73 protein-coding genes and 3 pseudogenes (1 of these 76 cut by a window edge) are annotated in these 90,159 nt (G+C 71.9%); 39 read left to right on the forward strand and 37 right to left on the reverse strand.

Translation table 11 applies throughout. The annotated features are described in order from the left end of the window. Together N5I75_RS18835 and N5I75_RS18840 are read right to left on the reverse strand one after the other, a co-directional pair. A protein-coding gene (locus N5I75_RS18835) for a copper homeostasis protein CutC (RefSeq protein WP_476678992.1) crosses the window boundary here: on the reverse strand, positions 1-617 show its 5' portion. Its footprint begins 82 nt before the window's first position; 617 of the gene's 699 nt are visible here — the first part of the coding sequence; the start codon lies at positions 615-617; the stop codon falls past the left edge of the window. A gap of 75 nt (positions 618-692) precedes the next feature. Continuing rightward, positions 693-1,556: a hypothetical protein gene (locus tag N5I75_RS18840; RefSeq protein WP_476678993.1), complete on the reverse strand. Its 864-nt coding sequence runs from the start codon at positions 1,554-1,556 to the stop codon at positions 693-695. 194 nt (positions 1,557-1,750) lie between these two features. On the opposite strand from N5I75_RS18840, the gene N5I75_RS18845 reads away from it, so the two are divergent. Continuing rightward, positions 1,751-4,036: a heavy metal translocating P-type ATPase gene (locus N5I75_RS18845; RefSeq protein WP_476678995.1), complete on the forward strand. Its 2,286-nt coding sequence runs from the start codon at positions 1,751-1,753 to the stop codon at positions 4,034-4,036. A 168-nt stretch (positions 4,037-4,204) separates the two neighbouring features. Continuing rightward, entirely contained in the window at positions 4,205-5,260 is a 1,056-nt protein-coding gene (locus N5I75_RS18850) for a glycosyltransferase 87 family protein (protein ID WP_476678997.1), read from the forward strand. Here N5I75_RS18850 and N5I75_RS18855 read toward each other — a convergent pair. Both N5I75_RS18855 and N5I75_RS18860 read right to left on the reverse strand, forming a co-directional pair. Beyond that, entirely contained in the window at positions 5,212-6,855 is a 1,644-nt protein-coding gene (locus N5I75_RS18855; RefSeq protein ID WP_476678998.1) for a DNA repair helicase XPB, read from the reverse strand. The two genes, N5I75_RS18850 and N5I75_RS18855, sit on opposite strands and share 49 nt — an antisense overlap. A 123-nt stretch (positions 6,856-6,978) precedes the next feature. Next, entirely contained in the window at positions 6,979-9,423 is a 2,445-nt protein-coding gene (locus N5I75_RS18860; RefSeq protein ID WP_476679000.1) for a helicase-associated domain-containing protein, read from the reverse strand. Positions 9,424-9,534: 111 nt separating this feature from the next. On the opposite strand from N5I75_RS18860, the gene N5I75_RS18865 reads away from it, so the two are divergent. Further along, complete coding sequence (locus tag N5I75_RS18865) at positions 9,535-10,527, forward strand: hypothetical protein (protein ID WP_476679001.1); 993 nt, start codon at positions 9,535-9,537, stop codon at positions 10,525-10,527. Positions 10,528-10,761: 234 nt separating this feature from the next. Beyond that, positions 10,762-11,400, forward strand: coding sequence for an HAD family hydrolase (locus N5I75_RS18870; protein WP_476679003.1), 639 nt, complete (start codon positions 10,762-10,764; stop codon positions 11,398-11,400). On the opposite strand, the gene N5I75_RS18875 is transcribed toward N5I75_RS18870, so the two are convergent. Continuing rightward, the gene (locus N5I75_RS18875; RefSeq protein WP_476679005.1) at positions 11,373-11,663 is read right to left on the reverse strand and encodes a hypothetical protein; all 291 of its coding nucleotides are present in this window, start codon (positions 11,661-11,663) and stop codon (positions 11,373-11,375) included. The genes N5I75_RS18870 and N5I75_RS18875 overlap by 28 nt on opposite strands. Positions 11,664-11,783: 120 nt before the next feature. On the opposite strand from N5I75_RS18875, the gene N5I75_RS18880 reads away from it, so the two are divergent. Then, positions 11,784-12,167: a cold-shock protein gene (locus tag N5I75_RS18880; protein ID WP_361081238.1), complete on the forward strand. Its 384-nt coding sequence runs from the start codon at positions 11,784-11,786 to the stop codon at positions 12,165-12,167. Positions 12,168-12,186: 19 nt separating this feature from the next. Here the strand turns inward: N5I75_RS18880 and N5I75_RS18885 are convergent, their stop codons facing one another. The 4 genes from N5I75_RS18885 to N5I75_RS18900 form a co-directional block, all read right to left on the reverse strand. Further along, positions 12,187-13,122, reverse strand: a complete 936-nt coding sequence (locus N5I75_RS18885; protein WP_476679006.1) for a 1,4-dihydroxy-6-naphthoate synthase — start codon at positions 13,120-13,122, stop codon at positions 12,187-12,189. Next, positions 13,119-13,859 carry a futalosine hydrolase gene (locus tag N5I75_RS18890; protein ID WP_476679008.1) on the reverse strand — a complete coding sequence of 247 codons (741 nt, stop codon included), beginning with the start codon at positions 13,857-13,859 and terminating at the stop codon, positions 13,119-13,121. The genes N5I75_RS18885 and N5I75_RS18890 overlap by 4 nt, the downstream gene beginning before the upstream one ends. Further along, positions 13,823-14,305, reverse strand: a complete 483-nt coding sequence (locus N5I75_RS18895; protein ID WP_476679010.1) for a DUF2771 domain-containing protein — start codon at positions 14,303-14,305, stop codon at positions 13,823-13,825. The genes N5I75_RS18890 and N5I75_RS18895 overlap by 37 nt, the downstream gene beginning before the upstream one ends. A gap of 517 nt (positions 14,306-14,822) precedes the next feature. Then, on the reverse strand, positions 14,823-16,163 hold the full coding sequence (locus N5I75_RS18900) for an MFS transporter (protein WP_476679544.1): 1,341 nt from the start codon (positions 16,161-16,163) through the stop codon (positions 14,823-14,825). Between the two features lie 348 nt (positions 16,164-16,511). Between N5I75_RS18900 and N5I75_RS18905 the strand changes: the two genes are divergently transcribed. The 3 genes from N5I75_RS18905 to N5I75_RS18915 all read left to right on the forward strand — a co-directional run bounded on the left by N5I75_RS18905 (position 16,512) and on the right by N5I75_RS18915 (position 22,209). Further along, positions 16,512-17,438 (forward strand): DUF3027 domain-containing protein, encoded by a 927-nt coding sequence (locus N5I75_RS18905; RefSeq protein WP_476679012.1) that lies wholly within the window; start codon positions 16,512-16,514, stop codon positions 17,436-17,438. A 568-nt stretch (positions 17,439-18,006) separates the two neighbouring features. Next, complete coding sequence (locus N5I75_RS18910; RefSeq protein WP_476679014.1) at positions 18,007-21,129, forward strand: sacsin N-terminal ATP-binding-like domain-containing protein; 3,123 nt, start codon at positions 18,007-18,009, stop codon at positions 21,127-21,129. 180 nt (positions 21,130-21,309) lie between these two features. After that, the gene (locus tag N5I75_RS18915) at positions 21,310-22,209 is read left to right on the forward strand and encodes a DUF5707 domain-containing protein (RefSeq protein WP_476679015.1); all 900 of its coding nucleotides are present in this window, start codon (positions 21,310-21,312) and stop codon (positions 22,207-22,209) included. Here the strand turns inward: N5I75_RS18915 and N5I75_RS18920 are convergent. Next, on the reverse strand, positions 22,206-24,614 hold the full coding sequence (locus N5I75_RS18920) for an HAD-IC family P-type ATPase (RefSeq protein ID WP_476679017.1): 2,409 nt from the start codon (positions 24,612-24,614) through the stop codon (positions 22,206-22,208). The genes N5I75_RS18915 and N5I75_RS18920 overlap by 4 nt on opposite strands. Before the next feature lie 40 nt (positions 24,615-24,654). Continuing rightward, positions 24,655-24,924 (reverse strand): DUF2530 domain-containing protein, encoded by a 270-nt coding sequence (locus N5I75_RS18925; protein WP_476679019.1) that lies wholly within the window; start codon positions 24,922-24,924, stop codon positions 24,655-24,657. Positions 24,925-25,191: 267 nt separating this feature from the next. On the opposite strand from N5I75_RS18925, the gene N5I75_RS18930 reads away from it, so the two are divergent. Next, complete coding sequence (locus N5I75_RS18930) at positions 25,192-26,640, forward strand: NCS2 family permease (RefSeq protein ID WP_476679021.1); 1,449 nt, start codon at positions 25,192-25,194, stop codon at positions 26,638-26,640. Between the two features lie 29 nt (positions 26,641-26,669). Here the strand turns inward: N5I75_RS18930 and N5I75_RS18935 are convergent, their stop codons facing one another. Then, positions 26,670-26,852, reverse strand: a complete 183-nt coding sequence (locus N5I75_RS18935) for a ribbon-helix-helix protein, CopG family (RefSeq protein WP_476679022.1) — start codon at positions 26,850-26,852, stop codon at positions 26,670-26,672. A gap of 154 nt (positions 26,853-27,006) precedes the next feature. Between N5I75_RS18935 and N5I75_RS18940 the strand changes: the two genes are divergently transcribed. After that, positions 27,007-27,444 carry a MarR family winged helix-turn-helix transcriptional regulator gene (locus N5I75_RS18940; protein WP_324765956.1) on the forward strand — a complete coding sequence of 146 codons (438 nt, stop codon included), beginning with the start codon at positions 27,007-27,009 and terminating at the stop codon, positions 27,442-27,444. A 45-nt stretch (positions 27,445-27,489) separates the two neighbouring features. Then, entirely contained in the window at positions 27,490-28,839 is a 1,350-nt protein-coding gene (locus N5I75_RS18945) for an MFS transporter (protein ID WP_476679024.1), read from the forward strand. 685 nt (positions 28,840-29,524) lie between these two features. On the opposite strand, the gene N5I75_RS18950 is transcribed toward N5I75_RS18945, so the two are convergent. Genes N5I75_RS18950 through N5I75_RS18960 form a run of 3 tightly spaced genes read right to left on the reverse strand, consistent with a single transcriptional unit; the run spans position 29,525 to position 31,839 of the window. Continuing rightward, complete coding sequence (locus N5I75_RS18950) at positions 29,525-30,511, reverse strand: aldo/keto reductase (protein WP_476679026.1); 987 nt, start codon at positions 30,509-30,511, stop codon at positions 29,525-29,527. A gap of 60 nt (positions 30,512-30,571) precedes the next feature. Next, positions 30,572-31,129, reverse strand: coding sequence for a Uma2 family endonuclease (locus N5I75_RS18955; RefSeq protein WP_476679028.1), 558 nt, complete (start codon positions 31,127-31,129; stop codon positions 30,572-30,574). Between the two features lie 41 nt (positions 31,130-31,170). Continuing rightward, the gene (locus tag N5I75_RS18960; RefSeq protein ID WP_476679030.1) at positions 31,171-31,839 is read right to left on the reverse strand and encodes a GDSL-type esterase/lipase family protein; all 669 of its coding nucleotides are present in this window, start codon (positions 31,837-31,839) and stop codon (positions 31,171-31,173) included. A gap of 68 nt (positions 31,840-31,907) precedes the next feature. On the opposite strand from N5I75_RS18960, the gene N5I75_RS18965 reads away from it, so the two are divergent. Beyond that, on the forward strand, positions 31,908-32,933 hold the full coding sequence (locus N5I75_RS18965) for a WD40 repeat domain-containing protein (protein ID WP_476679032.1): 1,026 nt from the start codon (positions 31,908-31,910) through the stop codon (positions 32,931-32,933). Positions 32,934-33,045: 112 nt separating this feature from the next. On the opposite strand, the gene serC is transcribed toward N5I75_RS18965, so the two are convergent. Then, the gene (gene serC, locus N5I75_RS18970; RefSeq protein WP_476679033.1) at positions 33,046-34,164 is read right to left on the reverse strand and encodes a phosphoserine transaminase; all 1,119 of its coding nucleotides are present in this window, start codon (positions 34,162-34,164) and stop codon (positions 33,046-33,048) included. Between the two features lie 488 nt (positions 34,165-34,652). Between serC and N5I75_RS18975 the strand changes: the two genes are divergently transcribed. Further along, entirely contained in the window at positions 34,653-37,463 is a 2,811-nt protein-coding gene (locus tag N5I75_RS18975; RefSeq protein WP_476679035.1) for an FAD-binding and (Fe-S)-binding domain-containing protein, read from the forward strand. A gap of 3 nt (positions 37,464-37,466) precedes the next feature. Here N5I75_RS18975 and N5I75_RS18980 read toward each other — a convergent pair whose 3' ends face one another. Then, positions 37,467-38,381, reverse strand: a complete 915-nt coding sequence (locus N5I75_RS18980) for a LysR family transcriptional regulator (protein ID WP_476679036.1) — start codon at positions 38,379-38,381, stop codon at positions 37,467-37,469. A gap of 175 nt (positions 38,382-38,556) precedes the next feature. Here N5I75_RS18980 and N5I75_RS18985 point away from each other — a divergent pair, with 175 nt between their 5' ends. Next, positions 38,557-39,459 carry an EamA family transporter gene (locus N5I75_RS18985; protein WP_476679545.1) on the forward strand — a complete coding sequence of 301 codons (903 nt, stop codon included), beginning with the start codon at positions 38,557-38,559 and terminating at the stop codon, positions 39,457-39,459. A gap of 10 nt (positions 39,460-39,469) precedes the next feature. On the opposite strand, the gene N5I75_RS18990 is transcribed toward N5I75_RS18985, so the two are convergent. Together N5I75_RS18990 and N5I75_RS18995 are read right to left on the reverse strand one after the other, a co-directional pair. After that, positions 39,470-39,667, reverse strand: a complete 198-nt coding sequence (locus N5I75_RS18990) for a hypothetical protein (RefSeq protein ID WP_476679038.1) — start codon at positions 39,665-39,667, stop codon at positions 39,470-39,472. 11 nt (positions 39,668-39,678) lie between these two features. Then, positions 39,679-40,530: a helix-turn-helix domain-containing protein gene (locus N5I75_RS18995; RefSeq protein WP_476679040.1), complete on the reverse strand. Its 852-nt coding sequence runs from the start codon at positions 40,528-40,530 to the stop codon at positions 39,679-39,681. Positions 40,531-40,801: 271 nt separating this feature from the next. On the opposite strand from N5I75_RS18995, the gene N5I75_RS19000 reads away from it, so the two are divergent. The 9 genes from N5I75_RS19000 to N5I75_RS19040 all read left to right on the forward strand — a co-directional run bounded on the left by N5I75_RS19000 (position 40,802) and on the right by N5I75_RS19040 (position 51,585). Beyond that, positions 40,802-41,290, forward strand: a complete 489-nt coding sequence (locus tag N5I75_RS19000; protein WP_476679042.1) for an ATP-binding protein — start codon at positions 40,802-40,804, stop codon at positions 41,288-41,290. A 165-nt stretch (positions 41,291-41,455) separates the two neighbouring features. Continuing rightward, positions 41,456-42,271, forward strand: coding sequence for a TIGR03084 family metal-binding protein (locus N5I75_RS19005; protein WP_476679044.1), 816 nt, complete (start codon positions 41,456-41,458; stop codon positions 42,269-42,271). Next, complete coding sequence (locus N5I75_RS19010; RefSeq protein WP_476679045.1) at positions 42,268-43,986, forward strand: acyclic terpene utilization AtuA family protein; 1,719 nt, start codon at positions 42,268-42,270, stop codon at positions 43,984-43,986. The genes N5I75_RS19005 and N5I75_RS19010 overlap by 4 nt, the downstream gene beginning before the upstream one ends. Next, on the forward strand, positions 43,983-45,584 hold the full coding sequence (locus tag N5I75_RS19015; protein ID WP_476679047.1) for an acyl-CoA carboxylase subunit beta: 1,602 nt from the start codon (positions 43,983-43,985) through the stop codon (positions 45,582-45,584). The genes N5I75_RS19010 and N5I75_RS19015 overlap by 4 nt, the downstream gene beginning before the upstream one ends. A 15-nt stretch (positions 45,585-45,599) precedes the next feature. Then, complete coding sequence (locus tag N5I75_RS19020) at positions 45,600-47,480, forward strand: acetyl/propionyl/methylcrotonyl-CoA carboxylase subunit alpha (RefSeq protein WP_476679546.1); 1,881 nt, start codon at positions 45,600-45,602, stop codon at positions 47,478-47,480. Continuing rightward, positions 47,477-48,643: an acyl-CoA dehydrogenase family protein gene (locus N5I75_RS19025; RefSeq protein WP_476679049.1), complete on the forward strand. Its 1,167-nt coding sequence runs from the start codon at positions 47,477-47,479 to the stop codon at positions 48,641-48,643. The genes N5I75_RS19020 and N5I75_RS19025 overlap by 4 nt, the downstream gene beginning before the upstream one ends. Before the next feature lie 40 nt (positions 48,644-48,683). After that, positions 48,684-50,264 carry a 4-coumarate--CoA ligase family protein gene (locus N5I75_RS19030; protein ID WP_476679051.1) on the forward strand — a complete coding sequence of 527 codons (1,581 nt, stop codon included), beginning with the start codon at positions 48,684-48,686 and terminating at the stop codon, positions 50,262-50,264. Next, positions 50,264-51,016, forward strand: coding sequence for an enoyl-CoA hydratase family protein (locus tag N5I75_RS19035; protein WP_476679053.1), 753 nt, complete (start codon positions 50,264-50,266; stop codon positions 51,014-51,016). The genes N5I75_RS19030 and N5I75_RS19035 overlap by 1 nt, the downstream gene beginning before the upstream one ends. Beyond that, positions 51,004-51,585 carry a TetR/AcrR family transcriptional regulator gene (locus N5I75_RS19040; protein ID WP_476679055.1) on the forward strand — a complete coding sequence of 194 codons (582 nt, stop codon included), beginning with the start codon at positions 51,004-51,006 and terminating at the stop codon, positions 51,583-51,585. The genes N5I75_RS19035 and N5I75_RS19040 overlap by 13 nt, the downstream gene beginning before the upstream one ends. A gap of 302 nt (positions 51,586-51,887) precedes the next feature. Here the strand turns inward: N5I75_RS19040 and N5I75_RS19045 are convergent, their stop codons facing one another. Continuing rightward, on the reverse strand, positions 51,888-52,994 hold the full coding sequence (locus N5I75_RS19045) for a citrate synthase 2 (protein WP_476679057.1): 1,107 nt from the start codon (positions 52,992-52,994) through the stop codon (positions 51,888-51,890). A 277-nt stretch (positions 52,995-53,271) separates the two neighbouring features. Here N5I75_RS19045 and pdxH point away from each other — a divergent pair, with 277 nt between their 5' ends. Beyond that, positions 53,272-53,976, forward strand: coding sequence for a pyridoxamine 5'-phosphate oxidase (pdxH, locus tag N5I75_RS19050; protein WP_476679547.1), 705 nt, complete (start codon positions 53,272-53,274; stop codon positions 53,974-53,976). 28 nt (positions 53,977-54,004) lie between these two features. On the opposite strand, the gene N5I75_RS19055 is transcribed toward pdxH, so the two are convergent. After that, positions 54,005-54,868 carry an alpha/beta fold hydrolase gene (locus N5I75_RS19055; protein ID WP_476679059.1) on the reverse strand — a complete coding sequence of 288 codons (864 nt, stop codon included), beginning with the start codon at positions 54,866-54,868 and terminating at the stop codon, positions 54,005-54,007. Between the two features lie 536 nt (positions 54,869-55,404). Then, the gene (locus N5I75_RS19060) at positions 55,405-56,097 is read right to left on the reverse strand and encodes an iron-dependent transcriptional repressor DtxR (protein WP_398207621.1); all 693 of its coding nucleotides are present in this window, start codon (positions 56,095-56,097) and stop codon (positions 55,405-55,407) included. A gap of 265 nt (positions 56,098-56,362) precedes the next feature. Here N5I75_RS19060 and N5I75_RS19065 point away from each other — a divergent pair, with 265 nt between their 5' ends. After that, a complete protein-coding gene (locus tag N5I75_RS19065; protein ID WP_476679061.1) occupies positions 56,363-57,127 on the forward strand; it encodes an SIS domain-containing protein in 765 nt (254 codons plus the stop codon). Positions 57,128-57,146: 19 nt separating this feature from the next. On the opposite strand, the gene N5I75_RS19070 is transcribed toward N5I75_RS19065, so the two are convergent. The 5 genes from N5I75_RS19070 to N5I75_RS19090 form a co-directional block, all read right to left on the reverse strand. Further along, positions 57,147-58,535: a PAS domain-containing protein gene (locus N5I75_RS19070; RefSeq protein WP_476679063.1), complete on the reverse strand. Its 1,389-nt coding sequence runs from the start codon at positions 58,533-58,535 to the stop codon at positions 57,147-57,149. 132 nt (positions 58,536-58,667) lie between these two features. Then, entirely contained in the window at positions 58,668-59,300 is a 633-nt protein-coding gene (locus tag N5I75_RS19075) for a class I SAM-dependent methyltransferase (RefSeq protein ID WP_476679065.1), read from the reverse strand. A 321-nt stretch (positions 59,301-59,621) separates the two neighbouring features. Beyond that, the gene (locus N5I75_RS19080; protein ID WP_476679067.1) at positions 59,622-61,247 is read right to left on the reverse strand and encodes a transporter; all 1,626 of its coding nucleotides are present in this window, start codon (positions 61,245-61,247) and stop codon (positions 59,622-59,624) included. Beyond that, a complete protein-coding gene (locus N5I75_RS19085; RefSeq protein ID WP_476679069.1) occupies positions 61,244-62,026 on the reverse strand; it encodes an ABC transporter ATP-binding protein in 783 nt (260 codons plus the stop codon). Before N5I75_RS19085 ends, N5I75_RS19080 begins: the two co-directional genes overlap by 4 nt. 83 nt (positions 62,027-62,109) lie before the next feature. Continuing rightward, a complete protein-coding gene (locus N5I75_RS19090) occupies positions 62,110-62,814 on the reverse strand; it encodes a bifunctional DNA primase/polymerase (protein WP_476679071.1) in 705 nt (234 codons plus the stop codon). A gap of 355 nt (positions 62,815-63,169) precedes the next feature. On the opposite strand from N5I75_RS19090, the gene N5I75_RS19095 reads away from it, so the two are divergent. Together N5I75_RS19095 and N5I75_RS19100 are read left to right on the forward strand one after the other, a co-directional pair. Then, positions 63,170-64,558: a transcriptional regulator gene (locus N5I75_RS19095; RefSeq protein WP_476679073.1), complete on the forward strand. Its 1,389-nt coding sequence runs from the start codon at positions 63,170-63,172 to the stop codon at positions 64,556-64,558. A gap of 174 nt (positions 64,559-64,732) precedes the next feature. Continuing rightward, entirely contained in the window at positions 64,733-66,373 is a 1,641-nt protein-coding gene (locus N5I75_RS19100) for a hypothetical protein (protein WP_476679075.1), read from the forward strand. Between the two features lie 18 nt (positions 66,374-66,391). On the opposite strand, the pseudogene N5I75_RS19105 reads toward N5I75_RS19100, so the two are convergent. Further along, positions 66,392-67,677, reverse strand: a pseudogene (locus N5I75_RS19105) (ABC transporter substrate-binding protein). A gap of 117 nt (positions 67,678-67,794) precedes the next feature. Between N5I75_RS19105 and N5I75_RS19110 the strand changes: the two are divergent. Further along, a complete protein-coding gene (locus N5I75_RS19110) occupies positions 67,795-68,295 on the forward strand; it encodes an SCO4402 family protein (RefSeq protein WP_476679077.1) in 501 nt (166 codons plus the stop codon). 49 nt (positions 68,296-68,344) lie between these two features. After that, the gene (gene purU, locus N5I75_RS19115; RefSeq protein ID WP_476679079.1) at positions 68,345-69,223 is read left to right on the forward strand and encodes a formyltetrahydrofolate deformylase; all 879 of its coding nucleotides are present in this window, start codon (positions 68,345-68,347) and stop codon (positions 69,221-69,223) included. 341 nt (positions 69,224-69,564) lie between these two features. Here the strand turns inward: purU and N5I75_RS19120 are convergent, their stop codons facing one another. Further along, positions 69,565-70,794 (reverse strand): maleylpyruvate isomerase N-terminal domain-containing protein, encoded by a 1,230-nt coding sequence (locus N5I75_RS19120; RefSeq protein ID WP_476679081.1) that lies wholly within the window; start codon positions 70,792-70,794, stop codon positions 69,565-69,567. Next, a complete protein-coding gene (locus N5I75_RS19125) occupies positions 70,791-71,363 on the reverse strand; it encodes a sigma-70 family RNA polymerase sigma factor (protein ID WP_476679083.1) in 573 nt (190 codons plus the stop codon). Before N5I75_RS19125 ends, N5I75_RS19120 begins: the two co-directional genes overlap by 4 nt. A gap of 270 nt (positions 71,364-71,633) precedes the next feature. Between N5I75_RS19125 and N5I75_RS19130 the strand changes: the two genes are divergently transcribed. Next, positions 71,634-72,008, forward strand: a complete 375-nt coding sequence (locus tag N5I75_RS19130) for an STAS domain-containing protein (RefSeq protein ID WP_476679084.1) — start codon at positions 71,634-71,636, stop codon at positions 72,006-72,008. Between the two features lie 50 nt (positions 72,009-72,058). After that, positions 72,059-72,595: an EF-hand domain-containing protein gene (locus N5I75_RS19135; protein WP_476679086.1), complete on the forward strand. Its 537-nt coding sequence runs from the start codon at positions 72,059-72,061 to the stop codon at positions 72,593-72,595. Here N5I75_RS19135 and N5I75_RS19140 read toward each other — a convergent pair. Next, the gene (locus tag N5I75_RS19140) at positions 72,579-74,150 is read right to left on the reverse strand and encodes a class I adenylate-forming enzyme family protein (RefSeq protein WP_476679088.1); all 1,572 of its coding nucleotides are present in this window, start codon (positions 74,148-74,150) and stop codon (positions 72,579-72,581) included. The two genes, N5I75_RS19135 and N5I75_RS19140, sit on opposite strands and share 17 nt — an antisense overlap. A gap of 201 nt (positions 74,151-74,351) precedes the next feature. Between N5I75_RS19140 and N5I75_RS19145 the strand changes: the two genes are divergently transcribed. The 3 genes and pseudogenes from N5I75_RS19145 to N5I75_RS19155 all read left to right on the forward strand — a co-directional run bounded on the left by N5I75_RS19145 (position 74,352) and on the right by N5I75_RS19155 (position 77,402). Beyond that, positions 74,352-75,506 (forward strand): acyl-CoA dehydrogenase family protein, encoded by a 1,155-nt coding sequence (locus N5I75_RS19145; protein WP_476679090.1) that lies wholly within the window; start codon positions 74,352-74,354, stop codon positions 75,504-75,506. A 46-nt stretch (positions 75,507-75,552) separates the two neighbouring features. Continuing rightward, positions 75,553-76,504, forward strand: a pseudogene (locus N5I75_RS19150) (acyl-CoA dehydrogenase family protein). A 421-nt stretch (positions 76,505-76,925) separates the two neighbouring features. Next, on the forward strand, positions 76,926-77,402 hold the full coding sequence (locus N5I75_RS19155) for an ATP-binding protein (protein WP_476679092.1): 477 nt from the start codon (positions 76,926-76,928) through the stop codon (positions 77,400-77,402). Between the two features lie 255 nt (positions 77,403-77,657). On the opposite strand, the gene N5I75_RS19160 is transcribed toward N5I75_RS19155, so the two are convergent. Then, positions 77,658-78,584 (reverse strand): cyclase family protein, encoded by a 927-nt coding sequence (locus tag N5I75_RS19160; protein ID WP_476679093.1) that lies wholly within the window; start codon positions 78,582-78,584, stop codon positions 77,658-77,660. Positions 78,585-78,686: 102 nt separating this feature from the next. On the opposite strand from N5I75_RS19160, the gene N5I75_RS19165 reads away from it, so the two are divergent. The 3 genes and pseudogenes from N5I75_RS19165 (at position 78,687) to N5I75_RS19175 (ending at position 81,813) form a co-directional block, all read left to right on the forward strand. Further along, complete coding sequence (locus N5I75_RS19165) at positions 78,687-79,598, forward strand: SDR family oxidoreductase (protein WP_476679095.1); 912 nt, start codon at positions 78,687-78,689, stop codon at positions 79,596-79,598. Positions 79,599-79,613: 15 nt separating this feature from the next. Continuing rightward, a pseudogene (locus N5I75_RS19170) lies at positions 79,614-80,767 on the forward strand (acyl-CoA dehydrogenase family protein). Then, positions 80,764-81,813 carry an alcohol dehydrogenase catalytic domain-containing protein gene (locus tag N5I75_RS19175; protein WP_476679097.1) on the forward strand — a complete coding sequence of 350 codons (1,050 nt, stop codon included), beginning with the start codon at positions 80,764-80,766 and terminating at the stop codon, positions 81,811-81,813. The pseudogene N5I75_RS19170 and the gene N5I75_RS19175 overlap by 4 nt, the downstream one beginning before the upstream one ends. A 282-nt stretch (positions 81,814-82,095) precedes the next feature. Here the strand turns inward: N5I75_RS19175 and N5I75_RS19180 are convergent, their stop codons facing one another. After that, entirely contained in the window at positions 82,096-83,067 is a 972-nt protein-coding gene (locus N5I75_RS19180; protein ID WP_476679099.1) for a GlxA family transcriptional regulator, read from the reverse strand. A 70-nt stretch (positions 83,068-83,137) separates the two neighbouring features. On the opposite strand from N5I75_RS19180, the gene N5I75_RS19185 reads away from it, so the two are divergent. Further along, positions 83,138-84,430 (forward strand): MFS transporter, encoded by a 1,293-nt coding sequence (locus tag N5I75_RS19185; RefSeq protein ID WP_476679101.1) that lies wholly within the window; start codon positions 83,138-83,140, stop codon positions 84,428-84,430. Here the strand turns inward: N5I75_RS19185 and N5I75_RS19190 are convergent. The 4 genes from N5I75_RS19190 to N5I75_RS19205 all read right to left on the reverse strand — a co-directional run bounded on the left by N5I75_RS19190 (position 84,420) and on the right by N5I75_RS19205 (position 89,411). Further along, positions 84,420-85,031 carry a flavin reductase family protein gene (locus N5I75_RS19190; RefSeq protein ID WP_476679548.1) on the reverse strand — a complete coding sequence of 204 codons (612 nt, stop codon included), beginning with the start codon at positions 85,029-85,031 and terminating at the stop codon, positions 84,420-84,422. The two genes, N5I75_RS19185 and N5I75_RS19190, sit on opposite strands and share 11 nt — an antisense overlap. A 59-nt stretch (positions 85,032-85,090) precedes the next feature. Continuing rightward, positions 85,091-85,882 (reverse strand): enoyl-CoA hydratase/isomerase family protein, encoded by a 792-nt coding sequence (locus N5I75_RS19195; RefSeq protein ID WP_476679103.1) that lies wholly within the window; start codon positions 85,880-85,882, stop codon positions 85,091-85,093. A gap of 21 nt (positions 85,883-85,903) precedes the next feature. Continuing rightward, positions 85,904-88,126, reverse strand: a complete 2,223-nt coding sequence (locus tag N5I75_RS19200; protein ID WP_476679105.1) for an acetate--CoA ligase family protein — start codon at positions 88,124-88,126, stop codon at positions 85,904-85,906. Between the two features lie 109 nt (positions 88,127-88,235). Further along, on the reverse strand, positions 88,236-89,411 hold the full coding sequence (locus N5I75_RS19205; RefSeq protein ID WP_476679107.1) for a flavin-containing monooxygenase: 1,176 nt from the start codon (positions 89,409-89,411) through the stop codon (positions 88,236-88,238). A gap of 193 nt (positions 89,412-89,604) precedes the next feature. Here N5I75_RS19205 and N5I75_RS19210 point away from each other — a divergent pair, with 193 nt between their 5' ends. Further along, on the forward strand, positions 89,605-90,054 hold the full coding sequence (locus tag N5I75_RS19210; RefSeq protein ID WP_476679109.1) for a DoxX family protein: 450 nt from the start codon (positions 89,605-89,607) through the stop codon (positions 90,052-90,054). The last annotated feature ends 105 nt before the right edge of the window (positions 90,055-90,159 follow it).

The raw sequence follows: 90,159 nt of genomic DNA on the forward strand, positions 1-90,159 counted from the left end.
CCGATGTGGAAGGCCGTGATGCCCGCGGCTCGTAGGCCCGCTACATGTTCCAGGCGCAGGCCGCCGCCCACCAGGAGCTGCTGCTCATACCCGGGGTCACCGGAGCGCGCCGCCTCGGCGACCAGGACGCCGAGCCCGGCGTCGACCCCCTCCGAGGACCCGGCGGTCAGATACGTGTCGAGGCCGGGCAGAAACGCCAGCTGCTTGCGCAGGGCATCCCGATCGGCGGCCCGGTCGATGGCCCGGTGGAACGTCCACCGGCATCCGTCCAGCTCACCCACGATCGCCTCGACAGCCGCGAGGTCGACCCCGCCCTGCTCGTCGAGGAACCCGAGCACGAACTCCTCCGCCCCCTCGCCGCGCAGCGCCCGAGCCGCCCCCACCAGCTCCCCGACCCGCGCGGAGCCCCCCGCCGAGAAGCCGTCCGAGAGCCGCAGCATCACGCGCAGCGGGATGTCCACGGCGGCGCGGATCGCCGCGAACGTCTCCACCGACGGCGTCAGACCGTCCGCCGCCATGTCGGTGACCAGCTCCAGGCGGTCCGCGCCCCCGGCCTGGGCCGCGGTCGCGTCCTGGGCGTCGAGGGCGATCACCTCCAGGACTGCGCGCTCGCTCATCGGGCTCCCGTCGTCTTCGTCACGTCGTCACACAAGGTCTAGGCACACAGGTCTAGTCCAATAACGTCGCTCAGCCTACGCCGCGTGCACCGTGAACGCAGCCGTCCTGACCTTCCCGCCGTGCTTGAAGTCCAGGAACAGCCGGTACGTCCCTTCGCTGGGAGCCGTCGCCGTGAACGAGACCTCGGGCCCCGCCGCGCCGTCGTGCGGGTGAACGTGGAGGTACGCGAGGTCGCCCGAGCGCAGCGCGACCAGATGCCCGTACGCGCCGAGGTACGGCTCCAGATCGGTGACCGGGCGCCCGTTGTGGCTGATACGCAACGTCAGCTCACGCGCCGCGCCCGGCTTCAGCGCGCCCTCGACCCGGACCTCGTACCCGTCCGCCACACGTGCCGTGGAGGCGCGCGAGGGCAGCGCGGCCGGTGCGTACCGCCCGGCGACCCCGAGTCCCGCGCCGAGCGTGAGCCCTTCCTTCTCGCCGCTCGGCGTGAAGTCCGCGAAGACCCGGTAGTCGCCCGCCTTCGGCAGCGAGACGGGCGTCGACCACGTGTCGTCGGCGTCGCGCACGGGGTGCAGATGGCGGTACGCGGTGAGGTCCCGCGAGGCCACGATCAGATGCAGCTCCTTGTCGTGCTCCTTCTCGTACGAGGTCACGGGCGCGCCGGTGCTGTCCTTGCGGATGGTGAAGCGGATCTCGCCGGTGCGGGCGGGCAGCCGGTCGCGCTCCAGGTCGAGCGTGTAGCCGCGTTCGGAGACCTGCAGCCCGCCCGGCACGGTCGACGCCGCGGGGGCCGTGGCCGGCTCCGCGTGGGCCCCGTGCTCCGGCGCCCGCGACTCCTTCGCGGTGATGGGGGCGGCGCCCGTCCCCACCCCGTACGCGGCGCCGAACGCTGTCGCGAGACCGGCGGCGAACGCGGTGATCTTCAGTCCGGTGTGCATGCGGGCTCCTCCGTCGGATCCGATCCGGGGGTGCAGTGGGTCGTAGGCCGTGGCACCCGAATGTTGTCCGACGATACCCCTGGGGGGTACCAAGTCAAGCCCTGTTCGTGCTTGCGGACGATACCCCCCAGGGGTATAAGGTGGAGTCGTTGCCGGGTACCCACCCCGGGTATCGGATTCCGAAGGAGGCCACCATGCAGGCGGAGCTCGTCATCGGCGGCATGACCTGCGCGTCGTGCGCCGCCCGTATCGAGAAGAAGCTGAACCGGATGGACGGTGTCGAGGCGACCGTCAACTACGCCACCGAGAAGGCGCGGGTCAGCTATGACGGCGACCGAGGCGTACAGGTCGCGGATCTGATCGCCACCGTCGAGGCCACCGGGTACACGGCCCAGGAGCCCGCGCCGCCGGAACCGCGGGACACGGGCGCCACGGACACCACGTCCGCCCCGGACGCCGGGGCGGACGAGCTGCGGCCCTTGCGGCAGCGGCTCGTCACCGCCGTCGTGCTCGCCGTGCCCGTCATCGCCATGGCCATGGTCCCGGCCCTCCAGTTCGAGTACTGGCAGTGGCTCTCGCTGACCCTCGCCGCGCCCGTCGTCACCTACGCGGCCTGGCCCTTCCACAAGGCGGCCTTCACTAACGCGCGGCACGGCGCCGCCACGATGGACACGCTGATCTCCGTCGGCACGTCGGCCGCGTTCCTGTGGTCGCTGTGGGCCCTGTTCTTCGGCACGGCCGGAGAGCCCGGCATGACGCACCCCTTCGAGCTGACCATCGCGCGCGGCGACGGCGCCGGGAACATCTACCTGGAGGCCGCCGCCGGGGTCACCGCCTTCATCCTCGCGGGCCGCTACTTCGAGGCCCGCTCCAAGCGGAAGGCCGGCGCCGCGCTGCGGGCGCTGCTCGAACTCGGCGCCAAGGACGTCACCGTCGTACGGGACGGCGGGCGAGAGGTCACCGTGCCGGTCGGCGAGCTGACGGTCGGCGAGCGCTTCCTCGTACGGCCCGGCGAGAAGATCGCCACCGACGGCACCGTGGTGGAGGGGGCGTCCGCCGTCGACGCGTCCATGCTCACCGGGGAGTCCGTACCGGTCGAGGTAGCCGTCGGCGACAGCGTCACCGGGGCCACCCTCAACGTGGGCGGGCGGCTCGTCGTCGAGGCCACCCGCGTCGGCGCCGACACGCAGCTCGCGCGCATGGCGCGGCTCGTCGAGGACGCGCAGAACGGCAAGGCCGCCGCCCAGCGGCTCGCCGACCGCATCTCCGCCGTCTTCGTGCCCGTCGTCATCGCGCTCGCCGTCGCCACGCTCGGTTTCTGGCTCGGCAACGGGGCCGGTCTGACCGCCGCGTTCACCGCCGCCGTCGCCGTCCTGATCATCGCCTGCCCGTGCGCCCTCGGGCTCGCCACACCTACCGCGCTCATGGTCGGTACGGGGCGGGGGGCCCAGCTCGGCATCCTGATCAAGGGCCCCGAGGTCCTCGAAAGCACGCGGAAGGCCGACACGATCGTCCTCGACAAGACCGGGACCGTCACGACCGGGCGGATGACGCTGCTCGCCACGCGTGTCGCCGACGGGGCGTTCGACGACGCCGATGGCGAAGCCGCTGACGAAGCCGAAGTCGAAGCCGAAGTTCTGCGGCTCGCCGGGGCCCTTGAGCACTCCTCCGAGCACCCCATCGCCCGCGCCGTCGCCGACGGCGCCGCCGAGCGCGTCGGGGCGCTTCCCGTTCCGGAGAGCTTCGCGAACGTCGCCGGGCGCGGCGTCCAGGGCGTCGTCGACGGGCACGCCGTCCTCGTCGGGCGGGAGGAACTCCTCGCCGCGTGGGAGATCCGGCTGCCCGAGGACCTCGCCCGCGCCAAGTCCGACGCGGAGGCCGCCGGGCGTACGGCCATCTGCGTCGCCTGGGACGGGGAGGCCCGCGCCGTGCTCGAAGTCGCCGACGCCGTGAAGGAGACCAGCGCGGAGGCCGTGCGGCGGCTGCGCGCGCTCGGGCTCCGGCCCGTGCTGCTCACCGGGGACAACGAGGCGGTCGCCCGGAGCGTCGCCGCCGAGGTCGGGATCGGGGCGGAGGACGTCGTCGCGGAGGTGCTGCCGCAGGACAAGGTCGATGTCGTGAAGCGGCTGCAGGGGGAAGGGCGGTCCGTCGCCATGGTGGGGGACGGGGTCAACGACGCGGCGGCGCTGGCGCAGGCCGATCTCGGGCTCGCCATGGGGACCGGGACCGATGCGGCCATCGAGGCGGGGGATCTCACGCTGGTGCGGGGGGATCTGCGGGTTGCCGCGGATGCGATCCGGCTGGCCCGGCGGACGCTGGGGACCATCCGGTCCAATCTGTTCTGGGCGTTCGCGTACAACGTGGCGGCGTTGCCGCTTGCCGCGGCGGGTCTCTTGAACCCGATGATCGCGGGGGCGGCGATGGCGTTCTCGTCCGTGTTCGTGGTGGGCAACAGCTTGAGGCTGCGGCGTTTCGGCTGAGGCCACGGGGCTCCGCCCCGGACCCCGCTGCCTCTCGTTCAAAGGCGGGGCTTGAGTTGGTTTGGGTTATCGTTGCGGCGCGTGTTCAGTCGTAAGCGTTGCGCAGTCGTCCTGCTCTGTGTGTCCGTCACCGCCCTCCTCGTTCTGTGCGGCGTCCAGCACGTTCCGATGGCCGATCTTCTCGTCTACCGGGCCGAAGGCGTCGCCGCCGCGAGCGGGGGCGGTGCGCTGTACGGGTTCACCGTCACGGAGTGGGGGCTGCCCGCCACCTATCCGCCGTTCGCCGCGCTGCTGTTCGTGCCGCTGGGCTGGGTGCCCCTCCTCCCGCTCAAAGGGCTGTTCCTCCTCGGCAACATCGCCCTCGCCGGGCTCCTCGTCCAGCTCTCCTGCCGGGCGGCCGGGCTGCGGGTCTCCCCGGCTGCCCGCTGCGCGTTCACGGGCGCGGCCCTCTGGCTCGAACCCGTCTTCCAGACCATCGTGTTCGGGCAGATCAACCTCGCCCTGGCCTGCCTGATCCTCTGGGATCTGGGGCGGCCCGCCGGTGCCCGCGGCAAGGGGATCGCCCTCGGCGTCGCGGCCGGGGTCAAGCTGACCCCGGCCGTCTTCCTCGTGTACCTGGTCCTCCGCGGGCGGCGGCGCGAGGCGTCGTACGCGGTCGCGGGCGCTGCCGGCACCGCCGTCCTCGGCGCGGTTCTTCTCCCGTACGCCAGCTGGGAGTTCTGGACTCGGCGGGTCTTCGAGACCGGGCGGGTCGGCAAAGCGTGGATCGTCGACAACCAGGCGTTGCAGGGGTTCGTCGCCCGGCTGCTCCATAGCGCCGAGCCCGGGGTTCTCTGGGGGCTTCCCGCCGTCCTTGCTGCCTTCGGCGGGCTGCTCGTCGCCGTTCGCGCCCGACACCATGCCCAGGGTGTCGTCCTCGCGGCCCTCACCGGGCTGCTCGTCTCGCCCGTCAGCTGGTCCCACCACTGGGTGTGGTGCGTGCCGCTGCTCGCGCTCCTGTGGGCCGGTGGTCATCGGCGTACGACCGTCGCCGTCGCCCTCCTCTTCACCGCGCGGAGCATGTGGCTGCTGCCCCACCAGGGCGATCTCGATCTGCATCTGCCCTGGTGGCAGCAGCCGTTGGCCGCTCCCTATCCGGTTCTCGCCGTCGGGCTGCTCGTCGCGGCCGGGCTCCGTCAGCCCTCCGCGAGGAGTTCGTCCGCGTCGACGATCCGGTACGCGTAACCCTGCTCCGCCAGGAAACGCTGGCGGTGCGCCGCGAAGTCCTGGTCGATCGTGTCGCGGGCGACCACCGAGTAGAAGCGGGCCTCGTGGCCGTCCGCCTTCGGGCGCAGGACGCGGCCGAGGCGCTGCGCCTCCTCCTGGCGGGAGCCGAACGTGCCCGACACCTGGATCGCGACCGTCGCCTCGGGGAGATCGATGGAGAAGTTCGCGACCTTCGAGACCACCAGGACCGAGATCTCGCCCTGGCGGAACGACTCGAACAGCTTCTCGCGGACCGCGTTCGTCGTCTCTCCCTTGATCACCGGGGCGTCCAGGTGCGCGCCCAGCTCGTCGAGCTGGTCGATGTACTGGCCGATGACGAGCGTCTGCTCGCCCGCGTGCTTGCGGACCAGCGCCTCGGTGACCTTCCGCTTCGTCGCCGTCGTCGCGCAGAAGCGGTACTTCTCCTCCGTCTCGGCCGTCGCGTACGCGAGCCGCTCGGAGTCGGTGAGGTTCACCCGGACCTCGACACAGTCGGCGGGCGCGATGTAGCCCTGCGCCTCGATCTCCTTCCACGGCGCGTCGAACCGCTTCGGGCCGATGAGGGAGAAGACGTCCGACTCGCGGCCGTCCTCACGGACCAGCGTCGCCGTCAGGCCGAGGCGGCGGCGCGCCTGGAGGTCCGCCGTGAACTTGAAGACCGGCGCGGGCAGCAGGTGCACCTCGTCGTAGACGACCAGGCCCCAGTCGCGGGAGTCGAACAGCTCCAGGTGCGGGTAGACACCCTTCCGCTTCGTCGTCAGGACCTGGTACGTGGCGATCGTGACCGGGCGGATCTCCTTCTTCGTCCCGCTGTACTCGCCGATCTCGTCCTCGGTCAGGCTCGTGCGCTTGACCAGCTCGTGCTTCCACTGGCGGGCCGACACCGTGTTCGTGACCAGGATCAGGGTCGTTGCTTTCGCTTGCGCCATCGCGCCCGCGCCCACGAGGGTCTTGCCCGCGCCGCAGGGGAGCACCACGACGCCCGAGCCGCCGTGCCAGAAGCCCTCCACCGCCTGCTTCTGGTACGGGCGCAGCGACCAGCCCTCCTCGTCCAGGTCGATCGGGTGCGCCTCGCCGTCCACGTACCCCGCGAGGTCCTCGGCCGGCCAGCCCAGCTTGAGCAGCGTCTGCTTGATCTGGCCCCGCTCCGAGGGGTGCACCGCCACCGTGTCCGCGTCGATCCGGGCGCCGACCAGCGGCTGCACCTTCTTCGAGCGCAGGATCTCCTCCAGGACCGGGCGGTCCGTGCTCGTCAGGACCAGGCCGTGCGCCGGGTGCTTGGAGAGCGTCAGCCTGCCGTAGCGGTCCATCGTCTCCGCGATGTCCACCAGCAGCGCGTGCGGCACCGGGTAGCGGCTGAACTGCACCAGGGCGTCCACCACCTGCTCCGCGTCGTGGCCCGCCGCCCGCGCGTTCCACAGGCCGAGCGGCGTCAGACGGTAGGTGTGGATGTGCTCCGGCGCCCGCTCCAGCTCCGCGAACGGGGCGATCGCCCGGCGGCAGTCGTCGGCCTGCTCGTGGTCGACCTCCAGGAGCAGGGTCTTGTCCGACTGGACGATGAGTGGACCGTTCACGCGCGGCACCCTTTCTGCATGGGCCAGGCCCCCGGACTCGGTATGGCCAAACGTCCAGTGTGCCGCATTGCCCAGGGTGCGCGGAGTGACTCAGGTCGCGTCCGGTTCCTGGCACGGAGTGACTCAGGTCGCGTCCGGTTCCAGCTCCGCCACGCCCGTCACCCTGTGCAGGGGGTACGTGCGGACCTCGTCCGCCGTGTGGTCGTACGCCGTCACGTAGCCGCCCTCCACCCGGATCGGCGCGATCACCCGCTGGCTCGCCGCGCCCTCCGCGTTCACGTACCCGATCCACAGCGCGTCGCCGGTCATCACCGCCGCCTGCATCGTGGCCAGCGTCTCCGCCGCCGCCGTACGGGGCAGCTCCCCGCCGCCGGGGTGCGCGGGCGCCGTCCTGCGCGGGGCCGTCGCCGCCAGGTCGCCCGCCCTGATCGCCCTGATCGCCGCGTCGAGCAGCGTCCCGTCGGGCAGCGGCGGGCCGTCCGGCACCGGCTCGGGCGCCGTGCGCGGCGGTGTGCGGTGCGCGTGGGCGCGGGTGATCAGGACGTCGCCCTCGGGGGTCTCCGCCGCCGGGGCGAAGCCCATCGCGCGCAGGCCCTCCAGGAGGCTGCCCGGGTCCACCTGCGCGGCGAGCACCGTGGGCGCGAGGCGGCGCAGACGCAGCGCCGCCGCCCGCTTGTCCGCCAGGATCTCGCCCAGTACCGCGTCGTCGTCGCAGCGGACGTACGCCGACGCCGCCCCGATCCGCAGGTGGCCGTGGCGCCTCGCCACGTCGTCGATCAGGTACGTCAAGGGCTGGGGGACCGGGGTGCGGCTGTGTTCCGCCAGGAAGACGTGCAGGTCGGAGGCTGTCCGGCCGGAGTCGAGTGCGCGGCGCACCGAGCCCGGGGTGAACCGGTAGACCGTCGCCCCGCCCTTCGACTCCACGTCCGCGAAGATCGCCAGGGCGTCCGCCAGGGGGCGGATCAGCGGGCCCGGGGCCACCGCCGTCAGGTCCGCCTGGAGGAGGACGTGGTCCAAGGGCTCCGGGAGCAGCGGCTCGATCAGTTTTCGCGCGCGCGCCGTCGCCGTCGCCCGTTCCGCCTGCGTCGCGTCCGCGTCCGTGAGCAGTGCCCTGCCGTGTGCCGACAGCGCCCCGCGGCCCGTCACGCCCAGGAACTCCGCCTCCGACAGCGTCCACTCCGCCAGCTTCGTCCGCAGCTCCCGCGCCGCCGGTGACGGGCGCTCCCACGTCAGCCGCGCCGTGATCGACTCCGGGTCCGGGGCCGTGCCCTCCGGGAGCGCGGCGAGGAGCGTGAGCACTCGGTGGCGTACCTCCGGCGCCGCCGAGCGGTCCAGGTGCGGGCCCAGCGCCGACAGCGTCCTGTCCTTGCCGTCCCTGCCGCCCACCACGCCCGCCGTGCGCGTCGCCGCCAGCCACGCCTCCGCCAGGCGCGTCCAGCGCTCCGCCGGCGGGCGCTCCATCCACTCGTCGTACGCCGGTGTCGCCGCGTACCGCTCGTCCGCCTCACCGTCCGACGCCACCAGGCCCGCCGCGTACGCCAGCTCCACCCAGAACGCCGCCTGGGGTTCTGTCACGTCGAGCGCCGCCGCCGTGCGCTTCAGGTCCCGCACGCTCAGGCCGCCCGCCCGCAGCACCGCCGGGCCGCCCTCGTCCCAGTCCTTCAGCAGCTCCTCCACCGTCGACAGCGCCGTGTACGCCTGCGCCGCCGCCGTCGCGTCCACCACCTGCGGACGGGGCGCCGTCCCCTCCCGCACCTCCGGCGCCACCGGCTCCAGCTCCCTGTGCGCCCGGCCGCCGCGCAGATGCAGCGCCGCCTCCCTCGGCAGCACCACCGTGCCCGGCGCCGTCGGAAGCAGCAGGCCCCGGTCGAGCAGCCAGCGCAGGTGCGCCGCGGGCTGCGCCGTCACCTGGCCGTACGGCGGGCCCCACACCAGCCTGTTCAGGACGTCGAGGGACTCCATCGGCGCCTCGTCGAGCAGCGCCGACATGCGCTCCGCGTCCGTGAACAGGTCTGTCAGCTCCGCCACCGCCGAGACGCCGTCATGCGTCGTCGGGAGGCCCGCCGTCGTGATGATCTCCTGCAGGCGGGTGGGGGAGATGCCCGCCGTCGCCTCCGCGATCGTCGGGCCCAGGCCCGTGGGGGACGGGTGCTGCGGGGTCGGCGCCAAAAGCTCCCTCGCCGTTCGCACCAGGCGGAGCTGGTCGTCGCCGCCCCAGAGCAGGGCCTGTTCGCGGAGGGTCGCCACCGCTTCGGGCAGCGCTTGCGTCGCCTCCTCCGTCGGGAGGAGCGTGCGCAGCGTTTCGTGGGGTGTCGGCTCCGGTGCCACCGCCAGCGCCTGCGCCACCTGTTGCGTGAAGCGGTCCAGGCGGTCGAGCGCCCGTACCACCGACGCCCTCGTGCCCGCGCGCGTCGCCAGCTGCGTCAGGTCGTTCGGGACCGGGCCGAGCAGATCCGGGCGGGCCCGCAGCAGCCGGGCCAGGGACGCGTCGTCCCTCGCGCGCAATGCCTCCGCCAAGGAGCGGGGGGCTGACGTCGGCGCCGCCGGGGTCTGCTCGTTCGGGCTCATTCGACCCACGGTAGCGGGCCCGTTCTCCGGGGCGGGGATCCCGTGCTCTGACGGGTCCCGGCATTCGCGATACCGTCGACGCAACAACTGCTGCACCCCGGAGGGGACTTCGTGGGGATCGAGAGTGATCAGCTCGTCTTCGACTATCTGAGCCGCGTCGGCGACCTGGCCCAGCAGCGGCAGCTGCCCTCGGCCGCCCGGATGCGGCTCGTCAGCGAGTTGCGCGGGGAGATCGACCGGCGTCGCGCCAAGGTCACCGTCGACAGTCCTGCCGCCGTGCGCCGCATCATCGATCGGCTCGGGGATCCTGATCGGGTCGTCAGCGGGGCGCAGGAAGGGGGTGGTGGGGGTGGTCAGGGCGGTGGTCGTGTTGATCCCGCTGGTTCTCTGTCCCGGCCCGTGCCTTCGCAGCCTGGGCCCTCGGACGCGGGCAAGCCCAAGCCCAATCTGAGCAAGCTGCTGCGGAAAGTGCCGCCTCAGCAGCGGGACGGCGCTTCCGACGCGCCCTCTCCGCCTCATCTCGCCGGGACCGAGGAGCTCGGGGCCTCCGGCGGGGAGACCGACTGGTGGCGGGTCGGGGTCGGGCAGTCGCTCGCCGATACGGATTCCGTGCCCGGGTTCACCGGGGGGATCGAGATTCCGGAGATTCTCAAGCCGCCTGCCGGTGAGGGGACCGAGCTGCGGAAGTCTGAGGTTGCGGAGCCGGTTCAGCCTGTTCAGCCTGTGGCTGGTAAAGCGCGGCGGTTCTTGCCTGAGGGGGGACTCAGCAATCCGCTGCTTCTGCTTGCCGCCGGGCTTCTTGTCGTGGGGGCCGTGCTGGGGAATGTCATCGCCCTGCTTGTGGGGTGGGCGCTCGTCTATCTGTCCCGGCGGCTCACCCTCGGGCAGAAGAAACTCGCCGTCTTCGTGCTGCCGGGGCTCGCCGTCGCGGGGGGTGTCTGCTGGCTGTGGGGGCGCAGCGCCGGGAAGTTCGGGGCGCCCATCGCGGAGGGGCAGATGAGCGGGGCCTTTCAGGAGACGTGGCCCTGGGTTCTGCGGTGTGCCGCCGTCGCCTCGGCCCTGTATCTCGTGTGGCGGTCGCAGCGGGTCGCGCGCTCGCGATGAAGGGAGGGTGGCCGTCTGGTGCTTCTTGGCGGCCGACCGTCTCCGTCCGACAGGTGTCGGGGTGGGTACGGGGCCGGTCGGGGCATGTCCGTGCTCGCCATCTTGATGGCATCGCCCCTTGTGATGCGTTTCGTCACCGCGTGAACTGTGCTGCGCGCGGACATGCCCCGACCGGCCCCTCCCGTCTCGTACGTCTCTGAACGGCCGGTACGTGTAGCGGGCACAATTGGGGTCATGGCTGCTCCCCTCCTCATAGGCCCCACCGTCGGCTTCGATCTCGATATGACGCTCATCGACTCGCGTCCCGGTATTCGGGCCACCTGGGTCGCCCTGTCCGAGCGGACCGGTGTGTACGTCGATGCCGATCTCGCCATTTCGCGGCTCGGGCCGCCGCTGGTCGACGAACTCGCCGAGTGGTTTCCCGCCGAGCGGATTCCAGCGATGGCCGATCTCTACCGCGAGATGTATCCCTCGTACGCCATTGAAGCCACGCTTGCGATGCCCGGTGTCCATGAGGCGATGGACGCTGTGCACGCGGGAGGTGGGCGCACCGTCGTCGTCACCGCCAAGTTCGAGCCCAACGCCAAGCTGCACCTGGCGCATCTGGGGATCGACGCCGATGTGGTGGTCGGTGATCTGTGGGCCGAGGGGAAGGCCGCCGCCCTGCGCGAGCACCAGGCCAGTGTCTATGTCGGGGATCACGTGGGCGATGTTCGCGGGGCTCGTGCCGGCGGCGCGTTCTCCGTGGCCGTGGCCACCGGGCCCTGTGACGGTGAGGAGCTGGTGGCCGCCGGTGCCGATGTCGTGCTGGACGATCTCCGGGCGTTTCCGGACTGGTTCTCGGGCTACGTCGAGCGGGCCGCTCGGCGTTGAGCCGCCACTCCTCGTAGGACGCCTGCCGCGGCGATGAGGAAACCCACGCCCATGAGCATGCAGACCGCATAGGCGAGGGGCGGGAACGGTGTGGTGTTCAGGAAGAGTGGGGCCACCGTTGCCAGCGTGGCGATCGCTCCCACGATGAAGACGATGCCGCCCGCTTTCACGAGGCCGTCGCCGGGTCCTGTCTCGGTCGCCCGGGAAATGACTTGGGTTTTGTCACGCACCCGGCCAGGGTAGTTCCTGGCCCGAGAGAACATTTCGGCGCCGTCTTGCCAGCGGCCCCGGGACCCATAGTCTTGGTGGCGGCGGGTCGTACCACGACCCGCTGTACTGCTATCCAGAGCGTTTTCTTTCTAGTACGAGGACGAGGACTTCACGTGCCTACCGGCAAGGTCAAGTGGTTCAACAGCGAGAAGGGCTTCGGCTTCCTCTCCCGCGACGACGGCGGCGACGTCTTCGTGCACTCCTCCGTACTTCCCGACGGTGTCGACGCCCTCAAGCCCGGCCAGCGCGTCGAGTTCGGGGTCGTCGCCGGTCAGCGTGGTGACCAGGCGCTCTCCGTTGCCATCCTCGATCCGACCCCCTCGGTCGCGGCGGCCCAGCGCCGCAAGCCCGATGAACTCGCCTCCATCGTGCAGGACTTGACCACTCTGCTCGAGAACATCACGCCGATGCTCGAGCGCGGGCGCTATCCCGACAAGGCCGCCGGGGCGAAGATCGCCGGGCTGTTGCGGGCCGTCGCCGATCAGTTGGACGTCTGAGGGGCGGTTGGGGACCCTTCTACGGGAAGCGCAGCGCGTCGGGGGCCAGTGGTGGGACCAGGCCCTCGGCCGCCGCCCGTGTGAGCAGGCCGCGGATCGCCGCGTAGCCGTCCTCGCCCAGGTCCGCCGTGAACTCGTTGACGTACAGGCCGATGTGCTGGTCCGCCACCGACGGGTCCATCTCCTGGGCGTGCGCCATCACGTACGGGCGTGAGGTCTCCGGGTCGTCCCATGCCTGGCGGACCGATGCGCGGATCGTGTCCGTGATGGCGGTCAGGGTCTCCGCGCCCAGGTCGCGGCGGGCGATGATCGCGCCCAGCGGGATCGGCAGGCCCGTCGTCGCCTCCCAGTGCTCGCCCATGTCCGCCAGCTTGTGCAGGCCGTAGTTCTGGTACGTGAAGCGCGCCTCGTGGATCACCAGGCCCGCGTCGATCTTCCCGTCCCGTACCGCCGGCATGATCTCGTGGAACGGCATCACGACGATCTCGCCCACCCCGCCGCCGGGGACCGTGTCCGCCGCCCACAGGCGGAAGAGGAGGTAGGCGGTCGACGTCTCGCTCGGCACCGCGACCCTCTTGTCCGAGAGGTCGACGTTTGGTTCGCGGGTCAGGACCAGCGGGCCGCAGCCCCTGCCCAGCGCGCCGCCGCACGGCAGCAGCGCGTAGTCGTCGAGCACGTACGGCAGGACCGCGTAGCTCACCTTCAGGACGTCGAACGCCTCCTCGCGGCGCTCCGCGATCCCGTTGGTGATGTCGATGTCCGCGAAGGTCACGTCCAGGGCCGGGGCGCCCGGCACCCGGCCGTGGGCCCAGGCGTCGAAGACGAACGTGTCGTTCGGGCAAGGGGAGAAGGCGATGCGGGTGGGGGGCTTGGGGGTGGGGGTGGGGGAGTCGGTGGTGGGGAAGTCGGTGGTGGGGGCTTCGCTTGCTTCGTTCGTTTCGTGCGGTGTCGTCATGTGTTTCTCCAACTCTGCAGAACCGGCGTTGCCTTCCCGAACGCCTCGGTGAGGGCCGCCAGCGCGTCGGGTATGCGCCAGGCCGCGCGGTCGCGGGGGCCCACGGCGTTGGAGACAGTGCGGATCTCGGCCACCGGCACCCCGTGCGCGGCGGCGGCCTCGGCCACGCCGAAGCCCTCCATCGCCTCCGCCACGGCGCCGGGGTGGCGCTGGGCCAGGAGCGCGGCGCGGTCGGCGGTGCCGGTCACCGTGGAGACCGTCAGGACCGGGCCGGTCGTCGCGGCGCCGGTCGCCTCGGCGAGGTCTCGTACGAGGGACGGCGGTGGACGGTGGGTGACGGTGCCGAAGCCCAGTTCGGTGACCGGGACGAAGCCCTCCGGGGTCTCGGCGCCGAGGTCGGCCACGGTGATCGCGTCGGCGATCAGGACCGTGCCGGGCGGGGCGCTGAAGCCGCCGCCGATGCCGGCCGAGACGACCAGCGTGTACGGGCTGCCGGACAGGGCGGCTGTGGTGAGGGCGGTCGCTGTGCCGGCGGCCGCCGCGGCGGGGCCGACGCCCACGGCGATCACATCGATCGTGCCGGCTGCCTCGGTTGTCTCGGTCGCCGGGTGGTGCGTGCGCACTCCGCGCGCCACCGCGTCCCGTTCCGCGGGGACTGCGGTGGCGATCAGTACGCGGCTGCGCGCGGTGCCGGTGTCCGTCAGCTGTCCTTCTTCTTCTCGAGCTTGAACGACCACAGGCCGTACGCCTTGGAGTCGCCGCCCTGGAGGATCGTCACCGTGGTGCTGTTGCCCGTGGCGCCGTACTGCTGGTTGAAGAACACGCTGCCCGGGACCGTGCGGTAGGTCTTCTTGCTGGACTCGGTGAGCGGCTGACCGTTCATCAGGAGGGTCCAGCCCTTGTCCGCGATCTCCGGGTCGACGCCGAAGCGGACCGTCTCGTCGGTGTCGACCTTGATGGTCTTCGCGTCCTTGTCCTTCAGGCAGCCCTCCAGGGAGGACGAGGCGAGCGCCTTGCCGTCCTTGTAGCAGGAGGCCTCGGAGTTCACCGTGTCGCGGCCCACCGTGACGGTGGCCAGCGGGGTCGGCTTGTCGCAGGCGGAGAGCACGAGCAGTCCGGCGCCGACGGCACCGACGGCGGCCACGGTGCGCCTGTGGCGCACAACGAAACGCTGGGAGGTCATGGGCGCAGGTTATCTGGCGCCCCGGGAACGGTTGCCAGCCGGGTACGGCGCGCCGCACATGGGTACGGCTGCGCCGAGGTCCGGGGGGCGAGTTGCCGCCCGCGGCCCCGGGTGCGTCGGCTGCGCCGTGGCCTCGGGGGGTGCGTTGTCGGGTGACACGTGCGTCGTGGCTGGTCGCGCAGTTCCCCGCGCCCCTGGAGCGTGCGGCTGCGCCGCAGCTCCCCAGGGGTGCGTGAGATGGCGGACGCGCGATGCGCCTCTCTGAGATGGCGCACGTAGTGCGCATCTCAGGGGCGCGGGGAACTGCGCGACCAGCCACGACGGTGCCGCAGTCGTGAACGGTGGGGAATGGCGCACGTAGTGCGCATTCCAGGGGCGCGGGGAACTGCGCGGCCAGCCACGATGGCGCCGCAGTCGTGGACGGTGGGGAATGGCGCACGTAGTGCGCATTCCAGGGGCGCGGGGAACTGCGCGGCCAGCCACGACGGTGCCGCAGTCGCGAACGGCAGGGATGGCGCTAGAGCACTCGGGCTCGCGCGGGGCCGCCATGACGCGCCGCCGAGAGAAGACCCCGCACCGTCGTCAGCCAACCCAGCGCCACGATCCCCGCCGCCACCGAGAGGCCAAGCGCCCCGTTCAGTGGCAGCGCAATGCCGATCGCCCCGCCGAACACCCACGCCACCTGCAACAACGTCTCCGAGCGCGCGAACGCCGACGTACGGACCGCCTCCGGCACATCCCGCTGGATCGTCGCGTCCAGCGAGAGCTTGGCGAGGGCCTGCGCGAAACCGGCGAATGCCGCCAGGCACGCTGTCATGACCGCCCCGAAGAAGACCGCCGAGGTCACCGCGACCCCGAGCACGACCGCGACCACCGTCACGATGATGATCTCCGGCGCCCGGGATCTCAGCCACGCCCCCACGGCAGTGCCCAGCGCGTTGCCCGCCCCGGCCGACACGCCGACGAGCCCGAGCGAGACCGCCGCGCTCTGCCCGGTCAGCGGATGCTCGCGCAGCAGGAACGCGAGGAAGAAGATCAGGAACCCGGAGAGGCACCGCAGCGCCGCGTTGGCGGCCAGGGCGTGGGTGACGGCCGTGCCGACGGTGCGCAGGCCCGGCTTGCGCTGTTTCTTCACGGGGCCGTGCAGATGCGCCTCGTCGGCTGCCAGCAGCGCCTTGTCCTCGCCCTTCGCCGAGTCCACCTTGGGTGGCAGGGAGAAGGACAGGAACATGCCCGCCATGAAGATCACGAAGGCGCCGTAGAGCGGATAGCGCGGGCCGAGGGCCTGGAGGCCCGCCCCGATGGGCGCCGCAGCCCCGGTGGCGAGGAGCCCGCCCAGCGTCACCCGCGAATTCGCCTTGACCAGAGAGAAGCGCGGCGGCAGCAGCCTCGGCACCACCGCCGAACGGACCACCCCGTACGCCTTCGACGACACGAGGACGCCCAGGGCCGCCGGATACAGCTCGATCCCGCCCGTCACCACCGCGCTGGAGAGGACGAGGGCCAGGAGCGCCCGCGCCAGCATCGAGCCCGCCATCGCCGCCCGCCGCCCGTGCGGCAGCCGGTCCAGGAGCGGGCCGATCACCGGGGCCAGCAGGGTGAAGGGCGCCATCGTGATCGCCAGGTACAGGGCGACCCGGCCGCGCGCCTCGTCCGTCGGCACGGAGAAGAACACGGTCGAGGCGAGCGCGACCGTGATCATGACATCGCCCGCGCCGTTCACCGCGTGGAGTTCGATGAGTTTTCCGAGGCCCGACTCGCCCGCGCCGTGCGCGTGTGTCGCTTTCCTGATTCCGCGCGCCGTGCCTGTGAACGGCAGCCTCAGGGCGCGCCCGACCTTGCGGACGGCCCCGCGCACCGGGCCCGAACCGCTGTGTTCGTACGCCGACCTTGCGGTTGCCACGCAGTCATAGTGCCCCGGGAACGGGCGTACTAGTGCCGATATGAGTACGCGGGTCGGCTTTCGCGTCGGGTGCGGCTCGTACGTCGGTGTGGGCGACGGGCGTGGAACGAGGTAGCGTGCGTAGCGCGCCCGCGGCGGTTGTTATCGGCCGCGCGCCTCTCGGCCATCCCGCAGAATGGATGACGTAGGTGCGCCCGGAACGCTCGGGTGCGGACGTCGACGCGGCCCTCAGGTCCGCTCCGTCCGCGCTCCCGCACACAGGACGGCGCACTCGAGAGACGGCGTAGGAGAGAAGCGATACCTGTGAGCGCAGCGACAACGCGAAGCCGCACCCCTGACCGTCTGTGCGCCGAGGCGGTCGATCTCGCCCGCACGGCGGCCGAGGAGGCCGCCGCGCCCGGTGTGGTCGGCGAGCACGTCGAGATGGTCGTCGAGGGCGATCGCGTCGTCACGCACCTCTTCGAGTGCAAGGAGTCCGGGTACCGGGGCTGGCGCTGGGCCGTCACCGTGGCCCGCGCCTCCCGCGCCCGGTACGTCACCCTCGACGAGACCGTGCTGCTGCCGGGCCCCGATGCCCTTCTCGCGCCCGAGTGGGTGCCGTGGAGCGAGCGGCTCCGGCCCGGTGACATGGGGCCCGGTGATCTTCTGCCCACCGAGGCGGACGACCTTCGGCTGGAGCCCGGTTACAGCGGGGACGACGGGCCGCCGCCGAACTCGCCGCTGTCCGAGGACATGGCCGAGCTCGTCGAGGCGGAGGACGCCGAGGTCACGGACGGGCCCGTCGCCGAGTTGCCGGTCGCCCCGGCCCGGGGGTCCATCGCGTCCGTCGCCGAGGAGCTGGGGATGCGCCGGGCGCGGGTCCTCTCCCGGTACGGGCTGCATGTCGCCGCCGACCGGTGGGAGGAGTCGTACGGGGCGAAGACGCCCATGGCGATGGCGGCGCCCGCGACCTGTGTCTCCTGCGGGTTCCTTCAGCCCATCGGCGGGTCGCTCGGGCAGGCGTTCGGGGTCTGTGCCAATGAGTTCTCGCCGGCGGACGGGCGGGTCGTGTCGCTCTCGTACGGGTGTGGAGGGCACTCCGAGGCTGCCGTCATGCCGAGCGCTCCGCGTCCCGCGCCGCCGGTGATCGACGAAAACCTGGTCGACGTCCTGCCCCTGCGCCCGGCCCCCGCCGAGGGGTCGGTCACCCCGACCCCGACCGAGGCGCCGGACGACTTGGGCCACTCGTAGCGACCCGACTGCCGTCGCCGGCGCGCGTCGCGCTGGCCGCGCAGTTCCCCGCCCCCGTGAGGCATGCGGCTGCGCCACACCCCCATGGGGGTGCGTGGACAGGTGGCGCGTGCGTCGTGGCTGGTCGCGCCGTTCCCCGCGCCCCTGAGGCGTGCGGCTGCGCCACAGCCCCATGCGTGTGCGTGGACAGGTGGCGCGTGCGTCGTGGCTGGTCGCGCCGTTCCCCGCGCCCCTGGAGCGTGCGGCTGCGCCGCAGCTCCATCGGGCGCGTCACGTGGGCGCCTCTGAGGCATGCGTTCCGCCGCTTTCTCTGAGGCGTGCGTCACGCGGGGCTCTCTCTGGTCGCATCCGCGTCGCGCGCGCCTCTCTGAGATGGCGCACGTAGTGCGCATCTCAGGGGCGCGGGGAACTGCGCGACCAGCCACGACGGCGCCGCAGTCGCGAACGGTGGGGAATGGCGCGAGCCGCCACGGCGAGAGTCGCGGGTGGGGACCAGGCTGGTCGGGGTGGGGGCCGGGCCGCGATAGCGTGCGGGCCGACCGATGACCGCGCCCCGAAGGAGACACTGGTGAGCGTCAGCAACATCGCGCCGGGGGACTCAGACCCGTTCGGCACCGCCAACTTGCGGCGCGGCGTGCTGGACGCCTGGTCCACAAGCGCGGCCCGGTTCCGGGAGGACGCCAACGCCGAGGAGGACCTCGCGCTGGGCGGCTACCGGGACCGCCTCGTCGTCGAGCTGGCCCAGAACGCCGCCGACGCCGCCGCCCGCGCCAAGACGGAGGGCCGCCTCGCCCTCACCCTCCGCGACGGAGTCCTGGCCGCCGCGAACACGGGCGCCCCGCTGGACGCCGCCGGCGTCGAGTCGCTGTCCACGCTGCGCGCGTCGGCGAAGCGCGAGGACGCCGAGGGGGCTGTCGGACGGTTCGGCGTCGGGTTCGCCGCCGTGCTCGCCGTCAGCGACGAGCCCGCCGTCGTGGGGCGGACGGGGGGAGTCAGGTGGTCGCTCGGAGAGGCCCGGCTCGCCGCCGCCGACGCCGCCCTGCACAGCCCCGCCCTCGGCGACGAGCTCCGCCGCCGCGACGGCCACGTACCGCTGCTGCGGCTGCCGTTCGCGGCCGAGGGACAGGCACCGGAGGGCTACGACACCGTCGTCATCCTGCCGCTGCGCGACGAGGCCGCCGAGGCGCTCGCCGGGCGCCTGCTCGACGAGATCGACGACACACTGCTGCTCGCCCTGCCGGGGCTCACCGAGGTCACCGTCACCACCGACGCCGGGACGCGCGTGCTGCGGCGGCGGGCCGAGGGCGCGTACACCGTCGTCTCGGACGACGCCCGCGAACCCGTCGAGCTGCGCTGGCGCACCGTCACCCGGACCGGCGCGCTCGCGCCCGAGCTGCTGGCCGACCGGCCCGTCGAGGAGCGGCTGCGTCCGCACTGGTCGCTCACCTGGGCGGTGCCCGTCGACGCCGAGGGCGCCCCGGCGCGGCCGGTCAGCGCGCCCGTGCTGTACGCCCCGACCCCGAGCGACGAGGCCCTCGGTGTGCCCGCGCTGCTCATCGCGTCCTTCCCGCTCGACACCGCCCGGCGCCACGTCGCGCCCGGCCCGCTCACCGGCTTCCTCACCGAGCGCGCCGCCGACGCCTACGCCGAACTGCTCGGCGACTGGTCGCCCGTCGGCACCGGCATCCTCGACCTCGTCCCCGGACCGCTCGGCAAGAGCGAGCTGGACGGGGCGCTGCGCGCCGCCATCCTGGACCGGCTGCCCCGCACCGCGTTCCTGCCGCCCGCGCTCGCGCCCGGCTCCGAGGACGACGAGCGGCCCGTCTCCCTCCGCCCGCGCGACGCCGAGGTCGTCGAGGGCGTCGGCGCCGACACCGTACGGGTCCTCGCCGAGGTGCTGCCCAGCCTGCTGCCCGCCGGGCTCGAACGCCGTACCGAGCTGCGGACGGTCGGCGTCGCGCGCGTACCGCTGACCGAGGCCATCGACCGGCTCGCCGGCCTGGAGAAGGAGCCGGGCTGGTGGCGGCGGCTCTACGACTCCCTCGCCGGTGTCGACCCCGACCGGCTCAGCGGCCTTCCCGTACCGCTCGCCGGGGGCCGCACCGTCATCGGCCCGCGCCAGGTCCTGCTGCCGACCGCCGAGGCGTCCGCCGTGCCCGGCGAGGCGCTCGCCCGGCTCGGCCTCAAGGTCGCCCACCCGGACGCCACCCATCCGCTCCTGGAGAAGCTGGGCGCGCTGCCCGCCACGCCCCGCGCCGTCCTGACGACGCCGCAGCTGCGGGCCGCCGTCGCCGCCTCCCTGGACGACGAGCCCGCCTGGGACGACGATGGCGCCCTGGGCGCCGACGAGCTGGCCGACGTCGTGCTCACCCTCGTGCGCGACGCCCACCTCGACGTCGGCGACGAACCCTGGCTCGGCGCCCTCGCCCTCCCCGACGAGCACGGCGAACTCGCCCCCGCCGCCGAACTGGTCCTCCCCGGCAGCCCCATCGCCTCCGTCCTGCGGGAAGGGGAACTCCCCTACGTCGACGAGGAGCTGGCCGGGCGGTTCGGCGAGCAGCCGCTGGCCGCATGCGGGGTGCTCGCCACGTTCGCGCTGGTCCGCGCCACCGACGTCGTCCTCGACCCCGACGAGCTCGAACCCCGCGACAGCGACTTCCCCGAGCCCGACGACGCCGGGCTCCTCGACGCCGTCGACGTGTGGTGCGAGGACGTCCTCGACCGGCTGCCCGACACGCCCGTGCCGCCCGTCGCCACCGAGCTGATCGCCGTGCGCGACCTCGACCTCGTCGACGAGGACCGCTGGCCGCAGGCGCTCGCGCTCCTCTCGCAGCCGCCGTTGCGCGACGCCCTCACCCAGCCCGTCCGGGTCCTGCTGCCCGACGGCACCCACGAGACCGTCCGCCCGTACACCGCCTGGTGGCTGCGCGGCCACCCGGTCCTCGACGGCCGCCGCCCCGCCGGGCTGCGCGCCGAGGGCTCCGACCCGCTCCTCGACGGCCTGTACGAGGCCGCCGACGCCCGCGGCTTCGAGGACGAGCAGGTGCTGCGCGCCCTGGGCGTACGGACCTCCGTCGCCGCCCTCCTCGACGAGCCGGGCGGCGCGGCCGAGCTGCTCGACCGGCTCGCCGATCCCGAGCTGCCCGTGGGCGCCGCTCAACTGCACGCGCTGTACGGCAAGTTGGCCGATCTCGAACCCGAGCAGGTGACCCTGCCCGACGAGCTGCGTGCCGTGCGGGACGGGGCCGTGGTCGTCGTCGACGCGCCGGACGCGGTCGTCGCCGACGCGCCCGATCTGCTGCCGCTCGCCGCCGGGCGCGCGCTGCTGCCCGTCGCCCCGGCCGGCGCCGCGCACCTCGCCGAGCTGTTCCAGGTGCGGCGGCTGAGCGAGGCCGTCGACGCGGAGGTGGGCGGGGAGGGTGTCGAGCACCCCGTCCCGGACTCCGTGCGCACCCTGCTCGGGCCCGCGACCCCGGCCTCGTACGTCGAGCACGAGGAGCTGTACGTCGCCGGGACCGAGGTCGACTGGCGGCGCGCGCCCGACGGCACGGTGCATGCGGCGACGCTTGAGGGGGTCGCCGCCGGGCTCGCGTGGGCCGCGGGGCAGTGGCCTCGGCGGTTCGAGGTGGCGGCGCTTCTGGAGGACCCGTCCCGTACGGAGGAGCTGGCGCGGGACCGGTGGTTCGACTGAGGCGCGTCGCGCGCGCCCTGCTTCGCGGTGAGATGTAGATCACGTGAAGATCCGGCGAAGTCGGTGCAACCAGTTGATCGATTGACAGGTCTATTTCACGAGTCAACAGACTCCTAGACCCTTTGGGACCCGCGTGACAGCGCAAGCACCGCGGGTCCCCCTCCTCACCATGGGGAACACATGCGCATTCGTGCCACCGCGGCCGCCGTGACAGTCTCCGGCGCCCTGGCCCTCACCGCATTCGCCGTCCCGGCGCAGGCCGACGGATTCGGTTCCGTCGCCGCCTCCGTCGCCGGCAAGACCCAGTCGTTCGTCTCGGACGCCGCCGCCGCCAAGGCCCAGCACCACAGCGCCGGCCGGTCGCTGGCCCGCTCCGCCAACGACGACAGCGTCGGTGACACCACCATCTCCAACGTCGTCGTCAACGGCGGCAAGGACATGGTGGCGGGCACCTCTGCCACGCTCAAGGTCAAGGTCACCTTCACGGTCAAGGACAACTCCGGTGTCCTCAACGCCCAGACGATCCTCTGGCGGGGTTCCGCCCTCGACGACACCGCCATCGGCTGGTTCCCGACCGAGGACGACGCCACCTGCAACGTCGTGAACGCCACGACCTCCACCTGCACGCAGTACTACCAGGCCAGCCCGAAGCTCGACCTGTACAACGGTGTCGAGGGCAGCAACTGGCACGTGTGGGCGATCGCCCAGGGCAACGACTACGACTACGTGACGAAGGACAACTACAAGAACACCGCCCTCAAGCGGTACTCCAAGCTCACCACCAACGCCGCGCCCGAGCCCGTCAAGAAGAACGCGACCCTCACGGTCACCGGCTCGCTCGTGCGCGCCAACTGGGACACCAACAAGTACGCGGGCTACACCAAGCAGAAGGTGACGCTCCAGTACCGGGCGAAGACGTCGAGCACGTACTCGAACGTCAAGACCGTCACCACGGACACCAAGGGCAACCTGAAGACCACGGTCAAGGCGTCCGCCGACGGCTACTACCGGTACAAGTTCGCCGGTACCTCCACCACCCCGGCGGCCACCTCGGCCAGCGACTTCGTCGACGTCCGCTAGACGGGAAAGCGGCGGCCGACCCACTTCCACAGGAGTTCCAGGACGGCCGCCGCCACCACCGCCACCCCGACGGCAGTCCACGGCATCGCCGTCCCCACCAGCTTCAGCGCGAAGAAGTCCTGCAGCCACGGCACCGCCAGGACCAGCAGGAACCCGAGCCCCATCGCCGCCACCAGGCACACCCGCCACCCCGTGTACGGGCGGGCGATGATCGCGAGCACCCACATCGAGATCAGGAACAGCGTCAGCGTCGCCGAACTGGTCTCCGCGTCGAGCGCCCCGTCGCCCGTGTAGAAGTGCCGGGCGATCATGTACATCGCGAACGTGGCGAGCCCCGCGACGACGCCGCCCGGGATCGCGTACCGCATCACCCGTTTCACGAAGTGCGGCTTCGCGCGCTCCTTGTTGGGCGCCAGCGCGAGGAAGAACGCCGGGACGCCGATCGTCAGGGTCGAGAGCAGGGTGAGGTGCCTCGGCAGGAACGGGTACTCCACCTGGCAGCAGACCACAAGCAGCGCCAGGATCACCGAGTACACCGTCTTGACCAGGAACAGCGTCGCCACGCGCGTGATGTTGCCGATGACGCGCCGGCCCTCCGCGACGACCGAGGGCAGCGTCGAGAACGAGTTGTTCAGGAGCACGATCTGGGCGACCGCGCGCGTCGCCTCCGAGCCCGAGCCCATCGAGACGCCGATGTCGGCGTCCTTCAGGGCGAGGACGTCGTTCACGCCGTCGCCGGTCATCGCGACCGTGTGGCCGTGCGACTGGAGCGCGCCCACCATGTCCCGCTTCTGCTGCGGCGTGACCCGGCCGAACACCGTGCCCGCGTCGAGCGCGTCGGCCATCTCGGCGTGGTCCGTGGGCAGGTTCCGCGCGTCGACCGTGTTCTCCGCGCCGTCTAGGCCGAGCTTGCCCGCCACCGCGCCGACGGAGACCGCGTTGTCACCGGAGACGACCTTGGCCCGTACGTCCTGCTCGGCGAAGTAGCGCAGGGTGTCGGCGGCGTCGGGGCGCAGACGCTGCTCCAGGACGACGAGGGCGGCGGGCTCGGCGCCTCGTGTGATCTCCGGGTTCTCCAGATCGCCGTGCACGCGGGCCAGGAGCAGGACCCGCAGGCCCTGCTTGTTGAGGTCGTCGGTCTCCGCGAGCGCCGGGTGGTCGTCGGGGAGCAGCACGTCCGGCGCTCCGAGCAGCCACGCGCTGTCCGTGCCGTCGCCCTCGCTGAACGCCGCGCCGCTGTACTTGCGGGCCGAGGAGAAGGGGAGGGCGTGCGTGCAGCACCAGCCCGCCTCGTCCGGGTAGGCGTCGATGACTGCCTGGAGGGAGGCGTTCGGGCGCGGGTCGGAGGCGCCGAGCGCGCCGAGGACCTTGCGTACGTAGGACTCGTCGGCGCCGGCCGCCCCGTTCAGGGGACGCAGCTCGGCCACGTCCATGCCGCCCTCGGTGAGCGTGCCCGTCTTGTCCAGGCACACCGTGTCCACGCGGGCCAGCCCCTCGATGGCGGGCAGCTCCTGCACCAGGCACTGCTGGCGGCCGAGGCGGACGACGCCGATCGCGAAGGCGACCGAGGTGAGCAGGACCAGGCCCTCGGGGACCATGGGGACGATGCCGCCGACCGTGCGCGCGACCGAGTCCTTGAAGCCGTGCTCCTTCACGAAGAGCTGGCTGATGACCAGGCCGATCGCGGTCGGGATCATCATCCACTGCACGTACTTGAGGATCGTGGAGATGCCGGAGCGCAGCTCGGAGTGGACGAGCGTGAACCGGCTGGCCTCCTCGGCGAGCTGCGCCGCGTACGCCTCGCGCCCGACCTTCGTCGCGGTGAACGCGCCGCCGCCCGCGACGACGAACGACCCCGACATGACCTCGTCGCCGGGCCGCTTCACGACCGGGTCGGCCTCACCGGTGAGCAGCGACTCGTCGATCTCCAGGCCGTCGGCCTCGGCACAGGTGCCGTCCACGACGACCTTGTCCCCGGGGCCGATCTCGATGAGGTCGCCGAGGACGATCTCCGAGGTGGCGATCTCGGTGGCCGCCCCGTCGCGCCGTACCGTGGGCCGGGACTCGCCGATCACGGCGAGGGAGTCCAGGGTCTTCTTCGCGCGCCACTCCTGGACGATGCCGATGCCGGTGTTGGCGATGATGACGAAGCCGAAGAGGCTGTCCTGGATCGGCGCGACGAACAGCATGATCAGCCACAGGACGCCGATGATCGCGTTGAACCGGGTGAAGACGTTGGCCCGGACGATCTCGGTGAGCGAGCGCGAGCTGCGCACGGGGACGTCGTTGACCTCGCCGCGGGCGACACGCTCCGCGACCTCCTCGCCGGTGAGCCCCTTCGCGCGCTCCGGGACGGGTACCGGGTGCACCGGGTCCAGTTCGGCGCCCGCGTCGATGTGCGTCATGCGTTCGACAGTACGGGCGAATTCGCGGTGATGCGCGGCTTTACGCCGCTTCTGCGGCCGCCCTCTGCGCGGCAGCCCGCTTGATCGCCGCGTCGCGCTTGCGCACGTACCAGATGCCGATGAGGCCGAGGCCGGCGCCGGCCAGGCACGTCCAGACCCACCAGGTGTGCCCGCGGTCGTCGAACCAGCCGTAGAACGGCAGCTGTACGAGGAAGAGGACGAACCACAGGATCGTGCCGCCGGTGATGGTGGCGACCACGGGACCCTCCAGGGGTTCCGGTGCCTCGTGCTGCGGGGTCCACTTCGCCATGTCCCTAGCTTACGAGGACCGCTCCCGAGTGGGTTCGCAGCCCCTCCTGCCCAGGCGCCGCATGGGTCTACGCGCGGAGATAGCGATTTCTGGCTCATATGTTCATACTGAAACCGCCTGAGTCTGGCCACTTCTGTTCGTACGAAACGCCAACGGAACATCGGGGAAACCGGTTGGCGGTCACGCGAGGATCAGACTCGATCACGTTCCCGCCCGCAGAAGCACCGCCGCTTCGATGGCACCCTCCGAATACCGCTGAGGTCATCCATGTCCACTTCGGCCACCGCCCCGGTCGATGCCCACGAACAGCCGCCGTCGGCGCCGAAGAACGGCTTCGACCGGTACTTCAAGATCTCCGAGCGCGGCTCGACGGTCGGCCGTGAGATCCGTGGCGGGTTCGCCACCTTCTTCGCGATGGCCTACATCATCGTGCTGAACCCGATCATCCTCGGCAGCGCGAAGGACATGTACGGGCACCAGCTCGACAACGGCCAGCTGGTCACCGCGACCGCGCTGACCGCCGCGTTCACCACGCTGCTCATGGGCGTCATCGGCAACGTCCCGATCGCGCTCGCCGCGGGCCTCGGCGTCAACACCGTCGTCGCCCTGCAACTCGCGCCGCGCATGTCGTGGCCGGACGCGATGGGCATGGTCGTCCTCGCGGGCTTCGTGGTCATGCTCCTCGTCGCCACCGGGCTCCGTGAGCGCGTCATGAACGCCGTGCCGCTCGGCCTGCGCAAGGGCATCGCGATCGGTATCGGCCTCTTCATCATGATGATCGGCCTCGTCGACTCCGGCTTCGTCTCCCGGATGCCCGACGCCGCGCACACCACCGTGCCGCTCCAGCTCGGCGCCGACGGCCACCTCAACGGCTGGCCCGTCCTGATCTTCGTCCTCGGTGTGCTGCTGACCCTCGCGCTCCTCGTGCGCAAGGTGCCGGGCGCGATCCTGATCTCGATCGTCGTGATGACCGTCGTCGCCGTGATCGTCGAGGCCGTCGCCGACATCCCCTCCTGGGGTCTGACCTCCCCGAAGTGGCCCGGCAACCCCGTCTCCACGCCCGACTTCGGCCTCGTCGGCGACGTCAGCCTCTTCGGCGGCTTCGAGAAGGTCGGCATCCTGACCGGTGTCCTCTTCGTCTTCACCGTGCTGCTCTCGTGCTTCTTCGACGCCATGGGCACGATCATGGGCATCAGCGACGAGGCGCACCTGACCGACGAGCACGGCCAGATGCCCGGCATGAACAAGGTCCTCTTCATCGACGGCATCGCCGTCGCCGCGGGCGGCGCCTCCTCGGCCTCCGCCACCACCTGCTTCGTCGAGTCCACGGCGGGCGTCGGCGAGGGCGCCCGCACCGGCTTCGCCAACGTGATCACCGGCGGCCTCTTCGCCGTCGCGCTGTTCCTCACGCCGATCGCCACGATGGTCCCGTCCCAGGCGGCCACCCCGGCGCTGCTCGCGGTCGGCTTCCTGATCCTGTCCGGCGGCATCCGCGCCATCGACTGGGGCGACTACACCATCGCGATCCCGGCGTTCGTGACGATGCTGATGATGCCGTTCACGTACTCGATCACGAACGGCATCGGCATGGGCTTCATCACCTTCACCGTGCTGCGGGTCGTCGCGGGCCGCGCCAAGGAGGTGCCGGTCGCCATGTACGCGGTCTCGGCCGTCTTCGCCTTCTACTACCTGATGCCGGCGCTCGGCCTGACCTGAGCCGCCGATCCCCCTCGCGGGGCGGCTGCTCAGGCCGCCCCGTAGAACTTCTCCGTCTCCTCGACCGCCGATTTGAAGCGTTCGTCGAAGTCGTCTCGAATGAGCGTCCGGGCCACGTAGTCCTGGACGCTCATTCCCCTTTTCGCGGCATGCCCCTTGAGCCGGTCGAGCAGCTCACCGTCTATCCGCAGGCTGAGCACTGTCGATCCCATGCGGAACAGGGTCGCGGCCCCGACACGCCCGGCGGGTCACTTTTTGCTGTCGTCTCACTCGTACGGGTGATGAGCGCCGTGGTGGCGCGTATCACGGGCCTCTCGTGCCCCACCTGGTAGTCGTTAGACACAGTAATGAGTTATGCTAACGAACATGCCGGACCTCTCCCATGGCGATGACGTAGCCGCCGTGAACTCCCTGCGCTCCGCCGTGATGCGCCTGTCCCGTCGACTCAAGCACCAGCGGGTCGACGAATCGCTGAGCCCCACCGAGATGTCGGTGCTCGGCACCCTGGCCGGCTGCGGCTCGGCGACCCCGGGCGAACTGGCCCGCAAGGAGCACGTGCAGCCGCCGTCGATGACCCGCATCGTCGCGCTGCTCGAGGCCAAGGGTCTTGTCGGGCTCGAACCGCACCCCGAGGACCGCAGGCAGAAGGTCGTCACGTCGACCGAGCGCGCCGAGACCATGCTCGCCGAGTCCCGCCGCAAGCGGAACGCGTGGCTGGCCGACCTCGCCGTCGGCCTCGACGAGGACGAGTGGGCCAAGCTGCGCGCTGCCGCGCCCGTCCTGGAGAAGCTCGCCCATCTTTAGCACCCCCGCTTCAGTACGACCCCCCGCCGAGGAGGCGAACCCACTTTGAGTACGGGATCCGGAGCAGACTCCGCCCCCGCACCAGCCGCCCACGATGAAACCACCCGCCCCCGCAAGACCTCGATGTTCGCGAGCCTGAAGGTACGCAACTACCGCCTCTTCGCGACCGGGGCAGTCATCTCCAACACCGGCACCTGGATGGCCCGCATCACCCAGGACTGGCTGGTCCTGTCCCTCACGGGCTCCTCCGCCGCCGTCGGTGTCACCACGGCGATGCAGTTCCTGCCGATGCTCCTCTTCGGCCTGTACGGCGGCGTCATCGCCGACCGGTTCGCCAAGCGGAACCTGCTCTTCTGCACCCAGGGCGCGATGAGCCTGTCCGGTCTGTTCCTGGCCGCGCTGACGCTCTCCGGCCACGTACAGGTCTGGCACGTCTACGTCGCCGCGTTCTTCACCGGCCTCGTCACCGTCGTCGACAACCCGACCCGGCAGTCCTTCGTGTCGGAGATGGTCGGCCCCGACCAGGTCCGCAACGCGGTCTCCCTCAACTCCGCGAACTTCCAGTCCGCCCGGCTCATCGGCCCCGCCGTCGCCTCCGCGCTGACCGCCGCCGTCGGCCCCGGCTGGGCGTTCCTCGCCAACGGCCTGTCCTTCCTCGCGCCGCTCACCGGCCTCGCGCTGATGCGGACGCGCGAGCTGCACGAGACGAAGCGGACCCCGCGCGGCAAGGGCCAGCTCCGGGAGGGCCTGCGGTACGTGTCCGCGCTCCCCGAGCTGATCTGGCCGATCGTGCTCGTCGGATTCGTCGGCACCTTCGGCTTCAACTTCCCGATCTGGCTCAGCGCGTACGCGGACGACGTCTACCACGGCGGTGTCGGCCAGTACGGCATGTTCAACACGCTCATGGCGATCGGCTCCCTCGCCGGCGCCCTGCTCGCGGCACGTCGCCGCTCGACCCGGCTCCGGGTCCTGGTCGGCGCCGCGATCGGCTTCGGTGTCCTGGAGGTGCTGGCCGCGTGGGCGCCGGGCGTCTGGGCGTTCGCCCCGCTGATCGTGCTGCTCGGCATCCTCGGCCTGACCGTCAACGTGACGGCCAACTCCACGGTCCAGATGGGCACGGACCCGGAGATGCGCGGGCGCGTCATGTCCCTGTTCATGATGGTCTTCACCGGCGGCACCCCGCTGGGCGGCCCGCTCTTCGGCTGGCTCGCCGATGCCTACGGGGTCCGGGTCAGCTTCATGCTGGGCGGGGTGATCTGCGGGGCCGCGGCGGTCGGGGTCGGGCTCATGCTGGCCCGCGCCGCGAATCTGCGGCTCAAGGTCGATCTGCGGCGCGGTGAGCGGCATGTGCAGTTCGTGCCCCGGGATGCGCGGGAGCTGGCCGCGGTGGCTTAGGGCGGGTCGCGGTCGCGCCGTCGCGGGTTCGGGTTGTCCGCGGTCTGCCGGCCGGCGGGGCTTCTCGCGCAGTTCCCCGCGCCCCTGAAGCGTGCGCTGCGCGCAGCTTTTCTAGGGGCCGCGGGTGGGTGCGGGGCGGACCTCATCGTCTGCGGGCCGGTGGGGGCTGGTCGCGCAGTTCCCCGCGCCCCTGGAGCGTGCGCTGCGCGCGGCTTTTTTAGGGGCCGCGGGTGGTGTGGGGCTGAGCGCGTCGTCTGCGGGGCGGTGGGGCTTCTCGCGCAGTTCCTCGCGCCCCTGGAGCGTGCGGCTTCGCCGCAGCCCCAGAAGGCTGAGATGGCGCACGAAGTGCGCATCTCAGGGGCGCGGGGAACTGCGCGACCAGCCCCCACCGGCCCGCGCGTGCGAGCGAGACTGCCTCCGTGAGACTTTTCGCCGCCGAGCCGGCGCTCGTACGCAGCGACCTTCCGGTGTCCGGGGTGGTGGGTGAGCAGCCGCGTTGCGAGAAGGTCGACGCCTGGGCGCTGGGCGGCGCGCGTTAGGCTCGGGGGTGTGGACCCGAAGACGCGGAACCGGATCATGGCCGGGGTGCTTGTGCTGATGTTCGTCGTGGTGGCCGTGGCGGCGGCCGTCGGCGCGTAACACCTCCGGCCGCCGCCCCGTACCCGTGCGTGCCCGGGCGGCGCCGCTACCAGGCGAACGCCTCCGGGGACGGGCCCGGCCCCGGGAAGATCTCGTCGAGGCCCGTCAGGACCTCCTCGCCCAGTTCGAGCTCGACCGCCCGCAGCGCCGAGTCGAGCTGCTCCTGGGTGCGCGGGCCGACGATCGGGCCCGTGACGCCGGGCCGGGTGAGCAGCCACGCCAGGGCCGCCTCGCCGGGCTCGATGCCGTGCTTGCCGAGCAGGTCCTCGTAACGCTGGACCTTCTCGCGCACCTTGCTGTTCTTCAGGGCGCCCGCGCTGCGGCCTTCGTTGCGTCGGCTGCCCTCGCTCTCCTTCTTGAGGACGCCGCCGAGCAGGCCGCCGCCCAGCGGGGACCACGGGATGACGCCGACGCCGTAGTCCTGCGCCGCCGGGATGACCTCCATCTCGGCGCGGCGCTCGGCCAGGTTGTACAGGCACTGCTCGCTGACGAGGCCGAGCCGGCCGTGGCGGGCGGCCACCTCGTTGGCCTGGGCGATCTTGTAGCCGGGGAAGTTCGACGAACCCGCGTACAGGATCTTGCCCTGCTGGACGAGGACCTCGATCGCCTGCCAGATCTCCTCGAACGGGGTGGCGCGGTCGATGTGGTGGAACTGGTAGATGTCGATGTAGTCCGTCTGGAGCCGCTTGAGGCTGGCGTCGACGGCGCGGCGGATGTTCACCGCGCTGAGCCGGTCGTGGTTGGGCCAGACCGGCGTGGTCCCGGCCATGTTGCCGTAGACCTTGGTGGCGAGGACGGTCTTGTCCCGCCGGTCACCGCCCTTGGCGAACCAGTTGCCGATGATCTCCTCGGTACGGCCCTTCTCGCTGCGGCCGTACACGTTCGCGGTGTCGAAGTAGTTGATGCCACTGGCCAGCGCCGCGTCCATGATGGAGTGGCTGTCGGCCTCGTCGGTCTCGGGCCCGAAGTTCATCGTGCCGAGAACGAGCCTACTGACCTTGAGTCCCGTGCGTCCGAGCTGCGTGTACTTCATGGTCCTCAGCCAAGAACGTGGAGTGCGCTCTAAGCAAGGGGATCAGGACATCGCGGCATGTCAGTCGCGGGGGAAGTCGGCGGTGTCGAGGGTCAGGTCGAGGACGGTGTGGCTCAGGTCGATCCGGTCGCCGAAGTCGATCCGTGACTGAGTGCGGTACTCGCCTTCCTTGGGGTCCGTGTAGAGGTGGCAGCGGCCCTGGTACGGGTCGGCGATGAGGTAGACAGGGACCTCGGCCTGCGCGTACGCGGTCTTCTTCGGGCCGTAGTCGTTGATCGCGGTGCCACGCGAGATGACTTCCGCGACGAATTCGACGTCCTGGTGGCGCCAGCGGCCTTCGCCGTCCGGCTCGGCGTCCTCACGGAACTTCGCGATGTCCGGGCAGAAGCCGTTCTGGTGGCCGGGGAAGTCGATGCGTACGTCCGACAGCAGCCGCGAGTCGCGTCCGAATCTGTCGGTCAGCGCGTACACAAGCGCCAAGGTGATGTCCCAGTGCACCTTGCGCTGCGCCACCATGTGCAGGGCGCCCTCGACGACCTCCGCTTTGAACCCTTCGGGGACGATCCGTTCGAGCAGGTCGAACCATTCGTCCAGTTGCTTCGCGTCGTCGTAGGACATGCCCGTACAACGCTACGCACGGGTACCTGGGCACGCCGGGATCAAGCGATGCTGAGCGGGGCCGCGTACGGGGCGCCTATGGACCACGCCTGGTGCAGGGCGTTCGCGAAGGCCGCCGCCAGTTTGTGTTCGCCCGTGGCGTTGGGGTGGGTGCCGTCGTAGGTGTCCGTGTGGATGTCGTACGTGGGCGGGACCGAGGCCAGGAGGAGCGGGGAGCGGGGTTCGTCCAGGTCCGCGATCGTTTTGGCGAGCAGGGTGTTGAAGTGGGCGACCTGCTCGGCGAAGGGGGCGTCGGACTCCGCGCGGATGTTGGGGATCACGGGGAGCGTGATCATGCGCAGGGCCGGGTTGGCGGCGCGGGCGCCGGTGATGAAGCGGCGGACGTTCACCGCCGTCTGCTCGGCGTTCGTGTAGAAGCCGAGGTCTATCAGGCCCAGGGAGATCAGGAGGATGTCGGCGCGGGACGCGGTGACCGCCTCCCCGATCGCCGGGGCCATGTGCTGCCAGCCCTCGCCCCAGCCCGCGAAGTGCGCCTGCGGGAAATCCGGGTCGGCGTAGGCGTGGCCGCCGCCGTGCAAGGCCGTGCGCGGGCCGACGAACGCGCAGTCGGTGCCGGTGGCGCGCAGGTGGAGCCACATGCGGTGGCGCCAGGTGTGCTCGCCCGCGCTTCCTATCGTCATCGAGTCGCCGACGCACATGAACCTGAGCATCCGCTCATCATCGTCGATCACCCGGACCGCGTGCGTGTGAGACCGAACACGCCTGGCAAGCTGGGGCCATGCGTTCGTTGCGTTCGTACAAGCTGTCCTCGCGGGTGGGGCCGGTCGCCGCCGTCGTCGTGCTGCTCGGCGGGATCGCCGCCGGTCCGGCGCTCGCCGACGACCGGCCCGCCGGGTCCGACGGCTTCACCATCCAGGACCCGCGCATCACCGAGTCCAGCGGCCTCGCCGCATCCCGCGCCCACCCCGGCGTCTACTGGACCCACAACGACAGCGACGACGGCCCGTACCTCTACGCCGTCGACGGGCGCACGGGCAGGACCGTCGCCCGGCTCACCCTCACCGGCATCGGCGACCCGCGCGACGTCGAGGCGATCTCCATCGGCCCCGACGGGAACATCTACGTCGGCGACATCGGCGACAACCTCGGCGGCACGTGGAAATACGTGTGGATCTACAAGCTCCCCGAGCCGAAGGAGCTGCGCGACCAGACCGTCCGCGCCACCCAGTACGTCGTGAAGTACGCGGACGGGCCGCGCAACGCCGAGGCGCTGATGGTCCATCCGAAGACCGGCCGCGTCTACATCGTCGAGAAGGACGAGAACGGCGGCGGCCTCTACGAGGGCCCCGACCCGCTCGACTCGTCGGGCACGAACGTCTTCAAGCGCGTCGCCGACATCGACCTGTACGTGACCGACGGCGCCTTCTCGCCCGACGGCGAGCAGCTCGCCCTGCGCAGTTACTTCGGCGGCGTCTCGTATGCCTGGAACAACGGGAAGCCCAAGCGCGAGGGGCAGTTGAGCGTGCCGATCCAGCGGCAGGGCGAATCGGTGACGTACACGACCGACGGCCGGACGCTGCTCTACGGGAGCGAGGGCGCGGGCAGCTCGGTGGAGCCGGTGGAGGTCGAGGGCGCGGGTGGGTCCGGCTCCGGGTCCGGGTCCGGCTCGGGGGGCGGCGACTCGTCCGGCGGGGACGGCGGCGGCGACGGGATCACCGGGAAGGCCGGTGCCGTCGGGGCGGCCGTGATCCTGCTTCTGGTGCTCGGGGTGGGGCGGGTCGCGCGGAAGCCCAAGGGAAAGTAAACCGGGGGAAAGTGACCCGAGGGGAAGTGACCCGAGGGGAAATGAACCGCGCCACTGGGGGGTTCGCGTGGTGCGTCCCTCCAGTGGCGCGGTGTGCGTCAGAGCTGCTTGGTCAGAGCTTCTCGATCACGTAGTCGACGCAGGCCGTCAGCGCCTGCACGTCCGCCGGGTCGATCGCCGGGAACATCGCGACGCGCAGCTGGTTGCGGCCCAGCTTGCGGTACGGCTCCGTGTCGACGATGCCGTTGGCGCGGAGCACCTTCGCGACGGCGGCCGCGTCGATGTCGTCCGAGAAGTCGATCGTGCCGATGACCTGCGAACGCTTCGCCGGGTCCGTGACGAACGGCGTCGCGTGCTTCGACTCCTCCGCCCACGAGTACAGGCGGGTCGAGCTGTCCTTCGTCCGCGACGTCGACCAGTCCAGGCCGCCCTGGCCGTTGATCCAGTCGAGCTGCTCGCCGAGCAGGAAGAGGGTGGCGAGCGCCGGGGTGTTGTACGTCTGGTTCTTGCGGGAGTTGTCGATCGCCGTCGGCAGCGAGAAGAACTCCGGGACGTGGCGGCCCGACGCGTGGATGCGCTCGGCGCGCTCGATCGCCGCCGGGGAGAAGATGCCGATCCACAGGCCGCCGTCCGATGCGAACGACTTCTGCGGGGCGAAGTAGTAGACGTCCGTCTCGGCGATGTCGACGGGCAGGCCGCCCGCGCCGGACGTCGCGTCGACCAGGACGAGGGCGCCCTCGTCGGCGCCCGCGACGCGCTTGATCGGGGCGGCGACGCCGGTCGAGGTCTCGTTGTGCGTCAGGCCGTAGACGTCGACGCCGGACTCGGCCTTCGGCTCCGGGTGCGTGCCCGGGTCCGAGGCGATCACGGTGGGCTCCGCCAGCCACGGGGCCAGCTTCGACGCCTTCGCGAACTTGGAGGAGAACTCGCCGAAGTTCAGGTGCTGCGACTTGTTCTCGATCAGGCCGTGCGTCGCCACGTCCCAGAAGGCCGTGGAGCCGCCGTTGCCCAGGACGACCTCGTAGCCCTCGGGGAGGGAGAACAGGTCCTTCACGCCCTCGCGCACGCGGCCGACCAGGTTCTTCACCGGGGCCTGGCGGTGGGACGTGCCGAGCAGGGAGGTACCGGTGGCGGCCAGGGCGTCCAGCGCCTCGGTCCGCACCTTGGAGGGGCCAGCGCCGAAACGTCCGTCGGCGGGCTTGATGTCAGCGGGAATCTGGATCTCAGCCACGTGTGCGAGGGTAGCGGGTGCTTTTGGCGGGGCTTGGGCGTGTCCGGCGTCTGAGATACCGGGTCCCACCGGGTGCGTTCCCGGGTGCGGGTCGGGTTGTGGCTGGTCGCGCCGTTCCCCGCGCATCCGCGCCGCGGGCTCGGGGGTGTTGTCGGGTGGCACGTGCGTCGTGGCTGGGCGCGCAGTTCCCCGCGCCCCCGGGATGCGCACTTCGTGCGCCATCCCCGGGGGCGCCTCGGAGGGGCGCACGGTGGACGCGCCCATGGGGCTGCGGCGGAGCCGCACGCCTCAGGGGCGCGGGGAACGGCGCGCCCAGCCACGACGCACGTGTCACCCGACAACACACCCCCCAAGACAGCGGCGCAGCCGCGTCGCAGGGGCGCGGGGAACTGCGCGAGTAACCACGATGGCGTCGCAGTCGATGACGTACCCGGGGGCGCGGGGAACTGCGCGAGCGGTCCCCGCCGGGCCGCAGGCATGCTGGGGGCATGGTTGATGACGGTCTTGAGAAGGCGCTGCGGGGGGTCGTCCGGGGGGACGTCGATCTCGGGGTGCGGGCCCGGGCGTTGAACACCATGGACGCGTCCAACTACCGCCGCGTCCCCCGCGGCATCGTCGCGCCCAGGGACGGCGACGACCTCCGCGCGGTCCTCGCCCTCTGCGCGGAGAGAGGACTCCCCGTCGTCGGACGCGGCGGCGGCACCTCCATCGCCGGCCAGGCGACAGGCACCGGCGTCGTCGTCGACTTCACCCGGTACATGAACCGGGTCGTCGAGATCGATCCCGCCGCGCGGATCGCCCGTGTGCAGCCCGGGGTCGTCCTCGACCGGTTGCAGGAGGCGGCCAGACCCCATGGGCTCCGGTTCGGGCCCGACCCCTCCACGCACAGCCGCTGCACCCTCGGCGGCATGATCGGCAACAACTCGTGCGGCTCGCACTCCGTGGCCTGGGGGACGACCGCCGACAGTGTCGTCGAGTTGGACGTCGTGGGCGGGGACGGCACCTCGTACCGGCTGGGAGGGAAGGGCAAGGGGAAGGGGTGGGACGGCGCGCCCCGCGGCCTGCGCGAACTCGTCGCGCGTGAGCTGGGTGCCATCCGGACCGGGTTCGCCCCGTACACCGACCTGCCCCGGCGCATCTCCGGCTACGCCCTGGACGCCCTGCTGCCCGAGCACGGCCCCGACCTCGCCCGCTTCTTCTGCGGCAGCGAAGGCACCCTCGGCCTCGTGACCGAGGCGACGGTCAGGCTGGTGGAGGCCCCGGCGGCCACCGCCCTCGCCGTGCTCGCCCACGGCGACGAGAGCGCCGCCGCCGAGGCCGCCGCGGGCCTGCTCCCGTACGGGCCGCTGACCGTGGAGGGCATGGCCGCCGACCTCGTACCGAAGGACACCGCGGGGCTGCCCGAGGGCGGCGCGTGGCTGTTCGTCGAGACCGGCGGTGCGACGCCCGCCGAGGCGCGGGCCGCCGCCGAGCGGATCGTCCGGGCGGCGGACGCGCACGATGCCCTGGTGGTCGACGACCCGGCGGGGCAGCGCGCCCTGTGGCGCATCCGCGAGGACGCCAGCGGCACCGCGACGCGGATGCCGGACGGCAGCGAGGCGTGGCCCGGCTGGGAGGACTGCGCGGTGCCGCCCGCACGGCTCGGCGCGTACCTGCGGGAGTTCCGGGGCCTGCTGCGGGAGCACGGGCTGCGCGGAACCCCGTACGGGCACTTCGGGGACGGGTGCATCCACGTCCGGATCGACTTCGACCTGCTGACGGGCGGCGGCGTCGCGCGGTTCCGGCGGTTCTCCGAGGAGCTGACCGCACTGGTCGTCGCGCACGGCGGGTCGCTCTCCGGTGAGCACGGGGACGGGCAGGCGCGCGCGGAGCTGCTCCCCGCGATGTACGGGGAGGGGCTCGTGTCCCTCTTCGAGCGGGTCAAGGGCGTGTGGGACCCGGGCGACGTGCTCAATCCCGGCATCCTCGTCCGGCCCGCCCGGCTCGACGAGAACCTGCGGTTCGCCGTGCTGCCGCGCGAACCGGTGGACGTCGTCTTCGGGTATCCGCAGGACGGCGGGGACTTCGCGGCCGCCGTGCGGCGGTGCGTCGGTGTCGCCAAGTGCCGGACGGAGAGCGCCGGTCCGGGCGGCGGGGTCATGTGTCCCTCGTTCCGGGTCACCAAGGACGAGGCGCACTCCACGCGCGGGCGGGCGCGGCTGCTGCACGAGATGCTCGCCGGTGAGGTCGTCACCGACGGCTGGCGGTCCACGGAGGTGCGGGACGCGCTCGATCTGTGCCTGTCCTGCAAGGGGTGCAGGAGCGACTGCCCGGTCGGCGTCGACATGGCCACGTACAAGGCCGAGTTCCTGCACCACCGCTACGCGGGGCGGCGCCGCCCGATGGCGCACTACGCGATGGGGTGGCTGCCGCGCTGGCTCCGCCTCGTCGAGCGGACGCGGACGGCGCGGATGGTCAATTGGGTGGCGGGTGTGCGGGGGCTCGCCTCCCTCGTGAAGCGGGTCGGTGGGATCGCCGGGGAGCGGGAGCTGCCCCGGCTCGCGCCGAGGACGTTCAGCCGCGTCCGGCGCCATGGGCGCGCCGGGGGCGGACCGGCCGTCGTGCTGTGGCCCGACACGTTCACCGACCACCTCGCGCCGGGCGTCGCGGACGCGGCCGTACGGGTCCTGGAGGCGGCCGGGATCACGGTGACGCTGCCGCCGGGCCGGGTCTGCTGCGGCCTGACCTATGTGTCGACCGGGCAGCTCGACCGCGCCCGCGCCGTGCAGCGCCGCACCCTGGAGCTGCTCGGACCGGTGCTCGTCGGTGAGCTGCCCGTCGTCGTCCTGGAGCCCTCCTGCGCGGCGGCGCTCCGTGCCGACCTGCCCGAGCTGCTGCCCGGCGATCCGCGGGCGGCGGCGCTCGCGGAGCGCGTCGTCACCTTCGCCGAGGCGCTGGAGCGGCTCGCGCCGGAGTGGACGCCGCCCCGGATCGGCCGCCCGGTCGTCGGCCAGACGCACTGCCACCAGCACGCGGTGCTCGGGGACGCGGCCGACCGGCGGCTGCGGGAGAGGGCGGGTCTGGAGGGGGAGCTGAGCGGCGGGTGCTGCGGGCTCGCCGGGAACTTCGGGTTCGAGCGCGGGCATTACGAGGTGTCGGTCGCCTGCGCGGAGGAGTCGCTGCTGCCGGGCGTCCGGGCGGCGGGGGAGGACGCGCTGGTCCTCGCCGACGGGTTCTCGTGCCGGACCCAGGTGGAGCAGTTGGCGGGCGTACGGGCCCGGCACCTGGCGGAGGTCCTCGCCGAGGGCCTGCCCGAGTGACGCTCAGCCCCGGCCGGCCGCCGCGATCTCGTGCGCCAGCGCGATGAGGTCGGCCGTCGCCGGATGCCCGGGGCCCTCGCGGCGGGCCAGGTGGACCGGCAGGTGCGGGGCGTCCGTGACGGGGACGTAGACGACGCCGGGGTGCGGGTGCATCCGCTCCGTGGCGGTCGAGGTGACGCCGACGGCCTGGTCGGCGGCGATCGCGGCGAGCCAGTCGTCGGTGTTGGCGACCGGCAGCGTCCGGGCGGGCCGGGCGGCGGGCGGCCACAGGTCCAGGGTCGTGGTGCCGGAGACCGTGTTCAGGGCGATGGTCTCGCCGCGCAGGTCGGCCAGGGTGAGAGCGGGGCGGCGCGCGAGCGGGCTGTCGGCGGGGAGCGCCGCCACCCGCGGCTCACGGTGCAGGAGTTCGGTGACGAGGCCGGGCGCGTCGACCGGGCCGCGCAGGAGAGCCACGTCCACGGTGCCGCGGAGCAGGCCCGCCGTGCGGTCGTCGATCCGCAGCAGTTCGAGCGGCACGTCCGGGTGGGCGCGGCGCCAGCGGCGCAGGAGCGGGGTCGTGAAGTCGCCCGCCGCCGACCACGCGTGGCCGAGGCGCAGCGGCCGGCGCACCGTGCGGGCGGCGGCGAGGGCCTCCTCGAACGCGGCGACGGCGACCGCCGCCTTGTCGCGGAACGCGTGGCCCTCCGGGGTGAGCGCGAGGTGGTGCGTGGAGCGGTCGACGAGGCGGACGCCGAGCGCGTCCTCCAGCGCGGCGAGGGTGCGCGAGACGGCGGGCTGGGTGAGGCGCAGCCGTTCGGCGGCGCGGGTGACGGCGCCCTCCTCGGCGATCGCGAGGAAGCAGCGCAGGTGGCGCAGTTCGATGGTGCGCTCTCGGTCCCGGCTCATGTCTGCGGAGCATAACTGGAGCGCAGAAGGCATTTCACAGGCCGCGCCCCGGGCTTCTAGCGTGGAGGTTCACGCGTGGTGCGCAGTGCAGTACCGTAGACGTGCAAGTTCAAAATAATGGACTGACTGGATACGAGGAGAGGAACGAAGCCCTGTGAACGGCTCGCGCACCGAACAGCAGCAGCCGGCCGTGCCCGAGGCTGCCGCCCTGGCCGAGCTCGACGGCACCAGATCCGGCGGCACGGGTAAGCGGCACACCTCCCTCGGGCCCGTCGGCCTCGTCCTCGCGGGATGCGTCTCCGTGCAGTTCGGCGGGGCGCTCGCCGTCAGCCTGATGCCGCGCACCGGCGCCGTCGGTGTCGTGACGCTGCGCCTGGTCGTGGCGGCGCTGGTGCTGATGGTCGTCTGCAGGCCGAAGCTGCGCGGACACTCGCGGGCCGACTGGGGCACGGTGATCGCGTTCGGCATCGCCATGGGCGGGATGAACCTGATCTTCTACCAGGCCGCCGCCCGTATTCCGCTAGGTCTCGCCGTCACCTTCGAGGTGCTCGGCCCGCTCGCGCTCTCCGTCATCGCCTCGCGCCGCCTGATCAACTTCCTGTGGGCGGGGCTCGCCCTGTGCGGTGTCTTCCTGCTCGGCGGCGCCGGGGAGAGCGTCGGCGGCCTGGACATGGTCGGCGTGGCCTGCGCGCTCGCCGCCGGTGGCATGTGGGCGGCGTACATCATCTTCAGCGCCCGTACGGGCCGCCGCTTCCCGCAGGCCGACGGGCTCGCCCTCGCGATGGCGGTGGCGGCCGTGCTCAGCCTCCCGCTCGGCATCACCACGGCGGGCAGCCGGCTCCTCGACCCGGTGACGATCGGTCTCGGCGCGGCCGTCGCCGTCCTCTCCTCGGTCCTGCCCTACACGCTCGAACTCATCGCGCTGCGCCGCCTGCCCGCGTCCACGTTCGCCGTGCTCATGAGCCTCGAACCGGCGATCGCCGCGCTGGCCGGGTTCCTCGTCCTGAGTCAGGCCCTGACGTGGTTGCAGGCCGTGGCGATCGCTCTGGTCATCGGGGCGAGCATGGGGGCGGTGCGGACGCAGGTGGGGCGACGCCCGCAGAAGGGCTGAGCCGCGCGGCTCAGAGCAGGTGGTCGGCCTTGCCCGCCTTGATGTCGCGGATGAGGGCGCGGAGTGCGTCGTGGGTGTCGGTGAGGTAGGTGTGTTCGGCGCCGTTGAGGGTGATGTAGGCGTTGCCGTGGTCGTCGGTGCCGAGGCGGAAGCAGTTGTTGCCTTCGGCGCAGAAGGGTTCTTCCCAGGTGATGTCGGGCTCGGGCATGGCAGGTCCTTTCAGAGTTGGCGGGCGATCGCGTGGATGAAGTCCTGGGACTCGCGCGGTGCCAGCGAGTGGGCGTGCCACCAGTCCACGTGGGCGCGGTACTTGGACAGCTGTGCGTCGGCGTGGGTGAACTCGCCGCCATGGGCTGAGTCCAGCTGCACGGTGTCCAGCTGGGGGACCGCTCCGTCGGCGTACAGCACCGCGTGTCCCGCGCCGGGGAAGGCGCCGGCCTCGGCCGTCAGGACGCGTACCTCCACGTTGTCCCGATCGGAGGCGGAGCACAGGTGCTCAAGCTGCTCACGGGCGGCGCGGCGGCCACCGAACTGCATGCGCAGAGCCAGCTCGTGGATGTACGCGGTGTAGGGGATCGGGGCGTCGCCGTCGAGCACCTGCTGGCGCTGCATGCGGTGGACGACGCGCAGCTCCACCTCGGACCGTGGCAGGCGGGGGAGTGCCGAGTCGAAGACGGCCCGCGCGTAGCTGCTCAGTTGGAGCAGCCCGGGCACGTGCACCGTCTGCAGGGTGTGCAGGCGCTCGGCGAACCACTCCAGCTCCGCGACGTCGAGGAGGCCGTGCGGCAGCGTTCCCCGGAACTGCTCCCACCAGCCCCGCTTGCGTGTGTCGGCCATGGCCGTGAGCGCGTCGACGTACGCCTCGTCCGCGCAGTCGTAATTGCTGGCCAGTATCCGGATCCGCTCGGGGGACGTGGCGCGGACCCCTGACTCCATGTTGGACACCTTCGTCCGGTCCACCCCCAGGAGCCCGGCCGCGTAATCGGTGGTCACACCTGCCGCCAGACGCATTTTGCGCAACTCGGCGCCCAGTCGGCGCTGCCGTTCCGTGGGTGTGCTCCGTGTGGGCATCCGTGCCTTTCCTCCCCGCGTTGCGGTCAGTCTGCCTCGTGCGAGGAGCGCTGGTCCAACGCAGAGGAGGCAATTTTCGCGACCGTGTGGCACGAGTGCCACGCGAGCCGCTACCTTCGGTGATGCACCGCATACGCAACGCGCCCGAACCGGAAGCGCATCGCGCGAGCCTGCCCGCGAACTCCTGCCCTGGGAGGGGTGGCCCGCGTCAGGGAGACAGGCCACCGGATGGGCACACCCCGAACTCCTCTCACCGAGAACGGACTTCCGCATGCCCGTGATGCCCGCCGCCTGCCCCGACCAACTGACCGGCGATCCGGCGAAGGCCCTTCCCGAAGGCCTGGCCTACAGCCTCACCCTCCCGGCCGCGCCCCGAACCCCCGCGATCGCCCGCGCAGCAACCCGCAGCGCTCTGCAAGCTCACGGGCTGGCCGACCTGACCGACGCCGCACTGCAAGCGGTCGGTGAACTGACCGCCTGCGCCTGCCGGTTCGCCGCGTCGGACGACATCTACGTCTCGCTGCGCTACCGCGACGACCGCCTGCGCGTGATCCTCTACGACCGGCACCCCCGACACGCATCCCCACGACTCACCGCCCACTGCGACGCCCGCCGCCGCGCGGCCCTCCGACTCCTCGCCTGCGTCACACGGGCCTGCGGAGGCGGCTGGGGTTTCGGGGAGTCCCGGGAGCCCGGAGGCGGGACGCGGATGTGGGCGGTGCTGCCGAGGGCGGGGGCTGTCGCGTACGGGGTCGGCTGAGGCGGGGGCGCGGGCGGCGGGCACTCGTGGTCGTCGCCCGGGCAGGGTCAGGGAGTGCAGGCCGGCTCCTCCGAGATTTCCATGCAAGCACGCTTGATTGTTTCCTGGCCCGCTGCCATGCTCCCAACCAACCGCGCCACGTAACGCCCCGGAGGGGAGCGCCCCGTGTCCGAACCGCTGTCCGTCTTCGACGACCTGCGGGCCGAGAGTCAGGAACTGGACGAACTGGTACGGGACTTGGAGCCCGGCCGGTGGGCGCTGGAGACGCCCGCGCCGCGCTGGACCGTCGCCCACCAGATCGCCCATCTCGCCTGGACCGACCGCGCCGCGCTGCTTGCGATGAACGATTCGGACGCGTTCGCCAACGAAGTCGAGAAGGCCATCGCCGCGCCGGACTCGTTCGTGGACGACGGCGCCGACGCCGGGGCCGCGCAAGAGCCCGCGGCCCTGCTCGCGCAATGGCGTGACGGTCGCGAGGAGTTGCAGAAGGTGCTGCGCGGCGCCGCCGCCACCAAAACCAAGTTCCCCTGGTACGGGCCGCCGATGTCCGCCGCGTCCATGGCCACCGGGCGGCTCATGGAGACGTGGGCGCACGGCCAGGACGTCGCCGACGCGCTCGGCGTCGTGCGCCCGCCCACCGACCGGCTGCGGCACGTCGCCCGGATCGGTATACGGGCGCGGGACTTCGCGTACGCCGTGCACGGGCTGCCCGCACCTGGCGCCGAGTTCCGCATCGAACTCGTATCGCCGAGCGGGGAGGCGTGGACGTACGGGCCCGGCGACGCCGCCCAGCGCGTCACCGGGACCGCCCTCGACTTCTGCCTCCTCGTCACCCAGCGCGCCCACCGCGCCGACCTCGGCCTGCGCGCCGAAGGGCCGGACGCCGACCGCTGGCTCGACATCGCCCAGGCCTTCGCCGGGCCGCCAGGACAGGGGCGGGCACCCGGACAGGGGCGTTCCCCGAAGGGTGCCGTCTCATGAACGGCCCCGCCGGTAAAAGCCCGCTCCGCATCGGCAACGCCTCCGGTTTCTACGGCGACCGCTTCGACGCCATGAAGGAGATGCTCACCGGCGGCCCCCTCGACGTCCTCACCGGTGACTACCTCGCCGAGCTGACCATGCTCATCCTCGGCCGCGACCGGCTCAAGGACCCCGAGCGCGGGTACGCCCGTACGTTCCTGAAGCAGATGGAGGAGTGTCTCGGGCTCGCCGTCGAGCGCGGGGTCAAGGTCGTCACCAACGCCGGGGGGCTCAACCCCGCCGGGCTCGCCGCCGCCGTACGCGGCTTGGCCGACCGCCTCTCCCTCCCCCTCCGCGTCGCCCACGTCGAGGGCGACGACCTGCTCCCCACCGGCCGCTTCCCCGGCGCCCTCACCGCCAACGCCTACCTGGGCGGCGCCGGCATCACCGCCTGCCTGGACGCCGGTGCCGACGTCGTGGTCACCGGCCGCGTCACCGACGCCGCCCTGGTCAGCGGGTCGGCCGCCTGGCACTTCGGCTGGGCCCCCGACGCGTACGACCGGCTGGCCGGGGCGGTCGTCGCCGGGCACGTCCTGGAGTGCGGCACCCAGGCCACCGGCGGCAACTACTCCCAGTTCGCCCGCCACGAACCCCGCACCCTGCGCCACCCCGGCTTCCCCCTCGCCGAGATCCACGAGGACGGGTCCGCCGTCATCACCAAACACCCCGGCACCGGCGGCTTCGTCGACACCGGCACCGTCACCGCCCAGATCCTGTACGAGACCGGCGGCGCCCGGTACGCCGGGCCCGACGTCACCGCCCGGCTCGACACGGTCCGGCTCCAGCAGCTCGGCGAGGACCGCGTCCGCATCCACGGCGTACGCGGCGAAGCCCCGCCGCCCACCCTCAAGGTCGGCCTCAACCGGCTCGGCGGCTTCCGCAACGAGGTCGTCTTCGTCCTCACCGGGCTCGACATCGAGGCCAAGGCCGCGCTCGTGCACGAGCAGATGAACGACATCCTGTCCGCCGCCAAGACCCGGCCCAGCGACATCCGCTGGGAACTCGTCCGCACCGACCACCCCGACTCCGGGGCCGAGGAGACCTCCAGCGCCCTGCTCCGCCTCGTCGTGCGAGACCAGGACCAGGACGTTGTCGGCCGAGCTCTCAGCAGCGCCGCCGTCGAGCTGGCCCTCGGCTCCTACCCGGGGTTCCACGTCACGGCCCCGCCCGGCAAGGGCACCCCGTACGGCGTCTTCGAGGCCGCGTACGTCGCCCGCGAGGACGTACCGCACATCGCCGTGCTGCCGGACGGGGAGCGCCACGACCTGAGCGACCGCACCGGGCCCACCCGTGCCCTCGTCCCCGTCGGCGAACCCGCACTTCCACAGGCGCCACCGGATGGACCCACCCGCCGAGCCCCTCTCGGCCGTCTCACCGGCGCCCGCAGCGGCGACAAGGGCGGCGACGCCAACATCGGCGTCTGGGCGACCACCGAGGACGCCTGGCCGTGGCTCGTCCACACCCTCACCGTCGACCGGCTCCGCGCACTCCTCCCCGAGACCGCCGGCCTGCCCGTCACCCGCCATGTCCTGCCCCACCTCCGCGCCCTGAACTTCACCGTCGAGGGGATCCTCGGCGAGGGCGTCGCCGCGCAGGCCCGCTTCGACCCGCAGGCCAAAGGGCTCGGCGAATGGCTGCGCTCCCGCCACCTCGACCTACCGGAGGCACTCCTGTGACCGTCCTGGCCAGCGCCCTGGACACCCGGTCCGACGACTACGCCACCCACCGCGCGGCCCTCCTCGACAAGCTCGCCGCGCTCGACGCCGAGCACGCGAAAGCCCTCGCGGGGGGCGGCGAGAAGTACGTCCAGCGGCACCGCAAACGCGGCAAACTCCTCGCCCGCGAACGCATCGAGCTGCTCCTCGACCCCGACACGCCCTTCCTCGAACTGTCGCCGCTCGCCGCCTGGGGCAGCGACTACGCCGTGGGCGCCTCCCTCGTCACCGGGATCGGGGTCGTCGAGGGCGTCGAGTGCCTCATCACCGCCAACGACCCCACCGTGCGCGGCGGCGCCAGCAACCCCTGGTCCCTGAAGAAGGCCCTGCGCGCCAACGAGATCGCCTTCGCCAACCGCCTCCCCTGCATCTCCCTCGTCGAGTCCGGCGGCGCCGACCTGCCCTCCCAGAAGGAGATCTTCATCCCGGGCGGGGCGATCTTCCGCGACCTCACGCGCCTCTCCGCCGCCGGGATACCGACCGTCGCCGTCGTCTTCGGGAACAGCACCGCCGGCGGCGCGTACATCCCCGGCATGTCCGACCACGTGATCATGGTCAAGGAGAAGGCCAAGGTCTTCCTCGGCGGACCGCCGCTGGTGAAGATGGCGACCGGCGAGGAGAGCGACGACGAATCGCTCGGCGGCGCCGAGATGCACGCCCGCACCTCGGGCCTCGCCGACTACTTCGCCCTCGACGAGCAGGACGCGATCCGCCAGGCCCGCCGCGTCGTCGCCCGCCTCAACCACCGCAAGGCGTACGCGGATCCGCCGGTGGCGGCCGAGCCGCCGAAGTACGACCCCGAGGAGCTGCTCGGGATCGTGCCGGGCGATCTGAAGGTGCCGTTCGACCCGCGCGAGGTCATCGCCCGTGTCGTCGACGCCTCCGACTTCGACGAGTTCAAGCCGCTGTACGGGGCGTCCCTCGTCACCGGCTGGGCCCGCCTCCACGGCTATCCCGTCGGCATCCTCGCCAACGCCCAGGGCGTCCTCTTCAGCGAGGAGTCGCAGAAGGCGGCCCAGTTCATCCAGCTCGCCAACCAGCGCGACATCCCCCTCCTCTTCCTCCACAACACCACCGGCTACATGGTCGGCAAGGAGTACGAGCAGGGCGGCATCATCAAGCACGGCTCGATGATGATCAACGCGGTCAGCAACAGCCGCGTCCCGCACCTCTCCGTCCTCATGGGCGCCTCCTACGGCGCCGGGCACTACGGCATGTGCGGCCGCGCCTACGACCCCCGCTTCCTCTTCGCCTGGCCCAGCGCCAAGGCCGCCGTCATGGGGCCGCAGCAGCTCGCGGGCGTCCTGTCGATCGTGGCCCGCCAGTCCGCCGCCGCGAAGGGGCAGCCCTACGACGACGAGGCCGACGCCGCGCTCCGCGCCATGGTCGAGCAGCAGATCGAGTCCGAGTCCCTGCCGATGTTCCTCTCCGGACGCCTCTACGACGACGGCGTCATCGACCCCCGCGACACCCGCACCGTCCTCGGCATCTGCCTCTCCGCCCTGCACACCGCGCCGTACGAGGGTGCGCGCGGCGGCTTCGGCGTCTTCCGGATGTGAGCCCCCATGACTCCAATGATCTCCTCCGTACTGGTCGCCAACCGTGGCGAAATCGCCTGCCGCGTCTTCCGCACCTGCCGTGACCTGGGCATCCGTACCGTCGCCGTGCACTCGGACCCGGACGCCGACGCCCTCCACGTCCGGGAGGCGGACCTCGCCGTCCGCCTCCCGGGCGCCACTCCCGCCGACACCTACCTCCGCGCCGACCTCGTCGTGAAGGCCGCCCTCGACGCGGGCGCCGACGCCGTCCACCCCGGCTACGGCTTCCTCTCCGAGAACGCCGCGTTCGCGCGCGCCGTCACCGACGCCGGGCTCGTCTGGATCGGACCGCCGCCCGAGGCGATCGAGGCGATGGCGTCCAAGACGCGCGCCAAGGAGCTGATGGGCATCGCGCCGCTCGGCGAGGTCACGGAGGCCGACCTGCCCGTTCTCGTGAAGGCGGCCGCCGGTGGTGGCGGGCGCGGGATGAGGGTCGTACGCGAACTGGGGGACCTGAAGGCCGAGTTGGAGGCTGCCCGCGCCGAAGCCCTCTCCGCCTTCGGTGACGGCGAGGTGTTCGTCGAGCCGTACGTCGAGGGCGGACGCCACGTCGAGGTGCAGGTCCTCGCCGACGCGCACGGCACCGTGTGGACGCTCGGCACCCGCGACTGCTCGCTCCAGCGACGGCACCAGAAGGTGATCGAGGAGGCGCCCGCTCCGGGGTTGTCGCCGCAGGTCACGGCGCACGTGTACGAGCTGGCCGAGCGCGCCGTACGGGCCACGGGCTACATCGGTGCCGGAACCGTCGAGTTCCTCGTGGCGGACGACGGCACCGCGCACTTCCTGGAGATGAACACCCGCCTCCAGGTCGAACACCCGGTGACGGAGGCCGTGTTCGGGGTCGACCTCGTCGCGCTGCAACTGGCGGTCGCCGAGGGCGACGCGCTCGACCCCGAGCCGCCCGCCCCGCGCGGCCACGCCGTCGAGGCCCGCCTGTACGCCGAGGACCCGGCCGCCGCCTTCGCGCCGCAGACCGGCACCCTGCACCGCCTGGCCGTACCGGCGGGCGTGCGCCTCGACACCGGGTACACCGACGGCGACACCATCGGCGTCCACTACGACGCCATGCTCGCCAAGGCCGTCGCACACGCGCCGACCCGCGCCGCCGCCGTCCGCGCCCTCGCCGGAGCCCTGGAACGCGCCGAGGTGCACGGCCCGGTCACCAACCGCGACCTGCTCGTACGGTCCCTGCGCCACCCCGAGTTCACCGGCGCCCGCATGGACACCGGGTTCTACGGGCGGCACCTCGCCGACCTGACGGCCCCGGACCCGGACCCGTACGCCCCGCTCGCCGCCGCCCTGGCCACGGCTCCCCGCCACCGCTTCGGCGGCTTCCGCAACGTGCCCTCGCAGCCCCAGCTCAAGCGCTACCGCACCGAACCCGACGGCGCCGAGCACGAGGTCCGCTACCGCCACACCCGCGCCGGGCTCGAAGCCGACGGCGTACGCGTCGTGCACGCCGCCCCCGGCCGTGTCGTCCTCGAAGTCGGCGGCGTGCGGCGCACGTACGCGGTCGCGTCGTACGGCGGCGACCGCGTGTACGTGAACGGCGCCGCCCTCACCGCCCTGCCCCGCTTCACCGACCCCAGCGCGCAACGCGCCCCGGGCTCCCTGCTCGCGCCGATGCCCGGCACCGTCGTCCGCGTCGCCGACGGGCTCGCCGAGGGGGCGGCCGTCACCGCCGGACAGCCCCTGATCTGGCTGGAGGCGATGAAGATGGAGCACCGCATCGCCGCCCCCGCCACCGGAACGCTCACCGCTCTGCACGCCGCCGTCGGCCGCCAGGTCGAGGTCGGCGCTCTGCTCGCCGTGGTCCAGGCCCAGGCCGAGGCCGTAGTCCAGGAGGAAGCGTCGTGAACAGCCCCGTCCTTGAGACCGAAGAGCACCAGGCGCTGCGCGCCGCCGTCGCCGCGCTCGGCAAGCGGTTCGGCCGCGACTACATGAACAGGGTCACCGCCGCCCAGGGCCACCCCGAGGAGCTGTGGGCCGAGGCCGCCAAACTCGGCTACCTCGGCGTGAACCTGCCCGAGGAGTACGGCGGCGGGGGCGGCGGCATCAGCGAACTCTCCATCGTCCTGGAGGAGCTGGGCGCGGCCGGGTCGCCGCTGCTCATGATGGTCGTCTCACCCGCCATCTGCGGCACCGTCATCGCCCGCTTCGGCACCGACGAGCAGAAGCGTGCCTGGCTGCCGGGGCTCGCCGACGGCAGCCGCACCATGGCGTTCGGCATCACGGAGCCCGACGCCGGTTCGAACTCGCACCGCATCACCACCACCGCCCGCAAGGACGACGACGGCTCCTGGGTCCTCACCGGCCGCAAGGTCTTCATATCCGGCGTCGACATCGCCGACGCGACGCTCATCGTGGGCCGCACCTCCGACGCCCGTACGGGAAAGCTCAAGCCCTGCCTCTTCATCGTCGAGCGCGACACCCCCGGCTTCCAGCGGCGGCAGATCGACATGGAACTGCAAGCCCCGGAGAAGCAGTTCGAGCTGACCCTCGACGAGGTGCGGCTGCCCCCGGAGGCTCTCGTGGGTGACGAGGACGCGGGGCTGCTCCAGTTGTTCGCCGGGCTCAACCCGGAGCGCGTGATGACGGCCGCGTTCGCCATCGGCATGGGCCGCTACGCGCTGCGCCGCGCCGTCGAGTACGCCAACGAACGCACCGTGTGGAAGGCCCCGATCGGCGCCCACCAGGCCATCGCCCACCCGCTCGCCCAGGTCCACATCGAGCTGGAGCTGGCCCGCCTGATGATGCAGAAAGCGGCCCGCCTGTACGACGCGGGCGACGACCTCGGCGCGGGCGAGGCCGCCAACATGGCCAAGTACGCCGCCGCCGAGGCCTGCGTACGCGCCGTCGACCAGGCCGTCCACACGCTCGGCGGCAACGGCCTGACCCGCGAGTTCGGCCTCGCCTCGCTCATCACCGGCTCACGCGTGGCCCGGATCGCGCCCGTGAGCCGCGAAATGATCCTCAACTACGTGTCCCACCAGAGCCTGGGACTGCCCAAGTCGTACTGAGCCGCCCATCTCCGTCTCTCTCAATGGCGAGGAGTTCAGCATGGTGCACAGGAGTGCGTACGACGACGTGGCCGTCGTCGACCAGGCCATCCACGACGCCGTGCTCGGGGGCGCCGCCGCCCGGGGCGACACCCCGGCCCTCGTCGACGGGGTGGCCGGCACGACGCTCACGTACGCCCAGGTCGACCAGTTCCACCGCAAGATCGCCGCAGGGCTCGCGGAGGCGGGCGTGCGCAAGGGGGACATCGTCGCCCTGCACAGCCCCAACACGGTCGCCTACCCGGTGGCCTTCTACGCGGCCACGCGCGCGGGCGCCGCCGTGACGACGGTGCACCCGCTGGCCACGCCCGACGAGTTCGCCAAGCAGCTACGGGACTCCGCCGCGTCCTGGATCGTCACCGTCACCCCGCTCCTCGACGCGGCCCGCGCCGCCGCCGAACTCGCGGGCGGCGTACGGGAGATCTTCGTCTGCGACCCGGCGGGGGAGTCCGGCCACCGCTCGCTCCTCGACATGCTCGGCACGGACGCGCCCGACCCCGCCGTCACCCTCGACCCGGCCGAGGACGTGGCGGCGCTGCCCTACTCCTCCGGCACCACCGGCGTCCCCAAGGGCGTCATGCTCACCCACCGCAACATCGCCACCAACCTCTCCCAGCTCGAACCCCTCATCCCGATGGGCCCCGGCGAACGCATCCTCGCCGTCCTCCCCTTCTTCCACATCTACGGCCTGACCGCGCTCATGAACGCCCCGCTGCGGCAGGGCGCGACCGTGGTCGTCCTCCCGCGCTTCGAGCTCGACACGTTCCTCGCCGCGATCGAGAAGCACCGCATCAGCGCGCTCTACGTGGCCCCGCCCATCGTCCTGGCCCTCGCCAAGCACCCGGCCGTGGAGGGCTACGACCTCTCCTCGCTCCGCTACATCATCAGCGCGGCGGCGCCCCTGGACGCCGAACTCGCCCTGGCCTGCTCGCGCCGGCTCGGCCTGCCGCCCGTCGGCCAGGCGTACGGCATGACGGAGCTCTCGCCCGGCACCCACGTCGTCCCGCTGAACGCCGAGGACGCACCGCCCGGCACCGTCGGCAGACTCATCGCCTCCACCGAGATGCGGCTGCTCTCCCTCGACGACCCGGCGAAGGACGCGGCGCCCGGCGAACCCGGAGAGGTCCTCATCCGGGGCCCGCAGGTCATGAAGGGCTACCTGGGGCGCCCGCAGGCCACCGTCGACATGATCGACCGCGACGGCTGGCTGCACACGGGCGACGTCGGCCACGTGGACGCGGATGGCTGGCTCTTCATCGTCGACCGGGTGAAGGAGCTGATCAAGTACAAGGGCTTCCAGGTCGCCCCCGCCGAATTGGAGGCGCTCCTGCTCACCCACGACGGCATCGCGGACGCGGCCGTCATCGGGGTGACCGACGAGGACGGGAACGAGGTCCCGAAGGCGTTCGTCGTCCGCAACGACAAGGGGCTCGGCGACAAGGCGCTCACCGCCGAGGACGTGACGGCGTACGTCGCCGAACGCGTCGCCCCCTACAAGAAGGTCCGCCGCGTCGCCTTCATCGACGACGTGCCGCGCGCGGCGTCGGGCAAGATCCTGCGCCGCGAGCTGAGGGAGGGCTAGTGCCGACGGCGAACCTGGTGCGGACGGCGCACGAGCGCGGCGTCACGACCCTCACGCTCGACTCACCGGGCAACCGCAACGCGCTGTCGGCGGGGCTGGTGGGCGAGCTGGCGGGCTCTTTGCGGGAGGCCGAGGCGGACGGTGACGTACGGGCCGTGGTCCTGACCCACACAGGCAACACCTTCTGCGCGGGCGCGGACCTGCGCGACCCGCCGGACCCGGACGCGCTGGTCGGGCTCCTGCGGCAGATCGTCGAACTGCGCAAACCGGTGGTGGCGCGGGTGGACGGGCACGTGCGGGCGGGCGGGCTCGGGCTGCTCGGCGCGTGCGACATCTCGGTCGCCTCGCAGGCCTCCACCTTCGCCTTCACCGAGGTCCGCATCGGGGTCGCGCCCGCCGTGATCTCCCTGCCGCTGCTGCCCCGGGTCGACCCGCGCGCGGTCGCCCGGTACTACCTGACGGGGGAGAGGTTCGGCGCGGCGGAGGCGGCGCGCATGGGGCTGGTGACGGTGGCGGCGCCGGCCGGGTCGGACGCGGACGAGGCCCTCGCCCCCGTCCTGGCGGGGCTGCGCAAGGCGTCCCCCCAGGGGCTGGCCGAGACGAAGGCCCTGCTCACCGTTAAGGTCTTGGAAACCTTCGACCGGGACGCCGAGTCCCTGACGGCACTGTCGGCGCGGCTGTTCGGCTCGCCCCAGGCCCGCGAAGGGATGACCGCCTTTCTCGAACGACGGGACCCCGCATGGGTGTGGTGACCCCACCGAAGCAGGACCGCTCGCGCGCGACCCGGCAGAAGCTGCTCGAGTCGGCCGTGGCGTGCCTCGCCGCGCACGGCTGGTCCGGCTCGACCGTCTCCGTCGTCGCCGAGCACGCCGGGGTCTCGCGCGGCGCCGCCCAGCACCACTTCCCCACCCGGGAGGACCTGTTCACCGCGGCGGTCGAGTACGTCGCGGAGGAACGGTCCACGGCTCTGCGCGGGCTGCGTCCGCAGGGGCGGGCGGAGGCGGTCGCGGCGCTGGTCGATCTCTACACCGGGCCGTTGTTCCGGGCGGCGCTGCACCTGTGGGTGGCGGCGTCCAACGAGCCCGCGCTGGGCGAGCGGGTCGCGGAGCTCGAGGCGCGGGTCGGCCGGGAGACGCACCGGATCGCTGTCCGCCTCCTCGACGCGGACGAGTCGGTTCCCGGGGTGCGGGAAGTGGTCCAGGGCCTGCTGGACATGGCCCGCGGCCTGGGCCTGGCCCACCTCCTGACGAACGACACCGCGCGCCGCGCCAGGGTCGTGGGGGAATGGACCGCAATCGTGGACCGGACGCTCTCGCCGTAGCCCTCGCGGCAGCGACAACGCGCGACACCATCGTGGTTGCTCGCGCAGTTCCCCGCGCCCCTGGAATGCGCACTGCGTGCGCCATCTCAGGGGCCCATGGGGCTGCGGCGCAGCCGCATGCTCCAGGGGCGCGGGGAACTGCGCGAGCAACCACGACGCGACCGGCACTCGAAGGCGGCGCGACGGGGGCAGACGCTCAGGGGCGCGGGGAACTGCGCGACCAGCCACGACGGTCCCGCAGCCGACAACCGAGGGGACAGACCCCACCCGCCCGCGCCCCGCGCACCCCGCGCACCCCCGCGCTACTCCGAGATACCCGCGTACCCGGAAATGTCCCGAGGCGACCGAACCCCCGGCCCCACATACCGCGCCGAGGGACGAACAAGCCGCCCCGTCCGCTTCTGCTCAAGAATGTGCGCACTCCACCCGGCAGTCCGCGCACACGTGAACATCGACGTGAACATGTGCGCCGGCACCTCAGCGAAGTCAAGAACGATCGCCGCCCAGAACTCCACGTTGGTGGCGAGCACACGATCGGGCCGCCGAGCGTGCAGCTCAGCGAGCGCCGCCTTCTCCAGCGCCTCGGCGACCTCGAAGCGCGGCGCACCCAGTTCACGGGCGGTCCTGCGGAGCACCCGCGCACGAGGATCCTCGGCCCGGTACACCCGGTGCCCGAACCCCATGAGCCGCTCACCCTTGTCCAGCGCCTTGCGGACGAACCCCTCCGCGTCCCCGGTCCGCTCGATCTCCTCGATCATCCCGAGCACCCGCGACGGCGCCCCGCCGTGCAACGGCCCGGACATGGCCCCCACGGCCCCGGACAGCGCGGCAGCGACATCCGCCCCGGTGGAGGCGATCACCCGCGCCGTGAACGTGGACGCGTTCATCCCGTGCTCGGCGGCGCTGGTCCAGTACGCGTCGACGGCCGCGACATGCTTCGGGTCGGGCTCCCCGCGCCACCGGATCATGAACCGCTCGACGACCGACTCCGCCTTGTCGATCTCGCTCTGCGGCACCATAGCGACCCCTTGCCCGCGCGCGGACTGGGCGACGTAGGAGAGGGCCATGACGGCGGCACGGGCGAGGTCGTCGCGGGCCTGCGCCTCGTCGATGTCGAGCAGCGGTTTGAGGCCCCAGACGGGCGCGAGCATGGCGAGCGCGGACTGCACGTCCACCCGGATGTCACCGGAGTGGACGGGGATGGGGAACGGCTCGGCCGGCGGCAGCCCGGGGTCGAAGGCGCCGTCGACGAGCAGCCCCCAGACGTTCCCGAACGACACATGGCCGACGAGATCCTCGATGTCGACGCCCCGGTACCGCAGGGCGCCGCCCTCCTTGTCCGGTTCGGCGATCTCCGTCTCGAACGCGACGATTCCTTCGAGGCCAGGTACAAAGCCGGGGTCGGACATGAGGCGGCTCCTCTGCATACGTGGGCTGCTACAGCGTGAACGTGGACGTGTGCGACGTGTGCGACGTGTGCGGCGAACAGGACGGTGCGGACTGTGCTGGCTACTCTGCTCCTCCGAGGCGTCGGATGCGCGGCCGCTGAGGCTCGCGCTCCGGGTCGGTAACCCCGTGATGCCCCGTGAACCGCGGCGTCACTCGGCCCCTGGACGATAACCCTCAGTGCCACGATTGGCGAGAGTCGGCGGCACTGAGTGCCATGTCTCACCCCCGGGGTGTCCGCTGCGGCAGGATGACGCTGTGAACGCCCACGACGCCGATGGTTACCGCGCCCCCGACCCCGCCGCCATGCGCAGGCAGTACCGCCCGGACGACGGCGGCCTCCTGGAGTCCGATCTCGCTCCGCACCCCATGGAACAGTTCACGCGCTGGTTCAAGCAGGCGGCGTCCCCCGGCGCCCTGTCGGCCGAGCCGAACGCGATGGTGGTCTCCACCGCCGACGACCGGGGCCGCCCCAGCTCCCGTACGGTCCTGCTGAAGTCCTACGACGACGACGGCTTCGTCTTCTACACCAACTACGGCTCCCGCAAGGCCCGCGACCTGGCCGCGAACCCGCACATCGCGCTGGTCTTCCCCTGGCACCCGATGTACCGCCAGGTCCTCGTCACCGGCACCGCCGCCCGTACGTCGCGGGAGGAGACGGCCGCGTACTTCCACTCCCGGCCGCACGGCTCCCAGCTCGGCGCCTGGGCCAGCGCACAGTCGACCGTCCTCGCCGACCGGTCCGAACTCGACGCCTCGTACGCCGAGTTGACCCGCCGCTACCCGCCGGGCGCGGAGATCCCGGTGCCGCCGCACTGGGGCGGCTTCCGTGTCACCCCGACGGAGGTCGAGTTCTGGCAGGGCCGCGAGAACCGGCTCCACGACCGCCTGCGGTACGTCGCCACCGGGGACGGCGCCTGGCGTGTCGAACGCCTGAGCCCGTGAGCGAGCGGGGTCCGGGCCGGGCCCGGACTCACAACTCCGCGAGGACCCCGTCCAGGAACGGCTCGATCGCCGTGCGCCACGCCTCGGGCTGGTCGTAGTGGACGAGATGGCCCGCGTCGGCCACCTCCGCGTACTGTCCGCGCGGCAGCACCCGGACCATCTCCTGCGCCTCGGCCCGCCCCAGCTCCCCGTCGAGCCCGCGCACGACGAGCGCCGGGCACTGCACGGCGGCCAGCTCCTCCCAGTGCGCGTCGTACACCCACGTCGAGCGGGCCTCCAGCATCTGGCGGCGGGAGAACACCGGCCGCCAGCCGTCGGGGGTCTCCGTCATCACCTCGGCGTAGAACTCCCCGCGCGCCGGGTTCGGCCGCTCCACCCACGGATCGTCCTCGCCGAACCACTTTCGTACGTCGGCGAGCGTGGAGAACGGCAGCGGCCACGCCTTGAACCAGTCCTCCCACTCGCGCTGGGAGGCGGCGCCGAGCGCGGAGGCCCGCATGTCGCAGATGACGAGGCCGCGGACGAGGTCGGGGCGGCGGGCGGCGAGCTGCCACGCGGTCAGCGCGCCCATCGAGTGCCCGATGAGCACGGCGGGCTCAAGACCGAGCTGGACGAGCGCCGCCTCCGCGTCGAGGACGTACGCCTCCCGGTCGTACGGGCCCTGCGGCGGCTTGTCGCTCTGCCCGTGGCCGCGCTGGTCGAGGGCGACCGCCCGGTGCCGCTCGGCGAGCCAGCGCGCGGTACCCGCCCAATGGGACGCCCGCCCCATTAAGCCGTGCAGCAGCAGGACCCCCGGTGTGCGCACGCCGTTGCCCGGCTTGGGCGGGTCGGCGAACTCCCAAGCGGCCAGACGGGCCCCGCCCGCCCCGGTCACGTCGATGCGCTGCGCCATAGGCCCTGGCACCCCCTTGTGGTCGCGCCTGCGGTCGCGTACCCGTGCACGCTATCGAACATTGTTTCGAAAGCGCGGTGCTGTCCATGAAGCGGCGGGGCAACACCCCTCGTTTGAGTGACGTCGCTCAAGGAATGACCTGCGTCGCCGAGGGGATCTTTCCCTCGGGAGGCGGACCGCTCGGGGATGAGGGTCCGAAGGGGATGACCCTGGGAGCTCGGGGCTCCGGGTCAGCACAGGGGAGGACAGGCCCCGGCGCCGCAAGGCGCCGGGGCCCTCGCTTTCTCGTGCACCCCGCACTGCCCGAACCCGTCGCGCGCCGAACGGCAGGTCCATACCAGGCCCCCTCCGGTCATATGCCTCACGCGACAGCCTTGCACGCCCGCCGTCCCGCCGCTGCGATTCCGCACAGTGAATCTTGTTTTCTGCGCGCGAGCGCCGCGGCGGGCGCCGCACGTGCGGCGACGCTTCAACCACCCGCTCCCGCGCGCCCGTTGACGCACGGCCCGGAGAGCCCGGAACCCGGCGCTCCGGCCTCAGCGCTTGGCGACGAAGACGTGCGAGGCGATGTCCGAGGCCAGCTCCGCCGCCTCGCCGCTGCTCCCCACCAGGACCCCGCCCGGCGACTGCGTCACGCTGACCACCGAACCCGGCTGCACACCCGCCCGCCGCAGCGTGTACATCAGCTGCGCGTCCGTCTGGATCGGCTCACCGATCCGGCGTACGACGACCGTCTTGCCGTCCCCGCCCGCGTCCAGATCCGCCAGCGAGACCATGCCCTCGTCCAGGAACGGGTCCGCCCCGTCCTTCTCGCCCAGCTCCTCCAGGCCCGGGATCGGGTTCCCGTACGGCGACTCCGTCGGGTGACGGAGGAGTTCGAGGACGCGCCGCTCCACGGCCTCGCTCATCACGTGCTCCCACCGGCAGGCCTCCGCGTGCACCTGCTCCCACTCCAGGCCGATCACATCGACCAGGAGACACTCGGCGAGCCGGTGCTTGCGCATCACGCGCGTGGCCAGGCGGCGCCCCTCGTCGGTCAGCTCCAGGTGCCGGTCGGCGGCGACGGCCACCAGGCCGTCCCGCTCCATGCGGGCCACGGTCTGGCTCACCGTCGGGCCGCTCTGGTCGAGCCGCTCGGCGATCCGGGCGCGCATGGGGACCACACCTTCCTCTTCGAGCTCGAGGATGGTGCGGAGGTACATCTCCGTGGTGTCGATCAGTCCGGACATACGTGCCCCTCGTGTAGCTTCCTGCTCCGCGTGCGGCCCCGCTGGTCGCCACGGCGCTCCTGCGCTCGGGCCGTGCCCACGGATCTCCGCCCTCGCAGGGGGAATCGTCAGCAGGGCCCCGCCCTCCCCTCAATTCTGACGCATACCGCTGACAACCGTCCCGCACCAGGGAAACGGCGGCCCCGCGGGCCCTGGGACGTATTGACACGACACTGGTCCAGACCGCACCGTGATCCGCGACACCACGACTCAAGGGGTTACGCCGATGCGCGAGAGCAAGCCGGCCACGCAGTACCTCGACGCCGCGATCGGCCTGCTCCAGCGGGTCCGCGACGAGGAGACGGAGAACATCGCCGCCGCCGGCACCCTCCTCGCCGACACCGTCGTCGCCGGGGGCCGCCTCTTCGCCTTCGGCGCCGGACACTCCTCGCTCGCCGCCCAGGACGTCGTCTACCGCGCGGGCAGCCTCGCCCTGATGAACCTGCTCGCCGTCCCCGGCGCCGTCGGCGTCGACGTCATGCCCGCCACGCTCGGCTCCGCCCTGGAGCGGGTCGACGGCCTCGCCGCCGCCGTCCTCGACTCCAGCCCCGCCACCGCGGGCGACGCGCTCGTCATCATTTCCCTCTCCGGGCGCAACGCCCTCCCCGTCGAGATGGCCATGAACGCCCGCGCCCTCGGCCTCAAGGTCATCGGCGTCACCTCCCTCGCCTACGCGAGCGGGCCCGACGCCCCGACATCACGCCACGCCTCCGGCACCTACCTGCGCGACCACTGCGACATCGTCCTGGACTCCAAGATCGACGTCGGCGACGCGGAACTCGGCCACGAGGGCGTCGACGCGCCCTTCGCCTCCGCCTCCACCGTCACCACCAGCGCCCTCATGCAGGCCACCCTCGCCACCTGCGCCACCACCCTCGCCGAACGCGGCATCCAGCCGCCCCTGCTCCGCTCGGGCAACGTGGACGGCGGCCACGCCTGGAACGCCAAGGTCTTCGCGGAGTACCGGGACCGCATCTTCTACCAGCACTGAGCCCCGCCGGCGGGCGCCTTCAGGAGGCCCCCGGGCCCTCCGCCGCCAGCAGCGCCAGGTCCACCGCGGCGGCGATCCGCACCGCCACGCTCTCCGCGTACATCGCGTCCCCCCGCTCGAAACCCGCCCGGCTCGTGCCCCGCAGGAACGTCACCACGCCCAGCGTCCGGCCCCGGCTGCGCAGCGCCGAGCAGAGCGCGTACACCGAATCCTCCGGCCATTGCCGCGCCGCGGCCCAGCGCGCCGCGCCCGCCCCGTCGGGGTCGGGCGCCGCGGCCCGCACCGAACCGGCCCGGTCCACGCACTGCAACGCCGGGTGCCCCTCCCCGTACCGCACCGGCACTGTGCTCCGCGTCGCAAGGAGCGTCGCCCCGGGCGCGCCCGACGGCGTCACCGCCGCCCGCACGAGCCGCAACGGCTCCTCGCCCACCACCAGATCTATCACCGCGTGGTCCGCGAACCCGGCCAGCGCGAAGTCCAGCTGCACGGTGGCCGCCTCGCCCGGATCCTCGCACTCGGCCGCGGCCCGCGCCGCCCGGTGCAACTGGTGCGCCCGGAAACGCAGTTGCGCGGCCTCCTGCTCGATGAGCTTGGCCTCGGTCACGTCCTGGAACAGCCACCCGACCCCGAGCGGCACCGGCTCCTCGGCCAGCGGCGACGCGAGCCGCACGAACCCGCTCCGCCAGCACCTGCGCTCCTGCCGCGCCCCCTCCTCACCGGGCAGCCGCAGGGTTACCCACACCTCCGTCGGAGGCGGCGGCACCCCTTCCGACAGGACGTGGGTGAGCGCGCTCTCCAGCTCCTCCACACCCTGGGCGATCAGATCACCGAGGGGCCGTCCGAGCAGCGCCGTACGGCCGGAACCGAGCGCCTTCGCGGCGTGCGCGTTCACCACGGCGGGCCGCAGATCGGCGTCGACCAGGACCACACCCCACACCGCGTCCTCGAACAGCGCCTCGCTGAGCGCGATGGACCGCTCCAGATCGATCTGCGCGTGCACCTCGCTGAAGGCGCAGTACACCCCGGCGGGCTTCCCGTCGGCGCCCCGCACGACAGCGGACTGCGTCCGTACGAGGACGCGCCCGCCGTCCTTGGTGACCAGCGCGAACTCGTTCACCTGCCGCCCCGGCGCGTGCATGGCGGCCAGCAGCCGCTCCTGCACCTCGTCGGCGTCGGCGGGCCGCACGGCCCACCCCGAGAAGCCGGTCCGGCCCACGGCCTCCGCCGCCGACCAGCCCAGAATGCGCTCGGCCTCCCGGTTCCAATGGGTCACGACCCCGTCGGCGTCGAAGGCGCAGAGCGCGGCGTCCATCCCGTCCAGCAACGCGGCCAGCAGATCGGCCCCGTCCCGCTCGGGCTCGTCGGGCCCGAGCGCGTCGGTGGTCCCACTACGCCGGGAAGCACTCACCTGGCACCCCCTGCAGGCTGTGTGTACTGCTCCAGATCATTCAACTCGAACGTGACGCATCCCACACGGAGTTCGGTCAACTTCGCGAAATCCCGTGAGCACACTCCACCAGCATGCCCGGTCCCGCGCGCTTCAGTTCCGGCGGGCCAGCAAGTGGGCGTCGAGAAACCCGCGCTCGGACGCCGGATCATGCACAAGCCGGGCGAACGGCTCGACCCCGGCCCCCACCAGCAACTCGGCGAACCGCTCGACGGGCCAGCTGAAAGCGGGAGCCACCTTGTGCGCGAAGGGCACGGCTTCCCCGCTCCCCTCCACGGCGAAGAACGACACCAACAGCAACCCGCCGGGGGCCAGCACCCGCACCAGCTCCCCGAGCAGCGCGGGCACCTCCGCGGGCGGCGTATGGATCACGGAGTAATGCGCGAGGACCCCGCCGAACGCCCCGTCCGCCACCGGCAGGTCCTCCATCCGCCCCACCTCGAACCGCACCCCGGGCTCGGCCCGCCGCGCGTACTCCACCATCCCCGCCGAAAGATCGAACCCGACGGCCTCGACCCCCATCTCCCGCAGCAGCCCGGTCACATGCCCCGGCCCGCACCCCACATCGGCGACCGGCCCCACCCCGGCCTTCCGCACCAGCTCGGCGAACGTGGACACCATCCCGCGCGAGAACGGCTGATCCTCCAGCCGCCCCCCGAACAACGACGCGTACACCTCGACGACCCCGTCGTACCCGGCCCTGGTCCGCTCCTGCTGCTCGGTCATGGGCGGGAAGCTAGCAGCCGAACTCCAAGGTCTCGAAAAACCGGTTGAAGCGTGGAGAGGGTCTTCTTAAGGTGGGTGGTACACGAGAAGGGAGGTGGTTCGGCAGATGTATGAATACCGGACGCGTGAGGTGACTGCGGGCTAGCGGCCCGACGTCGCATCTCGAATTCGGCGCCGGACCAGCGCGTGTGTTGTGCGTGCAGCCGGCCCTATTCCCAAGCAGTCACCCGACCCGCGAGCCGCCGGTACGTCCGGCCGGCTTCCGACCGTCTCGTACGGGAGGAACCATGGCTCGCGGGTCGTCTGCGTCTGCCGCAGGACCTAGCCCTTGCTCACCGCCGTCAGGATCTCCGGGAGGCGGGCCGCCGTGCGGGGGGCCGCCAGGCGCAGGCCCAGGTAGGTGGCCGCCGCGCCGTAGGCCGCTCCGACGGGGAGCAGGGTCCAGGTCCAGGGGTCGGCGCCCGTGGCGTGGAGCGTGATCGTGAGGGCCAGGACGGGGGCGCAGAGGAGGGCCGCCGCCACCATGCCGCCGAAGATCCCTATCCAGGCCAGGCCCGCCTGACCGGGGGCCACGTTCTTGTAGCCCTCCTGCGGGATGGAGTACGGGAAGCGGGCCGAGGACCAGGCGCCCGTCGCGAGCATCGCGCCGAGCAGCGCGAAGGAGAGGCCCAGGACCTCGGGGAGGTCGGCCCAAGCGCCGAGCATCGCCGTCGTGAGGACGGTGACCAGGGTCGCGTAGGGGAGCGTGATCAGGAGGAGGGCCAGGGTTCTGGCGCGGAGTTCCTCGTAGGCGTCGCGCGGGGTGGAGATCGTCATCGCGACCGTCCAGAACGCCGACGTGTCCTGCCCGAACTGGTTGTACATCTGGATGCCGAGCATTCCGGCGGCGAAGCAGGCGAAGTAGACGGAGCCGGTGCCCTGGAGCGCGTTGAAGACCGGCACGATCAGACCGATGGCCAGGGACGTCACCCAGGCCGCCTTCGTCTTCGGGTCGCGCCAGATGTAGCGCAGGCCGCGTTCCATGACCGCGCCCGTGCGGCCCTCGGGGAGCAGGCGGCGGCGCGGGGCGGATGTGCGGCGGTCGCGGCGGGTGGGCTCCGCGGCCTGGAGTGTCGAGCCGTCGGGGGCCGTCATCAGGCGGGTCAGGGCCCGCCGCCAGACGACCAGGAGGGCCAGGAATCCGGCCGCCGTCAGGAGCAGGCGCGCCGCCGCCACCGCGTACGCGCCCCGCTCCGCCGCCTCCACCGCGCCCATCGCCGACGCCGGGGGGATCCAGTGCAGCACCCGCGCGACCGGGTCAAGGGCACCCACTCCGCCTGCCGAACTCAGCCTCTGCGCGCCGAAGTTCACGAGCTGTGCGCCGATCGCCACGACGAGTCCGCTGAGGACCGCCAGGTCGCGGCCCCTGCGGCTGGTCAGGAGGCGGATGTTCGCGGCGGCCACGGCGCGGGCCAGCGCGACGCAGGTGAGGACCGTGAGGGGAGCCGCGAGCACCGCTACGACCGTGGAGGCCGGGTCGCCCGCTGCCGCGTACGCCGCTCCCGCCGCCAGGGTGAGTGTGAACAGCGGGCCGATGCCGACCAGGGACGCCACGAGCAGGCCCCGTACGAGCTGGTCCGGGTGGAGGGGGAGCATCACCAGGCGCGTCGGGTCGAGGGTCTCGTCGCCGCTCGGGAAGAAGAGGGGGAACACCGCCCAGCCGAGCGCGAGCACGGCCGTGAGCAGCGTGGCGACGGTGGCCGCGTGCGCGCTGCCGTGGAGGAGGATCAGGCCGAGGAGCTGGAGCGCCGCGACGAGCAGGACGGCGACGGCCGAGGCGATCCAGGCCGCGCGGCGCCCGGCGGACTGGCGCAGGCCGTTGCGGAGCAGCGCGAGTTTGAGCTGGACGAGGACGCGGGTCAGCGAGGGGCGACGAGCCGGTTCCCGTACGAGGGCGGGGCTCGTCATCGCTTGCCGCCCAGCCAGTCCAGGGAGGTGCCGTCGTCGCGGCCGCTCGCTCCGACCAGGGTGAGGAAGGCCTCCTGGAGGGAGCGTGCCTCGCCCTGCACCTCGGCCAGCGGGCCCTGTGCGCGGATGCGGCCCGCGGCCATCACGGCGACCCAGTCGCACAGCGACTCGACCAGCTCCATGACGTGGGAGGAGAAGACGACGGTCGCGCCGCCCCGGGTGAAGCGTTCCAGGACGCCGCGGATGGTCTGCGCGGAGACCGGGTCGACGCCCTCGAACGGTTCGTCCAGGAAGAGGACCTCGGGGTTGTGGAGCAGGGCCGCGGCGAGCCCGATCTTCTTGCGCATGCCGGTCGAGTAGTCGACGACGAGTTTGTGCTGGGCCTGCGCGAGGTCGAGCACGTCCAGGAGCTGGGCCGCGCGTTTGTCGACCTCCGCGCCGGGCAGTCCGCGCAAGCGGCCCGTGTAGGCGAGGAGTTCGCGCCCCGAGAGGCGTTCGAAGAGGCGCAGGCCCTCGGGCAGAACACCGATCCTGGCCTTGACCTCGGCGGGGTCGGCCCACACGTCGTGCCCGGCGACGTGCACGGTGCCGCGGTCGGGGCGCAGCAGCCCGGTGACCATGGAGAGCGTGGTGGTCTTGCCTGCCCCGTTCGGTCCGACGAGCCCGATGAACCGGCCCGCCGGGAGCGTGAGTTCGATCCCGGCGACGGCGGTCTGCTGTCCGAAGGACTTCCAGAGGTCGTGGACGCGTACGGCTGCGGTCTCCTCGGCGGAGGTCACCTGGGGGCGCTCCCTTCGTCGGCGTACGTCTGCGCACCCTACGCGGACCGCCCCCGTGACCGGGTGCCGAGCACCCGCGATCCTCAGCCGCGTCGTCCCTCGCGCCCGCACGCGTAGGCCAGCGGGGAGATCAGCTCCTCCGCGTCGGGCAGCCAGCGGTTGGCGGCGGTGGGGCGGCAGGCCCACTGGGCGGCGCCCTTGCTGCCGAAGCGGGTCGGGGGCGCCGCCACGTAGCCGCCCTCGCCGAGGGTCGTCAGGTCAAGGGAGGCGGGCGGCCAGCCGAGCTTGCGGACGAGGTCGGGGACCTTGAGGCCGGCGCCGGGCAGGACGAAGAACTGCATACGGCGGTCGGGGGTGCAGGTGACCGGGCCGAGCGTCAGCTCCATCCGCTTCATGCGGGCGAGCGCGAGGAACCCGGCGGTCTCCGGGACGTCGATCGCGTCGAACGTGCGGCCGGTGGGGAGCAGGATCGACGCCCTCGGGGTCTTGGCCCACAGGCGGCGGGCGGCCGTGGCGCTGCCGGTGGCCTGCGCCGCCCAGTCGGGGCGCGCGGGGTGGGAGCCGGGCGCCGGGCAGCGGGCGTCGCCGCACGAGCAGCGCTGCACGCCGTCGTCGAACTCCAGCCAGGTGCCCGGAAACACGTCCCAGTGCCGCTCCTCCGCGTAGCGCACGGCCGTGTCGAGCAGGGAATCCCCGCGCTGTTGCGGGATCTGCCCGGCAGCGGCGGCGGGTGCGGTGACATCTGATGTGCCTGCTGTACCTGCTGTACCTGCGATGGTCTCTTCCACGACGTTCTCAACTCCCGCCGCCCATCCGGGTTACGGGCGTGCGCGAGGGCGGCACGGGAGCATCGTTCCCGCATGTGGGGCGCATGGATGCATGGGTGGGGGCGCGCACGCGAGGCGGCCGCGGGCGGTGGGTAGTGCGGTGGGAGAACAGGTGGAGAGCAGACGGAGAGCAGACGGAGAACGAGGCAGAGACCGTGAGGAGTCCGCCATGAGCGGCGCCGTACCCGAGTTCCAACCGGTGCACGGTTTGGTACCCGTTTGTGGTGCATCTTCCGATTCTCCGCCGGGCAGTGATCCAACGACCGGCTGCCGGAGCAGCCGGATTCCGGGAGACGGGCACAGCAGGGGGTACGCCATGGCCGCACGGCCACTCGTCGCGCGACAGCCCAACGAACGGCTGCAAGCACTCATCCAGGAAGCGGGTTGCTCCAACGCGGGCCTGGCCCGCCGGGTCAACATGTGCGGAGCGGAGCACGGTCTCGATCTGCGGTACGACAAGACGTCGGTGGCCCGGTGGCTGCGCGGGCAGCAGCCGCGCGGCAGGGCGCCGGGCATCATCGCCGAGGCCCTCGGCCGCAAGCTGGGCCGGACCGTGACGATCGACGAGATCGGCATGGCCAACGGCAAGAACCTCGCCTCCGGCGTCGGCCTGCAGTTCTCGCCGACCGTCGTCGGCGCCGTCGAGCAGGTGTGTGAGCTGTGGCGCAGTGACGTGGGACGCAGGGACTTCCTGTCCGGCGCCTCGGTCGCGTCGTCCGCGCTCGTGGAGCCGAGCCGCGACTGGCTGATCTCCGTGCCGGACTCGCAGGTCGCGCGGGCCGCCGGGGCGCGGGTCGGCCCCTCCGACGTGGCGGCGGTACGGGCGATGACGCGCGCGCTCACCGAACTCGACCACCAGTACGGCAGCGGGCACGTCCGCCCGGTGCTCGTGCACTACCTGAACAGTGTCGTGAGCGGGCTGCTCGCCGGGGCCTACCGGGAGTCGGTCGGGCGCGAACTGTTCGGCGCCGTCGCGCGGTTGACGGAGCTGGCCGGGTACATGGCGGTCGACACCGGGCAGCCGGGCCTCGCGCAGCGCTACTACATCCAGGCGCTGCGCCTCGCCCAGGCCGCGGGCGACCGGGGCTACGGCGGGTACGTACTGGCCGCGTCCATGAGCCACTTGGCGGCGCAGCTCGGCAACCCGCGCGAGATCGCACAGCTCGCCCGCGCGGCGCAGGAGGGGGCGCGCGGGCGCGTGACACCGCGTGCGGAGGCGATGTTCCATGCCGCCGAAGCGCGCGGGCACGCCCTTCTCGGGGACGCCCGGTCGGCGCAGTCCGCGGCCGGAGCGGCGGTCGCCGCGATGGAGCGGGCCGACGGCCGGGCGGACTCCGGGGACGACCCGGCGTGGATCAGCCATTTCGACCACGCGTATCTGGCCGACGAACTGGCGCACTGCCACCGCGACTTGGGGCAGCCCGCGGACGCGGCGCGGTGCGCGCAGGAGTCGCTCGACGGGCATCCGGAGTCGCGGGCCAGGCGGCGCGCGATCGGCCTGATCCTGCTCGCCACGGCCCAGGTGCAGCAGCGCGAGGTGGAGCAGGGCTGTGCCACGGGGGTGCGGGCCGTGGAGCTGCTCGGCACGCTGCGGTCCAACCGGGGCGCGGAGTACCTGGAGGACTTCAAGGAACGGCTGGAACCGTTCGGCGAGGAGGCCGTGGTACGGGAGTTCGGGGCGCGGATGGAGCTGCAGGCCGCCTGAAATTCCCGGGGACGTGGCGAGGATCTCGGGGCGCCTGGGTAAACAGCGCTCACCAGGCCTGTTTCGTTACTCCTGGCGCGGGGGAGGCTCCCCGGATTTGAGGTGCGTAGCACGGGCGTCCGGGGACCCGGTAGCGTGAGCCGACGATTCCGACCCCCCTACGTAGGAGTCCCGGTGACGCAGCAGCGCGGACAGGGTGAAGATCCGCATCTTCCCGCGGCACGGCAGGCGCATGAAGGCGTCGTGCTGCCCGCCGACGGCGGTGCGCCCCTGTTGCCGGGCACGTTCGGTGATCAGGCGGGGCCCACGGGCGCGTCCCCGTGGGGCCAGCCGTGGGGGCCCGAGTCGCAGCAGGCGCAGGCGGCCGGGCCGATGCCGACGTACGAGTGGGGCCGGCCGGCCGCGCCGCAATCGCAGCAGCAGCCCCAGGCGCAGCCGCTGCCGCCCGCCGTGCCCGGTGGGTACGACGCGTCGCAGGGCGGGGCGTACGGCGCTCCGTACGGCGGTGCTCCCGGCGGCCCCGGCGGCGTCTCGGACAGCGACGCGACGCAGTACATAGCGCCGATACCCGCGTCATCGGCGATGCCGTCCATACCCCAGCAGCCGCAGGCACAGCACCAGCAGCCGCCGCACCAGCAGCATCAGCAATACCCGCCGCAGCACCAGCCGCACCAGCCGCATCAGTACCAGCAGCAGGCTCAGCAGCCCGCCGCCGCGCCGCTGCCGCCCGAGGCGCCCGCGCCCGACGCCACCCAGTTCCTCGGCCGCGCGGTCAGCCGGCCGATGCCGGGGGCGCTGCCCGACGCGGTGCCGGGCGGCCCGGACAGCGAGGCGACGCAGTACATCCCGCCGGTGCCCGCGCAGCCCTCCTCACCGTCGCAGCCGATGCATCAGGCCCAGCAACACCAGCAGCACCAGCAGCACCAGCAGCCGCAGGGCGCCGGCTACGACCTACGGCCGGGTGAGCCCGGTGAGCGGCAGCCGCCGGCCGAGTTCGACGCCCTCTTCCGTACGGAGCCGGAGAGCGAGGCCGGGGCGACGCAGCAGATGCCGCGTTTCGACCCGCACGCCCAGCAGGCGCCGCAGCAGCAGTACGGCCGGCCCCAGCAGCCCGCGCAGCCCCAGCAGCCGTACGGGCAGCAGCAGGCGTACGAGCCCGAGCCGCCGCGGCGCAAGAGCCGGACCGGTTCGAAGCTGCCGATGATCGCGGCGGTCGGCGTCGGCCTGCTCGTCGTCGGGATCGGCGCGGGCGCCATGCTCAGCGGCGGCGGTGACGACGACAAGAAGGCGGACTCGACCGAGACCGTCTCGAACTCCTCGCCCGCGGCCTCCGCCGCGTCCTCGGCGCCCGCCGCCGACCCGGCCAAGGAGCAGGCCGTCGCCCTCGACAAGCTGCTCGCGGACTCGGGCAACAGCCGCTCGGCCGTCGTCGGGGCCGTCGCCGACATCGGCGCCTGCAAGAAGCTCGGCCCGGCGTCGCAGTCCCTGCGGGACGCCGCGACCCAGCGCAACAACCTGGTGACGCGGCTCAACGGCCTCGCGGTCGACAAGCTCCCGGCCAACGCCGAGCTGAAGCAGGCGCTCACCGCCGCGTGGCAGGCGTCCGCGTCGGCGGACACCCACTACGCGGCGTGGGGCGACCAGGCGGCCGGGAAGAAGGGCTGCCACAAGGGGCACGCCAAGGTGACCGGGGAGCGCCACGCGGGCGACTCCGCCAGCTCGACGGCGTCCACGCAGAAGGCGAAGGCCGCGAAGCTGTGGAACGAGATCGCCGCGAAGTACGGCCTCACGCAGCGGACCGCCGTACAGCTGTGAGCGGGGCGGGCCAGGCGTTCAGGGCGCCTTCGCCAGGATGTCCGTCACGTCGACCAGGCCCTTGCGGGTCGCGACGAGGCGGCCCTGGCGGACCTGCTGGAAGGTGACCCGCGCGTTGACCAGGCGCGGGTAGCCGGCGGCCGCCGACAGGTGGGCGTAGCTCCAGCGCAGCGGCGGGGTGAGGCCGCCCGTCGTGACCTGCCGGCCCTTGTCGAGGGCGATCCGGACGGCGCGCGCGGACACCTCGCCGTCCCCGAGCCCCTCGATGACCTGCTTGAGGACGGTGTACGCGATCCAGGTCGTCTGCACGCCCGCGTCCGCCGGGTCGATCCGGTTGTCGCCGAACGCCTGCTCGTTGACGGCCTTGCGCATCGTGTTCCAGCGCGTGTCGTCGGCCGCCGGGTACCAGCCGGTGACGTACGCGCCCTCGTACGGGCTCTTCGCGCCGCCCGTGCGGTTGATGACGGACTGGTCGATGCTGCCGAGGACCGTCGCCGTACGCACCGCCGGATAGTCCGCGCGCAGCCGCCGGAACGAGTCGAAGAACGTGTCCGTACGGTCCCCGAGCACGGCGGCGACGCAGCCCTCGCCGGTGGGGTCGCCGCTCGTGGTGGTCAGCGCCTCGCGCGCCTTGTCGCCGTAGTCGGTGGCGTCCTCCGGGGCGCGCAGGTCGTGCGCGGCGGGCCGGTCGCCGAGGGCGAGGCCGGTGCTGAGCAGGGCGGCGAGGCCGTCGCCCGTGATGGTGTCGGGGCGGACGAGGACGGTGCGGTCGCAGTCGGCGCGAGCTGTTCGCCGTTGCCCGCGAGCAGGGCCGCCTGGCCGCCGTTGACCGGGTAGGACAGCGGGCTGGTGAACTCCGCGTCGCTGACCCCGTAGCCGCCGATGTACGGGATGCCCGCGGACTCCAGGGGGGAGAGGAACGCGCGGCCGTGCTCGCTGTAGGAGCCGACGACGGCGACGACGTGCTGCTCGACGGCCGAACGGGCGCACTTCGCGGCGGCCACGCTGTCGTTCTCGTCGTTGCAGGTCAGGACCTTTAGCTTGCGGCCGCCGATGCCGCCGTGGGCGTTGACCCAGCGCGCGTACGCCTGCGCCATGGCGGGCATGCCGGGCTTGTTCGTCGCGGGGGTCCGCTCCGGGGCCCAGGTCATCACGGTGATCGTGTCGTCCTCGGCGGACGCGTCGGTCCCGGGGACAAGGCCGCAGCCGGCGACCAGGGCCGCGCCCGCGGCGAGGGCGGTGAGGCGGAGGAGGTTCTTGAGCGTGGCGTGGTGCTTGCGCGGGGTGTGGCGCCGACCGGTCATGCCCCCGCACGATTCCCCCGCATCTTCAACCACCGAGTGACCCGGGGGCAACACATGGTGACGCGCAGGTGAAATACGGGGGCAGATCGGGGCCCGCGCGCATGGGACGTACGATCGATGACCGTGCAAAGCTCGGAGAAGTCTTCCCGTCGTGGCCGTCGCTCGTCGAAAATGGACGGCATGCCACTCAACGACATGCCGTGGTGGCGCTGGCGCAGCAATGTGCGCTCCGCGCTGCACATGCTCTCCGACCCCTCGTTCCAGCGGGATGTCTGGCTGGCGGGCGTCGACGGGTACGGGGACGTCACCGACGCCGTGTACCGCCTCGTCGAGGACACCTGGCTGGACAACTGGTCCGCCGAGAAATACGTCGGCACGATCTTCCGGGACGTGCAGGAGGCAGCCCTCGTCGACACGGCCGTGCTGCGCGTGCTGCGGATCATGCACCAGGTCGGGCCCGACGCGCCCGTCTCCGCCTACCTCGACGACCCCGGCTGGCCGGACGCCGTCCGCTCCGCACGCGACGCGCACGTACGGCTCGCCACGAGCGACGGGGACGACCCGGACGCGGCGCCGCACACCCTCGACGTGCTGCGGATCATGACGCGGGCGGCGTAGGACCTCGCTTGAATGGAGCGAGCGGGAAGTGATGTGCGAACCTTTTCGCATGAACTCGTCCGCGCCTGTCGCCACCGGCCCCGAGCAGTACGTCCTCACCCTCTCCTGCCCCGACAAGCAGGGCATCGTGCACGCCGTGTCGAGCTACCTCTTCATGACCGGCTGCAACATCGAGGACAGCCAGCAGTTCGGTGACCATGACACCGGGCTGTTCTTCATGCGCGTCCACTTCAGCGCGGACGCGCCCGTCACCGTCGACAAGCTGCGGGCCAGCTTCGCCGCGATCGGGGACTCCTTCCGGATGGACTGGCAGATCCACCGTGCCTCCGACCGGATGAAGGTCATCCTCATGGTCAGCAAGTTCGGGCACTGCCTGAACGACCTCCTGTTCCGGGCGCGGATCGGGGCGCTGCCCGTCGACATCGCCGCGGTCGTCTCCAACCACACCGAGTTCCGCGAGCTCGTCGCCTCGTACGACATTCCGTTCCACCACATCCCGGTCACCAAGGACACCAAGCCCGAGGCCGAGCAGCAGGTGCTCGATCTGGTGCGGGAGGAGGGGGTCGAGCTCGTCGTCCTCGCCCGGTACATGCAGGTGCTGTCGGACGATCTGTGCAAGCAGCTCAGCGGGCGGATCATCAACATCCACCACTCGTTCCTGCCGAGCTTCAAGGGGGCGAAGCCCTATCACCAGGCTCATGCGCGGGGGGTGAAGCTGATCGGGGCTACGGCGCACTATGTCACCGCGGATCTCGATGAGGGGCCGATCATCGAGCAGGAGGTCGAGCGGGTGGGGCATGACGTCACGCCGGATCAGCTGGTGGCGATCGGGCGGGACGTCGAGTGCCAGGCGCTGGCGCGGGCCGTCAAGTGGCATGCGGAGCGGCGCATCCTCCTGAACGGGCGCCGCACGGTGGTGTTCGCCTAGGTCCGTTGGCGACCGCGGCGCCGTCGTGGCTGGTCGCGCAGTTCCCTGCGCCCCTGGGGTGCCGGTTTTTCGGGTGCGGCGCCGTCGTGGTTGCTCGCGCCGTTCCCCGCGCCCCTGAGATGCGCACTGCGTGCGCCATCTCAGGGGCCGCGTCGTCCACATGAGCCGCGCGACGGGGGAGGCGCGGCGAAGCCGCAGCCTCCAGGGGCGCGGGGAACTGCGCGACCAGCCACGATGAGAGGCGCGGTCGGGGACGCGGGAAGTCCCTGCGGCGGGGTGCCGGTTGTTCAGGGGTGCGGGGAACTGTGCGGACAGCACAGCGTGCCCGTACCCGGGAAGGGTCAGAGGCGGCTCAGGGACGCCGTCGCCGAGAGGACGTCCCTGATGGCCTGGCGGTCGCCCACCTGGCCCGCCGCCGCCTCGTCCGGCGATACATGCCCCGCGGCGAGGCGGCAGAACTCGACGCCGTCCAGGGCGACATGGGCCACTTCCCGCCCCGGCGCATCCCCGTCGAGGGCGATCAGCCATTCCCCGCCACCCGCACCCTCGATCTCCAGCCGGACATTGCGCCCACCCCCGCCGGAGGCACCTCGCGCGGCCAAAGACCCGGGAAGCATCCGAGCCGCAAGGTCGATCATGCGGTTGAGATGGCGCGGAGCGGGCGGCTCGTACGGGTAGTCGACCGCGTCGGCGATGTCCCCGGCGTGGATCCAGCACTCGAAGGCCCGGTCGATCATGGCGTCGCGCAGGGCGAGGTCGAAGTCGCCGTAGGGGACGGGGAGACCGCCGGAGCCACCCGTGTCGGCCCCGGTGAAGGAGACCGTGCGGATCAGGGCGTGGGACTGGTCCCGCCAGGGCCCGCGGACCGTACGGGTGGGCGGGGCGGAGGCCGCCTTCCAGTGGGCCTCGGTGCGCGCGGCCGGTCCGAGCCCGTCGAGGGACCCGGCGGCGCCCGACGACGGGTCGTCGAGCCCGAGGGCGCGGGAGACCAGGCCGTCGACGCTGGTGAGGTGGGCGATCACCCCGGCGACGGTGGTGCGGCGGCTGACCGGCTCGTCGTGCTCGTACCAGCGCAACCGCACCGGCGCGTGCCACTCGCTGTCCCCGATGTCCTTGAGCAGCGCGTCGAGGCGCGCGGTCTCGGCGTCGTACGGGGTGGCCCAGTCGGGGACCGGGATGCGCGCGGGCCGCCGGCTGAGGCAGCTCTCCAGGACGCGGGAGCGCAGCATCGGGTCGAGGTCGAGGGACTCCTCGGCGTGCAGGAGCCCGACCGCGTCGCGCAGCCGCAGCGCTTCTTCGGCGCAGTCGCCGCACTCGTCCAGGTGGACGTCGACGGCCGCCGCCTCCTCGGGCGAGCAGGCGGCGAGCGCCCACGCGCCGAGCAGGGACTTCAGGACGCGGTGTTCCAGCACGAGGGGTTCCACCGCCGGTAGGTCGGGGAGGGGCCCGCCGTCCTCGACGGAGACGCGCGGGACCGGTATGCGGAGCGCGTCCGCGGCGCCGCCGTGCTGCCCGCGCTCCGGCTCGTCGTCGTAGGGGCCGGGGCGGCCGGGACCGTGCGGCCCGCTCATGCCGGCCTCCCGTACCGGTCGGGCGGCGTACCGCTGTCGTGCGCCGTGGAGAGGAGCTGGAGGCCGAGGCGGAGGCGGCGGCGCGCCTCGTCCTCGGTGACGCCGAGGTCGGCGGCGGTCTGGCGGTAGTCGCGGCGCTGGAAGTAGGCGAGCTCCAGAGCGGCGCGCAGCGGGGCGGGCATCGATGTCACGATGTAGTCGGCGCGGGCCGCGGCGGAGGCCTGGCGGACCTTGCGCTCCAGGTCCTCGGTGGTGCCGAGGCCGGTGCGGACGAGGGCGGCGGACTCGGTCTGGCGGAGCAGCTGGACGGCCTGGTGGTGCGCGAGCGTCGCGATGAAGGAGCGCAGCGGGCCGCGCTTGGGCTCGTACGCCTCGGGGTTCTCCCAGATCCGGGCGAAGACCTCGCGGGTGATCTGGTCGGCCGCGTCCTCGTCCTCCAGGACGCGGTGGGCGAGGCCGTGCACCAGGGACGCGAACCGGTCGTACAGCTCACCGAGCGCGGCGGCCTCGCCGTGCGCCAGGCGCTGCTGCATCCTCCGGTCCCAGCGGGACGGAGTGTCCTTGGGCATGGGGCCCCCTCACCGACCGCCCGTACTCCTGAAATGCTGCCCTGTACGTGGAACTGTCCGACGCTGAACTGCTTGCCTGCATAGTCGAATGTAGTCCGCGGGGCCGACAACGCACGCTCCTTTGCCGCATTGCGGGTCGTGAGACGGTGGTGGGTGATAAAGGGAACCGGCCGCGCCGGGTGTTTCGGCGCGGTGCGGGCCGGGCAGCCGCGCAGTGCAAACGTAATCAGCAGTTCCGGTTCGGTGGTGGTGCGAGAGGAGGCGTGGCGCGTGACGCTCAGGGTGAGCGAGACAGGGCGTGGCGAGTGGGCCGTCGTACGGGTCTCGGGCGAGATGGACCTCGTGACCTCCCCGGCGCTGCGCCAGCGGGTCCACGACGCGGTCGCCGACGGCCGCCGCAGCCTCGTGCTCGACCTCTCCGACGTGCTGTTCTGCGATTCCAGCGGGGTCAGCGTCCTGGTGGCCGCCCGCCGCCTCATGCGCTCCTGCCAGGGCCGCCTGCGCCTGATACTTCCGGCGCAGGGCGCGGTCGACGGCTCGCACGTGAACCGCGTCCTCGGCGCCCTCGGCGTCCGCCGCCTCTTCGAGTGCTACCCGGACGTCACGGCGGCGGTGGACGACGAGGCGGAGCCATTGTCGGCCTGACCCGGCCAGGCGCCCCCGGTCCGACGTACGCTCCCTGGTGGACAGGCCCCATGACCCAGGACCACCGATGTGAGAGGCGGCTCAAGCGCATGGACGAGCGGAGGATCGCGGACCGGTTCGCCGGCTTCGACCAGGACGGCAACGGCTACATCGACCGCGAGGACTTCTACGTAGCGGCGAAGGCGGTGCTCGCCGAGTTCGACACCACGGCCCGCTGCGACAAGGGCCAGGATCTGTTCGCCGGGGCGGAGGCGTTCTGGCAGGGCATGGCCGGGATCGCGGACGTCGACGGGGACCAGCGGGTCACCCGGGGCGAGTTCGTGACCGGCGCCGTGAAGCGGCTGCGGGACAGCCCCGAGCGGTTCGCGGAGATCGCGCGGCCGTTCCTGCGGGCCACCGTCGCGATCGCCGACCCGGAGGGCGCGGGCGTCGGCGCGGACGCGGCGCGGCGCGTGCTGAAGGCCCTCGGCGTCGAGGAGGAGACCGCCGCCACGGCCGTCGCCGCGCTCGACGCGGACGGCGACGGGCGGATCTCCGAGGACGACGTGGTCCAGGGCTTCGCCCGGTACTTCACCGTCCCCGAGTGACCTCCCGGCCCTCCTCGCGCGCGTAGCGCTCCCGCAGCTTGTACTTGAGGACCTTGCGGAGCGTCTCGTTGCGCGGGAGGGCGTCGAGCACCTCCAGTTGTTCGGGCAGCTTGAACGGGGACAGGCCCTGGTCGCGCAGGTACGCCGTGAGCGCGGTCAGCGTCAAGGGTTCGGCGCCCGGCCGGAGTTCGAGGACGGCGCAGACCCGTTCCCCGCGCTCCGCGTCGGGCAGGCCGATCACCGCCGCGTCCTGCACGGCCGGGTGCCGGTGCAGCAGGTCCTCGATCTCCTTCGCGGAGATGTTCTCGCCCTTGCGGATGATGATGTCCTTGGCCCGGCCGGTGAGCACCAGATGGCCGGACGGCAGGACATGGCCCAGGTCGCCGGTGATCAGGAAGCCGTCCGCGTCGAAGGCGTCCGCGTTCTGGCGCGGGTCCAGATAGCCCTGGCAGACCGCCTCCCCGCGCAGCCGCACCGCGCCGTCGATCCCGGCCGGGACCTCCTTGCCGCCCTCGGCCTCGTCGACGATGCGGATCTCCATGCCCTCGGGCGGGCGGCCCTCCGTCGTCGCCAGGTGGTGCGCCGTGTCGTCCGGCGCCCCCATCGTGATCATCGGCACCTCGGTCATGCCGTAGCCGTGTGTCAGCTGGACGCCCATCTCCCGCACCACGGCGTGGTAGATCTCGGGCGGCTTGGGCGCCCCGCCGCCCGCGAGGAGACGCAGCGTCGGGATCAACTTCTCCCCCGGGGTTTTGCGTTGCTCGGCCAGGAACATCGAGTAGAACGCCGTCGAGCCGCCCGCGACCGTGACGCCGTGGCGCCGGTACTCGACCAGCGCCTCCGGCAGCGCGAAGTGCTCGAACATCACCGCCGGGAACCCGTACAGGAGCAGCATCACCGTGTAGTCGGGGCCCGCGATGTGCGCGTACGGGAAGGCCATCGAGCCGACGTCCGCGGCGGACAGGCGCAGCGCGTGCGCGAGGCACGAGCCGCCCGCGATGAGGGAGCGGTCGGTGTGCAGGACGCCCTTGGGGTCCGAGGTGGTGCCCGAGGTCCAGTAGATCCAGCGGACCGTGGTGCCGTCGGAGGGCGGGGCGGGGAGGACGGCGGGGTCGTCCTCGGGCAGGTCCTCGTACGCCTCGAAGACGCCGCGAGCCCCGAGCCGGTGCGCCATCTCCGTGTGGTCGAAGCCGCGCCACACGCCCGGGGTCGCGAAGAAGCCGGCCTCGGACTCCCGTAGCGCGAAGCCGACCTCTCGGTCCCGGTAGAACGGGATGACGGGCGTCTGCACCGCGCCGATGCGGGCGAGGGCGAAGGAGAGCAGGGCCGTCTCGATCCGGGTCGGGAGCTGCCAGGCGACGACCGTGCCGGGGCGTACGCCGAGACGGTACAGCCCCGCCGCCACGCGCTCGGCCCGTTCCCGCAGCTCGCCGAAGGTGAGGGTCCGGTCGCCCTGGAGGAGGACCGGGCGGTCGGGGGTCAGCGCGGCGCGGCGCTCGACCAGCTCCCAGAGGGTGCGGGAGGTGCCGAGGGCGTGTGCGGTGTCTTGTGTCATGGCGGCGACTCCCGGTGCGGACGCGGGCGGGTCCATCGGCTGACTGGTCCATCGGCTGACTGGTCCATTAACTGACTGGTCCACTGGCTGACGGGCCGTCAGAAATTGAGCCGAGCGTAAGACCGCGCTCCTTGTCGGTCCAGGGGTGCGGGGCTAGTCTGCGTCCGTCTGACGGGTCATCAGTTGTGGCGGAGGGGGCCCATGGACCTCACGTACACCGAGGAGGAAGAGGCGTTCCGGGCGCGGCTGCGGGAGTGGCTGCGGGCCGTGCTGCCGGGACTGCCCGCCAAGCCGTCGCCCGGTGACTGGCCCGGACGGCGCGCCTACGACACCGGGTGGCAGCGCCGGCTCCACGACGCCGGGTACGGCGATGTGCACTGGGACGCCTCGCCGACCGTGCGGCTGATCTTCCTGGAGGAGACGGAGAAGGCGGGCGCGCCGTACGTGGGCGCCAACTTCGTCGGCCTCCTGCACGCCGGGCCGACCGTCGCCGCCGAGGGCGCCGAGGCCCAGCGGGCGCGCTGGCTGGCCCCGATCCTGCGCGGCGACGAGGTGTGGTGCCAGGGGTTCAGCGAGCCGGACGCCGGGTCCGATCTCGCCGCCCTGCGGACGCGCGCGGTGCGCGACGGCGACACGTACGTCGTCAACGGGTCCAAGATCTGGACCTCCCACGCCGAGGTCGCCGACTGGTGCGAGCTGCTCGTCCGCACCGACCCGGACGCGCCCAGGCACCGCGGCATCTCCTGGCTGGCCATGCCGATGGACGCGCCCGGGATCACCGTACGGCCGCTGCGCACGCTCGCCGGGTCGACGGAGTTCGCGGAGATGTTCCTCGACGACGTACGGGTGCCGGTCGCCCACCGGGTCGGCGCCGAGAACGACGGGTGGCGCGTCACCATGGTGACCCTGTCGTTCGAGCGCGGGACGGCGTTCGTGGGGGAGGTCGTCGCCTGCCGGCGGGTCCTCGGCGAGCTGGCCCGGCATGCCCGGAAGAGTGGGCGGTGGGACGATGCCGGGCTGCGGCGTGAACTTGCGGTGCTGAACGCTGAGTTCATCGCCCTGTGGCGGCTTACCCAGTGGAACGTGAGCGAGGCGCAGGCCAGTGGGGGTGTGCCGGGCGCCGGCGGGTCCGTCTTCAAGCTGCGGTACTCGCACGCCCGGCAGCGGCTGTACGACGTAGCCGCCCTGGTGCTCGGTCGTGCCGGGGCGCTGGATGCCGGGCAGGAGTGGACGCTCGACCGGCTGTCGTCGCTGTCGTACACCATCGCCGCCGGGACGTCCCAGATCCAGCGGAACATCGTCGCCGAGCGCATCCTCGGGCTACCCAGGGAGGGCAAGGCGGGGGGAGGGGACTGACGTGGATTTCCGGCTGTCGGCCGAACAGGTCGACCTGCGGCGCGGTATGCGGGAGCTGCTCGCCCGGCGGTTCGGGCGGGACGCCTTGCGGAGCGCGGTGGAGCGGCCCGTGCTCGACCGTGCCCTGTGGCGGGAGCTCGGCGCGGCCGGGCTGTTCTCGCTCTGCCTGCCCGAGGCGGAGGGGGCACCGGGCTCGGGCTCCCGGAGGCCGTCGTCGTCTTCGAGGAGTGCGGGCGGGCGCTGCTGCCCGGGCCCGTCGTGGCGACGTTCCTCGCCGCGAGGGAGGTGGCGGGGGCGGCTCGGGGGAGGTGGTCGTGACGGAGGTCAGCGGAGGGCTGGTGCCGTGGTTGGACGCGGCCGACGTTGTGCGGGGGGTTGCCTCGGGGAGGGGGAGGGGCCAGGGGGTTGGTGCGGGGCAGGGGGTCACTTCGGGCAGGGGGCAGAGCGTTGGTGCTGCGGCGACGGGGCAGGGCGCCTCCGCCGTGCCCTTCGACTCCGCCGCGTCCCTCGACTCCGCCGTGCCCTTCGACTCCGTCGATCCGCTCACACCGCTGCACGCCGTGCCGGACCACGCGGGGCCCGGTTCACCCGAGGCGCGGCTCCTGTACGCCGCCGAGCAGCTCGGGTCCGCCGGGCGGAGCCTCGACATGGCCGTGCAACACGCGCGGCGGCGGGTGCAGTTCGGGCGGCCCGTCGGGGCGTTCCAGGCAATAAAACACCTGTGCGCCGACATGCTCGTACGGGTCGAGCTGGCCCGCGTCGCCGTCTACGCCGCCGCCGTCACCCGGGACCCCGTGGAGATCGCCGCCGCCGGGCTGCTCGCCGACGAGGCCGCCGTGCGCGGTGCCCGCGACTGCCTCCAGGTGCACGGCGGCATGGGCTTCACCTGGGAAGCCGACATCCATCTGCATCTGAAGCGGGCCTGGGTGCGCGCCGAGTTGGGCGGCGGTGCGCGGGCCGCCGAGGAGACGCTCGCCGCCGCCCTGTGCACGCCTTGAGGAAGGGTGTACGCACAGTGACCGTGCGTCGATATCGGGTTGTGTCCTTCGGGAGGCTCGTCACGGCGCGGAGTCGGCCGTCGGCTCGGGTACCTTGTGGCAGATGCGAGTGGTGCTGAACCCCGACGACGGTGTCGGCGTCGCCTCAGAGGCGGCTCCGGGACCAGGGATGTGTGCCGCTCGCAGCGCAGGACGGAGCCGCATGCCCGCCTGTTCGACCCCCCGCGAGACGCGTCGCACAGTATGCCGCACGCGTACTCCTTCGCGCTGGAATATGCCCGAAGCGCTTGTTGGGGTGACTGTACGTCAACCATGCTGTGCAGCAACGGGATCACGGACCGTGATCCCTGGCAGTGTCCAGGATGGTCAGTGGCGCGAGGCAGAACTCCAGCGGTCCCGCCGGATTCGGATGGTGTGAGCGGTGCAGGTGCTTCAGGTTCAGTTGGATGTCGGGGCGGACCCCGCGGAAGTGGGACGGGCCCGCAGGTGGGTGCGGTCCCGCCTCGCCGGTTCCGGGATACAGGACGACGAGCCGCTGGCCGAGACGCTGATCCTGCTCGTCTCCGAACTCGTCACCAACGCCGTCGTGCACACCGGCCGGCCCGCCGTCCTGCGCATGGTGCTGCCCGGCGTCCAGGAGCAGTGTCCGGGCACGGTGCGCGTCGAGGTCGCCGACGCCAGCGCCCGGCCGCCCACGCCCCGGCACGCGGACCGCGAGGAGACCAACGGACGGGGGCTCGAACTCGTCGAAGGGCTCGCCGACCGGTGGGGGTGGCGGGCCGAGGGCGGTGGCAAAGCCATCTGGTGCGAGCTCGACCGGTGTGCGGGGGCCGTCGTGGGCGGGGTCGGGGTCGGTGGGGTCGGGGCGTACGGCGGGGCCGCGTTCGAAGCCGTCTGACCGGTCTCCGACGGTCCTGTGGGCTCGGTCTCCCTCGGTCCTGTGTGCGCCGGGTCCGCACCCCGGCCGTGCTTCTGTGCGCGGTCGGAGAATTGGCGCATAAACCGCAAATAACCGGCAAGGTGTTGACGGTCAGTGTCCGTTTGATCACGCTTGTGGTCGGCGATTCGCTGTGAGGGGACGTCGAGGGCCCTTGTGACGGGGGCCCTCGGCGACGTTCGAGTCGCTCGTGCCGTGGAGGTGCTCTGGCCTGGTTCAGAGCACCGCCACCGGGGACACCGGGGTGCCGGTCCCGCCTGTGAAGGGTTCCGGCATCGCCGCCAGGAAGAAGGCGTACCTGTTGTGCTGTCCACAGGCTGTGGACAAGGTTTCCAAGTTCCAGTTCTGGCCCTGCAGCATCCCCATCTCCACCAGGTGCAGCGCGTGCACCGGGAGCCACAGGTTCTCCCTCTCCGGCGGGAAAATCTCGAACGTCAGGGTGTCGTTCGCGACCGCCGCCACGTCGCGGGCGTGGAACCACTCCGGGGTACGCACCGACAGACCCGGTGACGGGTAGGCGTAGCCGTGCTTGTCGCCGGACAGGTACACCTGCATCTGGCCCGTGCGGACCAGCGCGATGTCGCCCGCGCGGACCGACACCCGGCCGAACTCCGCCGCCTCGTCCAGGTCTTCCGGCGTCACCGCGTGGTCGCCCGGCAGGCGGTCCACGCCCTTCGCCGCCGCCACGTCCAGGAGCACGCCGCGCGAGACGACGTACGGGGCCTTGTCGATGCCGGCCCACTCCGCGCCGCCGTGCGCCGTGATCGTGTCCGCCGGGCGGCCGTTGTAGAGGTGGCCCGAGTGCGAGACGTGGGTGAGCGCGTCCCAGTGCGTCGCCGCCTGCAGGCCCATCGTCACGGAGTCGTCGCTGGTCGCCACCGTGTCCGGGCCGAAGATCTGCTGGTTGATCTGCACCATCGTGTGGTGCGGGTTGATTCTTCCCGGGATCAGGCCCGACTGGACTCCGTCCTCCTGGAGTGGGAGGGCCAGGGGGACCCTGTGGCCTGTGCGGATCTCTGCCGCCGCCTTGTGGACCGTCTCGTTCGTGATCAGGTTCAGGGTTCCCGTCTCGTCCTCACTTCCCCAACGGCCCCAGTTGTTCACGCGCTTCGCGATCTCTTGGAACTCGGCGGGCATCGGCATCGACGGCCTCCCGGGTCTTGTGTTCCCGTATCTGACGGGTCGTAGAATCTGGGTCCCCAGAGAATCTAACGGGTCGTCAGAAACTGCGGGAAGGGGACGGACGTGGGGAACTTCCTGGACGGCAAGGTCATCGCCGTGACGGGCGCCGGGCGGGGGATCGGGCGGGCGGTCGCCCTCGCGTGTGCCGCGGAGGGGGCGAAGGTCGTCGTCAACGACTACGGGGTCGGGGTGGATGGTGCCGAGCCCGCCTCCGAAGTGGCCCTCGGAGTCGTCAAGGAGATCGAGGCGGGGGGCGGGGTTGCCGTTGCCGTTGCTGATGACGTTTCCACCATGCGTGGGGGGCAGCGGGTTGTTGACGTGGCTGTGGAGAGGTTCGGGCGGGTTGACGGGGTTGTTTGTGTTGCCGGGATTTTGCGGGAGCGGATGCTTTTCAATATGTCCGAGGAGGAATTTGATTCTGTTGTTGCCACTCATTTGAAAGGGACTTTTACTGTTTTCCGGGCTGCCTCTGCTGTAATGCGCAAGCAGGGTGGGGGTGTGCTGGTGGGGTTCACCAGTGGGAATCATCAGGGGTCTGTCTCGCAGGCCAACTACAGTGCCGCGAAAGGGGGCATTATTTCGTTGGTGCGCAGTGCTGCTCTGGGGTTGCACAAGTATGGGGTGCTTGCCAATGCGGTGGCGCCTGTTGCTCGTACGCGGATGTCCGTGAAGGTTCCTGTGGCGTTGAAGGAGATCGGGGAGCCCGAGGATGTTGCCGCGTTTGTTGTGTATTTGCTCAGTGAACGGGCCCGGGAGGCCGGGATCACCGGGCAGGTGTACACCGTTGCCGGGTCGAAGATTGCCTTGTGGGCTCAGCCTCGGGAAGTGCGGGCCGTTTACGGGGAGGGGCCTTGGACTCCCTCGCGGATCGCCGATGTTCTGCCCTCGGTCGTGGGGAGTGAGCCCATGCCGATGCTTGCCGTTCTGGAGGAGATGGCTCGGGCTGCGCGTGCCGCAGAGCGGCCCAATCAGTGAGGGGTGGGGTGGGTTGTGGAGTTTTGGTTTGGGGATGATGGTTCGGCTTTTCGGGAAGAAGTCAGGGAGTGGCTTGCCTCGCGGGTCGGGCAGTCTCGGTTTGGTGGTCTTGGCGGGCGGCGGGAGTGGGAGCGGGAGCTGGGGCGGGGTGGGTGGATCGGGCTCTCCTGGGGGCGGGGTGGGTTTGGGAATCGGGTTGCTGGTTTGAGTCAGCAGGTTTTATTTGCTGAGGAGTATGCGCGGGCCCGGGCCCCTGGGCGGTGTGGGCATATCGGGGAGAATTTGCTTGCCCCTATTTTGCTTGCCTATGGGAGTGAGGCGCAGCAGCGGCGGTTCTTGCCGGGGATCGCGCGGGGGAGGAGCTCTGGTGTCAGGGGTACAGCGAGCCGGGGGCCGGGTCTGATCTTGCCTCGTTGCGGACCGTGGGGGTGCGGGACGGTGACGGGCGGTGGCGGGTCAGCGGGCAGAAAGTGTGGACCTCGCTTGCGCAGGAAGCCGACTGGTGTTTTGTGCTGGCCCGGACCGAGGCTGGGGCTCGGAGGCATCGGGGGCTTTCTTTTCTGCTTGTGTCCATGGATCAGCCTGGGCTTGTTGAAGTGCGGCCCATTCGGCAGATCACCGGGGGGTGTGAGTTCAATGAGGTGTTTTTTGATGGGGCCGTTGCTGAGGATGTTGTGGGGGAGGTGGGGGGTGGGTGGGGCGTTGCCATGGGGTTGCTCGGTGTTGAGCGGGGGGTTTCTACGCTTGCGCAGCAGATTGGGTTCGAGGAGGAGTTGCGGGGGGTTGTGCGGGTGGCTGTGGAGAGTGGGGCTGTACGGGATTCTGTTGTGCGGGGGGAATGTGTGCGGTTGTGGGCCGAGTTGCGGGTCATGCGGTGGAACTCGTTGCGGGTGCTGGGTGGGCAGGCGGTTGGGGAAAGCTCCAGTGTTGCCAAGCTGCTTTGGGGGCGGTGGCATCAGCGGCTCGGGGAGCTTGCTGTGCGGGTTCAGGGGGCCGCCGGGGGTGTTTCTTCGGTTGCGTGGTCCGCTGAGTCCCCTTATGAGCTGGGGGAGTTGCAGCGGCTTTTTCTGTTCAGCCGCGCCGACACCATTTATGGCGGGTCCGATGAAATTCAGCGCACCATCATCGCCGAGCGGGTGCTCGGTCTGCCCAGGGAGGCGTCGTTGTGAGAGGTGTTCTGTTCGACGGGCGGCGGGTTCGTGTCTGTGATGATCTTGAGGTGCGGGATCCTTCGGGCGGTGAGGTTCTTGTTCGGGTTGTCGCTGCTGGGCTCTGTCACTCCGATGTGAGTGTTGTTGACGGGACCATTCCGTTTCCTCGGCCTGTTGTGCTCGGGCATGAGGGGGCCGGGGTCGTCGAGGGCGTGGGCAGCGGTGTGACGCATGTGGGGGTGGGGGATCACGTCGCCCTTTCCACGCTGGCCAACTGCGGGGTCTGCGCCGAGTGCGATCGGGGGCGGCCCACCATGTGCCGGAAGGCCATCGGGGCGCCGGGGCAGCCGTTCTCGGTCGGTGGGGAGGCCGTGTACCAGTTCGCGTCCAACTCCGCCTTTGCCGAGCGGACTGTGGTCAAGGCCGTGCAGGCCGTCAAGATTCCCAAGGAGATTCCGCTGACCTCCGCCGCGTTGATCGGGTGCGGGGTGCTTACCGGGGTGGGGGCCGTGCTGAATCGGGCGCGGGTTGATCGGGGGGACTCCGTTGTGGTCATCGGGGCCGGGGGTGTGGGGCTCAATGTGCTGCAAGGGGCGCGGATCGCTGGGGCGTTGCGGGTTGTTGCCGTTGACTCCAATCCGGGGAAGGAGGGTGTTGCTCGGCAGTTCGGGGCCACCGAGTTTCTGAGCGATGTGGGGGATGTGCGGGCTCTTCTGCCTGAGGGGGCCGATCACGTTTTTGAGTGCGTGGGGCGCGTTGAGCTGGTGCGGGCCGCCATCGATCTGCTCGATCGGCATGGGCAGGCTGTGTTGCTCGGGATGCCGGCGGCCGATGCGGAGGCGTCTTTTGTGCCTGCCGCGTTGTTCCTCGACAAGTCGGTGCTCGGGTGCCGGTACGGGTCGTCCCGGCCGCAGCGGGATATTCGGCTGTATGCCGAGCTGTATCGGGAAGGGCGGCTGCTGCTCGATGAGTTGGTCAGCCGGGTGTATCCGGTCGAGGAGTTCGAAGTGGCTGTTGCGGATGCTCTGGGTGGGCGGGTTGCTCGGGGGGTTCTTACCTTTTGACGTGCGTGTGCGCGATGAAGGGAGGGTGGCCGTCTGGTGTTTCTTGGCGGCCAACCGTCTTCGTCCGACAGGTGTCGGGGTGGGTACGGGGCCGGTCGGGGCATGTCCGTGCTCGCCATCTTGATGGCATCGCCCCTTGTGATGCGTTTCGTCACCGCGTGAACTGTGCTGCGCGCGGACATGCCCCGACCGGCCCCTCCCGTCTCGCGTCCGGCTGAGCGGCCGGTGGTGCGTGCGCATACGCGCAGGGCTGCTCCCTCCGTTCCGTACACGGCTGAACCCTCAGGTCTCCACTGTTGCCCTGAACGTTCTGCGGTAGGTCGTCGGTGTGACGCCCAGTGCTGTTTGCAGGTGCTGGCGCATTGATTGGGCCGTGCCGAAGCCTGCGTCTCTGGCCACCTGGTCGATGGAGAGGGTTGATGTCTCCAGGAGGTGGCGGGCCCGTTCTATGCGTTGCTGCGTGAGCCACTGGCCGGGGCTGATGCCGGCCTCCTCGCGGAAGCGGCGGGTGAACGTGCGGACCGACATGGCGTCCTGTGCCGCCATGTCGCGCAGTTGGATGGGGGTGTGGAGGTGCGCCAGGGCCCAGGCCCGGGATCTTGTGGTCGTCGCTGTGTGGGGGCTCGGGACCGGGCGCTGGATGAACTGGGCCTGGCCGCCGTCCCTGTGCGGGGGGACCACTGTGCGGCGGGCCACGTCGTTGGCGACGGCCGCGCCGTGGTCGCGGCGCACGATGTGGAGGCACAGGTCGATGCCCGCGGCCACTCCGGCGGAGGTCAGTACGTCCCCGTCGTCGATGAAGAGGACGTCGGGGTCGACCCGGACCGCCGGGAACATGCGCTGGAACGCGGCCGCGTCGGCCCAGTGCGTCGTCGCCGGGCGGTTGTCCAGGTGGCCCGCCGCTGCCAGGACCCAGCTGCCCGTGCAGATCGACACCAGGCGCGTGCCAGGGCGGATGTGGGCCATCGCCCTTTTCAGGTCCGGGGTCAGGCGGCCCTGCTCGTAGACCTCGCCCAGTTCGTAGGAGGCCGGGATGATCACCGTGTCGGCCTCGGCCAGCGCTTCCGGGCCGTGTTCCAGGAGGATCGCGAAATCCGCGTCCGTACGGACCGGGCCCGGCTCCCGGACCGCGCAGGTGATGACGGAGTAGACCGGGTCGTTGTTCTGTGTTCTTGCGCGGCCGAAGATGCGTTGCGGGATGCCCAGTTCGAACGGGATCACCCCGTCCAGGGCCAGGACTACTACGCGATGCATGGCCCGATCCTAGCGAAGGGTGGCAGTCCGGCCACTCGATCGGGGGTGGGGGGTGGGGGAGTCTTCGGTCGTGACGACGCAGACTCAGCAAGTCGATTCGTTCGGTCCGGCTACTTCTCGACGCCGGTGGCCCCATCGGGCGTGGGCCGTCGCCGCTGTCACCTTTGTGACGATCATCGGCGCCGCCGCCTTCGCCTCACTGCCCGGACTGCTCATCGAGCCCCTGCACGATGAATTCGGCTGGTCCCGCGGGACCATCGGGTTCGCCGTCTCCGTGAATCTGGCGCTTTACGGGGTCACCGCTCCGTTCGCTGCCTCTTTGATGGATCGGTTCGGTATGCGGCGGGTTGTTGCCTCTGCCCTTGTCGTTATCGCCGTTGGGTCGTTGTGCACCGTGTGGATGCGTGCCGCCTGGCAGCTTGTGATGTGTTGGGGGGTGCTTGTCGGGCTCGGGAGTGGGGCCATGGCGCTCGCGTTCGCCGCCACTGTCACCAATCGGTGGTTCGTTGCTCGGCGTGGGCTTGTCACTGGGCTTCTGACCGCCGCTGGGGCGTCTGGGCAGTTGATTTTTCTGCCCTTGCTCGCCTGGATCGTCGAGGAGCATTCTTGGCGGCCTGCCGCCGTCATAGTCGCGCTCGCGGCTGTGTCGGTGGTGCCTTTTGTCTGGTTGTTGTTGCGGGATCATCCTGCTGATGTCGGCGTTGCGCCCTATGGGGCCGATGAGTTCGTTCCCAAACCCCCTGTCGGTGTCGGTGCCGCCCGGCGGGCCGTCGGTGTGCTTTTCCGTGCCGCTCGTATGGGGCCCTTCTGGCTGCTCGCCGGGGCCTTCGCCATCTGTGGCGCCTCCACCAACGGGCTCGTCAAGACGCACTTCGTGCCCGCCGCCCACGATCACGGCATGCCTGTGCCCGCCGCCGCCTCGCTGCTCGCCGTCATCGGGGTCTTCGACATCGTCGGCACCGTCGCCTCCGGGTGGTTCACCGACCGGTTCGAGGCGCGGCGGCTGCTCGCCGGGTATTACGCGCTGCGCGGGATCTCGCTGCTGTTCCTGCCGATCCTGCTCGCGCCCAGCGTGCATCCGCCGATGGTGTTCTTCGTGGTTTTCTACGGGCTCGACTGGGTTGCCACCGTGCCGCCCACCATTGCCTTGTGCCGTGAGCATTACGGGGACGACAGCGCCATTGTTTTTGGGTGGGTGCTGGCCTCTCATCAGGTGGGCGCTGCTGTTGTTGCTTTTCTCGGGGGGCTCGCGCGTGATGTTTTCGGGGCCTATGACGTCGTCTGGTATGGCGCCGGGGCTCTGTGTGCTGTCGCCGCTCTCATGTCGCTCGTCATCCGGCGGGGTTCTTCCGTCAGTCGCTGAGGCGCTTGAAGCTGCCCCGGTGGAAGAGGAGCGGGGTGCGGTCCTCCTCGTGCGTGCCCAGGGCCGTGACCCTGCCCACCACGATCAGGTGGTCGCCGCCCGTGTGGACCGCGTGGATCGCACAGTCGATCCACGCCGCCGCCCCGTCCAGCCTCGGCGCGCCCGACACCGGCGCCGCGCTGTGGCCGACGCCCGCGTACTTGTCCGCCCCGCTGACCGCGAAGGCGCGGCAGAGCTCGTCCTGGTTCGCGCTCAGGACGTTGACGCAGAAGGCGCCGGCGCGGGCGATCCGCGGCCATGTCGTGGAGGTGCGCGCCACCATGAACGCCACCAGCGGCGGGTCCAGGGAGAGCGACGCGAAGGACTGGCAGGCGAAACCGGCCGGGCTCTCGTCTGGCAGTGCCGCCGTGATGATCGTGACGCCCGTCGCGAACGTGCCGAGGACCCGGCGGAACTCGGCCGGATCCACCGGAGCGCGTTCGTCGTCGCCGACCGCGCGCAGGTCCGGGCGGGGCAGCGCCTCCACCGGGCCCGCCGTGGTGGGGGAGCCGACCGACCTGAGGTAGCGGACCACCGTGGCCGCCATACCCGCGTGTCCCATCATGGGCAGCAGTAGAGCTGACGAAGCGTCAGATGGGAAGGGTCGGTGGGGGTAGAGATTCAGTGGCCCTCGAAGTGGGGGTGGCGGCGGTTCCTGAAGCTCGCCACGCCCTCGTTCGCGTCGTGGGTCGCCATGTTCAGCTCCTGGGCCGCCGCCTCCGCGGCGAACGCCGTGGCCCGGTCCGTCGACAGCGAGGCGTTGACGAGTTGCTTGGTGAGGCACAGCGCGCGGGTCGGGCCTGTCGCCAGGCGTTCCGCCCACTCCCGTGCCGTCCTCGGCAGGGCCTCGTCCGGTACGACCCTGTTGACCAGGCCCATCCGCTCCGCCTCCGCGGCGGGCAGCGCGTCGCCGAAGAACATCAGCTCCTTCGCGCGCTGGGGGCCTATCAGGCGGGGGAGCAGGTAGGCGCCGCCGCCGTCGGGGACCAGGCCGCGGCGGGCGAAGACCTCGATGAAGCGGGCCGACTCCGCCGCCAGGACCAGGTCGCAGGCGAGCGCCAGGTGCGCGCCGATGCCGGCCGCCGTGCCGTTGACCGCCGCCACCACCGGCTTCTCGCAGTCGAGCACCGCGGTGATCAGGCGCTGGGCTCCCTCGCGGATCGTGCGGGAGACGTCACCGGTCACGCGTGGGCTCGTCGGTGGTGGTGTGTCGCGCAGGTCCGCTCCTGCGCAGAAGCCCTTGCCCGTCGCCGTCAGGACCACCGCGCGGATTGTGGGGGTCGAGGACGCCTCTTGGAGGAGTTCTATGACGTGCTCTCGTTGGGGGGCGGTGAGCGCGTTCAGCGACTCCGGGCGGTTCAGCGTGATCCAGGAGACGTTGTTCTCCGTCGTGTGCAGGGTGTGGGGGCGCATGGCGTCGTCTGTTTCCTCGCGTCAGTGGCAGACGGCCAGTGCGTCCAGAGCCACCGCGCCCTGGCCGCGCTCCAGGACCATCAGCGGGTTGATGTCCAGCTCCGCCAGGTCGGCGCCGAGTTCCAGCGCCATGCGCTGGACGCGCAGGACCACCTCGACCAGTGCGTCCATGTCGGCGGGCGGTGCACCTCGCACGCCGTCGAGAAGGGCGCGGCCCCGTAGCCGGTCGAGCGCCGCGCGTGCCTGGTGCTCCGTGAAGGGCGGCACGCACACCGCCGTGTCCCGCAGGACCTCCACCAGTACGCCGCCCAGGCCCACGGTCACGGTCGGGCCGAACAGGTCGTCGTGCGTCACCCCTACGACCATCTCGACCCCGCGCTCGATCATCTGGCAGACCAGGACGCCGTCCAGGTCGATGCCCTCGTAGCGGGCGATGTCGGTCAGGTCGCGGTAGGCGTCCCTGACCTGGCTCGCCGAGGTCAGGCCGATCTTGACCAGGCCCAGCTCCGACTTGTGCGCCAGCTGGGGTGCCGAGGCCTTCATCACCACCGGGTAGCCGACCAGGGAGGCGGCGCGCACGGCCGCTGCCGCGCTGGTCACGAGCTGTTCACGCGGTACGCGGATGCCGTACGCCCGCAGCAGTTGTTTCGCCGCGTGTTCGCTGAGCTGCTTGCCGGGGCGCATCAGGGCCTGCGCCTTGCGGAAGGAGGGGGACGGGGTGCGCGGCGCCTCGTCGAAGGGGGAGCGGTAGGCGGCCCTGAAGTGGTGGTGGGACAGGTAGGCGCGGACCGCCGTGACGCAGTTCGCGAACGTGCGGAAGGTCGCTACGCGGGAGGAGTTGAGGAGCGTTTCGCGGTAGGCGCGTTCGGTGCCGACTGGTGAGCCCCATATGACGCAGACCAGTTTGTCCGTTCCCTCGGCCGCCTCCACCAAGTCCTGCGCCAGCTTGTCGCTCATCGGGGGGAAGGGGCCTGTGATCGGGCAGATCAGGACGCCTACGGCGGGGTCGGCGAGGATCGCGTCGATGATCTTCCGGCCTCGCCAGTCGCCGACCGGGTGGCCGCCGTTGTCCACCGGGTTCGCCACGTTCAGGTAGTCGGGGATCCACTGGTGCAGCTCGGTCTGTTTCGTTTGCGAGAGGGGTGGGATGTGCAGGCCTGCCGCTGTCGCCAGGTCCGCGAAGTGGGCTCCTGTGCCGCCGGAGATCGAGTACACCGCCACGCCCTCCGCCTGCGGCGGCCTCGCGCGGGCGAGGAGCGTCGCCGTGTCCTGGAGTTCGTCCAGGCCGTCCACGCGGACCACGCCGAACTGGCGCATCGCCGCGTCCACCACGGTGTCCGCGCCCGTCAGCTTTCCGGTGTGCGAGGCGGCCGTGCGGGCGCCCGTCTCCGTGCGGCCCACCTTCACCGCCACGACGGGCACGCCCTCACGTGCGGCCCGGTCGGCGGCGAGGAGGAAGGAGCGGCCGTCCTTCAGGCCCTCTATGTAGGCGGCTATCGCGCCCACCTCGGGCTGCCGCGCGAAGTACTGGATGAAGTCGGCGGTCTCCAGGTCCGCCTCGTTGCCCGTCGGGGCCCAGTGCGAGAGGCGGATGCCCAGTTCCTGGAGGGCGAAGACGGGGCGGCCCTGGTGGCCGGACTGCGTGATGAGCGCGATCGCCGGGCCGTCGAGATCGTCGCGGAAGTGCTCGAAGGCGTTCAGGTTGGTGTTCGGGCCCAGGAGGCGCAGGCCCGAGCGTTCGACCGCCTCCGCCATGCGCCGCTGGGCTTCCGCGCCCTCGTCTCCCGTCTCCGCGAAACCCGAGGCGAAGGCCACCGCGAACCTGACCTTGGCGTCCGCCAGCTGCTCGATCACCGGGAGCGGGTCGGCGATCAGGAGCACCGCCAGGTCGACCTGGACCGGCAGGTCCGGCACCGACCGGGAGCAGGGCAGGCCGAAGACCGTCTCGCGCGTCGGATGCACCGGGTACAGGCGTGCTCCCACCCGCTCCGCCCAGCGCGTCAGCTGGCGCGTGATGCCTGTGTTGGGGCGGCCCTCCGTGTCCGACGCGCCCACGACGGCGACGGTCTCGGGGCGGAAGAAGCGGTCCAGGTCCGGTGCGTCGGAGTGCAGGGGGCGGCCGCTCACGTCGCGGTCGTCGGTGCCGGTCCTGCCGTGCACGGCGGGACCGGGGCGCTCACCGCAGGCGATCACGCGGGCCCGGCGGGAATCGGTGGTCAGGGTGCCGTATGTCGATCCAAGCATCGGTCCGCCCGCTCCTGTGTGACAGCGACAACGCGAAGTAACTGACGCTCAGTCAGTTTACTTAACTGACGCTCCGTCAGGAACAGGCGTGCAGGTAAAGGTGGACGCCCTAGCGGGCCGCCTTCGCCAGTGCCTTGCCTATGCGGTCCGCGTCCAGGGCCAGTTCGCGGAGCATGCCGCTGATCGGGTTCGTGTAGCCGGTGAAGTAGAGGCCGGGCGCGGAGGGCAAGGTGCGGCGGCCGTGCGGGCGGGGGCGGCCGGTCGCCGGGTCCAGGACGTCCAGGTGGCCCACCAGGGAGTGCAGGCCGTGGTCGTAGCCCGTCGCCGCGATCACCGTGTCCGGGGTGAGGCGGGTGCCGTCGGCGAGGACCACCTCCGCTCCGTCGAAGGACTCGACCGCCGCCACCGGTTCCACCTCGCCCGCGCGCACCGCCGCTATGAGGCCCACGTCCTGCACCGGGATCGAGCCCGTGCGGGCCCTCGAGTACAGGCCCGTCTCGGGGCGCGGCAGGCCCCGCGCCGACAGGTCCGGCACGCTCAGTCTCGCCAGCGGGCGGGCCATCCGGTCGACGAGCCGTACCGGCAGGCGGCGGCAGAGGATGCCGGTGCGCTGGGCCGGCCAGCCGAGCGTGGAGCGGCGCACGATGTGCGGTGCGGTGCGCACGGCCAGGCGGACGCGCGCGGCGCCGCCCTCGGCCAGGTCCACGGCGATCTCGGCCCCGGTGTTGCCGACGCCGACGACCAGCACGTCCTGACCCGCGTACGGGCCGGGGGCGCGGTACTCGCTCGCGTGCAGCAACCGCCCGGTGTACGAGGAGGCGCCCGGCCAGTCGGGGAGGCGCGGGGTGTGGTTGTAGCCCGTGGCGATCACCACGGCGGTCGCCGTCAGCTCCCGGCCGCCCGTCGCCCGCAGCAGCCATCCGGTGCCGTCGGGCGCGCGGTCGACGCGGGTGACCTCGACGCCGGTCACCACCTCCAGGTCGTGGTGTTCCGCGTACTTCTCCAGGTAGCGCACGACGTTGTCGCGGGCCACCCAGCGGCCGAAGCGGCGCGGCATCGGCAGCCCGGGGAGAGCGGAGAGGCGGCGCGTGGTGTGCAGGTGGAGGCGGTCGTAGTGGCGGCGCCAGGAGGCGCCCACCCGGTCGGACTTCTCCAGGACCACGGCCCGCACGCCGTGCGCCTTGAGGCCGGCGGCCGCCGCGAGTCCGCCTGGTCCGCCGCCGATCACGTACACGGGCGGACGTTCATGGCTGCGGGCGGCCTGTGGGGGTGTGGGGGCGGTCATGTGCGGGAGCGTAATCGCGTGCTTACTCGATGGGTCTCGGTCGCGACCGGAATCGGTTGCGAATCGATCACGGGGGGTGGGGCGGGGGTGTGGGGGTGTGTACGGGCTCTTGCGCGTCCGGCGGGCGTGCGCTGAACTGACGTACCGTCAGAAGTGGTGGTGCGGTGCACCTCGTGGGAGGCGGCTGACGCGCATGGACGCGATAGGGCTCAGCGGCGCCGAATGGTTCGCCGTGCTCCGTATCGGCCTCGGCCTGTGGTGGCTGGAGAGCTGGCGGCACAAGGACAAGAAGGGGTGGTTCGAGCGCGGCACCGGGATCGCGTGGGCGGCGGAGGTGGCGGAAAGACATCGCTGGAACGCCGTCCGCAGCGGGTTCGACATCGTCGTGAAACCCCGGCCTCGGACCATGGCGTACATCGTCGTCTACGCCGAGCTGGCCCTCGGGCTGGGGCTCGTGGTGGGGTTCCTGACGCCCGTCGCGCTCGTGGGCGGGCTGCTGCTCAACCTTCTGTACTTCACCCTCATGATCCACGACTGGGCCGAGCAGGGGCAGAACGCGATGATGGCCCTCATCTCGGTCGTCGCGCTGTTCGCCGTGGCCTGGCAGAGCTGGTCGCTCGATGCCGCGCTGGGGTTGTTCTGATGGGGGCGGCAGGAGCGGTGCGGTTCGACGTTCCTGAAGTCGATACCTTCACGCGGGTCTACTGGGACGCCTGTGCCGAAGGGCGGTTGCTGCTTCGGCAGTGCG

The organism is Streptomyces sp. R818 (genome assembly GCF_056172735.1).

Excerpts from the sequence above, each read along its gene's own strand:
- N5I75_RS18920 (WP_476679017.1), bottom strand. The coding sequence starts at position 24,614 with ATGACGCACATCGACGCGGGCGCCGAACTGGACCCGGTGCACCCGGTA.
- N5I75_RS18960 (WP_476679030.1), bottom strand. The coding sequence starts at position 31,839 with ATGCTCAGGTTCATGTGCGTCGGCGACTCGATGACGATAGGAAGCGCG.
- N5I75_RS18980 (WP_476679036.1), bottom strand. The coding sequence starts at position 38,381 with ATGCCTTCTGCGCTCCAGTTATGCTCCGCAGACATGAGCCGGGACCGA.
- N5I75_RS19080 (WP_476679067.1), bottom strand. The coding sequence starts at position 61,247 with ATGACGAGCCCCGCCCTCGTACGGGAACCGGCTCGTCGCCCCTCGCTG.
- N5I75_RS19110 (WP_476679077.1), top strand. The coding sequence starts at position 67,795 with ATGACCGTGCAAAGCTCGGAGAAGTCTTCCCGTCGTGGCCGTCGCTCG.
- N5I75_RS19160 (WP_476679093.1), bottom strand. The coding sequence starts at position 78,584 with ATGCCGATGCCCGCCGAGTTCCAAGAGATCGCGAAGCGCGTGAACAAC.
- N5I75_RS19075 (WP_476679065.1), bottom strand. The coding sequence starts at position 59,300 with ATGACCGAGCAGCAGGAGCGGACCAGGGCCGGGTACGACGGGGTCGTC.
- N5I75_RS18850 (WP_476678997.1), top strand. The coding sequence starts at position 4,205 with ATGGCCGATCTTCTCGTCTACCGGGCCGAAGGCGTCGCCGCCGCGAGC.
- N5I75_RS19095 (WP_476679073.1), top strand. The coding sequence starts at position 63,170 with ATGGCCGCACGGCCACTCGTCGCGCGACAGCCCAACGAACGGCTGCAA.
- N5I75_RS19120 (WP_476679081.1), bottom strand. The coding sequence starts at position 70,794 with ATGAGCGGGCCGCACGGTCCCGGCCGCCCCGGCCCCTACGACGACGAG.
- N5I75_RS19140 (WP_476679088.1), bottom strand. The coding sequence starts at position 74,150 with ATGACACAAGACACCGCACACGCCCTCGGCACCTCCCGCACCCTCTGG.
- purU (WP_476679079.1), top strand. The coding sequence starts at position 68,345 with ATGAACTCGTCCGCGCCTGTCGCCACCGGCCCCGAGCAGTACGTCCTC.
- N5I75_RS19125 (WP_476679083.1), bottom strand. The coding sequence starts at position 71,363 with ATGCCCAAGGACACTCCGTCCCGCTGGGACCGGAGGATGCAGCAGCGC.
- N5I75_RS19045 (WP_476679057.1), bottom strand. The coding sequence starts at position 52,994 with ATGTCCGACCCCGGCTTTGTACCTGGCCTCGAAGGAATCGTCGCGTTC.
- N5I75_RS19210 (WP_476679109.1), top strand. The coding sequence starts at position 89,605 with ATGGACGCGATAGGGCTCAGCGGCGCCGAATGGTTCGCCGTGCTCCGT.
- N5I75_RS18875 (WP_476679005.1), bottom strand. The coding sequence starts at position 11,663 with ATGTTCTCTCGGGCCAGGAACTACCCTGGCCGGGTGCGTGACAAAACC.
- N5I75_RS18950 (WP_476679026.1), bottom strand. The coding sequence starts at position 30,511 with ATGAAGTACACGCAGCTCGGACGCACGGGACTCAAGGTCAGTAGGCTC.
- N5I75_RS19205 (WP_476679107.1), bottom strand. The coding sequence starts at position 89,411 with ATGACCGCCCCCACACCCCCACAGGCCGCCCGCAGCCATGAACGTCCG.
- N5I75_RS19135 (WP_476679086.1), top strand. The coding sequence starts at position 72,059 with ATGACCCAGGACCACCGATGTGAGAGGCGGCTCAAGCGCATGGACGAG.
- N5I75_RS18895 (WP_476679010.1), bottom strand. The coding sequence starts at position 14,305 with ATGACCTCCCAGCGTTTCGTTGTGCGCCACAGGCGCACCGTGGCCGCC.
- N5I75_RS18840 (WP_476678993.1), bottom strand. The coding sequence starts at position 1,556 with ATGCACACCGGACTGAAGATCACCGCGTTCGCCGCCGGTCTCGCGACA.
- N5I75_RS19030 (WP_476679051.1), top strand. The coding sequence starts at position 48,684 with ATGGTGCACAGGAGTGCGTACGACGACGTGGCCGTCGTCGACCAGGCC.
- N5I75_RS18955 (WP_476679028.1), bottom strand. The coding sequence starts at position 31,129 with ATGTCCTACGACGACGCGAAGCAACTGGACGAATGGTTCGACCTGCTC.
- N5I75_RS18925 (WP_476679019.1), bottom strand. The coding sequence starts at position 24,924 with ATGGCGAAGTGGACCCCGCAGCACGAGGCACCGGAACCCCTGGAGGGT.
- N5I75_RS18930 (WP_476679021.1), top strand. The coding sequence starts at position 25,192 with ATGTCCACTTCGGCCACCGCCCCGGTCGATGCCCACGAACAGCCGCCG.
- N5I75_RS18845 (WP_476678995.1), top strand. The coding sequence starts at position 1,751 with ATGCAGGCGGAGCTCGTCATCGGCGGCATGACCTGCGCGTCGTGCGCC.
- N5I75_RS19065 (WP_476679061.1), top strand. The coding sequence starts at position 56,363 with ATGCGCGAGAGCAAGCCGGCCACGCAGTACCTCGACGCCGCGATCGGC.
- N5I75_RS18885 (WP_476679006.1), bottom strand. The coding sequence starts at position 13,122 with ATGACGACACCGCACGAAACGAACGAAGCAAGCGAAGCCCCCACCACC.
- N5I75_RS18870 (WP_476679003.1), top strand. The coding sequence starts at position 10,762 with ATGGCTGCTCCCCTCCTCATAGGCCCCACCGTCGGCTTCGATCTCGAT.
- N5I75_RS19000 (WP_476679042.1), top strand. The coding sequence starts at position 40,802 with ATGCCCGTGATGCCCGCCGCCTGCCCCGACCAACTGACCGGCGATCCG.
- N5I75_RS19060 (WP_398207621.1), bottom strand. The coding sequence starts at position 56,097 with ATGTCCGGACTGATCGACACCACGGAGATGTACCTCCGCACCATCCTC.
- N5I75_RS19145 (WP_476679090.1), top strand. The coding sequence starts at position 74,352 with ATGGACCTCACGTACACCGAGGAGGAAGAGGCGTTCCGGGCGCGGCTG.
- N5I75_RS18940 (WP_324765956.1), top strand. The coding sequence starts at position 27,007 with ATGCCGGACCTCTCCCATGGCGATGACGTAGCCGCCGTGAACTCCCTG.
- N5I75_RS18965 (WP_476679032.1), top strand. The coding sequence starts at position 31,908 with ATGCGTTCGTTGCGTTCGTACAAGCTGTCCTCGCGGGTGGGGCCGGTC.
- N5I75_RS18990 (WP_476679038.1), bottom strand. The coding sequence starts at position 39,667 with ATGCCCGAGCCCGACATCACCTGGGAAGAACCCTTCTGCGCCGAAGGC.
- N5I75_RS19040 (WP_476679055.1), top strand. The coding sequence starts at position 51,004 with ATGGGTGTGGTGACCCCACCGAAGCAGGACCGCTCGCGCGCGACCCGG.
- N5I75_RS18915 (WP_476679015.1), top strand. The coding sequence starts at position 21,310 with ATGCGCATTCGTGCCACCGCGGCCGCCGTGACAGTCTCCGGCGCCCTG.
- N5I75_RS19020 (WP_476679546.1), top strand. The coding sequence starts at position 45,600 with ATGATCTCCTCCGTACTGGTCGCCAACCGTGGCGAAATCGCCTGCCGC.
- N5I75_RS19190 (WP_476679548.1), bottom strand. The coding sequence starts at position 85,031 with ATGGGACACGCGGGTATGGCGGCCACGGTGGTCCGCTACCTCAGGTCG.
- N5I75_RS19055 (WP_476679059.1), bottom strand. The coding sequence starts at position 54,868 with ATGGCGCAGCGCATCGACGTGACCGGGGCGGGCGGGGCCCGTCTGGCC.
- N5I75_RS19200 (WP_476679105.1), bottom strand. The coding sequence starts at position 88,126 with ATGCTTGGATCGACATACGGCACCCTGACCACCGATTCCCGCCGGGCC.
- N5I75_RS18995 (WP_476679040.1), bottom strand. The coding sequence starts at position 40,530 with ATGCCCACACGGAGCACACCCACGGAACGGCAGCGCCGACTGGGCGCC.
- N5I75_RS19180 (WP_476679099.1), bottom strand. The coding sequence starts at position 83,067 with ATGCATCGCGTAGTAGTCCTGGCCCTGGACGGGGTGATCCCGTTCGAA.
- N5I75_RS18975 (WP_476679035.1), top strand. The coding sequence starts at position 34,653 with ATGGTTGATGACGGTCTTGAGAAGGCGCTGCGGGGGGTCGTCCGGGGG.
- N5I75_RS18860 (WP_476679000.1), bottom strand. The coding sequence starts at position 9,423 with ATGAGCCCGAACGAGCAGACCCCGGCGGCGCCGACGTCAGCCCCCCGC.
- N5I75_RS18935 (WP_476679022.1), bottom strand. The coding sequence starts at position 26,852 with ATGGGATCGACAGTGCTCAGCCTGCGGATAGACGGTGAGCTGCTCGAC.
- N5I75_RS19010 (WP_476679045.1), top strand. The coding sequence starts at position 42,268 with ATGAACGGCCCCGCCGGTAAAAGCCCGCTCCGCATCGGCAACGCCTCC.
- N5I75_RS19195 (WP_476679103.1), bottom strand. The coding sequence starts at position 85,882 with ATGCGCCCCCACACCCTGCACACGACGGAGAACAACGTCTCCTGGATC.